The sequence below is a fragment of the Paenibacillus glycinis genome (assembly GCF_009909185.1).
Lineage (GTDB): Bacteria > Bacillota > Bacilli > Paenibacillales > Paenibacillaceae > Paenibacillus_Z > Paenibacillus_Z glycinis.
In genome coordinates, this window is sequence record NZ_JAAAMV010000012.1 from 1 (window position 1) to 115,343 (window position 115,343).

Annotated in this window: 91 protein-coding genes (1 of these 91 running past the window's edge); 15 read left to right on the forward strand and 76 right to left on the reverse strand. The window is 58.3% G+C overall.

What is annotated here, in order from left to right:
- Positions 1 to 305 precede the first annotated feature (305 nt).
- The 3 genes from GT019_RS15710 to GT019_RS15720 form a co-directional block, all read right to left on the reverse strand.
- Positions 306 to 1,445 carry an acyltransferase domain-containing protein gene (locus GT019_RS15710; protein ID WP_161744143.1) on the reverse strand — a complete coding sequence of 380 codons (1,140 nt, stop codon included), beginning with the start codon at positions 1,443 to 1,445 and terminating at the stop codon, positions 306 to 308.
- 476 nt (positions 1,446 to 1,921) lie between these two features.
- On the reverse strand, positions 1,922 to 2,638 hold the full coding sequence (yidC, locus tag GT019_RS15715) for a membrane protein insertase YidC (protein WP_161744144.1): 717 nt from the start codon (positions 2,636 to 2,638) through the stop codon (positions 1,922 to 1,924).
- A gap of 23 nt (positions 2,639 to 2,661) precedes the next feature.
- Entirely contained in the window at positions 2,662 to 2,928 is a 267-nt protein-coding gene (locus GT019_RS15720) for a hypothetical protein (RefSeq protein ID WP_161744145.1), read from the reverse strand.
- Positions 2,929 to 3,147: 219 nt separating this feature from the next.
- Here GT019_RS15720 and GT019_RS15725 point away from each other — a divergent pair, with 219 nt between their 5' ends.
- Positions 3,148 to 4,314 carry a stalk domain-containing protein gene (locus GT019_RS15725; protein ID WP_235948345.1) on the forward strand — a complete coding sequence of 389 codons (1,167 nt, stop codon included), beginning with the start codon at positions 3,148 to 3,150 and terminating at the stop codon, positions 4,312 to 4,314.
- Between the two features lie 203 nt (positions 4,315 to 4,517).
- Here the strand turns inward: GT019_RS15725 and GT019_RS15730 are convergent, their stop codons facing one another.
- The 5 genes from GT019_RS15730 to GT019_RS15750 form a co-directional block, all read right to left on the reverse strand.
- Positions 4,518 to 6,548 carry a beta-galactosidase gene (locus GT019_RS15730; RefSeq protein ID WP_201755410.1) on the reverse strand — a complete coding sequence of 677 codons (2,031 nt, stop codon included), beginning with the start codon at positions 6,546 to 6,548 and terminating at the stop codon, positions 4,518 to 4,520.
- Positions 6,549 to 6,658: 110 nt separating this feature from the next.
- A complete protein-coding gene (locus GT019_RS15735; RefSeq protein ID WP_161744148.1) occupies positions 6,659 to 10,312 on the reverse strand; it encodes a fibronectin type III domain-containing protein in 3,654 nt (1,217 codons plus the stop codon).
- A 122-nt stretch (positions 10,313 to 10,434) separates the two neighbouring features.
- Positions 10,435 to 12,120, reverse strand: coding sequence for a type 2 periplasmic-binding domain-containing protein (locus tag GT019_RS15740; RefSeq protein WP_161744149.1), 1,686 nt, complete (start codon positions 12,118 to 12,120; stop codon positions 10,435 to 10,437).
- Positions 12,121 to 12,205: 85 nt separating this feature from the next.
- On the reverse strand, positions 12,206 to 13,096 hold the full coding sequence (locus tag GT019_RS15745; protein ID WP_161744150.1) for a carbohydrate ABC transporter permease: 891 nt from the start codon (positions 13,094 to 13,096) through the stop codon (positions 12,206 to 12,208).
- Between the two features lie 23 nt (positions 13,097 to 13,119).
- Positions 13,120 to 14,082 carry an ABC transporter permease gene (locus GT019_RS15750; RefSeq protein ID WP_328803975.1) on the reverse strand — a complete coding sequence of 321 codons (963 nt, stop codon included), beginning with the start codon at positions 14,080 to 14,082 and terminating at the stop codon, positions 13,120 to 13,122.
- A gap of 265 nt (positions 14,083 to 14,347) precedes the next feature.
- On the opposite strand from GT019_RS15750, the gene GT019_RS15755 reads away from it, so the two are divergent.
- The gene (locus tag GT019_RS15755; protein ID WP_161744151.1) at positions 14,348 to 16,093 is read left to right on the forward strand and encodes a cache domain-containing sensor histidine kinase; all 1,746 of its coding nucleotides are present in this window, start codon (positions 14,348 to 14,350) and stop codon (positions 16,091 to 16,093) included.
- Positions 16,086 to 17,654 carry a helix-turn-helix domain-containing protein gene (locus tag GT019_RS15760; protein WP_161744152.1) on the forward strand — a complete coding sequence of 523 codons (1,569 nt, stop codon included), beginning with the start codon at positions 16,086 to 16,088 and terminating at the stop codon, positions 17,652 to 17,654. Before GT019_RS15755 ends, GT019_RS15760 begins: the two co-directional genes overlap by 8 nt.
- Before the next feature lie 51 nt (positions 17,655 to 17,705).
- On the opposite strand, the gene GT019_RS15765 is transcribed toward GT019_RS15760, so the two are convergent.
- The 11 genes from GT019_RS15765 to GT019_RS15815 all read right to left on the reverse strand — a co-directional run bounded on the left by GT019_RS15765 (position 17,706) and on the right by GT019_RS15815 (position 31,458).
- Positions 17,706 to 20,033 (reverse strand): FAD-dependent oxidoreductase, encoded by a 2,328-nt coding sequence (locus tag GT019_RS15765; protein WP_328803976.1) that lies wholly within the window; start codon positions 20,031 to 20,033, stop codon positions 17,706 to 17,708.
- Between the two features lie 806 nt (positions 20,034 to 20,839).
- On the reverse strand, positions 20,840 to 21,595 hold the full coding sequence (locus tag GT019_RS15770; protein ID WP_161744154.1) for a class I SAM-dependent methyltransferase: 756 nt from the start codon (positions 21,593 to 21,595) through the stop codon (positions 20,840 to 20,842).
- Positions 21,596 to 21,979: 384 nt separating this feature from the next.
- Positions 21,980 to 22,423 carry a GNAT family N-acetyltransferase gene (locus GT019_RS15775; RefSeq protein ID WP_161744155.1) on the reverse strand — a complete coding sequence of 148 codons (444 nt, stop codon included), beginning with the start codon at positions 22,421 to 22,423 and terminating at the stop codon, positions 21,980 to 21,982.
- Between the two features lie 162 nt (positions 22,424 to 22,585).
- Positions 22,586 to 23,611, reverse strand: coding sequence for an NAD-dependent epimerase/dehydratase family protein (locus tag GT019_RS15780; protein ID WP_161744156.1), 1,026 nt, complete (start codon positions 23,609 to 23,611; stop codon positions 22,586 to 22,588).
- 321 nt (positions 23,612 to 23,932) lie between these two features.
- Positions 23,933 to 24,583, reverse strand: a complete 651-nt coding sequence (locus tag GT019_RS15785) for a type IV pilus inner membrane component PilO (RefSeq protein WP_161744157.1) — start codon at positions 24,581 to 24,583, stop codon at positions 23,933 to 23,935.
- Complete coding sequence (gene pilM / locus GT019_RS15790; protein ID WP_161744158.1) at positions 24,567 to 26,102, reverse strand: type IV pilus biogenesis protein PilM; 1,536 nt, start codon at positions 26,100 to 26,102, stop codon at positions 24,567 to 24,569. Before pilM ends, GT019_RS15785 begins: the two co-directional genes overlap by 17 nt.
- Positions 26,103 to 26,118: 16 nt before the next feature.
- A complete protein-coding gene (locus GT019_RS15795) occupies positions 26,119 to 26,874 on the reverse strand; it encodes a prepilin peptidase (protein ID WP_161744159.1) in 756 nt (251 codons plus the stop codon).
- A gap of 72 nt (positions 26,875 to 26,946) precedes the next feature.
- Positions 26,947 to 27,426, reverse strand: coding sequence for a type II secretion system protein (locus tag GT019_RS15800; protein ID WP_161744160.1), 480 nt, complete (start codon positions 27,424 to 27,426; stop codon positions 26,947 to 26,949).
- Between the two features lie 92 nt (positions 27,427 to 27,518).
- A complete protein-coding gene (locus GT019_RS15805) occupies positions 27,519 to 28,727 on the reverse strand; it encodes a type II secretion system F family protein (protein ID WP_161744161.1) in 1,209 nt (402 codons plus the stop codon).
- Positions 28,727 to 29,776: a type IV pilus twitching motility protein PilT gene (locus GT019_RS15810; protein WP_161744162.1), complete on the reverse strand. Its 1,050-nt coding sequence runs from the start codon at positions 29,774 to 29,776 to the stop codon at positions 28,727 to 28,729. Before GT019_RS15810 ends, GT019_RS15805 begins: the two co-directional genes overlap by 1 nt.
- Before the next feature lie 14 nt (positions 29,777 to 29,790).
- A complete protein-coding gene (locus GT019_RS15815; protein WP_161744163.1) occupies positions 29,791 to 31,458 on the reverse strand; it encodes a GspE/PulE family protein in 1,668 nt (555 codons plus the stop codon).
- 322 nt (positions 31,459 to 31,780) lie between these two features.
- On the opposite strand from GT019_RS15815, the gene GT019_RS15820 reads away from it, so the two are divergent.
- A complete protein-coding gene (locus tag GT019_RS15820; RefSeq protein WP_161744164.1) occupies positions 31,781 to 36,097 on the forward strand; it encodes a DUF5057 domain-containing protein in 4,317 nt (1,438 codons plus the stop codon).
- Between the two features lie 219 nt (positions 36,098 to 36,316).
- On the opposite strand, the gene GT019_RS15825 is transcribed toward GT019_RS15820, so the two are convergent.
- From GT019_RS15825 to GT019_RS15845, 5 genes are all read right to left on the reverse strand, one after another.
- Entirely contained in the window at positions 36,317 to 38,206 is a 1,890-nt protein-coding gene (locus GT019_RS15825; protein WP_161744165.1) for a hypothetical protein, read from the reverse strand.
- A gap of 13 nt (positions 38,207 to 38,219) precedes the next feature.
- Positions 38,220 to 38,873, reverse strand: a complete 654-nt coding sequence (locus GT019_RS15830; protein WP_161744166.1) for a PilW family protein — start codon at positions 38,871 to 38,873, stop codon at positions 38,220 to 38,222.
- Positions 38,857 to 39,474 carry a type IV pilus modification PilV family protein gene (locus GT019_RS15835; RefSeq protein ID WP_161744167.1) on the reverse strand — a complete coding sequence of 206 codons (618 nt, stop codon included), beginning with the start codon at positions 39,472 to 39,474 and terminating at the stop codon, positions 38,857 to 38,859. Before GT019_RS15835 ends, GT019_RS15830 begins: the two co-directional genes overlap by 17 nt.
- A gap of 176 nt (positions 39,475 to 39,650) precedes the next feature.
- The gene (locus GT019_RS15840) at positions 39,651 to 40,604 is read right to left on the reverse strand and encodes an S-layer homology domain-containing protein (protein ID WP_161744168.1); all 954 of its coding nucleotides are present in this window, start codon (positions 40,602 to 40,604) and stop codon (positions 39,651 to 39,653) included.
- A 313-nt stretch (positions 40,605 to 40,917) separates the two neighbouring features.
- Positions 40,918 to 41,934: a Gfo/Idh/MocA family protein gene (locus GT019_RS15845; protein WP_161744169.1), complete on the reverse strand. Its 1,017-nt coding sequence runs from the start codon at positions 41,932 to 41,934 to the stop codon at positions 40,918 to 40,920.
- 212 nt (positions 41,935 to 42,146) lie between these two features.
- On the opposite strand from GT019_RS15845, the gene GT019_RS15850 reads away from it, so the two are divergent.
- Positions 42,147 to 43,046 (forward strand): AraC family transcriptional regulator, encoded by a 900-nt coding sequence (locus GT019_RS15850; RefSeq protein ID WP_161744170.1) that lies wholly within the window; start codon positions 42,147 to 42,149, stop codon positions 43,044 to 43,046.
- A 63-nt stretch (positions 43,047 to 43,109) separates the two neighbouring features.
- Here GT019_RS15850 and GT019_RS15855 read toward each other — a convergent pair whose 3' ends face one another.
- The 4 genes from GT019_RS15855 to GT019_RS15870 form a co-directional block, all read right to left on the reverse strand.
- Positions 43,110 to 43,589 (reverse strand): YfbM family protein, encoded by a 480-nt coding sequence (locus GT019_RS15855; RefSeq protein ID WP_161744171.1) that lies wholly within the window; start codon positions 43,587 to 43,589, stop codon positions 43,110 to 43,112.
- 33 nt (positions 43,590 to 43,622) lie between these two features.
- Positions 43,623 to 44,798 carry a hypothetical protein gene (locus GT019_RS15860; protein ID WP_201755411.1) on the reverse strand — a complete coding sequence of 392 codons (1,176 nt, stop codon included), beginning with the start codon at positions 44,796 to 44,798 and terminating at the stop codon, positions 43,623 to 43,625.
- 12 nt (positions 44,799 to 44,810) lie between these two features.
- A complete protein-coding gene (locus tag GT019_RS15865) occupies positions 44,811 to 45,938 on the reverse strand; it encodes an SPFH domain-containing protein (RefSeq protein ID WP_161744172.1) in 1,128 nt (375 codons plus the stop codon).
- Positions 45,939 to 46,188: 250 nt separating this feature from the next.
- Entirely contained in the window at positions 46,189 to 46,890 is a 702-nt protein-coding gene (locus tag GT019_RS15870) for a GNAT family N-acetyltransferase (protein ID WP_235948304.1), read from the reverse strand.
- A gap of 191 nt (positions 46,891 to 47,081) precedes the next feature.
- Between GT019_RS15870 and GT019_RS15875 the strand changes: the two genes are divergently transcribed.
- Both GT019_RS15875 and GT019_RS15880 read left to right on the forward strand, forming a co-directional pair.
- Positions 47,082 to 48,263, forward strand: coding sequence for a CapA family protein (locus tag GT019_RS15875; protein WP_161744173.1), 1,182 nt, complete (start codon positions 47,082 to 47,084; stop codon positions 48,261 to 48,263).
- A 265-nt stretch (positions 48,264 to 48,528) separates the two neighbouring features.
- Complete coding sequence (locus tag GT019_RS15880) at positions 48,529 to 49,611, forward strand: hypothetical protein (RefSeq protein WP_161744174.1); 1,083 nt, start codon at positions 48,529 to 48,531, stop codon at positions 49,609 to 49,611.
- 257 nt (positions 49,612 to 49,868) lie between these two features.
- On the opposite strand, the gene GT019_RS15885 is transcribed toward GT019_RS15880, so the two are convergent.
- Positions 49,869 to 50,726: an AraC family transcriptional regulator gene (locus tag GT019_RS15885; RefSeq protein ID WP_161744175.1), complete on the reverse strand. Its 858-nt coding sequence runs from the start codon at positions 50,724 to 50,726 to the stop codon at positions 49,869 to 49,871.
- A gap of 290 nt (positions 50,727 to 51,016) precedes the next feature.
- Here GT019_RS15885 and GT019_RS15890 point away from each other — a divergent pair, with 290 nt between their 5' ends.
- Positions 51,017 to 52,795, forward strand: coding sequence for a glycoside hydrolase family 36 protein (locus GT019_RS15890; protein ID WP_161744176.1), 1,779 nt, complete (start codon positions 51,017 to 51,019; stop codon positions 52,793 to 52,795).
- 215 nt (positions 52,796 to 53,010) lie between these two features.
- On the opposite strand, the gene GT019_RS15895 is transcribed toward GT019_RS15890, so the two are convergent.
- From GT019_RS15895 to GT019_RS15915, 5 genes are all read right to left on the reverse strand, one after another.
- Positions 53,011 to 54,606 (reverse strand): response regulator, encoded by a 1,596-nt coding sequence (locus GT019_RS15895; protein WP_235948307.1) that lies wholly within the window; start codon positions 54,604 to 54,606, stop codon positions 53,011 to 53,013.
- Positions 54,603 to 56,408 (reverse strand): sensor histidine kinase, encoded by a 1,806-nt coding sequence (locus GT019_RS15900; protein WP_235948310.1) that lies wholly within the window; start codon positions 56,406 to 56,408, stop codon positions 54,603 to 54,605. The genes GT019_RS15895 and GT019_RS15900 overlap by 4 nt, the downstream gene beginning before the upstream one ends.
- A gap of 269 nt (positions 56,409 to 56,677) precedes the next feature.
- Entirely contained in the window at positions 56,678 to 58,396 is a 1,719-nt protein-coding gene (locus tag GT019_RS15905) for a type 2 periplasmic-binding domain-containing protein (protein WP_161744178.1), read from the reverse strand.
- An 85-nt stretch (positions 58,397 to 58,481) separates the two neighbouring features.
- Positions 58,482 to 59,378 carry a carbohydrate ABC transporter permease gene (locus GT019_RS15910; protein WP_161744179.1) on the reverse strand — a complete coding sequence of 299 codons (897 nt, stop codon included), beginning with the start codon at positions 59,376 to 59,378 and terminating at the stop codon, positions 58,482 to 58,484.
- Positions 59,379 to 59,381: 3 nt separating this feature from the next.
- A complete protein-coding gene (locus GT019_RS15915) occupies positions 59,382 to 60,275 on the reverse strand; it encodes an ABC transporter permease (protein ID WP_161744180.1) in 894 nt (297 codons plus the stop codon).
- 1,169 nt (positions 60,276 to 61,444) lie between these two features.
- On the opposite strand from GT019_RS15915, the gene GT019_RS15920 reads away from it, so the two are divergent.
- Positions 61,445 to 61,603, forward strand: coding sequence for a hypothetical protein (locus GT019_RS15920; RefSeq protein WP_161744181.1), 159 nt, complete (start codon positions 61,445 to 61,447; stop codon positions 61,601 to 61,603).
- Positions 61,604 to 61,879: 276 nt separating this feature from the next.
- Here the strand turns inward: GT019_RS15920 and GT019_RS15925 are convergent, their stop codons facing one another.
- The 7 genes from GT019_RS15925 to GT019_RS15955 form a co-directional block, all read right to left on the reverse strand.
- Positions 61,880 to 62,659, reverse strand: coding sequence for a pirin family protein (locus GT019_RS15925; protein WP_161744182.1), 780 nt, complete (start codon positions 62,657 to 62,659; stop codon positions 61,880 to 61,882).
- 6 nt (positions 62,660 to 62,665) lie between these two features.
- Positions 62,666 to 63,124, reverse strand: coding sequence for a MarR family winged helix-turn-helix transcriptional regulator (locus GT019_RS15930; protein WP_161744183.1), 459 nt, complete (start codon positions 63,122 to 63,124; stop codon positions 62,666 to 62,668).
- 289 nt (positions 63,125 to 63,413) lie between these two features.
- The gene (locus GT019_RS15935) at positions 63,414 to 64,475 is read right to left on the reverse strand and encodes a BtaManbiosPhlase (protein WP_161744184.1); all 1,062 of its coding nucleotides are present in this window, start codon (positions 64,473 to 64,475) and stop codon (positions 63,414 to 63,416) included.
- An 89-nt stretch (positions 64,476 to 64,564) separates the two neighbouring features.
- Positions 64,565 to 65,512: an MTP-1 family protein gene (locus GT019_RS15940; RefSeq protein WP_161744185.1), complete on the reverse strand. Its 948-nt coding sequence runs from the start codon at positions 65,510 to 65,512 to the stop codon at positions 64,565 to 64,567.
- A gap of 42 nt (positions 65,513 to 65,554) precedes the next feature.
- Positions 65,555 to 66,394 (reverse strand): carbohydrate ABC transporter permease, encoded by an 840-nt coding sequence (locus tag GT019_RS15945; protein WP_161744186.1) that lies wholly within the window; start codon positions 66,392 to 66,394, stop codon positions 65,555 to 65,557.
- On the reverse strand, positions 66,381 to 67,256 hold the full coding sequence (locus GT019_RS15950; protein ID WP_161744187.1) for a carbohydrate ABC transporter permease: 876 nt from the start codon (positions 67,254 to 67,256) through the stop codon (positions 66,381 to 66,383). The genes GT019_RS15945 and GT019_RS15950 overlap by 14 nt, the downstream gene beginning before the upstream one ends.
- Positions 67,257 to 67,271: 15 nt before the next feature.
- Entirely contained in the window at positions 67,272 to 68,612 is a 1,341-nt protein-coding gene (locus GT019_RS15955) for an ABC transporter substrate-binding protein (RefSeq protein ID WP_161744188.1), read from the reverse strand.
- Positions 68,613 to 68,941: 329 nt separating this feature from the next.
- On the opposite strand from GT019_RS15955, the gene GT019_RS15960 reads away from it, so the two are divergent.
- Positions 68,942 to 69,967, forward strand: coding sequence for a LacI family DNA-binding transcriptional regulator (locus tag GT019_RS15960; protein ID WP_161744189.1), 1,026 nt, complete (start codon positions 68,942 to 68,944; stop codon positions 69,965 to 69,967).
- A gap of 1,609 nt (positions 69,968 to 71,576) precedes the next feature.
- Here the strand turns inward: GT019_RS15960 and GT019_RS15965 are convergent.
- From GT019_RS15965 to GT019_RS15990, 6 genes are all read right to left on the reverse strand, one after another.
- The gene (locus tag GT019_RS15965; RefSeq protein WP_161744190.1) at positions 71,577 to 72,446 is read right to left on the reverse strand and encodes a sugar phosphate isomerase/epimerase family protein; all 870 of its coding nucleotides are present in this window, start codon (positions 72,444 to 72,446) and stop codon (positions 71,577 to 71,579) included.
- A 252-nt stretch (positions 72,447 to 72,698) separates the two neighbouring features.
- Positions 72,699 to 73,304, reverse strand: coding sequence for a DUF6518 family protein (locus GT019_RS15970; RefSeq protein WP_235948318.1), 606 nt, complete (start codon positions 73,302 to 73,304; stop codon positions 72,699 to 72,701).
- A 211-nt stretch (positions 73,305 to 73,515) separates the two neighbouring features.
- On the reverse strand, positions 73,516 to 74,460 hold the full coding sequence (locus GT019_RS15975) for an ROK family protein (RefSeq protein ID WP_161744192.1): 945 nt from the start codon (positions 74,458 to 74,460) through the stop codon (positions 73,516 to 73,518).
- A gap of 171 nt (positions 74,461 to 74,631) precedes the next feature.
- Entirely contained in the window at positions 74,632 to 76,377 is a 1,746-nt protein-coding gene (locus GT019_RS15980; RefSeq protein WP_201755412.1) for a class I mannose-6-phosphate isomerase, read from the reverse strand.
- 130 nt (positions 76,378 to 76,507) lie between these two features.
- Complete coding sequence (locus GT019_RS15985; RefSeq protein WP_161744194.1) at positions 76,508 to 77,290, reverse strand: DeoR/GlpR family DNA-binding transcription regulator; 783 nt, start codon at positions 77,288 to 77,290, stop codon at positions 76,508 to 76,510.
- A gap of 375 nt (positions 77,291 to 77,665) precedes the next feature.
- On the reverse strand, positions 77,666 to 78,223 hold the full coding sequence (locus GT019_RS15990; RefSeq protein ID WP_161744195.1) for a helix-turn-helix domain-containing protein: 558 nt from the start codon (positions 78,221 to 78,223) through the stop codon (positions 77,666 to 77,668).
- A 162-nt stretch (positions 78,224 to 78,385) separates the two neighbouring features.
- On the opposite strand from GT019_RS15990, the gene GT019_RS15995 reads away from it, so the two are divergent.
- Positions 78,386 to 79,159, forward strand: coding sequence for an NADPH-dependent oxidoreductase (locus GT019_RS15995; protein WP_161744196.1), 774 nt, complete (start codon positions 78,386 to 78,388; stop codon positions 79,157 to 79,159).
- A 200-nt stretch (positions 79,160 to 79,359) separates the two neighbouring features.
- On the opposite strand, the gene GT019_RS16000 is transcribed toward GT019_RS15995, so the two are convergent.
- The 8 genes from GT019_RS16000 to GT019_RS16035 all read right to left on the reverse strand — a co-directional run bounded on the left by GT019_RS16000 (position 79,360) and on the right by GT019_RS16035 (position 89,426).
- On the reverse strand, positions 79,360 to 80,349 hold the full coding sequence (locus tag GT019_RS16000) for an ABC transporter permease (protein ID WP_161744197.1): 990 nt from the start codon (positions 80,347 to 80,349) through the stop codon (positions 79,360 to 79,362).
- The gene (locus tag GT019_RS16005) at positions 80,346 to 81,878 is read right to left on the reverse strand and encodes a sugar ABC transporter ATP-binding protein (RefSeq protein ID WP_235948321.1); all 1,533 of its coding nucleotides are present in this window, start codon (positions 81,876 to 81,878) and stop codon (positions 80,346 to 80,348) included. Before GT019_RS16005 ends, GT019_RS16000 begins: the two co-directional genes overlap by 4 nt.
- Before the next feature lie 291 nt (positions 81,879 to 82,169).
- A complete protein-coding gene (locus GT019_RS16010; protein WP_161744198.1) occupies positions 82,170 to 83,300 on the reverse strand; it encodes a sugar ABC transporter substrate-binding protein in 1,131 nt (376 codons plus the stop codon).
- A gap of 155 nt (positions 83,301 to 83,455) precedes the next feature.
- Positions 83,456 to 84,073 (reverse strand): M15 family metallopeptidase, encoded by a 618-nt coding sequence (locus GT019_RS16015; protein ID WP_407945084.1) that lies wholly within the window; start codon positions 84,071 to 84,073, stop codon positions 83,456 to 83,458.
- A gap of 153 nt (positions 84,074 to 84,226) precedes the next feature.
- Positions 84,227 to 85,558: an MFS transporter gene (locus GT019_RS16020; RefSeq protein ID WP_161744199.1), complete on the reverse strand. Its 1,332-nt coding sequence runs from the start codon at positions 85,556 to 85,558 to the stop codon at positions 84,227 to 84,229.
- Positions 85,559 to 85,806: 248 nt separating this feature from the next.
- The gene (locus GT019_RS16025) at positions 85,807 to 87,198 is read right to left on the reverse strand and encodes a glycoside hydrolase family 32 protein (RefSeq protein ID WP_161744200.1); all 1,392 of its coding nucleotides are present in this window, start codon (positions 87,196 to 87,198) and stop codon (positions 85,807 to 85,809) included.
- A 75-nt stretch (positions 87,199 to 87,273) separates the two neighbouring features.
- On the reverse strand, positions 87,274 to 88,431 hold the full coding sequence (locus GT019_RS16030; RefSeq protein ID WP_161744201.1) for a glycoside hydrolase family 172 protein: 1,158 nt from the start codon (positions 88,429 to 88,431) through the stop codon (positions 87,274 to 87,276).
- Positions 88,432 to 88,688: 257 nt separating this feature from the next.
- On the reverse strand, positions 88,689 to 89,426 hold the full coding sequence (locus GT019_RS16035) for a ThuA domain-containing protein (protein ID WP_161744202.1): 738 nt from the start codon (positions 89,424 to 89,426) through the stop codon (positions 88,689 to 88,691).
- Positions 89,427 to 89,610: 184 nt separating this feature from the next.
- On the opposite strand from GT019_RS16035, the gene GT019_RS16040 reads away from it, so the two are divergent.
- Entirely contained in the window at positions 89,611 to 90,540 is a 930-nt protein-coding gene (locus tag GT019_RS16040) for an AraC family transcriptional regulator (RefSeq protein WP_161744203.1), read from the forward strand.
- 189 nt (positions 90,541 to 90,729) lie between these two features.
- Here GT019_RS16040 and GT019_RS16045 read toward each other — a convergent pair whose 3' ends face one another.
- Positions 90,730 to 91,683 (reverse strand): glycoside hydrolase family protein, encoded by a 954-nt coding sequence (locus tag GT019_RS16045; protein ID WP_161744204.1) that lies wholly within the window; start codon positions 91,681 to 91,683, stop codon positions 90,730 to 90,732.
- Positions 91,684 to 91,969: 286 nt separating this feature from the next.
- Between GT019_RS16045 and GT019_RS16050 the strand changes: the two genes are divergently transcribed.
- Positions 91,970 to 92,863 carry a helix-turn-helix transcriptional regulator gene (locus tag GT019_RS16050; protein WP_161744205.1) on the forward strand — a complete coding sequence of 298 codons (894 nt, stop codon included), beginning with the start codon at positions 91,970 to 91,972 and terminating at the stop codon, positions 92,861 to 92,863.
- A 288-nt stretch (positions 92,864 to 93,151) separates the two neighbouring features.
- On the opposite strand, the gene GT019_RS16055 is transcribed toward GT019_RS16050, so the two are convergent.
- The 11 genes from GT019_RS16055 to GT019_RS16105 form a co-directional block, all read right to left on the reverse strand.
- Positions 93,152 to 93,724 carry a DinB family protein gene (locus GT019_RS16055; protein ID WP_161744206.1) on the reverse strand — a complete coding sequence of 191 codons (573 nt, stop codon included), beginning with the start codon at positions 93,722 to 93,724 and terminating at the stop codon, positions 93,152 to 93,154.
- A gap of 29 nt (positions 93,725 to 93,753) precedes the next feature.
- Positions 93,754 to 94,185, reverse strand: a complete 432-nt coding sequence (locus GT019_RS16060) for an NUDIX hydrolase (RefSeq protein WP_161744207.1) — start codon at positions 94,183 to 94,185, stop codon at positions 93,754 to 93,756.
- The gene (locus GT019_RS16065; RefSeq protein WP_161744208.1) at positions 94,182 to 94,577 is read right to left on the reverse strand and encodes a DUF4265 domain-containing protein; all 396 of its coding nucleotides are present in this window, start codon (positions 94,575 to 94,577) and stop codon (positions 94,182 to 94,184) included. Before GT019_RS16065 ends, GT019_RS16060 begins: the two co-directional genes overlap by 4 nt.
- A 62-nt stretch (positions 94,578 to 94,639) precedes the next feature.
- Positions 94,640 to 95,227, reverse strand: coding sequence for a metallophosphoesterase family protein (locus tag GT019_RS16070; RefSeq protein ID WP_161744209.1), 588 nt, complete (start codon positions 95,225 to 95,227; stop codon positions 94,640 to 94,642).
- Between the two features lie 37 nt (positions 95,228 to 95,264).
- Positions 95,265 to 95,732 carry a hypothetical protein gene (locus tag GT019_RS16075; RefSeq protein WP_161744210.1) on the reverse strand — a complete coding sequence of 156 codons (468 nt, stop codon included), beginning with the start codon at positions 95,730 to 95,732 and terminating at the stop codon, positions 95,265 to 95,267.
- Between the two features lie 170 nt (positions 95,733 to 95,902).
- Positions 95,903 to 96,496: a hypothetical protein gene (locus GT019_RS16080; protein ID WP_161744211.1), complete on the reverse strand. Its 594-nt coding sequence runs from the start codon at positions 96,494 to 96,496 to the stop codon at positions 95,903 to 95,905.
- A gap of 28 nt (positions 96,497 to 96,524) precedes the next feature.
- Complete coding sequence (locus GT019_RS16085; RefSeq protein WP_161744212.1) at positions 96,525 to 97,007, reverse strand: hypothetical protein; 483 nt, start codon at positions 97,005 to 97,007, stop codon at positions 96,525 to 96,527.
- Between the two features lie 83 nt (positions 97,008 to 97,090).
- Positions 97,091 to 97,708 (reverse strand): hypothetical protein, encoded by a 618-nt coding sequence (locus GT019_RS31590; protein WP_201755413.1) that lies wholly within the window; start codon positions 97,706 to 97,708, stop codon positions 97,091 to 97,093.
- 261 nt (positions 97,709 to 97,969) lie between these two features.
- Entirely contained in the window at positions 97,970 to 98,347 is a 378-nt protein-coding gene (locus GT019_RS16095) for a DUF4181 domain-containing protein (RefSeq protein WP_161744213.1), read from the reverse strand.
- A gap of 209 nt (positions 98,348 to 98,556) precedes the next feature.
- On the reverse strand, positions 98,557 to 99,096 hold the full coding sequence (locus GT019_RS16100) for a histidine phosphatase family protein (protein ID WP_161744214.1): 540 nt from the start codon (positions 99,094 to 99,096) through the stop codon (positions 98,557 to 98,559).
- A 12-nt stretch (positions 99,097 to 99,108) separates the two neighbouring features.
- The gene (locus tag GT019_RS16105) at positions 99,109 to 99,447 is read right to left on the reverse strand and encodes a hypothetical protein (RefSeq protein WP_161744215.1); all 339 of its coding nucleotides are present in this window, start codon (positions 99,445 to 99,447) and stop codon (positions 99,109 to 99,111) included.
- Between the two features lie 589 nt (positions 99,448 to 100,036).
- On the opposite strand from GT019_RS16105, the gene GT019_RS16110 reads away from it, so the two are divergent.
- Entirely contained in the window at positions 100,037 to 106,774 is a 6,738-nt protein-coding gene (locus tag GT019_RS16110) for a S8 family serine peptidase (RefSeq protein WP_161744216.1), read from the forward strand.
- A 115-nt stretch (positions 106,775 to 106,889) separates the two neighbouring features.
- Here the strand turns inward: GT019_RS16110 and GT019_RS16115 are convergent, their stop codons facing one another.
- From GT019_RS16115 to GT019_RS16135, 5 genes are all read right to left on the reverse strand, one after another.
- Positions 106,890 to 107,135, reverse strand: coding sequence for a hypothetical protein (locus GT019_RS16115; protein WP_161744217.1), 246 nt, complete (start codon positions 107,133 to 107,135; stop codon positions 106,890 to 106,892).
- Between the two features lie 39 nt (positions 107,136 to 107,174).
- Positions 107,175 to 107,633, reverse strand: a complete 459-nt coding sequence (locus tag GT019_RS16120) for a CDI toxin immunity protein (RefSeq protein ID WP_161744218.1) — start codon at positions 107,631 to 107,633, stop codon at positions 107,175 to 107,177.
- 96 nt (positions 107,634 to 107,729) lie between these two features.
- Entirely contained in the window at positions 107,730 to 108,311 is a 582-nt protein-coding gene (locus GT019_RS16125) for a hypothetical protein (protein ID WP_235948324.1), read from the reverse strand.
- A gap of 300 nt (positions 108,312 to 108,611) precedes the next feature.
- Positions 108,612 to 109,487: a hypothetical protein gene (locus GT019_RS16130; RefSeq protein ID WP_161744219.1), complete on the reverse strand. Its 876-nt coding sequence runs from the start codon at positions 109,485 to 109,487 to the stop codon at positions 108,612 to 108,614.
- A gap of 195 nt (positions 109,488 to 109,682) precedes the next feature.
- Positions 109,683 to 110,342 (reverse strand): hypothetical protein, encoded by a 660-nt coding sequence (locus GT019_RS16135; RefSeq protein WP_161744220.1) that lies wholly within the window; start codon positions 110,340 to 110,342, stop codon positions 109,683 to 109,685.
- Between the two features lie 81 nt (positions 110,343 to 110,423).
- On the opposite strand from GT019_RS16135, the gene GT019_RS16140 reads away from it, so the two are divergent.
- Positions 110,424 to 110,777: an IS110 family transposase gene (locus tag GT019_RS16140; protein WP_161744221.1), complete on the forward strand. Its 354-nt coding sequence runs from the start codon at positions 110,424 to 110,426 to the stop codon at positions 110,775 to 110,777.
- Between the two features lie 152 nt (positions 110,778 to 110,929).
- On the opposite strand, the gene GT019_RS16145 is transcribed toward GT019_RS16140, so the two are convergent.
- The 4 genes from GT019_RS16145 to GT019_RS16160 form a co-directional block, all read right to left on the reverse strand.
- Positions 110,930 to 111,526: a hypothetical protein gene (locus tag GT019_RS16145; RefSeq protein WP_161744222.1), complete on the reverse strand. Its 597-nt coding sequence runs from the start codon at positions 111,524 to 111,526 to the stop codon at positions 110,930 to 110,932.
- A gap of 152 nt (positions 111,527 to 111,678) precedes the next feature.
- Entirely contained in the window at positions 111,679 to 112,554 is an 876-nt protein-coding gene (locus GT019_RS16150; RefSeq protein WP_161744223.1) for a hypothetical protein, read from the reverse strand.
- Positions 112,555 to 112,914: 360 nt separating this feature from the next.
- A complete protein-coding gene (locus GT019_RS16155) occupies positions 112,915 to 114,756 on the reverse strand; it encodes a glycoside hydrolase family 127 protein (protein ID WP_161744224.1) in 1,842 nt (613 codons plus the stop codon).
- 27 nt (positions 114,757 to 114,783) lie between these two features.
- A protein-coding gene (locus GT019_RS16160; RefSeq protein WP_161744225.1) for a carbohydrate ABC transporter permease crosses the window boundary here: on the reverse strand, positions 114,784 to 115,343 show its 3' portion. 271 nt of this gene lie beyond the right edge of the window; only the last 560 of its 831 coding nucleotides appear in the window; its start codon lies beyond the right edge, outside the window; its stop codon occupies positions 114,784 to 114,786.

A 115,343-nucleotide genomic window follows, 5' to 3' on the forward strand; every position in this document is an offset into this window, starting at 1 on the left:
AACGCGCACCGATTGAGTATCGATGCGCGTTGGCTGCTTAGCTTTTTTCATTTGTCTACTTGACGGGGGTATGACCAATCGGACGGCGGTTTTTTTGGCACGGGGCCGGCTTGCGGCAGGCAAGATCGCCGTTCAAACCTATGTAAGGCGCAAGAAACGAAATGCCCGCCTGCACTTGACCTGAACCGGAACCGCGCAGCTGCGATTTTTTACGTTCTTCGTCCAGTTTTCCCCGGTCACGGAATATTTACGCGAACATCAACGAAAACACGCTGCGGTCAGGGAAGCATGATAAGCTTCGGCGGCTAAACCAATCTGAACCCGCCGCCGTTATGAATCCGCCCGCCGCCGGCGAGATGATCGCGTACGATGCGCTGCAGCGACGTATGCGCCTGCGCGGCCGGCACAACGGCAAGCCGCGTGCCGTAGCCGAACACGCGCTCCAGCGTCTGGCTCTCGTCCGACGAATTCGGGAGCAGCCGATAATCGCGCTGAAATCGGACGATATTCGAGGATGCCGGCAGCAGCTCCCGGAACTGCGGGGCGAGCAGCCACGATTGGCAGACGAAGGCGCGAAACGGCTTGTCCGGGTAGTGCGCGGCGGTGAAACGCAAAGCGTTGGCGTAGGAATCCCGGCAGGCTTCCGGCGACAACCGGTCGCCCTCGGGGACGTGGACGTTCAACACGGGATCGCCCTTTTCCAGCGCGAGCTCCCATTCGTCCGCATCCAAGCGGATCGGCAATCGGCCCGCGGCACCCGCTTCCGATATCGGATGCCCTTCATGATGCCGCCCGTCGAACGAATAGGCCGACTCCCAAGCGCCCTCGGGATCATGCACCCCGCACGTGCCGTCCAGCTGTCCGTCCGCGCGGTATCGAATGCCCGCTTCCGACAGCACGGCGACTTCCCCGGTCTTCCCGTGGCGAAACGCCTTTGCCTCGAGCGGATTGGCGATGTAATGGAACTGCAGCCGGCCCAGCCGGAACAGTTCCCCGCTCAGGTGTTGGTGCAGCCAATCGAGCTCGCTGAGTCCCCAGCGTCCATGGCGTTTGCGGTGGACTTCCATCCATAACGCGACGTCCTGCACGGTGTCGACCAAGACGCCGGCGGGCAGCCCCAACCGACGATAGCTCGCCCCCAGCAGCGGGATGGCTCCCGCATAGACGACGGCCGCCAGCGCCGCACCGTCCGCGCCGAACGCCAGCAGCTCCCGGTTGGCCGTCTCCGGCGCTTGTCCGCGCTCCAAGAACAGCGCATGCCGGAAACGGCGGGCCGCTCCCGCCGATTCGGCATCCGATCCGATCCGCTCGGCCGCCTCGCTCAGCGCTCCCGTCACCTCGGCCGGGAACCGAACCGCCGCGCATATCCGCGCCATCATGCCCCGCTCCAACCAATCGCCGGCCTCGTTTAACGTCGTTAAATCCGTTATCGCTTGCTCGTCCATCTTCTTCCTCCTCGTCGGCCCCAACCAATCCCCCGGCGCCCATAAAACTCCCTTGCCCCACAATAGCAATTGCGGCGCAAGACGGCAAGCCTACGCTTGTCCCGCCGTTCCGCTGCCGCCTTGCGTACATCGCGACCAGCCCAAGATGGGTTCTTGCAACCTTCCCCCGCCCCCGAACGTCCAAATATTGTATGCATACCCAACGACTGTTTGAATCGGAAGTCTTACGCCCCCCCCGGAGCGGAGAGCAGGACCCCGCTTATTATCAGATGGTCTTTTATGCAAATCGTCCGATTGCCTATGCATTCTCGATTGTCGACGACGGCGCGCAAATGTTCTTTTCGCCTTGGTCTACAACAATCGTGGACGATGAGATCCGCAAATGGATTCATGCGTAAGCAGCCGCGCATTTCCTCGTCCATAACCAGAAAGCCTTCGCCGGAAGCAGGCGAAGGCTGTACATGGAGTCGAATCTTTTATGCGGATCCCGGGACCGCTTGAGCGCCGGGCAACGGCGGGTAGAGCCGCTTGGCGATCAGCGTCTGCAAGATCATGATCAGGCCGCCGACGCACCAATAGAGCGGCAGCGCGGCCGGGGCCGAGAACGAGAAGATGCCCATCATGACCGGGGACAGATAGACGAGCCAGCCCATGGCCTTCTGGCCGTTCTGCGGCGGCTGCGCGGACTGCGCGATGACGGCTTGCGCCAAGTATACGCCCGCCGCCAGGAAGGGCATGAACGGATCCGGGCTTCCCAGTTGGAACCACAGGAACGTGTGATGCGCGAGCTCCGGATTCGACCGGATCGCGTAATACAGGCCGGACAGGATCGGAATTTGCAGCAGCAGCGGCAGGCATCCGAGGCTGAACGGGCTGTAGCCGTGCTTGCCGTAGACGGCCATCGTTTCCTCCGTCTGCTTGCGCTGTTTATCCGGATCTTTGCTTTTTGCGTATTTGTGCTTGATCGCGTCGATTTCCGGCTGCATGGCCGCCATCTTGGCTCGCAAGCTTTGCTGTTTCTTGTACTGATTGATCATGAACGGCATCAGCGCCAGCCGGACGACGAGCGTGATCGCGACGAGCGCCAGCCCGAAGCTGCCTCCGAGCCACCCGGCGAAATGGTCGATCAGCCAGGAGAAAGGCGAGACGACGTATTGATGGAATACTCCGATTTGAGCGTACATGTCAGGCATGCGAATAATCCTCCCTGTTGATGTTATGCGACGGGCATCAACAGGGACGCGCACGGGGATGAATCATCGTCGGGCGCCTCTTTGCGCTTGGTCAACCGGGTAAGCCGCTGCCTGCGGGCGTGAACCGTGCCGGGCGGCTGCTGCGGCTCGGCCGGCGAGAAATCCGCTTCGGCGGCCTTCGTCCAGCCTGCGGCGGCAGCTCCCGGGACTCCGAGCAAATAAAGATACGCCAAGGAAACGAGCGTGCAGATCGATAAGGCGTACAGCAGCGCGTCATGAAGCTCGAACAATGATGGTCACCCCCTCGCGTGCAATATCCGTCTATTCTAGTCCTAATCGCGGGGGAACGAATCGGTCTGAAGACGGATGAGGCGCGGTTCCGTCGGCTGACCGCCAAACAACGAATACGCGGCTTACGCGGCCCCGGCTTAGAATGCGCTTGCAAGTAGTAAGGCACTAACCCGAAAGCACCGTTAACGACCCTAAGAAAGGCGATGATTACATTGAAAATGAAATGGCTGGCAGCCGCGGCGCTTGTACTCTCGCTTGCGGCTCCTTCGCCGGCAAGCGCGGGCGCGCCGGCATATGCCCGACTGACCTGGGCAAACGGCGGAACGCAAGCGGCCGGAGACGCGATCATCAAGAACGGCGCGGTCTACCTGCAGGCGGATGCCTTCGAAATGGCGGGCTTGCGGCTGCAGTGGGACAAGTCGCATCAACGCGCGGATTTTATCGGGTACGGCAAAAGCGCGGCCGTTCGCGTAGGGAGCACCGCCGCCGTACTGGACGGCAATCCGGTCCGAGGTATGCCGGCTCCCTTCTCGTATCAGGGCAAGCTGTACGTCAGCGCTCGCTTCTTCGTCATGACGCTCGAGGGCGGCTCCATGGCTTGGGATGCGAAGAACCGCGTGTTCAGCGCCGGCGGCTTGCACACGTACGCGGGCGTCAGCCAAACCTACGGCGGCCGAACCTACAGCATCGTCAAGGCCACGGGCGAATTGTTCGCGAGCGGCGGCAAGCACGGCGCATCGGTCAAGCTGGCCGATCTCGGCTCCCCCCTTTACGACGGCGTCTCGATGAGCTTCGAACCTACGAAGGGCGGGCTGCTCTACCTGACGATCCTGGACAATTACGGGGAGCCTCATCTGCATAATCATGCGTTCACGCTTATCCTGAAGAACGGCTCCGTCATTCGGAAGGCCGACGTCAACTATTGGCAGCGCTACGAGAACAACGTGACCGCCTACGGCAATCATCTGCTGCTGACGGACGGCAAAACGCTGCGTATCGTCGAGGATGGCACGGGAAACGTCGAACAAACGCTTGACCTGGTCAAGCTCGGCGGCGAGGACGACGATTACTTCGTCGAAGGCATCGCGGACGATTTCCTGCTGATCCGCCCGAACGGATCCGGCCTGCTCACGCTCGTCGATCGCCAATCCGGCGCCAGCGTCAAGCTGTACGGCAAGCTGCTAAGCGCCGAAGGCATGGAATACGCAACGACGAACGATGTGCCCTACCGCGGCGATATGCTGCATTACGTGAAACGAAACGGTTCCGCGCTGTACTTCGAGGACAACGGCCCGTTTGCGAAAAGCAACGCTCCGTTAATCTTTTCGCTGCCTATTCCGGCCGGCGGCGGCGCGGTCGGCGCAGACGCCGCGAAGCAAAAATAAAAGCCTCGGTCCCATGCGATCGGGGACCAAGGCGGCTTAACGGATTACGATTTTATTTTCCTCTGTCTGCGGGCAGTGGCAGTTCGACAACGGTCCGCGTACCACGGACCGCGACCCGGAATCGAACGCCGCGAAACAAGCAAGCCTCGTTTAACCAGTAACCAACAGGCAGAGGGCCTCCGATTTCGTCGGGGGCTTCTTTGTCATTCAGCCCGGCGCGCCCGTTTCAGCACGCGGATGCCGCTGATCTCCAGCTCGATCGGCGACGCTGCCGGAACGCCGGCAAGCAGGTCTGCGTACGACACCCCGTCCAGCTCCACCGTATGCGCCTCGCCGCTGAAGTTCATAAGGAAGACGTAGTCGCTCTCGCCGTCCGTGCGCAGCTGCGCGGTGACGCCCGCCGGGAGCGCCGAGCCGATCGCCCGGAGCGCGCCGGTCTCCTCGAGTATGCGGCCGATGAAGTCCGCGAGGAACGGCTCCTTGTTGCGCGACGCCACGTAGTATGCCTTGCCCCGGCCGAGATTGTTGACCGTCAGCGCCGGACGTCCCGCGTAGAAATCGCTCCCGTACACGGCCAGCGCTTCCGCGCCTTCCAGGTGAATCAGGTCGCATAGTTCATAGGCTTCGTACGAGCCGCTCAGTCCGAGCGCATTGCCGTCCACGAGCTTCGCTTCGTTCGTCTGGCCGTCGTGCAGCGCGTCGAGCTCTTCGGACCGGATGCCGAGCGTCTTGCGCAGCGGTCCCGGAAACCCGCCGAGGAAGCATAAGTCCGTCTCGTCCGCGATGCCGGACCAATAGGTCGCGACGAACGTGCCGCCCGCTTCGACGAACCGCTCGATCCGCTCGCCCACGCCAGATCTGACCATATACAGCATCGGCGCGACGAGCACCTTGTACCCCGAGAAATCGGCGTCCATGCCGACGATGTCCACGGGAACGCCCGCCTCCCAGAACGGCCGGTAGAAGGACTGCATCGTCTCCTTGAGATGCAGCCCCGCGTTGCGCGGTCCTTGCGCATCCTGCACCGCCCAGCGATTCTCCGTATCGTGGATGATCGCCACGTCCGGCTTGACGCTCGTGCCGACGACCTCCGCCAGCTTCTCGAGCGCTTCGCCGACCGACGCGACGTCGCGGAAGACGCGCGCATGCTCGTGGCCGGCGTGATCGACGACCGCGCCGTGGAGCTTCTCGCTCGCGCCCCGGCTTTTGCGCCATTGGAAGTACTGCACCGTGTCCGCGCCATGGGCAACCGCCTGCAACGATGCGAGCAGGTGCATATTCTCGCCCTTCAGCTTGCTGACCGGCTGCCAGTTGGTATTGCTCGGCGTGCTCTCCATGAGCATGAACGGCCGGCCGCCCTTGAGCGCGCGATAAAAGTCGTGATTGAACGCGGTCCAGGCGCCGACGGCCGCATCGCCTTGGCGGTCGTGCCACGTCGGATACGAGTCCCACGACACGACGTCGAGCGCGTCCGCGAACTTCCGGTAATCGAGTCCGTCGAAGTCCTCCATGAAATTCGCCGTCGCCGGCATATCCGGCTCCAATTCGCGGATCGGCGCCAGCTCGTGCTTATAAAAGTCGAGGGTGCGGTCGGTGACGAAGCGCCGCCAATCGAGATTCATCGCGTGCACCTGCGTCTCGCCGCGCGGAGACGGCGGTTCGAGCTGCGACCAGTCGGTGAAAGTATGGCTCCAGAAGGAGGCCCACCACGCGTGATTCAACGCCTCCAGCGTGCCGTACTTCGCGCGAAGCCATTCGCGAAACGCGTCCCGGCACAGCTCGCAGTGGCAGTCTCCGCCGTATTCGTTCGAGATATGCCAGCCGATGACGGCCGGATGCTTCGCGTACCGCTCGGCGAGCTTGCGGTTCATGATCGACACCTTCTCGCGGTAGACCGGCGACGTGTAGCAGTGATTGTGCCGGAAACCGTGCAGGTTGCGCACGCGGTTCGCGCCGACGCGCAGCACCTCGGGATATTTCCGCGACATCCAGGCCGGCCGCGCGCCGCTCGGCGTGGCGAGGAACGCATAGATGCCGTTCGCCGCGAACGAATCGAGCAGGCGGTCGAGCCATTCGAACGTAAACGCGCCTTCTTCCGGTTCGAGCGCGGTCCAGGCGAAGATGCCGACCGACATCACGTTCGCGCGGGCGAGCTTCATCAGGCGAATGTCTTCGGCCAGGATGTCCGGGTAGCGCTGCCACTGCTCCGGGTTGTAGTCGGCCCCGTGTAGCATTCGGGGCACTTTGCTGCTGATGGGGGGATATTTGACGCTCACGCTTTCACCTTTTTCACTCGTTATTCGTTGCGGCCGCAACGCCCGTCTTGCGAGCGTTGTACCGCTGGTTAGAGCTTCTGCACGTTAAAATCGTCGAAATACGCTTTTTGCATATGCGAGTATACGCCCGCTTTGCCGCAGGAAAAGGCGGATGCCGTCCCGCTGGCGAGCAGCTGGCCGTCGATGAAGCCTTTGACCGAATTGCCGTTCGCTTCCATCCGGAAGGCATGGTAGCTTCCGGCCGAAGGATCCGCGATGACGGGCGATGTGCCCAGTATCGTCTCGGCGCCGTTTTGCACTTTGATCAGCGAAACCACGTGATAGTAGCCTGAATAACTCATATAGTAATAATTGCTGGCGTTCTGATATCTCGCGATCAAGCCGACGCGATCATGCCAACTGTCGACTTTGATCTTGGCTTCGACGCTGTAATTCGTCCATGCGCCCGGGGCCGGGCATGGTTCCGGTCCCGTTACCGACCTGGTCCCGCCGGAGGCTGCGTTATCGGACAGGTAAGCCTTCGTGCTGCCGTCCTTGACGACATAGAAGCTGCCCCAACCGCCTACGACCGTCCAGGCGCTCAGATCCGCGTCATCGAAGTTAGCCGCGAACAGCGTGCTCGTGGTCGTCGCCACGGCTTCGCCGCCGGCATCCGACAACCGGTCTTCGAGGTCGTACGCTTTCACTTCGTAATGGTACGTCGTGGAAATCGTCAGCCCCGTATCCTTATAGCTTTGGAAGGCTCCGTTGACGGCGGCGATCTCGCTGCCGTTCCGGTACACCTTATAGCCTCTGACGCCCGTCTCGTCGGCGGGCGCCTGCCAGGACAAGCCGATCTCGGAGGCCGAGAGCGGCACCGCGGTCAAGCCCGCGGGAGCGGCCGGCGCCGAACGGTCGTAATGCCGGACCACCACGTTATCGAAAGCGACCGGCCCGGTTGAACCGGAGACAAGGCCTGCCTTGCCTGCGGCAAGCGACGCGTCGACGGCGGTGACGACCGGATCGCCGTTCAGGTAGCCGACAAGCGTCGTGCCTATCGTCTCGAATCGCAGCTTATACGGCGTTCCGGCTGCAATGGACGGCAGTCCGTCCGCCGTTTGGACGACGGTATCCGCTCCGCCGACGCGTTTCTTGATCGCGGCTTTGCCCGCGTCGGCCTCGTACGCAAACGCATAATAATCGTCGTTGTCCGCATAGCCGGCCAACAGACCGACCTCGCCTTCGCCATTCGCCGCGCTGACGTCGGCTTCGATCGCATAGTCGCCGCCGTGCGTCGCGTCGATCACGGATCGGCCGGCGGCTTCGGCGCGATACGCGTCATTCCCTCCGCTCGATACCACGCTCCATGGTCCCGCCGCCGGCGTCCAACCGTTCGCGTCGCCGTCCTCGAAATCGTCCTCGAACATCGGGTCGTAGACCAGCTCGAACGCGAACCCTTTGTCCGTGTCGAGCTGCACGGCAATGCCGTCGCCCGACGCCGTTACCGGTATCTCCTGCAGCCTGATGCCGTTCAGCGCCAGCTTGTAGGCTTTGTATCCGGCTGCGGGCCGATCCGTCGCGAGCCGGACCTCGGCGGTCTGCTCCTTGGCGAGCGTAGGGAGCGCGCCTTTATAATATCGCACCTTGCCGTTCGGCAGCTGGATCGTCTGCTCGCCCGTCGCCGCGACGTCGGTCGTGTAGATCAGCAGCAGCCTGTCGCTCTCTCCTAACGCGTTGTTGTCTAACGAGGAGGCGAGGAACGTTCCTTTGTTCACGTCGCCCGTCACCGACACGGAGCCGAGATCGAGCGCCTGATTGTCCATCGTTCCCGCTGCCGCAACGACCTTCGGCGTCCGAACCATGTACGTGTTCGTATTCAGATCGAACAGCAGCTCGCCCGTATCGGACAGCAGCTTGTCGTCATCCAATGCGTCCAGCATGGCCGTCTTCGCCGGAGAAGCATCCAGCGAACCGATCATCGCTTCCGCCGCTTGCCGATCCGTCATCGCGCTCGTAATCGCGATCTTGTTCGCCGCGGGGAAATCGCCCGCCGCGATCTGCGCCTTGGTCAGCTCGGGCGTGATCTTATACACCGCGAACGGCTGTCCCGGATTGTCCGCATACACCGTTGCCGTATTGAACAAATGCGGGATATACATCATGTTGGCGATATAAGCCTCGCTCTCGGAAGCGGCCCCCGTGTCGCCTGCCCATGCCTTATCCCATACGAGGGCGAACTTCGGCGCGCTTGCCTGAACGGCGCCCGTGCGGTACAGCAGCGCGGCCTCGGACTCCGAGATGATCGCCAGCGGGTCGTTCGCGATCGAGAACGTCTCCGGCGTTCCAAGCTTGGCATTGGAATAGGCGTCGCCGACATGCATGCCGAACGAATACCGGTTCATCATATCCCAGCTTTGGAACGCCCCGATCGCGCCGTTGAAGATGCCGACTTCCTCGCGGCCCTTGGCCGGGAACGTATCCTGGAATTCCGTCAGGATGAAAGGCGTATCGTATTTCTGCCTTAAAGCCAGCGAAGGATAATAGTTTAAGAACAAACGGTCTGTCCCGTAATCCTTCGGATAGTTCGCTATGGTCGCAGCGTCGAACGACATGCTCAGGCGCGGGTATTTGAGCGGGTTGTACTCGAAGCCGTACTGACTGTTATTCACCGGAGCCGAATCCGTGACGAATTGGTGATACAGATGCGTCTCGAAGACGTCGGACGCTTGGTCGCGCCAAAAGTTCACGTTCGGACTGATGATATAGTTCAATCCTCCGACCGGCGCTTTGACCTCAAGCGCCTGCTTCAAATAATCGCGCATCCCGTTCGCGGCCGCGATGGTTTTCGCCGAGTAATAAGCGCTTAATTGGTCCTTGATCGTGCCGCTCGCATCCCAGTATTGATTGGGCATCGACGAGACCGCGGCCGCGCCGCGATCGCCCAGATAAGCATTGAAATCCAACAGCAGCTCGTCGCGAAACTTCTGCGTCATGGAGCTCAGCTTCATGTTCAGGACGAGCGATTCGTTCCATGGACTGACGCCCACGAGCACCGGATCGTCCTTCAAGGCATGCCCGGTATACGGATTTTCATGCGTAAGCAGCTCGCCGGCGATCGTCTTCCACGCATCCATCGCCGCGGGCACGAACGGCATCAGATAGGCGGAGTTGTAACCCGATCCGTAGGTGCTGAGATTCGGATCGCTCTTGAAATCGTACAATTGGAACAGATCGATCGTGACATAAATGCCATGGGCCTTGAGTCTGGAGATGAAATAGTCGACTTGATCCATGCGATCTTCATTGATTTGCGGCGTCGCCGAATTCAACTTGAACACGCCGGGCGAGTCGTCGCCCATGGCATCAAGCGAATGCAGCCGTACGACGTTGTACCCCAGCCGCGCCAGGCGCTCCGCCGTGCGCTCCGCATCCTCGCGAGATCCGTAGTACATGCTCCAGGATAAATTCGCGCCGTACAGCTTCACCTTGCGCGCCGGTTCGTTCTCGAAGACGTAATCGCCTGCGGCGTCGATCTGGATGAATCCATGCGATCCCGCGGGCGCATCGTTCATACCCGACAGATCGAGCGCGCTCCCTTGCGCGATCCACGGCTCCGCGTCGATCGGCTGCCAGCCTGCGGGGGCATCCGCCCGCGCCTTGCCGGCGCCGGCGCTCAATAAAGGAAGCATAAGAACAAAAGCTAGCAGTACGGACAGACTCTTGCTTCTCAACCGGTTGGACATCGTCATTTTTCCCCTTTGCGATCCGATTCCAGCGGTTTCCCTCGCGCCTATGGATACGCGGGCGCCACTGCAGGCGCCCGCGTATTTTGTCTCTATTGCTTTAAGGCTGCTTTTGCCTTGCCTTACTTCTTCTGATTCGTCGGCCAGGCGAATTCGATGCCCAGCGACTTTTTCGCGTCTTGGAATTGCTTGTTCTCGTAGTCGTAGAACTTCTGATAGCCCAGCTTGGCTTCCATCTCGATCTCGTCGTTGAAATACTTCTCCACGTCGGCTTCCGACTTGGCGAGGATCATTTTGGCGCGCTGCTTCTTGCGGTTCTCTTCGATCTTCGCGTTGATGCCGCCTTCATCGGTGCCCCCGAGCGGCGTGATCGACTCGAACGGCAGCATATCGTAGGTGAACGTCGCGAAATATTCGGCGCTCTCTTGCTTGGCGACGGCATCCGGCGTGACGGACGCCGGCGCGGTGCGCTGGATCGGCATCCAATTGATCAGCCATTGGAGCGTTCCGTTGCCGTACTTCAGCTTGGCCTTGTTCGCGTCCTCGGCGTTCAACGCATTGAACGCGTCGCTCGGCTTCACCTTGCCGTTCTCGTCGAAGTCCCATGCCGCGCCTTTCGGCCCGTAGTTCACGTTCAGGCTCATCTCGTCCGTGGACAAGTAATCGAACAGCTTGATGATCCGATCCGGGTATTTGGTCTTGCTGTTGATCATCGACAGCGTCCAGCCCGATGCGTTGACGGGATCGACGTACGGTTTGTTGCCCGCGTCGCCCGTCACCGGACCCACGTGAACGAACAGGGCTTTCGGATCCTTCTGGTACAGCGCGCTCCAATCGAGATTTTTGTTCGTGATCGCGAAGACGGCGCCGTTCGCCACCTTCTCCTGCAGCTGATTTTGGTCGAGCGTCTGGCTGTCTTCCGGCATCAGGCCCTCCCGGTTCAACTGATTCAGGAATTTGTAAGCCTCCAGCATCTCGGGCGTGCGTTCGCGGTCGACCAGATTGCCCGACGCGTCTTCTCGCGGAGCGCCGAAGAAATTGCCGATCACCCAGCTTTCGAAATACGCCGGGGTTACCGTAAAGCCGTTGTACTTGGTTCCCGATTCCTTGACCTTGCGGAGCGCGGCTACCAAGCCATCCTTCGTATTGAAGTCCTCCGGCTTGATGCCGAGTTGATCCATGATGTCTTTCCTTGCGTACAAGCCTTGATTGCTGCGGATGCTGTCGCCTTCCTTGAACGTTTCCTTGGCCCAGAAGAAGCTCGCATAGCCGTAGAAGTGGCCGTCCGGATTGCGGAACCAGTCCTGCATCGACTGCGGAACCTTGAAGTCCGGGTCGTATTTGGCAATCAACTCGTCAAGCGGCGACATGATGCCGGACTTCTCCAGGACGCCGCGCTGCGGATTGCCCTTGTCGACGGTAACGACGTCCGGAATATCCCCGGAGGCGATGAGGGCGCTGAGCTTTTCGGGCGTGCCCGAGGAGAAATCGATCGAGACTCCGGTATCGTCGGTAATCATTTTGTCCAGCAGGTTGTTGACCGGATCCCAATTTTTCTTGTAATAATCCTGATCGACGAACCAGGTGATCTTGATCGGCGTCTTGTCGTCCGGCTTCTCGCTCGGCGCCGCAGGCGTCGCATTCGTTCCGGCCGCGGCGGTCGCGTCCGCGGGCTTGGCGGCGTTCCCGTTCGCGTTTCCTTTCGCATTCTCGTTCCCGTTGCCGTCGCCTGAAGAACAGCCGGCGAGCACGCCTCCGAGCAGAACGGCGGTCAGCGTGGCACCGATCCATTTTTTGCTGCGTTGCATGTCGTTTTGCCTCCCCTATGTCTTGTTGACGCTATATGTTGCATCCGCCTCTCGCCAGCCCGTACGTGCCGGCTTGACGCGAAAATCAACCTTTGACGGATCCGATCAGCACGCCTTTGACGAAGTACTTCTGAAGAAACGGGTAGATGACCAGGATTGGAGCCGTCGTCGCCATCATCATGGCGAGCTTAAGCGTCTCCGGGCTGATCTGCTTCGCTTCCTCCGGCATGACGCTCGCCGCCTGCTCCCCGAACTTCATCGCTTCCGACGAATCCGTTACGATGCGCATCAGGAACAGTTGGACCGGTTCCAGCGCATCCTTGGTCGTGAACATCAGCGCGTCCGTATACGCATTCCAGTGGTACACCCCGCTGAACAGCGCGATGGCGGCCAAGACGGGCTTGGTAAGCGGCAAAATGAGCTGAAGAAAGATGCGGTATTCGCCCGCTCCGTCGATCTTGGCGGACTCGATGATCTGCTCCGGTATCGACCGGAAGAACGACATCATGATAATCATATCCCATACGCTGAACATGGTAGGAATAATTAAAACCAGGAAATGATTCAGCAGCCCGAGCTCCTTGTACAGCAAGTAATTCGGGATAAGGCCGCCGTAGAAGAACATCGTGAACAGCATGATGACCAGATAAGCGTTGCGGCCGGCCAGCGCTTTGCGCGACATGCCGTAGGCGACGAGCGCGGTAAACGCCACGTGCAGCGCCGTGCCGGCGAGCGTGCGCGATATCGTCACGAAGAAGGCGTGATAGATCGTGTGATCGGCGAAAACCGTCTTATAATTGGATAACGTAAACGTGCGCGGCCAGAAATATATGCCTCCCCGCATATAATCGAGGCCCTGGTTAAACGAGCCGACAAGCGCGAACCAAAACGGGGCGATCGTCAACGCAACGACGACCAACATGATGCAGACGTTCATGGCATCGAACCACTTGTCTCCCCTCGAGCGGATGTTCATCGTGAATCCTCCTTCTTCGCAGCCTAGAACAAACTGTTATCGGATAGCTTGCGGGACACGTAATTCGCCCCGAAGAGCAGAATGAGCGCAACGAGCGATTTGGCCAATCCGACCGCCGTCGAATACGAATAGCGCATCTGTCCGAGCCCGACCTTGTATACGTACGTATCGATCGTCTCGCTGACGTCGAGATTCAGCGGATTCTGCATGACCATGATCTGCTCGAACCCGGTATTGAGTATCGCGCTGACGGCGAAGATGAGCATGATCACGATGGTTCCCATGATGCTGGGCACCGTTACGTACCGCATGCGCTGGAACCTGCCGGCCCCGTCGATCTTGGCCGCCTCGTGAAGCTCCGGATCGACCCCCGCGATCGCCGCGATATAGATGATCGCTCCCCAGCCGATGCCCTTCAGCATCTCCGCTCCCACCATGATGAACCAGAACAGCTCGGGCTTGGCCATGAAATTGATCGGTTCCTCCACGACATGCAGCTTGACGAGCAGCAGGTTAAGGACGCCGTTCGAAGGCGACAGCACGGTCAGGATCAACCCGCCGAATATGACCCAGGACACGAAATGCGGCACGTACGAAACCGTTTGCACGAATCGCTTGAAGCGTCCGGCCGTCAGCTCGTTCAACAGCAACGCGAACAGAATCGGCGCCGGGAAACTCAGCAGGAGCGCGAGCAGGTTCATGGCGAGCGTATTGCGCAGTACGTTCTGAAAGTTGGGGTCGGTGACGAATTCCCGAAAGTAGGTCAAGCCCGCCCACGGCGAATCCATGATGCCCAAGAACAAATCGTACTTCTTGAAGGCGATCAAAATCCCATACATCGGAACGTACGAAAATACGAGGAGAAACAGCAATCCGGGCCATACCATGCTTTGAAGCGCGAATTGGCTCTTCCATCTCGACCGGCGGCCGCTCGCCTTCATTTCCGAGGCGGAAGCCAGACGGCCCGCTTCCAAGGTTCTTTCCACTTTTCGTTCTCTCCCATCCTGTTATCCGCCCGGCTTACGCTGCAGCCCGCGGGTCATTTCTCTTTCTCGGGCTCCATCGTCCGCAAGCCGGAAGCATAATCTAACTATAATTCGTGAAAACGCTTATAAAAATAGCTCTATTTTTGATTTGATACCTTCATTTTGGTTCCGCGCCGCAGCGGGAAGGGTTGGCGGGAAAATTGTCGAATACGTGATTGTCGACTACGCGAAGGACGATGAATTCCCATAGAGAGAAGGTTCGCCATTGATCCGCCGTCTGAACGCCATGAGCATCAAAAGCAAGGTCATGCTGGCTTTCGTGCTGTTGATCCTGCTTCCTTTCAGCGCGCTCGGGTTGTACACGTACGATCAATCCCAGCGCTTCATTCGGGCCCAGTTGATCGCAAGCGCTTCCACGTCGCTCAAGCAGATGACGTTCACGATCGAGAACAAGATCGATTTGATCGAAAGCCTCAGCGATTCCATCACCTATAACTATCGTCTGCAGCAATTTCTGGGGAGCCCCTTCACGGGGGACGACAATTCGCTGGACACGTATTTCAGCTACGCGGCGCCGCTAATCAACTATGCCATGCTGTTCCAGAAGGTCAATACGGAGAAAATATCCGTGTTTATGACGAACGACAGCATACCCGAGGGCTTCGGCGCCTTCTACCGGGCGTCCAAAGCGATGCAGGAGCCTTGGTACGCGCCGTTCGCCCGATCCGGCTCGAAGTCGGCCTGGATCGTCCGCGACACCCCGGAGAGCGGCCGAACGTTCGGCTACGTGCAGAAGATGGTCTCCCTCGAAGGCGACGACATCGGATTCACGCTGGTCGAGGTGCGGCCGGACGTTCTGCTGGCGGCGAGCGTGCAAGAGGAGCCGGGGACCGGGCGAGACGTCGTGATCGCGGACGCGCAAGGCCGCATTTATTCCCCGGCGGGAAGCGCCGACGCGCTCTCTCTCCCGCTTCAACGGAAGCTGGCCGACGGCGGCCATGCCTTCCGCGGCGGTCGTCTCTATGTCGGCGAGCGGCTGAAGCGCGTCGGCTTGTCCGTGCTGATGAACGTCAAGCTCCCGCGCACGGCGAATTCCTGGCAGGTCGCAAGCAACCTCGTCTTCATCGCCGCGACGGTCGTGCTGCTGTTCGCCTTCTACTCCGTGCTGAAGATGGCGCTTCGCACGATGAGAACGAGCATCCGCCAGATGGATCTGGCGATCGAGTCCGGCTTCGAGCCGATTCCGATCAAGCGGCGGGACGAATTCGGCGTGATCAGCGAGCGGTTCAATCTGCTGCTCGGCAAGATCACGACGCTGATGAAGGACATGATCCGCAAGGAAACGATTCAGAAGGACGCCCAATTGGCGGCGCTTCAATCGCAGATCAACCCCCATTTCATCTACAATACGCTCGATACGTTCAGCGCCAGGATGGAGCTCGCCGGGCAATTCGAAGTATCGGACGCGATGGCCGACTTCGGGAAAATGATGCGGTACAATATGGACGGCCGTTCGAAATTCGCGACGCTCGAATCCGAGATCCGTTACCTGGAGCAGTACATGAACCTGCAGAAAATCAAATACGGCAACGACGTCGAACTGGCTATCGAGGTGCCGGAGGAGCTGCTTGCGCTGCGCATGATCCGCTTCATCCTGCAGCCGATCGTGGAGAACAGCATCCGGCACGGCTTTCCGGCGAACGGCTCGCTTCGCATCCTGCTGACGGCTTGCCTTCAACCGAGCGGAACCGTCCTGATCGCGATCAAGGACAACGGTCCGGGCATCGATCAGGCGCGCCTCGCGTCCCTCAATCGACGGTTCAGGGACTCCGATTATGCGCCGCGGGACGACCAGACGAGGGAAAGCATCGGCCTTGGCAACATCAACGAAAGATTGAAGCTGTTCTACGGCGAGGCCTATGCCATCCGGCTTGACAGCCTGGCAGGCGAATATGCGGAGACGACCGTGACGATACCCTGCGGGACAGGAGAGGAAGACAACCATGTATAACGTGCTTATCATCGACGACGAGCGTCTGATCGCCGAAGGGGTCAAAGCCAAGCTCGAACGCGCGGGCCTTCGCGAGATCTCCGAGATCCGCGTCGCTTGCGGCGGAGAAGAGGGACTTCGGACCGCCGCCGCGTACAAGCCCCACATCGTCATTACGGACATGCGCATGCCCGACATCGACGGCGTGCAAGTCATCCGCCGGCTCTCCTCCGAGCTGCCGCGGACCAAGTTCATCCTTCTGAGCGGATACGGCGATTACGCCTACGTTCGCGAAGCCTTCAAATACGGCGTGCTGGACTACGTGCTGAAGCCGGCGGGATCGGCCGAGCTCGCGGATCAGATCAGAAGCGCCGTCGCGGCCATAGAGGAGGATGGCAGGCTGGCCGCGATGGCGGAGCGAAACCGTCAGGCGGAGCATTTGGCGCTCGCCGCGCGGTTGAACGCGCTGCTGAACGACCCCGCAGCAGCTGACGTAAACGAAGGCGATTCGGCGGATTGTGCGATGACGGAAGCATACTTGATCCATGCGCATGCGGTTGTCGCCTTGTTCCATGTAAGCGGTTCATCGTATAGTTCGGCGGATCTGGCGCTTGTCGAGTCCGTGCTGGAAGGCAAGGCGGGGGCGAACGAACCGACCGACCGGATCCGGCCGGTCGTCTTCCACGACGGGGGAGGCCGCGTCTGCGCGGTAATCAACTTCACGGCTGCCGTCACGCCAGACGCCTTGGCTTCGCTGCTCGAAGATGCCGTTGCGCGCATTAAACGGACCGGATCGGATCGGGCGGCCGTCTTCGTCAGCGAATTCGGAACGCCTGCCGGCCTGCGGCAGCTGTACGAGCAGGTCAGGCTCGCCATGGCTTACCGGATATTGCGGGAGCCTAGCGACGTGTTCCTATGGCAGCCGGTCATGCCGGCCGTCGGCCGCGAGGAGCTGTCGCCCGCCCGCAAGGATATCGAGGCGCTCCGCCTCGCCGTGGATACGCTTCAATTGGACCGGATCGACCTCTGGATCGACCGCTGGCTGCCCGACAGCCTGATCGGAGCCGCCTCGCTCGAACAGGTCGAAGCGGTCTATGCGCTTCTGCTGACCGAGATTCGGCGGCGCTTCGACGGACGTCTTCCGTCCGAGCGGAGCGACCCCGTTCGCGCGCTTGCCTCCTTCCATGCGCTGAGCGACCTTCGGCGGTATTTGAAAGCCTATGCCGGCACCGCCAAGCAATTCGCGGACGAGCATGCCGAACCGGAAGAGACCGTCGTCTCTTTCGCGCAAGCCTACGTCAAGGAGCACTTCAACCGCGACATTCAGCTGGCGGAAATGGCGAACCGGGTATCCATGAACTACTCCTACTTCAGCACGCTTTTCAAAGAGCGGACCGGATCGACCTTCACCGCCTATCTGATCCAGGTGCGCATGGAAGAGGCGCGCAAGCTGCTGCAGGATCCCACCCTGCGCATCAACGAAGTGTCCGACCGGGTCGGCTACGGCAATCTGTACCATTTCTCCCGCGCGTTCAAGAACTATTTCGGCATGTCCCCGAAGGAATATCGGCGTTCCAGATAGAAATAGCCCCGAACCGGCGCTGACGTCCGATTCGGGGCTTTTTGGAGCGGTTTATTGGGCTTGCGGCGGATAACAGCGGATTTCGTAAATGGCGGCGGACGGGTCTCCGTTCGTTGCCTCGATCACGACCCGCAGCTTGGCGGCCGTGACGGGCTTCTCCAAGCGGTGGCGGCAGTGCCGCTGGTAATTGCCCCGAACGGCCGCGATCTCCGTCCAGCCCCCGCCTTCCCATGCTTCGATCCGGTAATCCTTCGGGCATTGCGGATCGCGATAGAACGGCGCGTAACCGTGATATTCCCAGAGCAGATGGCCGGGGAACGTCAACTCCACGTGCCCGATCGTCCGCGGCTGCTCCCAGGCCAGCTCAAGCCATTGCGGCAGCGCCTTGGCCGGGTCCGAGCGCCACAAATTCGTGTACCGGTAGGGACGCGCCACGCCGTTTACCGCATGCCCGGGACCGAAGCTGCGCTGCGGCGGATCGATGCGGAAGCTCCGCGTCGGACCGTTCCAGTCCCGGCGCATTTTCCCTTGACCCATCTCGTATGCGCACGTATGCCCCGGTACGGCGGCCGATGCGACATGCCATTGCAGGTTCGGATTCGCCAGCAGATCGAGACGAACGTACTTGCCCGGTTCGAGCCCGCCGGCCTTCGTCAGATTGACGTCCCACTCGACCCACTCGAACGTCGCGCCGGGCTTGATGGCAAGCTTCGCGGCAGCGAGCGGCTCCAGCTCCTCCGTACGGTAATCCCAGATGTGATCGACGGGCAGGATGCGGGCCTCCACGGTTTGGGGGGCGTCCGACAAGTTGGACAGGCACACCGATACGCGAGCCAGCGACTCTTCCGCAATCGCGATCCATTGGCCTTTGCGCTCGCGCAGCACCTCGGTCTCCGGAAACCGCCGTTTATCGTCCATCTGCGGACCCATTCCGGCGCAAGCCGCTTCGCTGCTGGCACTAATCCGGGCCGTGCGCGCCAGATCCAGCTCGTCTTCGTTCGCCGCGTTCGGCAGGAAGCAGCCGTCGCGGAGCAGCGTCTGCTGCACTTCGCGAATCGCGCGGTCCGGCACGTCCTTGATTGCCAAGCCGCGCTTAAGCGCAATGGCGGCCGACGTGCCGACGGCTTGCCCGACGATCGCGGTCGTGCCCATGACCCGCACCGTGCCGAGCGCGGCGTGCGTGACGCTGACGTTGCGCCCGGCCATCATCAGATTGTCAACGTCGCGGGCAATCGACGATCGGAGCGGAATCCCGTAAGGTCCGCAATAGCTCTTGACCATGTACGGGCTCGTCTCGTCATAGCCTTCCGCGCTCGCGTGCTCGCTCGTCGGCGCCAGCAAGCCTCCAGGGGTATGCAGGTCGAGGAACCATCCGCCGTAAGCGATCTCGTCATCGAATACGGTTCTGTTCATCGGATCATGCTCGGTCATCAAGTAGAGGCCTTGAATCCGCCGGCTCTCGCGCTTGCCGGGCACCTGCCCGATCCAGTCGATCGCGTGATTCGCGGCAAGCTCCTTCGTCTTGGGGTCCTTGTTCTTGATCCAATCCCAGACGCCGAGCACGTAGCGCGTCAATTGATGCCGGATGTCCTCGTTCTCGCGAATCGTATGCCAGGGCATCCCGATCTCGATCCACCAGTAGCCGCCGCGAATATCGTTCGGCCTCCGGCCTTCCTTGTAGAAATAGTCCGGGTTGTCCAGCTGCGCGGCCCATTCCGGCGCTTCGAACGGCGCGGGCGCGCCCGTGTTCACCGTTTTGAACAGCAGCGACGATCCCATCACGTCGCCGCTTGCCCGCAGCGGCGCATGCGGTTCGCCGTATTCCTCGCGGGCTTCCGAGCCCATATGCCATTCGCAGCCGGCCAGATCCGCCACGATCCCGTCGCCCGTGCAATCGATGAAGATGTCGCCGGTCAACTCCAGCGAAGTCTCCGCGTTCGCCACGACGCCGATGACGGCTTCGATGCGGCGTTCCGCGCTTTTGCGAACGTCGACGATCGACGTATTCAAGTGAAAGGTCAGGTTCGGCGTGCGCACCGCCAGATCGTACATCGCCATGTCCCAGACGCTGTTCGTCCACCCGTTCTCGAAGATGACCTCGTGGTTGCGGGCGCGCTCTTCGATCAGCAGCTCCGAGATAATGCCCGTCTCTTTCGCGTAGACGTGGAAGGCGGCCGCGCCATGCGGCGTCACCCTCACCTCGGACGAGCTGTTGCCTCCGAAGACGGGGCGATCCTGAACGAGACAGGTCCGCGCTCCATGCCTCGCCGCGGCCACCGCCGCGCAGAATCCGGCCAAGCCGCCGCCGCAGACGACGACATCGTAACTTTCCTTGCGAATATGGCGGGCGGTTTCCCCTTCATGCGCTTTACGTATCACACGCTCCGAATTCCTTGAATTTGCGATGTTCGTGTCCTCTGCCAATTCCTTTGCCTCCATCCGCCGTCGCCCCCTACCCTCGGATTGACAGCGTTTTCTTTCATTGCCACCCCACTATACCATCGCGCATTCGTCGACAAAATAGCGCTATTTTCGATTTGATACCTTCATTTTGGATGGCACGGAGAAAGGAAATTCGTCGGCAACCCTAGTGAAATATTAAAAGGCCGGCAAGCTCAAGGATCTGAACTTACCGGCCTGACAAACGCAAGCTTAAATAAAACACCTGTTCTCCGTAGAGCAATCCCGCTTTGTATGTTCAGTGTTTCTTCAAATGGTATATTTAGAATAAGTACTACACCTAAGAGAGCTGGGATATAAATGAGGATTAGTTATAGAGCCTATGAAGGTGTTCCTTACTGGATAGCGAGCCTTTTTGTACTAGGATTTGGGGCTTGGATATTTCTGCAGTATTATTCTAAAAAACTGCATAAGAAAAAACCGGAAGGACACGTCCTATTTTGGGGAATATTTTTGTGGCTATTTTTAAACGGACTATGGTTAATGATTATACAGTTGAACCTATTTGACGATTATACGCAACTTACTCTACTGATTGTTGTGCAAGTAATTGCGGCTGTTTTGTGCACAATCGGTACTATCATTTTTAAAATTGTCCAAAGAAAACGAAAGAATGCAAGGGAATAGCTGTTCATATTACTATTCATTATTCCTTCGTTCTTCGAGTAGAATGCACAAGATGCTCCGTATTCCTTCGGTGTCGTAATTGGACATGCCTAGGGCAGTCATATCGGTTTGCGCGCGATGATCAGCGACCGTTCGGAGTTCGTGCGAATGCCCCTCTCGGTTCCGTACTCCGCCGCGAAGCGCCGCAGAATCGCAAAGTCCTCCTCCTGCTCGCCAAAATCGGGAATGATCGGCGCATGCTTCAGCAGAAAAATCAAATCCTGCGGAGTCGCGTAATATTCGGTCGCGTCATACAGAGAGGATTGCAGCTCCGAGAAGCCCGCCGCGCGCAGCGCCGCCAGATTGCCGCGCAGCATAGCGCCCGGGCTCGCGCCGTCATGCTGCCCCCTGCCGAACGCCTGCGCGAGGTTCCGTTTATCCCCCTCGCCGACCTGCTGCGTCATGAAGACGCCGCCCGGCATCAGCACTCGCGCGATCTCGCTTGCCCGAAATGGCGCATGGCGGCAGCATACGATATCGAAGCTCCCGTCCGGGAACCGCAGCCGATCCGAATCCATGCGCAGGAAGCGCACGTTGCCCGCCCCGGCCCGCGCCGCGTTGCGCTTCGCCGTCTCCACCATGCTTGCCGCGCGATCGATGCCGACGAGCGCCCGCGCCGCGCCCGACAACCCGAGCAGCAGCTCGCCGCCGCCCGTGCCGATATCGAGCAGCGCATCCGTCGCCCCGCACCGGGATGCCACTTCCCGCGCGTAATTCCAGGCTTCGCCTTCGGATTCCACGCGCACGTTGCCGAAATCCCATCCGTTCCGCGCGCCCGCTTGCTCGTAAAAGGACTTATAGTCCATGATTTCCATCGTTTCATTCCCCTTCGCATGAGGTAGGTTAGCCGATCGTCCTTCCGACTCGTTCCGCATTTCGCAATGGCCAACAGGGCAGACTCTCCCCTTGGCGGCCGGCACGCGTTTTAAACCCGGCCCGATTACGAGCTACTTCGAACGTTTCGGTATAACACCCGCTTCACCTCATCCTAAGGAATGCCTATATTGTAAGCCGATCTCGCCCGTACCCTCAAGCGGAATAGATAAAAGCACCACCTCTGCGCCGCAACCGCTGCCGGAGCATTCCGTTCGTCCTTCGCCCGCCCCGAGCAGAACGAAAAAAAGCACCGCATCCCATGCGGCGCCTTTCAACATGCCTAGATACTTGCCAGGTCCGTGCTGCCTTATCGCTCGAAACGCCTACTCGTCTTCGTCCTCGTCCGCCCCGTCCGCTTCGTACGTGCACAGGAATCGCTCCGTGCCGGGATACTTCTCCCCCAGGCTCTCCACCGTGAAGCGGCTGCTGCGGTAGAAGTCGACGGCGTCCTCGTCCGTCTCGGCGACCAGCAAGGACGGATTTTCCAGCGTCAGCAGCTCCAGGATCAAGCCTCTGCCGTATCCCTTGTACCGCTCCTCGGGCGTCACCGCGATATGGTCGATCTCGATCTTCCCCTCGCCGGCCCAGTGATAACCGATCAAGCCGATGATGTCGCCTTCCGATTCGTAGCCGAGCAGCCGATGCGCCGTCTCGCCCTTGTATAAATCGACCGCCCGCTGCAGTCGTTCCGGATCGGGAAACACCGACCAGCTGAGCAGCTCCTGAATCTCGTCCTCGTCCAACCGGGATGCTATGTTCACTAACATGGGAAATGACCGCCTTTGCTTGGTTTCTCAGCGTCATTATAGCATAATCCGGACCGGTACCGCCCTCTGCCGGAGGCGGCTGCCGCCGGATCGCGCCAAGGCGCGGTTTGCGGCCCGCAATCTCGAGGCGGATTGTGAGCCGTTGCGTAAAGCGGCTTGCCCTCAATCGTCAAGACCCGTCATGCGCTCGGCCATCAGCCGCCCCGCTTCGCTCCAAGCCGCCAGCAGCGCGTCGTACCACGGCTGTTCGTCCGCCGCGTCGATGGCGCCGGTCCGGTCAAGCTCGGCGATCACCTCGCGTATGCCCGCTTCCCATGTGATCGTATAGCGAAAATCCAGGTCGCGCCGGGCCGCGGCATTGTCGAATAGATTGTTGTAGCGGAAGTTTTCCGCGCACCATTCCGCCCGCTTCGGCAGCAGCGCGCGCAGCAGGTCCGTCGGGATATGCACCAGCCGCGGCTCCGGCGCGCCCAAGGCGCGGGCGACCGTCTCCCAGTATTGGTCGTAGCGCATCCACTCATCGCCGGTAACGTTGTACGCCTTGCCGTACGCCGCTTCGTTGCCGACGGCGCGGACGAACGCACGCGCCACGTCGTCCCGGTGGCAGGCGCTCCAGATCGACGTCCCGTCGCCGTGAATGACGACGGGCCGCCCTTCGCGCAGGCGCTTCATCTGGCTGACGCCGTCCCCGATGGAAGCGACCGCGGTGCCGCGTCCGCCGTACGTCTGCGCGGGACGGAAGATCGTAACCGGAAAGCGCTGCGGATCATGCGCCGCGAACAGCAGGTTTTCGCTCGACGCCTTGTTGTACGCGTAGGGAAACGAAGGCAGCGCGCCGCGCTCGCCGTCCTCCGCGACCGGATAGTGCCCGGCCCGCTTCGTGTATACGTCCACCGTGCTGCAGTAGATGTACTGCCCCGTTCTCCCCGCGAACGCGCGCACCGCGCTCTCCGCTTCGTCCGGCCGAAAGCCGATCATGTCGATCACGCAGTCGAAATGCCCCGCGTCGGCCATCTGCGCTTCGAACCGCGCGAACTCCCGCCGGTCGCCGGTCAACGTGCGCACCCCGTCCGGCGCCTGCTGCCTGCCGCGGTTATAGTGCCACACGTCAATATCCCCGCGCGCCAGCAGCTGTTCCGTGATCGCCGTGCTGATCGTGCCGGTTCCCCCCATGATGAGCACTCTCATTCGTTCGTCTCCTTCCGCTCGATCGAGCTTTGCCATGAAACAGCCGGGACGCGCCTCGGCGTCCGGCTGCGTCCGCATACGACGGATGAAAGTCCGTCCGGCGAATAGATCAACGCAAGGCGTTCGCCCCTGGCGGCTACGGCGTAATTTGCCTCTCATCGTTGGCGGCCAGCAGGTCCTGCTCCGGCCATACAATTGCTTCACTCCGCAATATAACATGGCAGAAAAGCGCTGTCCATCACGGATATATATAATGTATACATAATGAATTCGCGATGAAAACAAAAAAACTCCGCCGAAATTAGGCCGGAGCTTTGATAACTACTCTGAATAAGGCTGCAACACTTCGGATACCTGGTCCCGGTACGACGGATCGAAATACGCCGTGAACGCGAGATTGATTTTGATGACGGGCGAAGCGCCCGTTCCGTCGCTTGATTTGGCGATGTCCAAGGAATCGATCGTGATGAGCCGTTTGAGCTTTTGCAGCGCGTCCACGTAATTCAGCACCTGCTCGTAGGTTCCCTTGACGACGGCCGACGTCTTCAACCGCTTGATGCCGGATGGCAGCGCCGCGGCCTGGTTCGTTTCTTCGCCGCCGCCCTCCGCCTGTTCCTCGTCCTCGGCCGACGCATCGTCGCCTCCTGCCGCATTGAACGCGGCCGACAGCGTCTGCGCGCCCGAACGTCCCTCGATGCCCTGCAGGTCCAACAGCAGGTGCTCGGTATTGTCCCATAACGGAAGCGCGCGCTGCACGTCTTCGCCCGAGTAAGCCGCCGCCTGCTCCTGCTTCTCGCCCAGTTTCTTCTGAAGCAGCGTCCGCTGCTTGTCGAGCGTGGAGATTCGCTCCTCCTGATCGTTGACTTCGCTCGCGGCCGGCTTGACCACGTACATGTACGCCGCGAACAGGACCAAGAACAGAACGGCCAATACCAGCAGCATCAGAGAACGGTTCTTATTGAGCTGTTCCATCGGCCTTCTCCTCCTGTTCCCGCTTCGTGGTTATCGAATAGACGGCCGAATACGGCTTGTTGACGGTTAATTTGCCGTTGCCCTGCACCGTGGCCGCCACCTCCAGCTTGGAGATAGTGAGCAGGCTCGCGGTATCCGCGAATGACATCCGGCGAAGATCGAACAAATAGCGGGAGGCATCCTTCAACGCGTCGAAGCCGGCGCTGATCTCGATCCGGCCATTCGCCGCATAGCCGATCGTCATGATCCTCGCGCCCTTCGGCAGCTTGGCGTCCAGCTCCCGCACGATGCCGACGACATCCTGCTGCTGCTCCCGGATCGCCCCGATCTCCGCAAGCGGGTCGGACGAAGCGGAGCCTGCCCCCGCGTCTTTGCCGGCCAAGAGGTCGTTCTGGATACGCAGCATGCTGTCATCGAGCTCCCGGAGCGTCTGCTTGTTGTCCGCGATCGACAGCCGGTCGACGGCGAAGGAGTAGCCGGACAGCGCGATCAGCACGAGGAACAGCGCCGCCGCCCCGATGATGACGACCGGAAAAATCCTCGCCTCCCGGTCGATTCGCGGCAGCAGGTCCACTTGAAACGACGCCCGCTCTTCCGGCAGCGCGAGGCCTGTCGGCACCAGATAGGCGATATTGTCGTCGGTCAGGCCGCTGCCGTTCTGGAACAGGCGCCCCGCCGCCTCGGCGAACGCGATCTCCGGCTGCGCTTCGCTCAGCGCGGCAAGCAGCTTGCGGCGTCCTTCGGGCGATCCGGCGACGACGGCCCGGGTAATACGGGAAGCGCCCTCGTGCAGGCCGAATTGATAGAAGTTCAAGATCCGCGAGATCTCGGCGATGAGTTCGGCGACTTGGCCGTCGTTCAATTTCCCCGGCTCGTGTTCGCCCATCTCCGCCAGGTTGATCGCGCGCATGAAGATCGGACTGCCCTCGTGAAACATGAAGATCTCCAGCGTCTGTTCGCCGATATGGACGATCATCGTCTCGCTGGTCTTCTCGCCCTGCTGCGGGAGCATCGTCTTCGCCAGCGCCGCGGCGGGCAGGCTGATGCTTCTGACCCGCAGCCCCGCTTCCTCGAGAACCTGCACGGAGGTCCGGATCCATTTGAGCGGCGCGGCAAAGATCAGCACGAGCGTGCTCTCCTCGTCCTTGCCGAGCGCCACGTAATCGAAGACGGGGTCCTCGAACGGCAAATGCAGCGTCGTCTCGACCTCCAGCTCGATCAGGGGCTTTAGTTCCTTCGCGTTCGTCGTCGGAATGCGCAGCTTGCGGACGATGATTTGCGAAGTCGGAACGGCCAGCTTCACGGCGGCGCCCGCCAAATTCTCCCTTTTTGCCCATGCTTTCAGGGCCGATCCGACGTCCGCCGCGTTCACGATGCCGTCGTCGACGATCTGCCCTTCCGGCAGCGGCAGGAAGCCGGATTTCTCCAGCGCCCAGCTTCTCCGCTTGCGCAGCGAGGCATAGCGGATGCCGGTCCCGTCGATGGTGAGGCCGACCGTTCGCGTATTCCTTGTTTTCACGGCAGTCACATCCCGACTAAGATAATATGGAAAGATACCCGCGGATCATCGCGTCGCCGAAAAAATACGCGGCAAGCGTGCCGAGGGCCAGGAATGGCCCGAACGGGATCGGTTGTTTGCGCCGTACGATGCGCAGCAGGAGAAGCAGGCCGCCGATGACCGTTCCCGTCAGGCATGCGACAAGCAGCGCCACCGCGAGCTCGGAAGGACCGACGACCAGCCCGCAGACCGCGAATAATTTGATATCGCCGAAGCCCATGCCGCCGCGAGAGGCGACATGGACAAGCAGGAGCGCGCCGCCCCCCAATACCGCGCCAAGGGCATACTGCCACAGCGGTTGTTCATGATAAACCAGTCGGGCAAAGATAAACAGCGGCAAGAACGCGAGCAGCACGCTGTTCGGAATGAGCATGTACGACAAATCGGACACCGTGACAATGACCGCCAGGCTGACAAGCAGCAAGCCCGCGATCAGTTCCAGGCTGATGCCGAACCGGAGGTAAACGGCCGCGAACAACAGTCCCGTCGCCAGCTCGCCGAGCGGGTAGACGAAGGATACCGGCGCGCCGCATTGGCGGCATTTTCGCCCGGCCAGCAGGTAGCTAAACACCGGGACTAAGTCCCGCTTGGCCAGCCGCATCCCGCAGCTCGTGCAGTGGGACGGCGGATGCACGATCGATTTCTTGACCGGCACCCGCAGGCCGACCACGTTGAAGAACGAGCCGCAAACGAGCCCCAGGACGAACAGGTACAGCGAGAAAGCTATCGTCATCGCGCATGTCTACTTTCTGTGGGTGATAGAGAAAGGAACCGGAACGAAGGTCCGGTTCCTTGATTTGATGGTTTATGGAGTTGTAGGTGCTGCTGTTGTAATTACAGTTCCTGAACCCTTCATTACATCAGAGCCCTTATACCAATTATTCTCAGGTGTAGCAGTTGATCCGGAATTAATATACACATAGAGTAGTTGTCCATTAGCCAAGTATTGAACGGTACCGCCAACAATTTCTTTTTTTGTACTTGGCAATGTTAAGCCCTCATCTAAATAACCATTGGCCTGAAGGGTGTTAATCGAGACACTAACAGGCGTAGTTGAGTCTTTAAACTTACCATTTTGCTCATTCGTAATGTATAAACGTGATGCATCGTATATTTGGCGTGCAGTTTGAAAGTCCGACTTCGATTTGGAGTCACTCAAAATATTTCCAATCAAAGGCACCGCAATCGCGGCAATAATCCCCAAAATCACGATAACCGCGAGCAACTCGATCAACGTAAACCCCTTCTCTTCCTTCTTCAAGCGCTTCATGGCCGTTGCCAACATTACACTCATCCCCTTAACGATTATTTTCCTTCTATACCAAATCAGGCCTCTCGCCCGCTAATGGCCATCCTCTTCCGCGACTCTCTCAAGCCCTAGCCGAGCTGGCTGTACAAGCTGAACATCGGCAGCATGATCGCCGCCACGATCGTCCCCACGACGCCCGCCAGGAACACGAGCAGCAGCGGCTCGATGAGCGATTTCAACCGATCGACGGTGTTCTCGACGTCCATCTCGTAGAAATCCGCGATTTTCGCCAGCATGACGTCCAGCGAGCCCGTCTCTTCGCCGATGGCGATCATTTGGGTGACTAGCGGCGGAAACACCCAGGATTTCTTCAAGGGCTCCGACAGCGGATTGCCCTGTCGGAGCGAATCGCCGGAACGCCGGATCACGCCCCCGACGACCCGATTGCCGACCACCTCTTCGACGATCGCGAGAGACTGCAGCATCGGCACGGAGCTTGCGTAGAGCGAGGACAACGTCCGGGACATTTGCGCGATCATGCCCTTCTGCCTCAGCTTGCCGAAGACCGGAAGCCGCAGCGCCGCATAGTCGATCGCGTACGCGCCCTTCTCCGTCTTTCTCGCCACGAAGAAAGCGATTACGACCGCGATCACGGTCAATATCCAGAGGTACCACTCGTTCTCGATGCTCCCGCTGACCGCCATGACCATCCGCGTCACGGCCGGCAGCTTCGCGTCCATGGAATCGAACATGGTGACGAACTGCGGCACCACCGCTTTGAGCAAGTAGATGACGGCCGCGATCGCCAGAAAGCCGACGACGACCGGATACGTCAGCGCGGATTTGATCTTCTCCTTCGTCGTATGCGCCTTCTCGAAGAACACCGCGAGCCGTTCCAGCGTGCCCTCGATATCGCCGGATTCTTCGCCGGCGCGGATCATGCTCGTGAACATCGAGGGAAAGATCCGCTTGTGCTCCTGCACGGCCTGCGAAAATGCGTTCCCCCGCAGCAGGCTGGAATGCACGTCGACCAGCGCCTTCTTGAGCGGCTTGCTCTCGGTCTGCTGGGCGAGGATGCCCGTCGCGTCCAAGATGGTGACGCCCGCGCGGATCAACGTCGCGAACTGCCGGCAGAAGATGATGAAATGCTGCATCTTCACCGGGTTCCCGATGTAGATCTCCATCGACAGCACCGTATTCCGCTGCTCGTCCAGCGAGAGGACGACGAGACCGCGTTTGCGCAGCTCCTCGACCGCCGCGGACTTGTCCATCGCGGACATCTTGCCCCGCAGCTGCTTGCCGCCGATCGTCTTGACGTGATAGGCGAATTGCGCCATCAGCCGCCCCCCTCGCTCAAGTACGGTTTAGCGGCGGCCGCCTCCACCAGTCCCTGCGCCATCAGCTCGCGCAGCGAGGCATCCAAGGTGTGCATGCCCTGCGCGCGCCCCGTCTGCATGACGCTCTTGATCTGATGGACCTTCTCCGTGCGGATCAGGTTCGCCACCGCCGGCGTGTTGATCAGGATTTCCGTCGCGCAGGCCCGGCCTTGCCTGCCCGGTCTCGGGAGCAGGCGCTGCGAGACGACCGCGAGCAGCACGGCCGCCAGCTGCATCCGCACCTGACCCTGCTGGTGAGCGGGAAAGGCATCGATGATCCGGTCGATCGTCTGCGGCGCGTCCGTCGTATGCAAGGTCGCGAGCACCAGATGTCCCGTCTCGGCGGCGGTAACGGCGGCCGAGATCGTCTCGAGATCCCGCATCTCCCCGACCAGTATGACGTCGGGGTCCTGCCGGAGCGCGGCCCGGAGGCCCTTGCTGAAGCTCCGCGTATCGCTCCCCACCTCGCGCTGGTCCACGACCGACGAAGCATGCGCATGCAGGAACTCGATCGGATCCTCCAGCGTCACGATATGGCGCTTCTGCGTCCGGTTGATGTGGTCGATGATCGCCGCGAGCGTGGACGATTTGCCGCTTCCCGTCGGTCCGGTGACGAGCACGAGTCCTTGGTGCTTGCCGGCCAGCTGCCCGATCACGTCCGGAAGCTGCAACTGCTGCAGCGTCGGTATGACCGTCGGAATCGTACGAATCGCGATGCTTGCCTTGCCGCGCTGGCGGAACGCATTGATCCGGTATCTGGCCCAGCCCTCCAGCTCGTACGAGAAATCGACCTCTCCGTTCGTCTCGAAGTTCGCCAGCTGCTCCGGGGTCAGCAGCGCTTCGGCCATGGCCCGCGAAGCTTCTCCCGTGACGGCTTCCTCGCCTAACGACCTCAGGACGCCGTGTATCCGCAGGACCGGCGGCGAACCGACCGAGATATGCAGATCGGAAGCCTGATGTTCATGAGCTTGCTTGAGCAGCCCTACGATCCGTGCCAATGCCTCTGTCATGCTTTCCCCGCCCTTTAATGAAATACCGTTTCGCGAAGCACCTCTTGCAGCGACGTAATGCCCTTGACCGCTTTATCCAGCCCGTCGTCCATCAGCTGGACGAGGCCGGTTTCTGCGGCCGCGCGGCGCAGATCCTGGATCGTGCTCTCCATCCCGATCAATTGGCGGATGCGGTCGTCGACGGCAAGCACCTCGTGAATGGCGACCCGGCCGCGATAGCCCGTCTGGTTGCAGGTGCCGCAGCCCGTTCCTTTGTACAGCTTGTCCGCATGAATCCCGTGGCTCCGCAGATAGATCGCTTCCTGCTCGGTCGGCGCGTAGGACGTCCTGCAGTCGTTGCATACGCGCCGGACGAGCCGCTGCGCGACGACCCCGACGAGCGAGGAGGCGATCAGGTAAGGCGCGACACCCATATCCCGGAACCGGGTGATGGAGCTGACGGAATCGTTCGTATGCAGCGTCGACAAGACCAAGTGTCCCGTGAGCGAAGCCCGGATGGCGATCTCCGCCGTCTCGGAATCCCGGATCTCCCCGACCATGATGATGTTCGGATCCTGACGCAGGATCGAACGAAGGCCGGCGGCGAACGTCAGCCCGATCTGCGGGTTGACGTGAACCTGATTCACGCCTTCCAGCTGGTACTCGACGGGATCCTCGACCGTGACGATGTTCGTGTCTTCCTTGTTCAAATGCTGGAGCGCGGAATACAGCGTCGTCGTCTTGCCGCTTCCCGTCGGACCCGTGATGAGCACGATGCCGTAAGGCACCTCGATCATCGATTTGAAGACGCGGTGGTTGCGCGGGCTGAAGCCGAGCTGGTCGATCGCCTTGACCCCGACGCTGAGATCGAGAATCCGGAGCACGATCTTCTCGCCGTGGATGGTCGGCAGCGAGGATACCCGGATGTCGACGGTCTTGTAATCGACCTGCATCTTGAGCCGGCCGTCCTGCGGCAGCCGCCGCTCGGCGATGTTCAGCTTGGCCATGATCTTGAGACGGGCGGTGATGAAGCCCTGCATCTGCTTGGGGATAACGCGCTCCGTCCGCAGGACGCCGTCCAGCCGGTACCGGATCGCGACGTTCGCTTCGCCGGGGTCGACGTGGATATCCGACACCTGGAGCTGCACGGCTTGCTGGATCATCTGGTTGACCAGCCGCACGACCGGAGAATCCTCGTCCGTGATTTCCGTCTCGCGAATCTCGTCGACGGTCGGCAGATCCCCCATGATTTGCGACATGGAGTCCTGCAGGCCGTAATGCCGGGCGATCGCCCGCTGCAGCTCGTCCTTGCCGGAGATGGCCGGCTCGATGCGGAAGCCGGTCGACATGCGCAGCTCCTCGATGGCGAAATAATCCAGCGGATCCGCCATGGCGACCAGCAGCTTGCCGCCTTCTTTATGTAAGGGAATGGCTTGATAACGGCGTGCCAGGCTTTCCGGAATGATGCCCGTAATGGATGGATCGATCTGATACTTGAACAGGCTGACGTGAGGGATGCCCAGCTGGAATTCCAATACTTCGAACAGCTGCTGCTCGGTGATGTAACCTTGCGAGATCAGCAGGTCGCCCAGCTTCTGCTTCGTTTTCGCCTGCTCGCGCAGTGCCTGCTGCAGCTGTTCGTCGGAAATGACGCTGCTCTCGATGAGCAGGTCGCCCAGCCGTTTCCTCTTCGCGGTGCTCACACCGGCCCACCTCCCTCTCGACCATTACTTAAAGCCTATTATCGCTTCAAACTATTAAAAAAGTATTAGGACCATTAGACTATTAAAGTTTACCACAATTTTCATCCGCCCGACAATGGGGAATCGAAGGGGCCGATTGCCGGATAACCGCGCCAATCCTTTGAAAACGTTGACATCTATCGTGGTTTTTCGAAAAATTAATACTAGGTTTGAACCGGCTTTGGTAGTATAATGGTGGAAAATAATAACTAGTTCTAAAGTACCGTTTAATAGATTCCCAACCGCCGCATGAACATGCGGAATTTATGAAGGAGGACCTATGATGAGCAAAATTTGGCGAAAGCGCATTGCCGGACTGCTGGCGCTCGGCATCCTCGCCGCGCTGGTCGCGTTCCCGGGGATTCATCCGTGGAGCGCGCATGCGGACGGGGCCGTCTATTACGCCGTCAAGACGAGCGGGAACAAGTTCATCTCGGTCGGCGCGAACGGGAAACTGACCGCGACCGCGACCAACGTCGGCTCGTCCGCCGAGCTGTTCGAGCTGGTCGAGAACAACGACGGCACCTATTCGCTCCGGTCCAAATCCACCGGCGATTACGTCACCTCCGCCTCCAAGAGCGCGGCGCTGGCCGCAACGGCCGCTTCGATCGGGGATAAGGAGAAGTTTTTCCGCGAAGGCCACGATCTCTATCTGAAATCGGCCGTCAAGAATGGAAAATACGTATCGGTGCATTCCGACGACGCGCTCTACGCGGACAAGGACGACTCGGGCGATGCCGCCTCCTTCCGCTACGCCCAGAACGTGACCAAGCTCCTCGAAATCACGGACAACGGCACCTCCGACCTGCTCCCCGTCCTCGGCGCGCTGCCCGCGGTATCGATCGAGACGATCAGCATGAAGCGCTTCGTCGCCCTGCGCGGCGAGCTCGACGGCAAGTATGACGCCATCTATATCGGCAAAGGGCAATACAATCCGGCCAAGGTGCCGCATACGAGCTCCGATAACCGCGCGGCCAGCCACAATACGACGAACCTCGAGAACGACATCACGATGTTGAAGGCGAACGAAATCGTCGACCAATTTATCGCCAAAGGCCAACTCGTCTTCCTCTACAGCGACGACGCCCAGAAGTCCGGACTCGTCTACCAGGGCAGCACCGACAAGAACGGCAAGTTGACGCTCGCGCACGGCAACCTCTATAACGCGTTTGCTTCCTATACCGGAGCCGGCCGCGAGAACGTGGTCGTCCTGAACGCCTCCGGCCTGGCCAATCTGGCGTCGCGGTTCGCGAGCTACGATACGCTGCTCAATCAGCGCCCGAAGCTGACGCTGAGCGGCCAACCGCAATCCTACCTGACGAATCCGTCCTTCCTGTACCGCGCGGGGGACAAGCTGACCTTTACGTACACCGTGCCGAACCGCGGCGCCTTCGAGCCGGGCAGACTGAGCGCGAACCTCTATCTGGGCCTGGACCAGGCCGTGAAGTTCGGCGCCGACCAGATCGTCGCTTCCTCGGGCGTAACGGGCGCGAACGGCGAGCTGTCGTACACCCTGCCCCAGGGCTACTCCGGCCTCTATTATTGGAAGCTGGAGATCGTCGACCAAACCTCCAAGCTGCGCAGCTACGAGACCGGCGTCATCCGATACCGCGATCTGGAGACGAACGTCCGCGTGCTGCAGATCATGCCGAACGATTCCGTGACGAGCAGCCTGAAGAACGCGAACAACATGAACCAGAGCTACCTCGCGGGGACGGACGAATACAACATCGCGATCACGACCACGACCTTCAAGGACTTCAACGAGAAGATGGACAAGAGCAAGCTGAACGGCTTGTACGACATGCTGATCTTCGGCTTCGCGGATTCGTACAATTCCAACGCGAGCATCACCCAAAGCACCGCGAACGCCGTCAATTCCTTTATTCAAACCGGACAGAGCGTCATGTTCACGCATGACACGGTGTTCTCCAGCAACGGCGCCCGCAACACGTGGATCGATAATTTCCAGGAGACGACGGGGCAAATCGACCCTTGGACGGATCTCGGGCTGAGCGCGCCCAATACCTCGAAGACCGTGCAGAAGGTCAACGACGGACTGCTCAATCAGTTCCCTTTCAACCTGAACAACGCGACGCCGGCCGTCGCCACCACGCATAACCAGTATTTTACGCTCGACCTCGAGGACGAGGACGTCGTGCCCTGGTACAACATTACGGGCTCGAACCGCGATCCGAACGACAGCTGGAACCATTACTATACCTACTCCAAAGGCAACGTGACCTACTCCGGCACGGGACACACGAACAACAATTTCCCGGACTGGGAGCAGAAGCTGTTCGTCAACACGATGTTCCGGGCGTTCATGGGCTCGAACCATGCGCCGGTCTTGACGGTGTACAATCCGCTGGATTACAGCGCGTCGAAGGACAACTTCGTGCCGAGCTACCAGGACATCAACCTGAGCTTCATGCCGGAGGATTACGATTTCAAGGATCGCAATCTGACCGTCGGCATCGCGTATGCGTACGATAACGGCGCCGGTACGAAAACCGTCACGCTGCCGAATATGACCGCCATATCCGGCAGTACCGTCAACAAGACGATCCCGAACCCGCTTCCCGGCGGAGGCGATCTGAGCATCATCGTGACGGTGACGGACAAAACGGGGGCGAAGGCTGCCAAGACCATTCCGGTCAAAGTGAAGGCGATCTCGTCGAATCTCAGCGTGAAGCGCATGCTCTCCGGGCTTGCGCCGGACGGCGGGCACGAGCTGGTGCTCGACCGGAACGCCACGGCCGTCATGACCTATACCGCGACGCCGAAGCCGATCGCCAAGTCGCTGTCCACGGACGGCGCCAATCTGACGATCAGCGGCATCGCGTTCAACGAGAAGCTGCCGGCCGGACTCGAGATTGCCGGATCGCTGCCGGCGGGCATCGCGAAGAGCGGCGACGCGCAATCGGGCTACGCGCTGAGCGGTTCGTTCGGCAGCATCACGTATGCGTTGGCCGCGGACGGGAAGAGCTATTCCGCCCCGCCGCTGACGTTCAGCATCACGTTGAAGCCCGTCATCGCCGGCACCCTGCCGCTCAACAATGCGTCGCTGACGTTCAAGGATATCGGGCAAACCGCGGCTACCTCGCTTCCGTTCGACGCGTATTCGATCAATTCCATCGTCAGGCTCGAGACACTAAGCCTGAGCATTCAAGATTTGACGCTGGTGAACAAGAGGGACGGCAGCGGCAGCGTCGTGCGCGACACGGCGACGATCATCCCGGCGTTCACGCCGGCCGACGCGACGCCGAGCTTCAGTTGGAGCTCGTCGAATCCAGCCGTCGTGTCGGTGAGCACGACCACTGCAGGCAACGGCTTGGTTACCGGAAACGCCAAAGGCACCGCGGCGGTAACGGTGACGGATGCCATAACCGGCCGTCATGCCACGGCAAACGTGACCGTTATCGAATCCGGCCTGAGCATCGAAGGCCCGGACAGCGTCTCGGCGGGCTCGAAGATCGATCTGTCCGCCGCGTTGACGAAGCCGGACCGGGAAACGGTCAGCAGCATCCGCTGGAGCGTCTTCAACCCCGCGAACGGCGGACAAGCCTCGCTCGGCCGAACCGACGGCGCGAGCACGACGTTGACCGGGGAGCGCGCGGGCACGGTCACCGTGTCCCTTCACGTGGAGACGCATTATGCCTCCTCGGTAGACGGTTCGACCATTACCACGGCCTACGATGCGGCCAAGACGGTCGAGATTTCCAATCCGCAGCTCGGCCTGACGACGGCCGCGGGGATCATCGGCGTCGGCGACGAGGTGAAGCTTACCGCGAATCTGGTCTCGCCGCTCACCCATTTGCCGATTACGGATCTAAGCTTCATCAACGCGGTGTCCTGGAACTTCGTCGAGGCGAACGCCAACCAATTCGCGCTTCTGCCGGGAGGCACGGGAAAAGCGCTCACGAATTCGCTCAAAGCGATCGCGCCCGGCAACGTGACCGCGGCCGTAAGCGTTCAGCTGCTCGGCCTGTCGCTGCCGCTGCCGCTGAAGCAGGAGCTGCCGATCGCCATCAAGGACCGCGCGCCGGTCATTGCCGGCACCGACATGGTTCGGGCAGGCGGCGCGATCAATAATGTGACGCTCGGCTGGGCAGGCGAAGCCGGGACGCCGTCGTTCCCGTTCACGCCGGCATGGACGCTGAGCAATTCGCCGTCCGGGTCGACGACGTTCACGCCGGCCGGCGCCGGCCAAACCGGCGGCCAGCTGACGACCGGCCCGCAGGACGGCGGACGCGTCACGCTGCAGGTGTCCGTACCGACGCCGGCGGGCATCACGCTGAAGGGCACGAAGCAAATCACGATCGTCAATCTGACGGTTCCGGAAACGTTGACGATGTACCAAGGCGCAACCGCGGCGTTGACGGATGCCGACTTCCTCCGCATCGCGCCGGCCGACCTGAGGAGCTCGCTCCTCGGCCAGCTGCGCTGGTCCTCGGACAACGACAACCTCGTCGCGGTATCCGATACGGGCGTGGTGACCGCGAAGCGGAAAGGCACCGCGGCCGTATCGGTGTCCTACCCGGCGCTCGGCATCACCGTCAAGACACTGGTCACGGTTAACAATACGGATAAGTATTAAACGCGCGGAAGCCTCGTCGCTTAGCAATCGGCTAAGGGACGAGGCTTCTTTGTGTCGTCGGCGCCGGATGGTCTGTGAAGCGACCATTGGCATTAAGCGATTCTGAAAATAAACCTGGCCGAGCAGACTGGCTCCTGATGATACGAAAAGCCCCGCCGGCCGGCTCGGTTGCCGGTCAGTCGGGGCTGCTTTGCGAGTTTTCGGGACAGCTTTCCTGCGCTACCCTTCGCCGTCCATGGATTTCAGTTTCTTCGGGCCGACGGTGACTTTGATCCGGTCGACGCGGGGAAGGCCGATCTTTTGATTGATGAAGACGTCATCGTCGTAGTCGATGACGAACCGGGCTTGCTTCTCGGTCAGTCCGGCTTGATGATCGGCTGGATCGTCGAACACCAAATCGTTCTGGCCCTGGGCTTCGCTCGTATTGCCCAGCACGGCGTTGATCGTGATGCTCTTCTTGGCGAAGAAGCCGCCGTGAATCCAGAAGAGGGAGCCCACGCCATACAGCTCCGCCTGTTTGTCGGTATAGAAGAACGCGTTCAGCGTGTTCGCGCTGTCCGGCTTATATCCGCCGCCCAGCGGCTGGAAGGAATCCACCCGGTACACGCTGATCGGTCCGTTCGCGATCAGCACGAGTCCCTTCCCTCCGATGTGCGCATCGACGATTTCGTTCTCCTGTTCGTCCAGGGAGAAGAGCGTCGCGTCCATGCTCAGGCTGCCGCCCAAAGCGACCTTCCCTTTGACCAGCATATTTGCCGTGACGGGAATATCGGTGCCGGCCGCGTCGTTCTGAACGGTCAGATTCCCGTTCACGATCAGCCAGTCATTCGGCCCTTTCTCCGCGTAGAGCAGCTGCTTCAGCTCCTTGCCGACCTTCAAATCGCCATCCACGTAAATCGGCCCCGACATATGGCCCAGCTTCTCGTTTACCTCCGCCATGGCCGCGTCATACTGCGCCTTCCGCTGCTGGTAGACCGTCCGATCCGCATCGGACGCGAGCGGTCCCGGTTCCGGCGGCGCGAACGGAATCGTCACGTAACGGTCGCTTGCGAAGTCCGTATAGAAGACTCCCAGATCCTCCTTGATTTTGGTCATGAGCGCATTCGCGGGATCCGGACTTTCCCGATAGGCCTTCGATAATTCGTCGCGAATCGACGTCGGCAAGTCCGAGTTCGGGTCGGGGTTCAGCGCTTCGACGGCTTTGTCTATGAAGGATTGCGCCACGTCGATGGAAATGAATTTCTTCGTTTCCGTCAACGTCACCTCCTCTTTCCGCAGCCCGTGGAATTGCTCGCAATTGTAGGTCTCGGTGAATACAGGCGTATAATTCGGATCGTTATCCTCTCGGTACAGGACGTCATCGTACTTCTGAACGAATAATTTTTCTCGGTCGCCGTCTTGGCCGATGCCGCTGCCGATCGTGCAGGGAAGCGGATTGTCCGCCAAGTCCGGCGAGAGATACAGAAACTGCGTAGCCGCCAACCCCGAATTGCCATGGTACGTGTAATCGGCCAGATTTCGCAGCTTCAGCTGCCCGCCGGAATAAATTCCCCCGTTCATGATGAGCGGCGCGCCGTTAATCGTCACTTCCCCCTCGGAGCCCATGGCATACTTCAGGAAATCGGGATAGGTATTCAGCGTAATGGTTTGCGTCAGCTCTCGCCGCATGCCGTTGACCTCCGCGATCGCCGTGACCTTCAGCATGTCGCTTGTCGGTGTCTGCGCGCTCCCGGTGCCGCCGCCCGGATCGCCGCAGTTCGGCGTGCCCACGATGCATATCCGTTCGATACGGTACCCCGGCGCCTTCGCCACGTCCAGGTCCGAGTCCCGGTTGCCGGTATCCTTGAAATCGCGGACGAACGCTTCCAGTTGCGTTCGCAGCTGATTCGGCTCGATCGCTTGGTTGTCGAAATCGGCCATGACCTGGGCGACCGCTTCGCTTAGCGCCTTGTCCGCCAAATGCACCGTCTGCACGTTATCCTCCGCCTTCTGCGAGCGCTGCGCGCCGCCGATCGAAGCGCCGAGCACGGCGACGCCGAGCATGGCGAACAACAGGATCATAAAGACGACCAACAGAAACGCCGAGCCTCGTTCTTCGCGCCACTTCATTGCCTTCCGCCCCTTAGAACCCGAATTTGCTTTCCAAATCCATGTCATAGTCTTTGCCGCCGTAAGTCTGCCTGAGCTTCAGCCGGATCTCGATCAGCCCGCTGCCGCAGCCTTGGGCGGTCGGGCTGCCGAAACAGTCGAGCTTGATGGAGGATACGCCGTCTCCGGCAGCCGGATCGGCGGTTTGATCCGCCCGGCACCGCTCGTCGAGCTCCGTTTCCGGCAGCACGATCGACGATTCCGTGGCGATTTCGGCTTGCAGCCGGTCGACGTCCGCCCGGTTTCCGATGAACAAGGCGTTTTTACAATCCGCGTTGGGCCGAAAAGCGATCATTTCCTCTTCGGGCGCCTCGTCGCCGATCTTCGGCATCACAAGCGCGATCGCATGGTCTTTGTCCGCGCTCGACTGCGCGATGCGCTCCGGACCCATGCGGTACAGCTCCGAAATGATGGACGACATGATCAGGTCTCCTTCGTCCCGCAGCTTATTCTCGATGCCGACTTTATGATAGGCGTTCACGCCGAACGTAATCGAAGCATAGATGACGCCAAGCACGACGGACATCAGCGTCAATGACGCGATCAGCTCGATCAGCGTCAACCCGCGCTCCCCGCGGCGGGCATCCGGGTTATCCCGTCCATTGCCGAAGCTAGCGAATCGTTTCATCCGTAATATAACCTTCCACCTCCATCCAATCGCGCTTGCGCGAAGGCTTCGCCGGCTGGCCGCCCTTATCCATCGGCGCCTCGGCGATCTCGACCTTGATCGGAATCAGGTAATCGCTCATCTGCGTCGTTTGCGGCGATTCTTCCCCAGCGGGCGGCGCGTTTTTGATCTTGCTGAGCGTGTCATAGAGCTTGTCCTGGTAACTGATCTTGACCCGGTAAAGGATGCCGTTGATCTCCGGATTGAGGACGGCGTAGAGCGTCTGCGGCTGTTTGACGAGCTTGACGTAGTTCGTGCAGGCGTTAGCCGAGCAGCCTTCCGATTCGATCACCTCGCGCGTCTCGTCCGTCGGAAGCGTTCGTCCGACTTGATACAGGTCGTGCACCTCTTTGAACACCGACTGCTTCTGCATATAAAACAGCGTATTCCGCGCCAGATTCACCATCACCGTCTTGTTTTGGTTGCCCTTCGCGTTCGACATCGCATGCGTGAAGAAGGCTGTCATCGTCAGCCCCGCAATCGCGAGCACGACCAGGGACGCCAGGATCTCAACCAAGGTAAATCCGCGTTCGTCCGCCGCCCGGTTAGCCCGTTCTCTCATGGCCCCCGCCACCGTCCCTTCTGCTTGGAAACCTTTACCTCGACTTTTAATAGTTCATTCGACATAGATGCGACAAATTCCTGCTAGTCTTAAAGCCCTATAAGACCTTCACAAAAAAATAACCAGCCCGACACGATGCGTGTCCGGACTGGCTATTTTCTCTTCGCGGCTTCGGGTTAAATCAGCTCCGATCGCCCGAGCAGCCGCTCGACCATCGAAGCGACTTCGGCGCGCGTCACGAACTCCTTCGGCGCGAGCCTGCCGTCGCTGCGGCCGTGCACGAGCTCGGCGCCTATGCTTGTCAGCACGCCTTCCCGCGCCCAACCCGCGATCCGATCCGCATCGGCGTATGCGGACAACCGCGCGTCTTGCAAAGCATCGCCGTTCTGCGTCTGCAGGCCGGTAATCTCCATCGCACGCGCGAGCATGCTCATCGCTTGCTCTCTCGTGATCCGATCGTTCGGGCGGAACGTTCCGTCCGCGTACCCGCTGATCATCTTATCGCGATACGCCGCGTTAACCGCCTCGTAGTACCAATCGGTTTTCCCCACATCCGCGAATGCCGACGACCCGCTCTCCGGATTAAGGCCGAGGGCCCGCACCAACGTTGCCGCGAACTCCGCGCGCGTAATCGCTTGGTCGGGGTTGAACAACCCGTTCGCGTCGCCCAGGACGATCATCCGCGAGCCCATGTCGTTCACGGCATCCTTCGCCCAGCGGATACATAGACGGTTCCGTCCGCATTCAGAATGGCAAACTGATATATGCTGTTCGAGTTCGAGTCGCAGCTGCCGCCGCTTTTTCCCTTCCCACGTAATCAACGATCGGCCGTTCGCCAATCCATAAGCATGCAGAAGATCGAAGTGCGACTCGCGTCCATTCATAACAGAAGACAGATTCACGTTCTGGAGAAGCGAACCGGTAGCGGAATAAATCCGGTACGAGTATACGCTGCCCTCCTTGTTGATTACGCCCGTCTTGCCCCCGGCGAGACCGGCGATTGCATACGTGCAATAATTGGTCGTGTCCGAGTTGACCGTGAACTTCGTCGCGCTGCCCGTATCGACAGCGGCTCCGAAGGCCGCGTTCGGCAGGGCGAACGCAATGCCGGCCATTACGACCAGCCACAACGTCAGCATCCAACGCTTTCGGAGCATTGTCGAACGTTTTTTAGCCGAGCTCTCATTATGAAGCCACCTTTGTTTGTTTATTTCTTATCTTTTTTGCTAAAATTATACAATTTTTCGATTCTCCTCTTAATTTCGACAGAATAATTTTAACAATTCACCGGATTGACGCGTTAATATATGGTTGTTCAATCACGCGGCACCGCAAAAAGCCCCAAAACGGGACACGCCGCTTCCTCCCGGAAACCGCGCAACCGCTCTGGAGCTCGGAGTTCGGAGCTCGATACGTTCTGCCTGACTTGCCTATGAACAGCCGTCAGTTCATCGCCTTGATCGTCTTCGCCTGCGGCTTGACGAGTTCGCCGCCGCGATCGGCCGAAAGCTGCTCCGCTTCGATGATCGCCATCGTGCCGAGCGTCTCCTCCGGCGGGCACGCCGAGAGGGCTTCGCCTGATGCCACCACGTCCAGAAAATACCGGATCTCGCGGTAATACCCCGTATCGGGCGACAGCTCGGCTATGAAGCCCGGCTCGTTCGCCGGATGAACGGAGACCGCGTTATCCGCGAAGAGGATGCTTGCGCCTTCCAGATTGACCCGGTACGTCATGGCGAATTGGATATCCCCCTGCAGCGTCCAGTCCGCCTGCGCGTTCAGCACCATGCCTTCCGGATAGTGGTAGTTCGTCGAGACCACGTCATAGCCGCCTTGCGGCGCGACGACCCGCGCGGAGGTGGACACGCTCGCCGGCATGCCGAACAGCCAGTGGATGATGTCCGTGTCGTGAACGTGCATGTCCAGCAGGCAGCCTCCGCTATTCGCGCCGTTCAGGTACCAGGGCAGCGGAAAGCCCGAGCCCCGGTAGAAATAGCCTGCCCTTACGCTGCCGTAGCGACCGTCCTCGACGACCGCTTTCAAATATTCATAGGCCGGCCAGAAACGCAGACACTGCCCGATCATCAGTTTCTTGCCCGCGGCGTTTGCCGACTCTACCATTTGCAGCGCCTGCTCGGACGTACGGGCCATCGGCTTCTCGCAGAGGACGTGGTAGCCTTTCTCCAGCAGGGCGGAAGCCAGCTCCGCATGGAAAGGCGTCGGCACCGTAATGTCGACGATATCCAGTTCCTCGCCGTCCAGCATGTCGTCCACCGCATCGTACAGCCGGTAGGCGGAGAGCGTGTCGTCCTTCAGCTCCGCCATCTTGAGATCGCAGACGGCCGCGAGCTCGACGGGGTAGCCCTCCGCCATCAAGCGCTTATAGATGGCCAGATGCGTCCGGCCCATCGCGCCGATGCCGATCAAGCCGACTTTCAACGTCAGGACCTCATCTTTCATCCCGTTAATCCCGTGCCGCCCACTCTCGTTCACTTTCGTCACTGGTATCCTTTTCCCCTCTCGGCTCGATGTCGCATCTTGCATCATTCCGTGTTGTTTATGTTCATTATATTCGCCGAGAGGTATAATGAATTTAGACGATGGAGGGATTAGTTGGACGATTCCGGTCTATTTCTATCGTATCCTTCTCAAGATTGGGAGCGGCGGCAGCGATGAAGCAGGACACGACATATCCGTTACGACGAACGGCTCCTTTTCGCGCGTGGAGCCCAAGCATTCACTACGCCAAATACCAGGTGCTGGCACCGCATGTCCTGCAGTGGCGGCGCTTGTACGATTTCGAGCTGCTGTTCGTCTTCGAGGGCGAGGCGGCGACGACGATGAACGGCCAGCGCCACGCGATTGCCGCCGGTCAGCTGGTTTTCCTGCCCGCGGGCGTCCTGCACCGGAACGAAGTCGTGGCGCCGAACACCCGGTTTCTGGGCATTCATTTCGATTTCTTCAACGAGCTTGCCGTGTACGGCGAGGAGGATCTAGTCGTGAACGAAGACGCCGTGGAGCCGGCAAAATTTTGCGAGGAAGCGCTGGCGGAGCCTTTCTCGCCCTTATCGTCCTTCGCGGTCATGACTCCGCCGCCGTCCTGCGTGGCGCTGATGGAACAGCTCGTGCAGGAGTTCGCGGTCCGTCCGCTCGGGTATGAGCTCGCCTGCAAGGCGCTCATGCTAGGCGTGCTGTCGCAGCTGCTTCGCCTGCAGTTCGCCAAGCCCGGACCCGGAGCTACGGTTCACGGCGCCCGCATTCAGGCGCTCATGGCCGAGATCGAGCGGCGGCCGGCGGAGCGCTGGAGCAACCCGCTGCTCGCCGAGCGGCTCGCGATGAACGAGGACCATATGGCCAAGCTGTTCAAGGCCGTCGCCGGCGTCGCCCCGGGCGAGTTCGTCCGCGCCGTCCGCCACCGCGAGGCGCGCCGGCTGCTGCGCGAAACCGACCTGACGGCCGAGCAGATCGGCGAGCGCGTCGGTTACGCGGACCTGCACTATTTCAGCCGGATCTTCCGCAAGCTCGAGGGCGTGTCGCCGCGAGCCTATCGGAAGCTATCGCGGGTCTTGTAGCTCCGCCATGAACACGGAAAAACCCGGCTTGCGCAAGCCGGGTTCATTCGCGTAACCGCTGGATCAGGTCATATACATCAGCATGCCATTCCCTGCTCCATGGGCATGCGTATAAAAGTCCACGACGTCCCAGAAGTAATCGAACACATACTGCCGCGTATCCGGATTGTCCCAATCCAATGCCGGATAAATCTCTTCTTTGGCCATTTGTTCGGGATCATACCGATCCGTCAGCAGGTTTCCGTTGAAACGAGCAAGTTCTCTCGAGATCGCGCCGACTTGGTCGTCCGTTATATAACGGAGCGGGCCGTTGTAATAGTCTTCGACGAGCGATTCGCCGCCGAGCAGCGCATGCACAAGAGGTTCGTCGCGGCTTCCGCTTCCGTTTAACAGAAAATGAATCGCGTGCCACGACTTGTCGAGATACAAGGACGCATGCGACTCGTTCTCGACGTTGGCATACTCCTCGGCGAGGTGCGGATTGTCCATAAACGCATCCAAGTCTTCCGGATTAACCTGCATCAAATGAAGGACCATGCTCATCTTCGGTCGTCCGCCCTTTCTCCCCTTACGGCGTTATAGCCCGGAGCCGATCGTCGCCCCGTAAGCCTCCGACGCGGGAGTCGTATCCGGCGTATTCTGTACGACCGCGAAGACGATCGCCCCGACAACCAGCACCCAGAACAGGACGAACAGCGTGATCTTCCAGGCGCTCTTCGGCACGCGGCCCGTGACGCTGCCGGTCTCCCCGTTCACCATGTAGCGGTAGGACTTTTCCTTGTACCGGTAATTCGCGTTCCAGATCGGCAGCAGAATATGCTTGTAGGACCGGTCGTAATAGCGCGTATCGATGGATAGGTTGCGAAGCTCGTCGCCGCCGATCTTGCGCCGGATCTCGCCGTTCAACGTATCGTCCACGCGCGAGCGCGCGGCGTCCCAGCCCTGCTTGAGCGGAACCGAATACCGTTCCGCGATAAAGCCGCTCAAATACTCGGGCTTGTACGCGGCCAGCTGCTCCAGTTTGAAATCGTTCATCTTCTGCAGGAGCGCGCTGTCGTACTGCCCGGAAGCCGGAATCAGAACATCGTTGAAAAACCGATCGTGACGGCCGTCGGTCCAGTGCCACACGGTGTAGCGGACCCGCTCCGTGTACGTCTCGGTCTTGCCGTTCACGGTGCGCGTGCGCGTCTCGTTCCGGTAATGGTACACGCCGACCTCCGCCCTGTACGCGGAAGCCGTGTTCGTGTCGAACGTCCAGAACGGCACGTAGACGCCGTTCAGGTTGGAGTTGACCGACTGCGCCTTGAACGCGTTCGGAACGAACCACCGCTTCCGGCGCCAGGCGTTGAACGCCTGATTGGCCTGCTCCTTCGAGATCCGGAACGGAATGACCGACTCCGGCCGGATGCTGCCCGGATTGCCCTGCGGCAGCACCTTCGCCGATCCGCAAAACGCGCAGACGAGCGCGGTTTGGCCGACCGGCAGCAGCATCTCGCCGCCGCAGCTGCCGCATTTGACGACCTGCTGCTCCGTGCCCCAGTCCAGTAACGCGGCGTCCGTCTCGTCCGAGAAATCAAGCACGTATTCATGAACGGCTTCGCCTTGACCTGCCGCGATCTGCTGCTCGTTGCCGCAATAACGGCATTTCAGCGTCTGGCTGACCGTATCGAACTGCATCTCGCCGCCGCAGCCCGCGCACGGGAAGGTCGCCGCCGATTGTTCTTGCCCCGCAAGGGATTCATTGGCCGCCATCTGGATTCCCCTTTACAATTTAGTGCCGCAGCCGGTGCAGAATTTCACGCCCGAAGCCAGCTCCTTGCCGCATTCCGGGCAAAATTTGCGCTCCGGGCGGGCAGTCCCGCACTCGGGGCAAAACTTATCGTCCGCGCTCAGCGCATGCTTGCAGCTCACGCACGCGGCGGGATTGCCGCCGGGCGCCGCAGGCGGGTTCGCCGGCGCTGGTGAAGGCGCGGTTGCCGAGAATCCGCCGCCCATAGCGGACCCGGCCGGGTTCTGCTGGTTACCGTGGCCATCGAACGCGTTCATCGCCTGCTGGAACATTTGCCCCATGGCCATGCTGGCGCCGAATTCCATGCCAAATCCGGACATGCCGCCGTCCGGCTTGTTCGCCATCTCGCGCATCGACTCGGCCGCTTGAAACTTCGTGTACTGGTTAAGGTCGCCGGCAATATTCATCGACGACCTGCGGTCGATCATCGCCTCCACTTCGTCCGGCAGCGAGATATTCTCGATGACCAGACCCGTCAATTGAAGGCCGATCTCCGTGAATTTGGGCTTCAGCTTCTTCACGGCCTGCTCGCCCAGCTCGTCGTAGCTGCGCGCCAGGTCGATGATCGGGACGGCCAATTCGGCCACCAGATCGGTCACGCCCGAGACGATCATCGTTTTGAAATACCCCGTGACCTGATCCGGCGTGAATTGCCCGTGACTGCCCAGGATGCCCATCATGAACGCGGCCGGGTCGACGATCCGGTACGAATAGTTGCCGAACCCGCGCGCCCGCACGACGCCGAACTCTTTGTCCCGCATGATGATCGGGTTCGTCGTGCCCCATTTCTGATCGGCGATCAAGGTCGTATTGACGAAGTAGACGTCCGCCTTGAAGGGGGAATTAAAGGCGTGCTTCCACGCCATGAGCGCGGTCAGCACGGGCATGTTCTGCGTCGACAGCTCGTATCGCCCCGCAAAGAACACGTCGGCGATCTTGCCTTCATTGAGAAATATCGCCGCCTGGCCTTCGCGGACCGTCAATTGCGCGCCCATCTTAATCGCGTTGTCGTAAGCCGGAAAACGGTAAACGAGCGATTCCGTATCCTCGATCCACTCGATGACCTCGATGAATTGACCTTTCAAAAATGAAAACAGCCCCATGTTTCTTCCTCCCGCCGCACTTGTTTCGCGATTCTCCAATATTTCTCATTATACGACAAAGTCAGGGTGCCGGTATATGTCTTCTTCCCGCCGACATCCGGTTCGGACGGGATGCTTCGTCCCGAAGCTGCATCAAAGCCAGACCGCTCGACGCGCAGCCAACACAAAGAAGCCGCCCCCGCTGCGCGCGCGAACGCGGCGGCTGGTGGCGGCTGGGGCGGATCCGTTCGAGGTCTATGCGAATCCGGTTTCACGTGAGCTCATTTGGACTCCTGCGCTCAAGGAATCGCACCATTAGCTCTTCATGGACGTACGTCCCCTCGTCCAGCTTCATCGCGTTCCGCTCCACGCCGTAGGTGACGAAGCCAAGCGACAGATACAACGATTTGGCGGAACGATTCGTATCGACCACGTACAAGCCGATGTGCTCGAGCCCGGGCATTTCCCGCGCGCGCGCCATCAATTCCTCCATCAGCCTCCTGCCGGCTCCTTGCCCTTGCGATGCCGGATCGACGTACATGCCCCAGACCATGCCTTTATGCCGCATCTTGCGATAGGGTTCCCGGCGAAAACCGACCATGCCGACGATAGCCCCGGTATCCGCGAACGCGCCCAATATGAAATTGTCGGTTCCGTCCGCGATGCGCCCGCGGACCTCTTCGATCGGGGTATGCTTCGCGTCTTCGTAGTCCGCGCCGAACGCCTGCGGGTATCGCCGCAGGGCATCCAGCCGCAGCCTCCAGTAAGACTCGGCGTCTTCGACTTGCAGCTTTCGGATCCACATAGCGTCTGCCTCCTTGTCGGCTCCTGGCGATACGGATGCTCCGGCCTCGATGCCGCTCGGATCATCCATGACGAATGACTTCGGCAGCCCGAGGCCGCTTTCCTGTCCGGTCGCCGCAAAATCGCCCCGGCGCCAATAAACGGGACGCCGCCGCGTGTCGGCCGCCATCTCCCGCCTTCCCGAGCATATCGCCTCCGCGACAAGCTCAAGCCGAGCTCCGCCGCTGCTTAACCGTTCATCCAGCTTCGCGCGTCGTTGGTCATTTCATGTCGGGATGAATACTTTATTATGCAGGTGAAATCCAATTATCCGCTCTGGATCAGCGCATCGATCCGGCTCGAAAGGAAACGTTGACCTTGATGAATGAAATCGCTGCGAACGCGACAACCGCGGTCGAGACGAAAGATAGCGCGGAGCCGGTCCCCGGCCACGCCAGGCATGCGCGAAAGGAGATTGTCGTCGCCGCGGTCGGCGATCTCCTGATGAAGCCGCTGCTCATTCGAACCGTACGCACCTCGTCTCCCGCGAAAGGGGACGCCGCTTACGCGTTCGACCAGGTGTTCGAGCCGGTTGCCCGATATCTGCGCGAGGCGGATCTGACGATCGGCAATCTCGAAACGACGTTCTCCGGCGGCACGGACGAGCGCAGTTATACAACAACCATTCGCAATCCAAAGAATCGTAACCCGGTCTTCAATTGTCCCGATGCCTTCGCGCCGGCACTGAAGGCGGCCGGCTTCGGCGTGCTCGCGACCGCGAACAACCATTGCATGGATTATGGCGTGCGCGGGCTCAAACGGACGCTCGAGGTGCTCGACAAGCACGGCATTGCCCATGTCGGCACCTACCGGGGGAACGAAGAATCCCGGTCGCTCTGCATTCGCAACGTCGAAGGGATTCGCGTAGGCATCCTATCGTATACCAGGGGAACCAACGGCGTGCCCGTTCCGAAAGGTCAGCCGGCCGGCGTCAAGAAAATCGTCCCCTCGCTCATCAAAAAGCAGATGAAACGGCTGCGGGCAAAATCGGACTTCATTATCGTTTGCATGCATTTCGGCTCCGAATACCACCGGCGTCCGAACGCCGGCCAAAAGCGAATGGTCCGTTTCTTGTTCCGACAGGGCGCCGACGTGATTCTGGGCGCGCATCCGCATGTGCTGCAGCCCGCGGTCTGCCGCAGCGTAACGGACATCGACGGACGGACGAGGAAACGGTTCGCGATCTACTCGCTGGGCAACTTTATCTCCACGCGGCTGCACGGCAAGGACGCTGCGTTGACCGGCCTCATCCTGCGCCTGACGATTCGCGGAACGGCCGGCGGCTCCGCCGAATTGTCGAAGGTCGACTTTATTCCGACATGGGTCAGTCTCGCGAAGAACGGCAAACGCACGAGATGCCGGGTCGTGCCGCTTCCTCGGGCGCTTCAGGAACCGAACGGCTATGCGTCCGGGCAGGCGAACCGGATGCGCCGCGCCTATCGCGGTACCGTTCTCCTGTACAAGGGCGTCATGTCGCCGCATGGGGAATCGCCCTCAGGCTGAAGGCTCCGCTCCTTGCGGTTCGGAACCGGCTATCCCTTGCGCGAACCGGCTGTCGTCCTTTACGCGAGTGGATGCTCGCCGGCCGATCTTATGGTAAAATGGAATGAGTTTGTTTGGAGGCGGGTTCCGTACGGCAGGAATATTTCCACCACTGTCGAATACTGTCGTGGTGCCCAATCGTTTCATAGGGAACGGAACCGGCGAGTTACCGCATAATGAACAAGAGTGCTAGACTATTTTTTACTTGGAAAAGGGAGCACGTAACATGATCGTACATTACACGAGAGATATCAACAGCGCCGCCGGCATTTTGAGCTCCAGGGAGTTCTCGCTCGCGCGCGTCGGTTTGAACGAGCAAGCCGGCGTATTGCGGTATTTGTCCGATTTCAACCGGCTGCATTACACGCAGGACCTGATCGCGACGTTCAGGCAAGCGCTGAATATCATGCGCCAGACGCCGAACCTCGATCAGAAGCAGTTTTTCACGCATACGTTCCTAGCCGCGGAATTGCGCAAGGTCGCCTACCAGAACGGCGTCTCGCTCGGGGGCTCGCTTGCCCGGCTGCTCGGCCAGCACAGCTTCATGACGAGCTTCAGCGACGAAGCGGCGAGCACGTTCGCCAATCCGGCGAACGGCGAGATCGCCTTCGAATTCGAGGAAAACCCGCTGGTCGCGCCGCGCGGCTTCCACCTGTTGTTCAATAAAGTGCACTATGCCGAATCCGATAAAGTGAAGAAGCTGCAGGCCGACAACGGCGACGATATGACGCAGTTCATGGACAGCGTCGCGCAGGAATCCGATGCCACGTTCACGGATATTCTCGCCGCCTATATCGAGAAGCTGGAGAAGCAGCAGCTTGCGTATACCGGCATCATTCACGACCTGCTGGCCGCGCTGATGGAAGAGAACAAGAAAGGCGCGTTCACGCCGCTCGACCTGTATACGCTGGATGAAACGGTCGCCACGGTCAAGTTCATCCACGATTACACCGTCGAGGAATTCACGACCAAATTCCGCACGGAAACCGGTCAAAAGCCGCCGACCAAGCTCGAGATCAAACAGATCCTGAGGCAAAACCCGGACATGATCCAGGCGACCTGGATCGATATTCGCAGCGCGCTCATCCAGGATGTCGCGTTCAAGCAGGAGAACGAGATCCGCGCGATTCTGCTGCCGCAGAACAAGAAGCAGTTCAATCAGCAGAAGAAGCAAATTCCGCTCGCGTTCGACGCGGACAAGCTGCGCCGCATCGTCATTTCGCCGAACTGCGCCGACAAGGCGGAGTGGAAAGCGAAGCTCGAGGACGCGCTGTTCACGAACCGCTACGCGAATGTCGTCGTGGAATAGCAACGGGAATAGATTTAACGCGGTACCGCCGTCCTTGCAGGGTTTCGCGGGCCGTCAACAAGAAAGCGGCTTTCCCCCATCAGGGAGAAAGCCGCTTTCTTGCATAGCATCGGCTTGCTTCGCTCATGCTACTCGCATCGCGTCAATCCCGGGGATCCTCGGACGTCCGGTCGCTCCATGAGCGGCGCATTGCCGCGGCAGGGGTATTCCCGCGCCGCGAAGCTTGGCCTTGGCGGTCGGATTACAATTCACGCCGCCTACGGGCGATTGCGGTAAGCGGTCGGCGACATGCCCTGCAGCCGGGCGAACGCCTTGCCGAAATAAGCCGCGTCGCCGAAGCCGGCGCTGCTCGCGACGATCTGCACCGGCAGGCTCGTTTGGCTGAGCAGGAGGCGCGCTTTCTCCATCCGGTACCGGAGCAAGAACTCGTACGGGGCAACCCCCGTCTGCGCATGGAACAGCTTGGTGAAGTATGCCCGCTCGAGACCGACGTGCCGGGCGATGAGCGAGATCGTCAGCTTGCTCTGGTAATGCTCCTCCATGAACTTCGCCGCCCGGGCGATATACGCTTCGCTGCCGTCCTTCCGGCGCGTCGGGGTCCGCGTCTCCCCGCTTCCGTTCAGGAAGGTCGCGAACAGCTGGAGCAGCAGCCCGCCGCAATGCAGCTCGCCCGCCAAGTCGTCGATCGCGGAACGGCCGAGCAGCTCGGCCAGCAGCGGCTCCGACTGCCGCGGCGCCGGCTGCACGCCGGTCGGCGAACGCAGCGTCAGCCCCGCCGCCTGAAGCAGATCCGCGGCAAGCTTCCCGCCGATGCCGACCCAATAATACGTCCACGGGTCATCGTCGCTCGCCCGGTAGGCGGAAGGCTGGTTCGGGAACATGCAGAAGCAGTCCCCCGCCTTCAGCTGGTAGTCGCAGCCGCCCGTCGTGAACGTGCCCGAGCCCCCGACGATGAAATGAATCAAGTAATGGTCGCGCATCGTCGGTCCGTACTGATGACCCGGCTGGCAGAACTCCCTGCCGCAGTAATACAGCCGCGGGTCCAGCTCCGTGCGGCCTGTCATGAAATGCTCCGCGAACCGCTTCTCCGGCAGCGGCTCTTCGTCGTGGCCCATTACCCGCGCTCCTTTCGTTTCCCGTCGACCGCGAGGCAGTGCACCGCTCCCCGCGCCGCGATCGCGCGTTTTCTTTCCCCGCCTCTCGCTCAACAGCACCATACCATGCCGCCGACGCCTTCGTCATCCTCAATCACACAAATAAACCGGATATTCGTTCTCGATTCAAGCCTTCATCCCAAATAGAGACACAATTCAACCAGCTTCCAACACATTATCCACCTGTTTCCCCTACCGCTTCCGGCGCTATAGTAGAAGCACATGCAAGCAACGCGAGGAGGAAACACGTCATGCAAACTTTAACGGCCGGTTACTACGACTATCGCCTGGAAAGCGGGGAATCCCCCTTCCGGGCCAGCTTGCGGATCGAACGCGAGTCCGAGGGCGTCGAGATCGTCCATATCCGCATCGAAGCCGATGCCCCCGCGGTTCCGCCCGCCTTCACGCTCGCTTGGAATCCGCCGATCGTCGACGCGTCGGCCATGTGGCACCCCACGGCTAATTTCGCCAAAGGCCTGCGGGCGGACTGGTCGCAAGCTTTCGATTCCAAGTCGACCCATTCGGCGCCGGTCATCAGCCTCTTCGGCGGCTCCGGGAAGAACCGCCTGACGTTCGCGTTCTCCGACGTCTTGAACGTCATCCGGTTCAATGCCGGCGTCCACGAGGAAACCGCCACCTTCAGCTGCCTCGTCTCCATGTTCGACACGCCGACCACGCCGCTCGCCCGCTACGAGGCCGAGCTGCGCATCGACGTCCGCGACATCCCTTATTACGATTGCCTGGCCGACGTCAGCCGCTGGTGGGCCAGCTATCCGTCCAACGCCCCGGCTCCCGTGCCGTCGGCCGCGCTCGAGCCGATGTATTCGACCTGGTACAGCTTCCACCAGCATCTGAACCCGGCGGAAGTGGAGGAGCAGTGCCGGCTTGCCCGCGAGCTCGGCTGCGACTCGGTCATCGTCGACGACGGCTGGCAGACCGCGGACAATGCACGCGGCTACGCGTATTGCGGCGACTGGAACGTATGCGCGGACAAAATTCCCGACATGCGGGCGCATGTCGCGCGCGTCCATGCGCTCGGCATGAACTATCTGCTCTGGTATTCCGTGCCGTTCATCGGCATCCACAGCGAAGCTTGGAGCCGCTTCGAGAACAAGATGCTCGAGCGCGTCGACCGGCTGAATACCGGCGTGGTCGATCCCCGCTATCCCGAGGTCCGCGAATACCTGATCGGCATCTACGAGAAAGCGCTGCTGGAGTGGGACTTGGACGGCTTCAAGCTCGACTTCGTCGACGCGTTCGAGCAGCCGGCCGTCGAACGCGACGATGCCGACCCCGGACGCGACACGCCGTCCGTCGCGCAGGCGGTCGACATGCTGCTGAGCGAAGTCATCGCGCGGCTGCGCGCCGTCAAGCCGGACATCATGATCGAATTCCGCCAATCGTATATCAGCCCGCTCATGCGCAAATACGGCAATCTGTTCCGCGCGGGGGACGTGCCGAACGACGCGCTGCAGAATCGGGTCCACACGATCGACGTCCGGCTGCTGTGCGGCAATACGGCCGCGCATTCGGACATGATCATGTGGCACCCGGGCGAACCGGCGGATGCCGCCGCGCTGCAATTGATCAATATCCTGTTCGCCGTGCCGCAAATTTCGGTCCGTCTGGACACGCTTCCGCAGGATCATAAAGACATGACGGCGTTCTGGCTCAGGTTCTGGCGCGAGCATCGGGATACGCTCATGAACGGCTACCTGGAGCCGCATCATCCCGAGCTGAACTACCCGCTCGTGACGGCCCGCAGCGAGCATGCCTTTATCGCCGCCGCGTATCACGATACCGTCGTCGCGCTGGACGGGGACCTGCCCGTGACGATCATCCTCGTCAACGGCACGCGCGGAAGCCGGTTGATCGCGGAAGCGGCGGAGAACATCGGGCCGCGATCAGTGCGCGTGCTGGATTGCTGCGGCCGCGAAATCGCCGCGTACGAGCTGGACGGCCTGCAAGGCTTGAAGGCGTTCGACGTCCCGGCCTCGGGCCTCGTCATCCTGCAGACTTCGCAGTCGTAATGCCTTGCGCTTAGGGCGGCGATGACAGCTTCCGAACATGAGATGCGTACCGCATTGCACGCAACGAACCCCTCCGCGGATTGCCGGGAGGGGTTCGTTGCGTCACGCGGAGGCGGGGCGCCAAGGTTGACTCCATGACGCGGAGGATGGCCGACTTTCCGAGAGAGGTCTAACATGAAGCGGAGCCATGCCGCTAAACTGTCAGTCCCCTAAAATCAATGGTAGTCCCGATACTCCTGCGGCGTGCAGCCGACCAGCTTCTTGAACAGATAGGTAAAATACGCGGAGGTTTGGATCCCGACCCGGTCCGCCACCTCGTAGACCTTGATGCCCGGATCCTTCAGCAGCTCGCGCGCCCGGTCGATGCGGGTCTCCTGGACGAATTCGGAGATCGTCTTGCCCATCTCCCGCTTGAACAGCACGCTGAGGTAGCTCGCGTTCAGGCTGAATTCCTCCGCCAGCTGCTTGACCGTCCAATTCTCCTGCAGCCGTTCCTCGATGGAGGCCGCGATCCGCTTGATGAGATTGTGCTGCTGGTTCATGCTCTCTTTCTTCTCGATCGTCATGTACCGGTCCACGTAATCGACCAGCAGCACGATGATCTGTCCGGTGCTGCCGCAATCGAGCATCCGTCGCCACATCAGGATGTTCATCTCGCCGTTCGCGTCGTCCTTCCACTTGAGGTTGCGGATCAGCTCGCTCAGGAAGCTCATGCCGAATGCCTGCACGTACGAGAACGACGCCGGCTCCTGGGCCAGCAGCACGTCGAGGATCCGGTTCATGTACGCGCCGACCTTCGCGGAATCGCCCGATTCCATGAGCTTCACGATGGTCGGCATGAACTCCTCGCGCAGCCGGAAGTCTTGGAATTCGGCCCGGTCCATATAATCATGGCGGACGATCTGCCCGTCCGAGATCAGGCGCGCCTTCGCCATCATGAATTTGATCTCTTTATAGTGCAAGGGCACCTCTTCCCACCGGCTGCCCGAGCGGCCGCTGCCGACGGTAACCGTGGCGCCGTACTGCTCGCGCATCATGTTCTGGATGAAGGGCAGCCGCTTCTCGGCCTTGGCCCGCTCCTCCGGCGACTGCCCGAAATGCAGGGCGACGACCTCGTCCGGCGTAATCTGCGCCAGGAACAGCGGCTCCGTGCCGGACAAGCCGACCTCGATCGTCTGCTTGAATCCGCTTCCAAGAAGGATTCTGTCTTTGGCCTCCTGGCGGGGCGACAGGAAATGATCCAGGCCGAAGACCAGAATTCGGAACCCGGCGGCGACGTCCGGCAGCGCCATGAGGCTGTTCCAGGAAGCGAGCATGTCGTCCGTCTGCGGAATTTCCGCGATCAGGTCGTTCACGAACCGTTCCTTCACGAGCTTCAAGCTCTCCGACACCTTCTTCTCCAGCTCGGTCGTCTGCTCGACGATGCTGCGCATCTTCTCCAGCGTCTCCCGAAAGCCCCCGAGCCGGCTTGATACCTCTTCCATCTTGAGCGGCTTGAGCACGTAAGCCTGCGCGCCGACATGGATCGCGTCCTGCACGAACTCGAATTCGTTGTAGCCGCTGATCATCAGCACTTGGATGTGGGGACGCGCCTTCTTCGCTGCCGCCACGAGCTCGATGCCGTTCATGCCCGGCATCGACACGTCGGAGATGAGCACGTCGTAGGTCGACGCGCGCAGCTCCTCCAGCGCTTCCTCGCCGGATTCCATCGTCGCCGGCTTGTCGTACCCGAGTCCCTGCCAATCGATATATCGGACGAGGCCTTGAATATTGGAAGGCTCGTCGTCCACGATGAGTACCTTGAGCATCATGCTTCCCTCCTGATCGTCGGCTCCGCGATGCAAGCCGGGAACGCGATGGACACGCGCGTCCATGCGCCGGGCTCGCTCTCGATCGTCAGCGCCGCTTCGCTGCCGAAATACAGCGCCAGCCGTTCTTTAATGTTGGGCGTTCCGAATCCGCTGCCTTTGCCGACATGCGCGCCGCGTTCGATATCCCGAAGCACCGCGGCCGGAATGCCCTGCCCGTTGTCATGGACGGACATGCGCATGACGCCCCCTTCCCGGCTAACCGCGATGCGGATCACGGCGCCGGGCCTGCGGGTAATCGCCCCGTGCAGGTAGCAGTTCTCCACGATCGGCTGCAGCACGGTCTTGATCGTGTAGAAATCCAGCGCCTCCTCGTCGATCTCCCACTCGACCCGCACGCGTCCCGGATAGCGGAACTGGCAGATGTCGAGGTACGCCCGGACATGCTCGAGCTCGTCGCGGATGCGGATGACGCTGATTTGATTGTTCAAGGTAATCCGATAGAAGGTCGTCAGCGCGTCGATGATCCGGATCTGCTCCTGATCGTCCGCGTCCATCGCCCGCCAGCGCAGCAGCCCGAGGGAATTGTAGATAAAATGCGGATTGATCTGCGCCTGCAGCGCCTTGAACGCCTGCTCCTTCTCCGCCAGTCCGGATTTGGTGATATCCTCGACCAGCTTCCCGAGCCGCTCCGACATGGAATTGAACCGGTTCTCCAGCTCGCCCAGCTCGTCGTTCTCGCTGTAGCGGACGGCCGCCTCGAATTCGCCGCGCGAGAGATCGGCCATGCGCGTGCCCAGCTTGCGGATCCGCCGGACGATATTGCGGACGATCGTCGTCATGAGCGACAACGAGAGCAAGAGGAAGAACGTGATGATGCCGACGATCAGAATGAGCACGGTCCGGTTCTGGTTATCGAGATGCTTCGTGCGCATCAGCGCCACGAGCGTCCAGTGCGAGGACAAGGGCCGGGTCATCAGCATGTCCTTCGTCCCGGTCAGATCCACCACGGAGCCGTCCTCCGGCGACGCGGCCGCAGGCGCGCTTCCGTCCGGCCATGCCTGCAATTGCAAGCGCTTGCCGATATCCGCGCGGTCCGTCGCGGCGAGAATTCGCTTGGCATCGTCCACGATATACAGGCTGCCGTCGTTGAACGGATGATCCAGCACCTCTCCGAAGACGGCGTTGTAATTCAATAAAATATAGACCATGCCGATCAGATTCCCGGTGTTGTCGATGATTTTGCGCGTGATGACGCTTTGGTTCGGATTGCCCGGGACGCTGCTCCAGAAGAGCGGGCTTTGCGATCGCTTCGCCTCGTCGTACCAGGCGCGCTCGGTCATGCCGGAGAGCATGCGGTCCTCGGGACGCCAGAGCAGCTGCCCGTCCTGCACCAGCGTCTCGTTCGTATGGTAGATGCGGAAATCCGCGATGCCCGGCAAATATTTGCTCGTGATCAGGAACGTCCTGTCCACGTAATTGACCGTATCCACGACCTCGGTCATGTCCGCGTATTCGCGCCCGAGCCGGGCGATCAGCTCGCCGTCGGTGGCCGTCCGGACCGCCAGCAGGTCGTAGCTCTTCTTGCTGAAGTCGACGATCTGGGCCGTCTGCTGCACCGCTTCCTCCGCCGTATTCACGTAGCTGCGGTGAAAGCTGCGGATGACCCCGTAGACGGCGCCGCTGCTCAGCACGAGCGTCGGCAGCAGCAGAATCATCACGAACAGCACGACGATTTTGCCGCGCAGGCTCATTCTCCGGGTGAAGCCCAATATCCATTTGTCCAGTCGCAATCCCAGTCGCAAGGCTCCCTCCCCTTTCTCAACGGAGTATATCATACGCCCGGCAGGCGGTTAATAGGAAAGCGGTCCGATCGGCAGGCGCCGTAAGGCGGTTAATAGGAAGGCCGTCCCCGCGGCGGGCGCCGTAATCGTGCCGAAAGGGAAGCCGTCATAGTGACGGCTCCCCTTGTTCAGGCAAGTCATGCGATTTCGATCCTTGATTTTATCCTGCACTTCGATCCCTGCTAGTAATCCTGGCTTTCGATCAAAGCCTTCGTTCCGCGGCACTCGGCTTACGCCTTCGGAGCCGTCTCCTCTTGCAAGCTGGCGTTCCACTCCTGCTTGAGCTCGCTCCAATGGGCGCGTTTCTCGAGCGCCGCTTGGAAATCGCTCCATGCCGCTTCGAACGCTTTGTCGTCCTTCGCCATGAGCAGCTTCGCTTTGAACTCCTTGCGCACGTTCTCGAGCTCCGGCAAATATTTCTCCCATAGGCCGCCCGGCTTCGCTTTCACCATGTCGTAAGGCTGCGCGACGCGGACGCCGCCCATTTTGCCGATCGCTTCGGTGAACTCGATCGTTTTCTGCCGGCCCTTCGGATCGGTCACGGCGTAGTTCCACCACGGGTACCACTCGTTGCTGTAGGACGAGATGCCGTACAGTGCCGGGTTCGTGCTCGCGATTTTGGCCGCGTCTCCGGAATCGTGAAGCTGTTGGTAATTGGCGTCCGTGAATTTCCACAGGCCGAGCGGCTTATCCACCCAATCCCAGAACACGCCTGCCGGGCCTTCGTTCGCGACCTGCTGCTGCTCCGCCTTCGGCGTCAGCATGTAATCCACGAATTTGAGGATGGCATTCAGGTTCTTCGTGTCCTTGCTGATGTACAGGTCGTTGCCCGGGTACGGGTTGACGATCTGGTTCGCGCCGATATGGTCGACGCCCGGTACCTGCGGATACGGAATCGTCTCGTAGAACCAAGCCGGCTCCGTCGGTCCGTCCAGGATTTCCCAGATATGCGCGTCCATGTTGAAGAATCCGCCGACATTCATCGCGATGCGACCGGATTTGGTCTTCTCCTTGTAGCGTTCCGCTTTGTCCGTGATCGCCTCGGCGTCGATAAGGCCTTCGCGGTACATTTGGTTCATCCACTGGTAGGCCGCTTTGTACTGCGGATTATCATAGATGAATTCATAGCTGCCGTCATCCTTCTTCTCCACGGGGATCACGCCGCCGGCCGTCGAGGTCGACACGCCGAACGTGCTCAGGATGATGTTCTCGTCGCTCGCGTCCGACAGGAAGCTGAGCGGAATGTAAGGCTTGCCGGACGGGTCCTTCTGCTGGGCTGCGGCTTTCAGGTAATTTTCCACGCCGGAGATCGTTTTCAGATCGTCCATCTTCATGCCGGTCTTATCGAGGATGTCCTTCCGCACGAACCAGCCACCCGACGCCCAGCCCGGCCACGGATCTTCGGGATGCTGGTCGAACCAGGTCGGGATCGACCAGATATGTCCGTCCTTGTCCTTCATCGCGTCCAGGTACAGCTTCGGAATGGAAGCGAGTCCCGGATATTGATCCGGCATGTCGAAGTACTTCTCGACCGGCAGGATGCTGCTTGAGCGGATCATCGAGGAATTGACGATGTCGCTGCGGTTGAACAGCGCCGCGTCCTCGAAGCCGCCGGTGTTCAGCTTGAGGTTGAGCGCCGTCATGGCGTCGCCCTGCGTCGCTTCCAGCTGCACGTCGATGCCCGGCTCATGCTCTCTCCAATACTTCTGCACCATGCTGTCGTTATTGATCGTCGCCGTCCAGCCGAGCCACAGCTTGAACGTCTTGGATCCGGCGGAATCGCCGGAGCCCCCGGCGTTCGCCGGCGCGTTCGCGGTCTGGTTCGTTCCGTCCGCCGGGGCGTTCGAAGCGGCATTGCCTCCGTCGTTACCGCTGGAGCATGCCGTCAGTCCGAGCATCAATGCCGCCAGACCGAGCGCCATGCTCTTTCTTGCCGTGAGCACTTTCATGCGTTGCGTTCCCCTTTCTGTCTGTCCATTATATATGGTGTTTCCGTACACCCGCTGTAAAATGGTTCTATTTACCAGATGCCGTCTACCCTTTGACGGAACCGATGAGCACGCCTTTGACGAAGTAACGCTGCAAGAACGGATACACGCACAGGATCGGAATCGCGCTCACCATGACGGTCGCCATCTTGATCGACATCAGCGTGACGTTCGCCAGGCTCGAGCCCCGGGCCAGCGCTTCCACGTTGTTGTTGGAGCCGAGCACCGCCGAGATGTCCTGCGCGGACAGCAGCTGCTGCAGGAACGTCTGCACGGGAATCAGCTTCTGGTCCGACACGAAGAATGCGCCCGCGAACCAATCGTTCCAGTGCATGACGCCGGTGAACAATCCGAGCGCGGCCAGCATCGGCTTGGACAGCGGCAGGATGATCGACCAGAGAATCCGGAACGGATGGGCGCCGTCCATCTCGGCCGATTCGATCAGCGCTTCGGGAATGCCCTGGATGAATTTCATCATGACGAACATGTTCCAAGCCGAGAAGGCGCTCGGCAAGATGTACACCCAGAACGAATTCAGCAAATGCAGGTCGTGCAGCTGGATGTAGAACGGGATCAACCCGCCGCTGAACAGCATCGTGAGCAGCACGTAGCCGAGAATCGTTCCCCGCATCGGCAGGGCCCGGTACGACAAGCCGAACGCGGCCAGCAGCGTAATTAGCAAGCCTGCTATCGTCCCGATGATCGTCCGGGCGATCGTGATCCAGTACGAGTGCTGGATGATCTCGTTGCCGAGCACGATCCGGAAATTATAGAGCGTGAAGTGGCGCGGCCACAGGTACACGCCGCCTTTGGCCGCGTCGCGTCCTTCGTTCAGGGAGATGGCCAGCATGTACAAGAACGGATAGATAACCGCGAAGCATAGGAGCAATAGAAGCACGATGATGACGATTTGACTCGCTTTGTCGCCTGCCGAACGTTTCATAGCCTACCAGAGCCCCTCCCCGTTGATTTTGCGCGCCGTCTGGTTCGTGATGAGCACGAGGATCAAGCTGATCACCGAGGACAACAGGCCGACGGCCGTCGCCATGCCGAAGTAGCCTTGCTGCAGCCCGCTTCGCAAAATGTACGTGTCCAGAACGTCCGCGACGGGTTGGTTGGCCGGATTCATGAGCGGGTAGATCTGATCCATCCCGACCGCGATCAGGCTCGGCATGCTCAGGATGAGCACGATGGAAATCGTCGGCATGATGCCGGGCAGCGTGATGTGCCGGATCTGCGCCAGCCTGCCCGCGCCTTCGACCTTCGCCGCTTCGTAGAGCTGCGGGTCGATGGTCGTAATGGCCGCCAGGTAGAGGATCGTATTCCAGCCGACCTCCTTCCACAGGCCGCTCGCCACGATCATCGGGCGGAACCATTCCGTCGAGCCGAGGAAGAAGATCGGATCGTGGCCCGTCTTGGTCACGATTTGATTGACCAGTCCGCCGTCCAGCGTCAGCAACGATTGCAGAATGTACGCCACGACGATCCAGGAGAAGAAATGCGGCAGGTAGCTGACGGATTGCACGAAGCGTTTGAACCCGCTGTGCCGCACTTCGTTGATAAGCAGGGCCAGGATAATCGGAGCCGGGAAGCCGAACACGAATTTGAGAACCGCGATGATGAGCGTATTCTTCACCACGATCCAGAATTGGTCGTCCTTCAGGAAATCGAAATTTTCCACCCCGGTCCACGGGGCGTTCCAGATCGTGTAGCCGATGTGGAAGTTTTTGAACGCGACTTGGATGCCGGCCATCGGAATGTAGCTGAACAGCAGCAACAGGATTACGGCCGGTGCGATCATCATGTACTGGTGGCGGTATTTTGCCAGTCTTTCGAGCATGCGAATCACCTCTGTACGCTAATTATACGGACAGCGGGAAATGGGAACTAGAATACAACGATTGGATTTCTATCGCAATGATTAGAGGATTGGGCGGGCGGACGGGCGGGTTTATGAAAACGCTTTTCATGGGGAGGGAAGCGCGAAAATGAGGAGGTTGCTTAACATGCGCTGTCGCCTTTGGACGGGCCGGCGGAGACTGGCCTCGCGATTGGGAGTGGGCGAGGTCTCGCGACCGGCGGAGACAGGCTTAGCGAATGTGGTGAAGGCTAGGCTTTGCGACCGGCGGAGGCAGGCTTCGCGAGTGGGAGGAGACGAGGGTTCGCGACCGGCGGGGACAGGGCTTCGAGTCGACGTAGGCAGGCTTCGCGAATAGCGGAGGCTAGGCTTTGCGAACGGCGGAGGCCGGCTTCGCGATTGGGAGTAAGCGAGGTCTCGCAACTGGGAGGAGACGAGGTCTCGCAACCAGTGGAGACAGGCTTCGCGATTGGGAGTAGGCGAGGTCTCGCAACTGGGAGGAGACGAGGTCTCGCAACCAGTGGAGACTGGCTTCGCAATTGGGAGTGGGCGAGTTCTCGCGACCGGCGGAGACAGGCTTAGCGATTGGGAGTAGGCAAGGCTTCGAGTCGGCGGAGACAAACTTTAAAATGCTGCGAAAATGCAGGAAATTCTCGTTTCGTCGTCCCTTGGGACAAGCATTCATGCAAATCTGCAGCAATTTCAAAACAATGACTTCTATTGGCGCGTTGAGGAAGGAAATTGCTGCAGACTCGCATCATTTTCGCTGCGGCAGGATCATTGGCGCGAATATTGATGCATAATTGCAGGAATCACCATTGACGCCGACAAAAGAAGCAGCTATCCGCGCCGTCATTCAACACGACGTTCGGGACAGGTGCTTCTCTACAGGCGACCGCCGAATAAATACCGTCTGCGTACGATTTATGAATGGCATTCCCGGTTTGCCGCCGTTCAGCCAGCGCCGCGATTCGCTTGTTCATGCGATTCACCTCACCGGCTTCCTATTGGTTATAGTTCAACCGTAAGACGCGCCGCTTCTCCGGTACGCGGCAACCGTCCCAGGGCTCTCCTGCTCATTCATCCGTGCGTATTATGATCGGCTCATCGATTTTCATAACGGTCGAGATCGAATAAAGAAGCAGCGCCGCATGGAGAACGAACAACAGTTTAAACAGCAGCGGATGCTTTCTCCTGGCCCACCCGAGAAAGAAACAGATGCTTATGGCAACCGCAGCCGCTATCCAAATCAAGGATTTGAAGTAAAGCGCTGCTTTGTCGTCCGGCAAATGATAATGAAAGACGCTTGAGAGGCATTGCGAGACGCCGACGGTCATCCATGTCGAGCATTGCAACCAATACACGATGAAAACAACGGCGTAAAATACGAGATTCATGACGAATGTGATGAATTTCATTAGCGGCACCATCCAGTAAGCGAGTATTCCGAGCCTCGAATCATATTCCTATTATTTAGTTATCGGCTCGCCGAGGGCAAGAAGGAATACCGCCATGCTCATCCCAAAAAGGCGACCGCCCCTGCTGGAGCAGCCGCCTTCCTATAGAAACGCATCAGCGCGATTTAATTATTTGCGGTAAAGCGGATAATCGACTTTGGTCGGCACTTCGATCACGGCCATTCGGAGCGCCCGATCCGCTCCCGCGCGGAGCGTGAAGCGTTTGCCGCCGGCAGGCGTCTCGATCACGCTGAAGTCCTTATGCCGGAAAGCGACCGGTTCGCCGTCGCCGGCAGCCGGCTCCCAAGTGCCGTCGCCTCTGACCGCGAGCGCCGCCCAAGCATAACCCGCAGCCAATTCATACGCGTACGTCGTACCCGGTTCCAACGTAATGTCCCACATCTTCGCATCCGTCACGAGCTTGATCGGGGATTCCCCGCCTAGAATCGTCTTCACGCTTACGCCCGGCGCGGTCGACGCCAACGGGAAATCCTCGTGCCGATAGTCGGCATAGGTCGGCCGGCGCTTCAGCGCTTCGCTCAAATGCGGCTCCAGCCAGATCTGGAACGCCTCCCCGTCCGGACCGAAAAACTTCTCTTGATGGGAGACGCCCGAGCCGGTCTGCATGACCTGCGCGCCGCCTTGGCCCACGGCGCTCTCGGTTCCGAGCGTATCGCCGTGAACGAGCCTACCGTTCAGGACGTACGACATGATCTCGAACCCTTCGTGCGGGTGAAGCCCGATTCCGCCTTCCTTCTCCGTGTGCGCCCAAGACCAATAAAACAGCGGACCGACGCGGCGCACGACGGAATCCTGATGCGGGAACCCGATCGGCTTCTGCACGCGGATGCTGCCCCCCGGGAACACCTCGCTCACCTGTTGGTCTGGCGAATAGATATTAATCGTCATGATGAATCATTCCTTTCCTTCCATGGATTCGGCGCTTAAGCCGATCTTCTTCAACAGCTCCGCCAGCATATGCTTCTCCTCGTCCGTCGCGGCAGACAACAGGCGCGAGATGAGCGCCGCGTGCTGCGGGAAAATATCGTTAAACATCGCTTCGCCCGCCTCCGATAGCAGCACGGTCATGCCTCTGCGATCCGTCTTGCTCGGCTGCCGGCTCACGAGGCCTTTCTCCTCCAGCTTGTCGACGACGTACGTGATGCTGCCGCTCGGAATCGACAGCCGTTCGCTGATGCGCTGGACCGCCTGCGGCCCGGTGTTGTACAGCAGCTCGAGAATCATGAAATGCTCCGTGCGGAGACCGCGGCTTTCGATATCCTTGTTCGCCCTGCCGAACACCGACCGGGACGCCTTCAACCAGATCCGGAACAACCGCAGGTCGATCTCGCCCGGACCCTTATTCTCTGGCATCGTTCGCTCCCTCCTTCATGCTTCGATTTATCGTGTGACGGCCGACAGCCGATCCAGCCTAATACGCTATGTTTATATATCCTACTATTAGGATATATAAATCCTAACACTAGGATACTTATTTGTCAAAGGTTCGACGAAAACCTTTCCTCGCTTCAGCGTCGGGCAGGCACGTCTTCCGGGCAACGAAAAAGAGCAGCCGACCCGGACGTTACGTCCGATCGGCTGCTCCCCTTTTGCTCACTTAAAATACGGTTCACGCTATTCGATTCGAGTAAACGAATCCGCCTTACACGGCCTCGAGGCCGTCCAAAATCTCCTGCAGGCTCAGCTCCGCGCACGCCATCGACGTGTCCGCGGCGCCGTAGTACATCCGCACCCGGTCGCCGTCCACGAGCGCGCCGCACGAGAAGACCACGCCGCCGAAGAACCCGTTCGCCTCGTAATCGGCTTCCGGCTCCATCACCGGCTTCACCGAACGCGCGATCACCTTCGACGGGTCGTTCAGGTCGAGCAGCACCGCGCCCATGCAGTAGCGGTTGTCCTTGGTCGCGCCGTGGTACAATTCCAGCCAGCCGCGCTCCGTCCGGAACGGAACCGCGCCGCCGCCCAGGCGGCCGCTGTCCCACATGCCGTCGCGCAGACCGATCAGATGCTTGTGGTTGCCCCAATAGAGCAGGTTGTCGGACTCGGCGATCCACATCTCCGGACGTCCGACGCTCTTGGTCGTCGGACGGTGCAGCGCGTAATATTTGCCGTTGATCCGTTCGGGGAAGATCAGCACGTCCTTGTTGTCCGGTCCGAATATCATCCCGTGATGCGTCGTCGTCACGAAGTCCTTCGTCGAGACGAGCGATTCGCCGATGCCGACGGGCGATACCGCGGAGAAGTAAATGTAATACGTATCCCCGATCTGGGTGATGCGCGGATCTTCGATGCCGAACGTCTCGAGCGACTGGGACGGATATACGAACGGCTTCTCGTCGATCGTGAAGTTATGGCCGTCCTTGCTGCGCGCGATGCGCAGGTACGACAGCGACGTCAAGTATTGGAATGCCGGCGCATGCTCCTTCAGGATGATGACGCGCGGATCGGACAAATCGTAGCGATCGTCATCCTTGCGAATCGGAACGAGATCGAGACCGCCCGTCTCCACGTTGAATACCGGCGCCAGCACGATCTCGGGATCGGGGCTGATCGGGCGCTCCGCGACGCGAAGCAGCATGATGACTTCGCCGTTATACTCCGCGATGCCGGCGTTGAACGCGCCGATGACTTCGAAATCCTCGCGGTGCGGCTTCACGTCCGCCGGGGTGACCAGCGGGTTTTCTTCGTAGCGGTAAATATTCATGGCGTTAACTCCTCTGTTTTGCTCTATTTATCTATTCAGTATGGTTTCGCGTAAACGGCCGCGTCTCGGGCGATGCAGCCCCGTAAGGACTACAGGCCGCGAAATGGATCCTCGATGACGATCCGCTGCGCGTCCGCGTCGCTGATGCCCGCGTACAGCAGCGCGCTGCCATCCTCATGGCGAACCAAGCCGCCGCTGAAGACGACGTCCTGCAGGTCGGGCCGCTTGGACGGGCCCGGCAGGAAACGGCTGCGCTCGGCGATCAGCTTCATCCCCGTGAACGATTCGCCCGTCGGGTCGAACACGAACGCCATCGGATAATAATGGCGGTCTCCCGCCTCGTCGAAGCTCGCGACATGGCCGAGCACGCCGATGCGGCCGTCGACCAGCCGATGGGCTTCGTTGGCTCCGCCCCATTCGCCTTCGGCGAATTGCCCTTGCAGCAAAGGCGCATCATTGATCACGGTAAGCGTCAAGTCGTCCAGCGATTTCACGCGGGTGTAGCCGATCTTGCCGCGGCCGCCCTTCTCGCCCTGCGGCCGCGTGAATACGCCGATATCGCCGTCCGCGAGCTCGATCAAGCGAAGGTCCTTCATGCCGTCGGGCCCGCGGAAGAACGGCTTCAGGCCGCGGACGTCCTGTCCGCGGTAGAAGACGGTGCGCCACATGAGCGCGTTCTCCTTCTCGGGATGCGGATAGATCTCCACGCCGCCGACGACGAGCTCGCCGCCGATCCGCGTATGGAACGGATCCTGCAGCTCCAGCACCGGCGCGCCCTCGAGCGGCAGCCACGTTCCTTCGCGCTCGGCGAAGAAAACGACCTCGGCATGCTCGCTGTCCCGGGATTCCACGCGTCCCGCGATGACCGGCACGCCGCCGTCCGCGAACGGCGCCGCGATATTATAGACGTCCTTGCCGCCGACGCCGCCGAATACGATCCGTTCCGCCCGTTCGGCGCGCGCGCCGGAAGCGCGGTAAGCCGCCAGCAGTTCCCCGCAAGCCTGCGGCTGCCTGATATTGCCCAATCCTAAAGCCATTCTGCTCTCTCCCCACTCGGTTGCTTGATTTCAACCTGACGATTATTTCAAATTAAACTGCATGCCTTCCCGGAACTGCTTGCTGAAGAACACGAACATGATGATGATCGGCAGCGTCAGGATCGTCGAAGCGGCGTACAGCGGACCCGGATAGGAACCGTACGGCCCGAACATCTGCGACAGCAGCACGTTCAGCGTCAGCATGGAATCGCTCTTGACCGCGATCATGTCCCACAGCAGCTCCGTCCAGCGTTCCATGAGCAGGAACAGGAAGATGACGGTCGTAATCGACTTGGACATCGGCAGCATGATGCGGTACATGATCTTCAGATCGGAAGCGCCGTCCAGCCGGGCCGCCTCGATGAACACCTGCGGCACGGCCTTGAAGAAATTCGTATACATGAAGATCGCCCACAGGCTGACGGCTTTGGGCAGGATCAAGCCCAGATACGTATCGTACAGCCCGACCCGCTGGATGATCAGGAATGTCGGAATCAACAGGATGATCGCCGGAAAAAACATATGGAACAGCACGAAGTTGTTGATCGCGTTGCGGCCGAAGAAGTTCAGCTTCGCCAGCGCGTAGGCGACCATGACGCCGAAGAGCATCATCAGCACCGTCGAGCAGATCGACACGATCACGCTGTTCATGAACGCATGCAGCCAAGGCCGCGTAATGCCGGTCTCTCCGCCATGGAACAGCCAATCGTAGGATCTCGTCGTGAATTTCGTCGGGAACAGCGTTTTGTCGATTTGCGCCCAATCCGCGAACGAACTGAGCACCATGTACAGATACGGATAGACCATGATGAGCAGAAGCACGACGGCGAGCGCGTAACGGACGGTCCGTCTTGCGCCGCTGTGCCGTTTAGACCCAACCATTGCGCTTCCCCCAAACTTCCAGTAATTTGCGGATGATGAAAATCGAGATGAACGTCGCGACCGATGCCAGCAGGGCCACCGCGGACGCGTATCCGCTTTGCAGGTTCGAGAAGGCCTGCTTGAATATCTCCATCTGCCACGTGTTCGTGGCATTGCCCGGTCCGCCGCCGGTCAGCTGGTATACCTCGGTGAAGATCCCGAAGGTCACGCCGAACGCGAGGATCAGCGTCGTATAGAGCGATGGATACAGCAGCGGCAGCGTGATACGCCAAAACCGCTGGTTGTCCTTCACCCCGTCGATGGCGGCCGCTTCGTACACTTCCTTGTCGATGCTCTCCAGGCCGGACGTAATGATGAGCGCATAATAGCCCGTGAACTTCCAGGCGAGGATGAGCCCGACGATGAACAGCGCCGTGAACGGCGTGCCCAGCCAGTCGATGTCGATGCCGATGCTCCGCAGGGCGGTATTCACCGGACTCGTGTAGGACAGCAGGCCTTTGACGATCAGCGCCGAGACGACGCCCGAGCTCAGGTACGGCAGGAAGAAGCCGATCAGGAACAAGCCCTTGAACCTCGTCAAGCCATGCACGAGCACGGCCACGCCGATGGCAAGCACCGTGACGAGCGGAACGAAAATCAACATGAACCGGTACGTATTCCAGAACGCCGCGTGCACGCTCGGCGATTGCAGCGCGTCCGCGAAGTTGCTCATGCCTTTGAAATTGAACGTCGGCTTGATCATGTTCCAATCCGTCACGGACAAGAAGAGCGTCCAGAAGAGCGGAATGAAGAAGAACACGAGCGAGTAGATCAGATAAGGGCTGGTGAAGAGCCAGCCCAATCTATTGTTTCGTTGGTCCATTTTTCGGATCCTCCCTTATTTCAGGGCTTTCTCCAATGCTGCCTGCATCGCTGCCCATCCTTCCGCAGGGGCGATCTCGCCTTTCACGACTTTGTTGAAGGCTTCGGTGCCTATGATCGTCTGCAGGTCGTTATACTTGGCGTTATCCATCGGAGGCACGGCATTCGGCACGTTCTCGGCGTAAGGCTTCAGCTGCGGGCTCGCGTCGAGAATCGGTTTGAACGCTTCGTTGGTCGACAAGTCGTCGCGCGCCGGCGGCAGGTTCGTGTCCTTGAACCATTTCACGTCGTTGGCGGCATCGCTGTACACCCATTTAATGAAGCCGACCGCCGCTTCTTGCTGCGCTTTCGTCGCGGACGCGTAGATGACGAGCCCTTTCGTGTCGGCGAACGTTTTGCTTTGCGCGGGATCGACGCCGTCCGGTACCGGAGGCATGCTCAGCGTGTAGTTCTCGTTGTATTTCAGGTTCGGGTATTTCTGCGCCCACGTGGAGAACGTCCATGGACCCACGTCCGTGAAGATGCCGACGCCGTTCTCGAACGGATCCGTCGATTGGCGGGCCAGGATGCCTTTTTCTTTGCGCAGGCTGTCGACGAACGTCAGCACGCTCTCGCCGGCTTTCTGATCGCCCGTGAAGGAGCTGCCTTCAATGAACTTGTTGCCGCCGGAAGCCGCGTCATACAGCATGTAGAAGTCGAACCAGCGTTTCCACGCCGTCGGATCGGCAAGATCCGCCTTGGCCCACAGGTATTTTTTGTCGCCGTATTTGGCTTTGAGCTTCTTGGTCACTTCCAGTACTTCGCTGTAGGTCTTCGGCGGTTCGTTGTAGCCGAGTTCCTTCAGCGTGTCGAGGCGCCAGCCGAAGAGCATCGCGTTGGAGTAGATCGGCAGGACGTATTGATGACCGTCCGCGAATTTCCAAGGCTCGATCGTCTTTGTCATGTCGCGCGCGGCGATTACGTCGGAGAAGCCGGCGATCGTGTCGAGCGGGACGAGCGCTTGGCTGTCCGACAATTGCGCCGCGAAGCCGCGGTTGATGTTCTCCGAGATCGTCGGCGCGCTCTTCGCGGCGATCGCCGCTTGAATGCTCGCTTCCGAAGTCGGGGATTCTTTAATCGCGCTTACATTAATCTTGACTTTATCGTTCGTGGCCTCGTAGGCCTTGGCCATTTCCGACCAATACGCCTGCTGCGTCGGGTTCGGGGCCGCCCAGAATTCGATCGTCGTCACGCCGCCCGCATTGGAGCCTCCGGTGTTGCCGTTGTCGTTCGTTGCGGTGCCTTGCCCTGTCGAACAGGCGGAAAGCAGTACAGCTGAAAGCGCAACCACAGATAAAGCCGAATTTCTCTTTTTCATTTTACTTAACCCTCCATCGTGAAATTGTAATGAGGAAGCCATAAAAAATCATCTGATTCTGACCTAACATGTAACGTGAGAACGGTTCTAATTATGCTCCTCGTAATTGTTATAGTCAAGTGACAAATTTTAATGTAACCGTTTTATAGTCGCATTAGTAATGTCAATAATATAATGTTGTAACGTTACAAAATGGCTAGGCTCCTTCGATTTCCAATGACCGAACCGAGCCGGCCCCTTGACAACGCCTTATGAAATTGGGAACAATGATAGATGAACGGCGCAGCTCCGACCCTATCGGAAGCGGACCGGCAACGGAGGTTATTCGATTGAAAACGAAAGTGACGATGCAGGATGTGGCCGACAAGCTTAATCTGTCCAAAAACTCCGTTTCCCAAGCATTGACCGGAAAACCCGGCGTCAGCGAGGAAACGCGGCGCCTCGTCATGCAAACGGCGTCCGAAATGGGCTACACCTACGCCAAACGGCAGGGCGACCAAGCCGAGAGCGCGGCATCCAAACGTACGATTGCCCTCATCGCCTCGGATTATGCTTTTTCCATGAAAAGCTTTTTTAGCGATATTTATTTGAGCATCGACAAAGAATTGAACCGCAACGGCTGCGGTCTCGTCATACAATCCATCAGCCCCGACCAAGCGGAGTCGCTGACCCTGCCCGCCTTCCTGCAGGACCGGTCCGTCGACGGGGTGCTGGTGTTGTCCCACATCACGACTCCATACATCCAGGCGGTTCTGGACACCGGCATTCCCGCCGTGCTGATCGACCATCATCATCCGGCGCTCCAGGCCGACACGATTCTGACCAACAACCGGTTCAGCGCCTTCGAAGCCGTCCGGCATCTGGTCGAGCTCGGCCACCGCGACATCGGCTATATGGGCAACATCCGCTTGTCGCCGAGCTATTACGAACGGCTGGAGGGCGTGCGGCTCGCGGCGTTCGAGCTGGATCTGTCCTTGCAGGAGCAGTGGCTGATCACGGATGCCGTCGAAGACAGCGAATGCGTCCGTTCCCGGCTGAAAAAGCTGCCTTCGCTGCCGACGGCCTGGTTCTGCGTGAACGACGGCTTCGGCTTCATGGTGAACTCCGCGCTGCAGCAGATGGGCCTGCGCGTGCCCGAGGACGTCTCCATCGTGAGCTTCGACAACGGCTATCTGTCCCAGCTCGCGACGCCTCCGACGACGACTATGAACGTCAACCGTCCGCTCTACGCGGAATGCGCCGTCGAACGCTTGCTGAATCGCTTGGACAAGCCCGAGCTCCCGCTGACGGAAACGCTGCTCCCGACGACGCTGCTGGTGCGCGCTTCGACGGGGCCGGCACCGGAGCGGGGGTGAACGGCGGGAGGCGTTAGGGCGGGGTTGAACGGCGCAAGGCGTTAGGGCGGGGTTGAACGGCGCAAGGCGTTAGGGCGTTTATAGTGCGGCAATCGCCGCTGGTGCGCTTTGGACGCGAGGGGCGCCGGATAGGCGCTAACGACGCAAGACGTTAGCGCGTCCGTGGTGCGGCGATCGCCGCTGGTGCGAGATGACGCGAGCGGTGCGCCAGATAGGTGCTAACGGCGCAAGGCCTTAGCGCGTCCGTGGTGCGGCGATCGCCGCTGGTGCGATTTACGCTATAGAAGCGCCGGAAAGGGCGATGCGCCGCTGGTACGTTTTGACGCGAGCGACGCCGGATAGGCGTTAACGGCGCAAGGCGTTAGCGTGTCCGTGGTTCGGCGATGCGCCGTTGGTGCGATTTACGCTATAGCAGCGCCGGAAAGGGCGATGCGCCGCTGGTGCGTTTTGACGCGAGGGGCGCGCCAGATAGGCGCTAACGGCGCAAGGCCTTAGCGTATCCGTGGTTCGGCGATGCGCCGTTGGTGCGATTTACACTATAGAAGCGCCGGAAAGCGCGATGCGCCGCTGGTGCGTTTTGACGCGAGGGGCGCGCCAGATAGGCACTAACGGCGCAAGGCCTTAGCGCGTCTGCGAGCGGGCGCCGCTGGTGGCGCTCCGGAAGCGCTAACGGCGGAACGCGTTATGGAGTCAATGGTGCAGCGATGCGCTGATGGTGCGTTTTGATGCGAACGCCTCGGGTAGACGCTAACGGCGCAAGGCGTTAGCGTCTCCGTGGTGCAGTGACGTTGGTGCGATTTACGCAGCAGCGATGGATAGGTTGATGAGCCGCTGGTACGTTTTAACGCGAGCGGCGACTGAAATCAGCTAACGGCGCAAGGCCTTAGTACGTCCGTGGTGCAGCGATGCGTCGCCAACGCCCCATGCATGCGCGAAATTTACGGGCATTGCCGGTGAAACGTTGACGGCGCATGCGATATTACTGTCTCTGTCTCCGCGTCTGCGATTCGATGATACGCCCTTGGTGCAGAACTGCCGCCTGCGCGGCTCGAGCGACCTATTCAGAGGTCCTGCCTCAACAAATGCTGCAAAAGTGCAGGATGGGCTCGCAAAATATGGAGAACTCAGCCGAATTGCTGCTAAAATGCAGGAAATCCGCCGTTTCCCATCGCGTAGTCGCGGTAATGCCCAAGAATCCTGCAGATTTGCAGGAATCCCTTCTATTTAGGGCATCGGATGCAAAAATCATGCAGTTTTGCAGCAATTTGCCTGAAGAAAGGCCTCTCGCCGACCTGCATCCGATTTCCACGCGGATCCGCATTCGAAATTCCACACCGATTCACATTCGAAATTCCACGCGGATCCGCATTCGAAATTCCACAACCGGTTCGCATCCGAAATTCCACGCGGATCCGGCATTCGAAATTCCACACCGGTTCGCATCCGAAATCCACGCCGATTCGCATTCGAAATTCCACGCCGGTTCGCATCCGTATTCCATTTCAATCCGCATACCAACATGCCAAAAAGGAGCTCTCCCACGATCATCCGTAGATGACTGCGAGGCAGCTCCTTTCCGGTCATGCCGAGCTCGAGCAGCCGAGCCCGTTTATTTGAAATACGTCGCCAGATGCGACGCGGCCTTTACGATGCCTTCGCGCTCCGCTTCGAGCGAGCCCCAGAAGCGGTGATCCTCCAGCTCGATGCTGACCGCGCCCGAGTAGCCGAGACGGTCCAGTCGAACGGCCACTTTGCCCCATTCGACGTCGCCGTGGCCGGGAATCGTATAGCGCCACGAGCCCTCGGAGAACCCGTACTTCGCGCCGAAGGTCGCCTCCAGCACGCCGCATTCGTACAGCTCGTCATGCAGGATCTCCGTATCCTTGCCATGGACGTGATTGACGCGCTCGCCGAATTCGGTCAGCGCCCGGATGTAATCGATGCCGAGACGGACCAGGTGAGACGGGTCGTAGTTCAGGCCGAAATGCTTCGACGGAATCGCTTCGAACATCGCCCGCCACATCTCGGGCGTGCAGCCGAGCGTCGGATAATGCGGGGCCGGTCCCGGCCAGCCTTCGATCGCGATGTAGATCCCTTGCTGCTCCGCATGCCGGACGATCTCCGGAAAGGTTTCTTTCCAGATCGCGAAGCCTTCGCTCCGCGGAAGCGTCCGGTCTTCCGGAACCAGGCACATGAACAGCACGCGTCCGCCCTGCGCCGCGATCTCCGACATTTCCCGTTTCGTCGCCTCTACCGCGTCCGCGCGGCGGGCTTCCTCCCGGCTGAGCAGCTGCGCGGTATGTTTCGCGTCGACGGACCCGATGCCGAGACCGGCCGACTCGCAGGCCGTTTTCCATTCCGGCGTCAGCCTCGGAAGATCCAATACTTCCAGTCCGACGCTTGCCGCCCATTGCGCGGTCTTCTCGATGCCTTCCGCGCCGATTTTAGGCGGAATCCGCATCCCCAATTTGACATTCATGCCGCTTGTTCCTCCTCGATTTTGAAGTGTCCGATGCCGCAGGAAAATGAAAGCAGTTCATCTAGGATGACACCTCGATTATAGAATATTTCGGCAGGAAAATTACGCCTTGGCGGAATCTTACAGTACGCGGATAACGCAAGAAAACGCCGCGAAGCGCCGTGCGGCCTGGGTCGAAGAACGCGATCCTGCGGGCGTGAATTTTGAAAGCGTTGTCGTCCATTTGGAAAAAATACAGAGACGGAAACGCATCTACGAAGTTACGGCATTCAATAGTCCGTATCCGATCATCCCCAAAGCAACGACCGGAAGCATGGCGGCCAGGGAGAGGAAGCGCGCCGGCCATGAACGTTCCAGCACAAGGATCCAAACAAAGCCGACCGCGAGCTCTGTCCACCCTACGGCGCGCATATGACCATACCCCGCATGGGTTAAAATATGAAGTCCTTCCGTCACGAACAGGCCGCCGAGCAGCCCGCTTCCGGCCATATGCCATCCGCCGCGTTCCCGTCTCCACAAGTTACCGCCGAGTCCGAAAATCACCCCGCCGACCACCGCGGCCGCCGACCATACCGCGATGTAGTACAGCGAATGCGGCACATGCTGCACGAATTTGGCGTACCCGTAATAACCGGCCACCATGCCGATCAGCGAGATCGCGGCGCCGGCCATCGCTCTCCTCCTCGTCGTGCCGAGGCCCCCGATGAAAAAGGCCGGGATCAGCCACACGGTGCCGGAATTGGCGAGCGAATTCCAATTCCCCGGCAGTACGCCCTGCCCGAGAACGGTAGCGATGCCGACGAGAAGTCCGACGATAATCGCGATGAAGCTGTAACTGCCTACGCGTTGCCTTCCCAATCGTTCGCACCTCCGCATCCAACAAGCTGAAGCTTTTCGTCCATTCTATCCCGTCTCTCCGGACAATTCAACGTCGCGCGCAGTGCCGGCTTGAATCAAGAAATGCCCTCTCGTTCGATAAACGGCTCTCACGATCGGGTACCCAATGCGTGCCGATTCGAAATAAAAAGGCAGCCCGGAACGCAAGCAAGTTCACGTCCCGACTGCCTCGTTAACGGCTTAAATCATAAATCCCCTTAAACGTGCTCGCGAGCGTATCCGGGCTGACGCGCACGTCCGCCGCGAGTCCGGCGCCGGCCAGCTCCGCTTCGAAGACCGGCGCGAACAAGCTGCCGCTCTTGGAAATCTGCCCGCCGAGCACGATGCGCTCAGGCCGGAATCGCAGCAGCGGCCCAGCCAGGATGGCCGCCATGCGTTTGCCGAACGCGGCGAACAGCTGCTTCGCCGCGCCGTCGCCGCCAGCGGCGGCCTCCGCGAAATCCCGCACGTCCAGCCCGTCCGCGTCATGCCCGAGCTCTGCCGCCAGGCGCAGAAAGCCCCGCCTCGAGAGGAAATCGTCGGCGATGCCGTCCCGGTAAGGCGCCGCGTACAGCCAGCCGTTGTCCGGCACGTCCGCCCGCTGCTTGATCAATGCGCCGTCCTCCAGAAAGCAGGAGCCGAGCCCCGTTCCGAGCGTCAAGCAGACGGTGCGCCCCGCGCCTCGCGCTTCGCCGTAGCCGGCCTCGCCGAGACCGAACAGCGCCGCGTCGTTCTCGAAGACGATGCGGCAGTCCGCCGCCAGCCGCGGCGCGAGCCGCGCATCCCCGCGGATCGCCTCCGTCAGCAGCGCGCCGACGTTCAGCCCGTACAGGGACTCGAACTTGCCGAGTCCCCGGATGAGACTGATACCGTTCGGGTAATCGAACGGACCGGGGAAGGCAAGGCCGATGCCGCGAATCGTGCCCGCGTCCGGGCCGGCTTTCGCCGCGAGATCCGCCGCGATATCGCCGAAATGCGCGATGACGGCATCGGCGCTCTCGCCGGACCGGGCGTCGTAATGCCCGATCGTGCCCGCCAGGACGCGGCCGTTCTGCACCGCGGCCGCCTTGATCTGCGTGCCGCCGACGTCGAACGCGAGAATCAGATTCTTAAAGGTCGGTTCCGTGACCGTATTCATATAGGTTATCGCATTCGTAATCGCATTCGCATTCGTAATCGCATTTGCATTCGTAATCGCATTCGCATCCGTATTTGCATCCCTATTTGCATCCGAATTTGCATTCGAATCCATCGCCTTAATTATATCCGCATTCGTCATCGGTTCCAGCTCCATCCTCTCCGCCCCCGGTTACGCTCGGACATACGCCTTGATCGTGGCGATCGTCCGCCCCTCGCTCGGTCCGCTCGGGCGAATCACGTACGCGTCCACGGATGCCGGGACGATGAACGTCTCCGCGTACCGGACGACGAACGGCTCGAACGCGCCGTCAGGGCTCTCCACGGTCGCTTCCTCGCCCTCGATGAGGTTCAGCATATGCACGCTGCCGTTGCCCGCGTGGCGTACCGGAACCGAGAACCAATGGCGGCGCGTCTCGATGAATTCCAGCTCGTGCAGCCCCGTCCGTTCTTCCCGCCAGCCTTCGCCCTCGGCGATCGTCCGCACGGCATTCACGCAGGAATCCGTCGTCCATTGCGTCGTCCGGTCCCATGCGATGACCTTGCTGCCGTGCTCGACATGCACCGGTCGCGGCTTGCCGTCGAGGCCGAGACGATCCCAGTCCCACAGCTTGAAGGTGAAGATATACGGCGTCGCGCTGATCTCCAGCACCATGGAGCCGGAGCCCGAGCAGTGGACCGTGCCTGCCGGGATGAGAAAATGATCGTGCTTGGCCGCCGGGTACACGTTGACGTATTGCTCCGCCGGGAATGCGAAGCCGCCTTCCTGCGCACGGCGCAAGTCGCCCAACATCGCTTCCGGATCTACGTTGTCCCGCAGCCCCAGGTACACCTCGGCGCCGGGAGCCGCTTCGAGAATGTAATAGCTTTCGTCCTGCGTGTACGCCATGCCGAACTGCTCGCGGATGTATTCCGTCGTCGGATGCACCTGGAGGCTCAGGTTCTGCCCGCCGATCGTATCCAGAAAGTCGAACCGGATCGGGAACTCCGCGCCGAAGCGCGAATACACCTTCTCCCCGAGCAGGCGGATCGATTCGAAGAACACGAGATTGATCGCCGGGAGCTCCACCCGCACGCCGCCGTAGCGCAAATACAGGCTGTTCTCCTCCGGCACGCCGTCGAAGCCCCAGGCATACGGATGCTGCTTCGCGGGCAAGCCGATGTTCGCCTCGAGCCACGTGCCGCCCCAGACGCCGGGGTCGAAGTACGGCACGAGCCGGAACGGCTGCGCGGCCGTCCGGGCCAGCCCCGCGAACAGCGCCGCCCGCGTGAGCATGTTCGGCGCCGATTCGGCGTTGGTGTCCAGGTAATAATCGATGCCGCCGAGCAGACGTTTCTTCAGGCGGTCCGCCATGCGCCATTCGAAGAAGAAGCCGCGCTTGTACATTCGGAGGATATCCGTCTCCTGCTTGGCCGTCCGCCAATTGCCGGCTTCCTTCGCGCGGTAGCGCAGCTGGATCTCCCAGCGGGCCATGTCGGCATATACCGCCATGTCGGCCTTGGCGACGAGCGAGGCGCCGAATCCGATGACGAGGACGATGCCGCGCTCCACCGCATCGATCTCCCGCCGCAGCTTCGCGATGCCCTCGGCGTCGTAAAACTCGCCGATATCGAAAGGCGCCATATATCCGAACACGCGATCCTCCGTCAGGAAGCGTTCCGCTTTGCGATCGACTTCGGCCGCCGAGAGCGCCGCTTCCTCCGCCTGGATGACCGCGACGGGCCGCAGCGCCCCGCTCAGTCCTGCGATGATCTCGTCCTGCCGAACGCCGGGGTAGCATTCGACGACGACCACGGTCTTGTCCTGTCCCCGTCCTTCGACCGCGCCGCGAAGGCGCGCGCCGATCGCCTCGTAGCCTGACCACGCCTCGTTCTCCCAGCCGGGTATCGCCGTCTCCGGACTTTTATCGTATGCCATTCGCGTTAGCTCCTTCATTCACGCCTTTTATCGTAATATATCACGAATTAACATAAATGAACACAATAAAAAGGAGCCCTTCGTCCTCCGCGACCTGCAGGTCGCATCGAACTCCAGTACTCCTTTCCTGCTACACGATATGAAGCTCCGTCCCGCTCGCCCGTATGAATGCCGCATCGGCCTCCGCTATGCCCGCGTCCGTGATGAACGCGTGAATGTCGGTCAGCTGCGCGACCGTGGACAAGAACCGTTTTCCGATCTTCGACGAATCCAGCAACATGACGACTTTGCCGGCGGAGCGGATCATCGCCTTCTTCACCTGCGTATCGAGCAGGTTCGGGTCCGAGAAGCCCGCTTCCGGCGAATAGCCGAGCGCCGACAGGAAGAGCGTGTCCGCATGATAGCGGCCGAAAAACTCCTCCGCAACCGGTCCGACGAACGTGCCCGACACTTCCCGCAGCATGCCGCCGCAGCAGATGACCGTCCGCTCCTCCGTGACCGAACGCCGGAACGCCGCGAGCGTATCCATGCCGTTCGTCAGCAGCGTCAGCCGGCTGAACGCGCCGAGCAGCTCCGCCATCCGGGAAACGGTCGTCCCGTTCTCCAGCACGATCACGTCGCCTTCGCGCACGAACCGCTCCGCCGCATAGGCGGCCAGCCGTTCCTTCACGCCGCGGTTGCTGGCATGCTTGGAGGCGAGATCGGGTTCCTCTCCGTTCGCCAGGCCCGCGGAATCCCGATAGACCACGCCGCCGTGGGAACGCTGCACGCGGCCTTCCTTTTCCAGCTCGCTTACATCCCGCCGAACCGTCATCTCCGATACGCCGAACCGGTCGCTCAGCTCCTTCATCGTCGCGGCCCCGCGCTCCTCCAGGAAGCCGAGCACCGCCTGCTTGCGCTGTAATGGCAGCATCGTTGCACCTCGCACCTATTTCAACGAACCGTGCCGCCGGTCATATCGGCAGCCATTCGATCTTGTGACTCATTTTAACATAAACGAACAAATTAACAAGCCGGCGCTGTCTGCGAGCGTTCTGCCCGTTTCGTCCGGAATCGCATGCGTGCCTGCGTTCTTTTGGATGCTTTTCGCTTAGCGACGTTAACGATTGCGCGTCAGCCGCGTTTACGCGCTTCTTCGCCACAGGCTGCGCCTGCCCCGACGCCATCGCTTCGCCTTTGGCAGGCAGCGGAAGCACGCGCATCCGCTGCCTGCTCGGCTCGCTGCGCTGCAACTCATTTCTTTCGCCCCAGCGCACCCCGCACCATCGGCTGCATAGCCTGGCCGCGCTTACGTTCGTTCCCGCCGCGGCGCCTCCGGTTCGGCCTGCGCCGAATCCGATTGACTTTGCTGCAGCTCGATGAACGAGGTTCGAACCAGCTTCTGCATGAATTCCTTCACGAAATGCAGCTGCTCCGGCGAATAATCCGCCATGAACCGGACCGCCCCGGCCTGAATTTGCTCGTCGAGCCGTTCATGAAGCGCGTATACCTTCTCGCCTAGCGGCGTGATCGAGAAATGCAGCTCCTTCTTGTTGCCCGGCAGCGACTCGATCACGATGAGATTCCGCGATGCCAACCGTTTCGTTACCTTGGAGACGGTGCCCTTCGGGAATCCGTAGCGGGTGGACAACGCGATTCCGTTCGCCCGTCCCAGCTTGCCGATCGCGTCCAGGACGTGAAGCATCATCGGCGTCATATCCTGCAGCGCCTCTTCCACGTCCGGATCGAGTCCTTGCGCAAGCAGCCATTCCTTCTCCTCGTCATCCTCCTGCTGGATCTTCAAGGCGAACTGAGAGAAGGCGTCGATGACCTCGCGCAGCAGCTTTTCGTCATGGGTATGCGGCATCGGGCTTGCCTCCTTCCGTCTATGCGTATCGTCGTTCCCATTATAGCAGAGCGAACGCATGGCCGTAAATAATGTTTCCGAGAAACAATATTGACGGCTTCCTGACGTCATGCTATATTGTTTCCAGGAAACATAATAAACGAAAGAGGAGTGGAATCCCCTATGCGCAACGAAGTCGTCGCCACGGCCAACGAGGTCCTTGCCACCATCATGAATCACCGTTCCATCCGCAAATTCACGAACGAGCGCCTGACGCAGGCGCAGATCGCCACGATCGTGCAGGCTGCCCAAATGGCCGCGTCCTCCAGCTTCATGCAATCTTACTCTATCATCGGCTTGACCGATCCCGCCTTGAAACGCGAGCTTCGGGACACGACCCGCACGCCGTATGTCGAGGACAACGGGCATCTGTTCATCTTCTGCGCGGACCTCCACCGGGTCGGCGTGATGGGCAGCGAAGAGGATCAGCAGCAAATGTCGGGCATGCTGGCGAGCGCCGCCTTCTATCAGATCGCCGTCGTCGACGCCGCGCTGGCCGCCCAGAACGCCGTCCTTGCCGCCGAGTCGATGGGCCTCGGCGCCGTCATCATGGGCTCCGTCAACCGGGACATCAAGCGCCTGGACGAGATGCTGCAGCTGCCCGCTCACGTCATGCCGCTCTTCGGCATCGCCGTCGGCGTGCCGGACCAAGAGCCCGAGATCAAGCCCCGCCTCCCGATGGACGCCGTCTATTTCGAGAACCGCTACGCGCCCGACGCCGAGCAGCGCGCGCGCATCGAGGCTTACGACCTCGGCATAGAGCGCTATTATCAAACCCGCAGCGAGAACAACCGCGCCGGCGGCTGGTCGGGCGCGAATATCGCCAAGCTGAAGACGAACATGCCGCTGCAGGGCTTGACCGACTTCATGCGGAGCAAGGGATTGAACGTGACGTAAATCCAATCACGGCAGCCGGGATCGCGTCGAATGCGGGCCGCGCTGCCTTTTCTGCCTAGTATTGACAGACTGGCCCATTCGATTCATCCGTTCGCCGACGTACTTCTTCTTCTTTTCCCCCTCTTATCTTGCGGGCGATGTCTAAACGGATTGAACCCAAAAAAGCCCGGGATGCATGTCCCGGGCTTTCGCGATCCTACTTAACCGTTCTTCCGGCGATTCAAATGAATGAACGTGACCGCGAGCGCGAGCACCAGCACCGCGCCCTTGATGATGTCCGTCGTGTAATACTCCACGTTCAGCATCGTCATGCCGTTGACCAGCACGCCGATCAAGATCGCCCCGAAGAACGTCCCGATGACGTTCGGGCGTCCCGCGCCGAAGACGGAGTAGCCGACGAATACCGCCGCCACCGCTTCCATGAGCATCGGCGAACCGGCGTCGACCTGGCCGTTGCCGACGCGGGCCGCGAACAGGATGCCGCCGATCGCCGCCAGCACGCCGGACGCGACGTACGCGTACGTGCGAACGCGCTTGACGCGAAGACCGGACAGGCGGGCCGCTTCCTCGTTGCCGCCCATCATGATCATCTGGCGGCCGAGCCGCGTATACTTGAAGAACAAATGCGCCGCCACGACCGCGATCACCATCAGGATAACCGGGAACGGCACGCCGAGCAGCTTGCCTTGGCCGATCCATAAAAATTCCTTCGTCATGACGCCGGGCGCTTTGGTACCGTCCTGCATCTGCATGTTGCTGTAGATGGAGTAGCCCTTCGTGTACGTCTTATGCACGCCGCTGACGATGTACATGACGGCCAGCGTCGCGAGCAAGTCCGGAATTCGAACCTTGACGATCAAGAAGGCGTTGATCAGGCCGACGATGGCGCCGAAGACGAGCGGAATGACGATGACCAGCACCAGCGGCATCTGGAACCAGACCATCAGCGTCGCCGAGAGCACGGTGGCCAGCGATACGGTGGAGCCGACGGACAAGTCGAAGCCGTCGACCGTCAGCGAGATCGTCACGCCGATCGCGACGAACGTCACGATGGAGATGGACCGCAATATATCCGCCAGGTTGTTGTACGTGAAGAAATATTGATTGTAGAGCGAAAAGAACAACAGCACGATCCCGATGAAAATGATCGCCCCGTACTTGAACGAGAATTGCAGCAGCCGATTGTTCACGCCAATTCCTCCTTACCCGCACTCGCATAATAAAGCAAATCTTCCTGCGTCGCCTCGCCCCGGTCGAACGAGCGAACGATCTCGCCGTCGCACAGCACGAGGATCCGGTCGGCGAGGCCCAGCGCCTCGGCGAATTCGCAGGTTAAATACAGAATCCCCTTGCCTTGCTGCGCCAGCTCCCCGATGATCCGGAAAATATCGCGCTTCGCGCCGATATCGACGCCCTTGGTCGGCTCGTCGAACATGAAGATCTTGGCGTCCGTGCTCGTCCACTTGCCGATCGCGACCTTCTGCTGATTGCCGCCGCTCAGGAACGCGGTCGCAATTTCGGGATGGGATGCTTTGATGCCAAGCCGTCCGATGACGTTCTCGGCGTAACGCCTCTCTTTGGCGCCCGAGATCAGGCTGAAGCGGCTGAGCGAACGCAGGATCGGCAGGCTGAGGTTATGCAGCACGGACTCCCGGACGAGAATGCCCTCCTTGCGCCGTTCCTCCGGCACGAGCACGATGCCCGCTTCCACGCCTTCGGCCGGCGAGCGGGGCAGGATGTTTTTCCCGCCGAGCTCGATGGTTCCCTTCTCCGCGACATCCGCGCCGAATAGCAGCCTGGACAGCTCCGTCTTGCCCGCGCCGACCAGCCCGACGACCGCGACGATCTCGCCGCTGCGGACGGTCAAGTCGACGCCGCGCACGCGCCTGCCCGCCGCAAGCCCCCGCGTCACCAATAACGGCTCGCCGATGCTCGCCTCCAGCTTCGGGTATTCTTCCTCGAACGATTTGCCCAGCATCGCGCGAATGACGGCGCCCGCATCGGTCTCGGCCGCGGGCTCGTTCATGACGACCCCGCCGTCGCGCATGACCGTGATCCGGTCGCTCACCCGGAATACCTCCGGCAGCCGGTGCGAGATGAAGACGATGCCGATGCCGGCCGCCTTCAACCCTTCCATCAGGCTGAACAGCCGGTCCGCTTCCTCCATGCTGAGCGGCGCGGTCGGCTCGTCGAGGATGACGAACTTCGCTTCCTGCGCGAAGAGGCGGGCGATCAGCACGAGCTGCTTCTCGGCGAGCGTCAGCTCGGACACGCTGCGCAGCACGTCGATCTGCAGGCCAAGCCTCGCCAGCACCTGCGCGGCTTCCTCGTTGAGCTTGCCCCACGAGATCCACTTGCCGCCTTCCGAGGACGCCAGACGGTCCAGCATGATATTTTCCGCGACGCTCAAATGCTGCACGAGCGACGTGTCGACTTCCTGATAGACGCAGTGAATGCCGTTCTTCTTCGCATCCGCCGGCGAGCGGACGAGCAGCGTCTGGCCGTCGATCTCGATCGTGCCTTCGTCGCCCTCGTATGCGCCGGATAATATTTTCATCAGCGTGCTCTTGCCTGCGCCGTTCGCGCCGAGCAGGGCATGAACCTCGCCGCCGCGCAGCTCGAAATCGACGTTCTTCAGCGCGGCCACGCCCGCGAAGGACTTGCCGATCCCGCTCATGCGCAGCAGACGGGCCGTCCGTACTGGCTGTCCAGAAACCATCCTAATTCCCCTTTCGCGCTTCGCTGGAATAATTAAACATGGTGAAAGCCCGCTCCCTGTGGTCAATTGGGTCTGCACTCGCTGTTGTAGCCGGATTTCTTTGATTAGATTAATCATTAATAGGTTGAAATTCGGCTACAAAGGCGAACGCTACGCTGTTCCGACTCCAATCGACCTCCGGTCGCTTCTTCACCAGGCTAAAGATTATAAAATCGCTAACACTTCTAGACTCATAAACAGCAGGAAACGGCGCGGTTATACCCGCGCCGTGCTTTAATGCGATTTTCGTGCTTACTTGCCGACGGCTTGCTCCAGCTCTTTGAGGTAGTCCGTGTTGCCTTGGTCGCTCTTGCCCCAGCCTTCCACGTACTCGCCGAGGTCGGCGGTCGTGACTTTCTTGTCCGTCGGAAGCATGTCGCGGCTTACGAAGACCGGCTCGATTTGAACCGTTGCGTCCGCTTTGTCGCCGTGCAGCTTTTGGTACAGGTAACGCACTTGAACTTGTCCGATCGAGGAAGGATCCGCGCCAGCGGCTGCAACCCATGGGCTAGTCGGATCTTGAATCAGCGCCAAGTCCTCGTCGCTCATGTCGATGCCGTAGACTTTGATTTCCGTACGGCCGGCTTGCTTGATCGCGTTCGTGACGCCTTTCGCGAATTCATCCCATGCTGCCCATACCGCCGTGATGCTGCCCTTCTCCGGATACTGCTTCAGGATCGCTTCCATGCGCGTTTGCGCGTCGAGCTGCGGCGAGTTCGCGTCGCCGAATTGGGAGATTTCCTTAATGTCCGGATACTTCTTCAGGAAGCTTGCGTACGTGATTTGGCGGCTTTCCATCGGCGGGAAGCCGGCGACCCATACTTTAACGATGTTGCCTTTGCCGCCGGCGTCTTTCGCCAGCGCCTCAAGCGATTTATCTGCCAGCATCTGATCGTTCTGCGCCAGGCTCGTTACGCCATCGATCGCGAGGCCCGAGTCGAATGCGACGACCGGAATGCCGGCCGCGACCGCTTTATTGACGCCGTTCGTCAGCGCGTCCGCGTTGCCGTGGTCGATCAGGATGCCGTCGTATTTTTGGTTGATGGCCGTATCGAGGTTGGTGACCATTTTGCTCAGGTCGTTATCCGAAGCGAGGACGGTGACTTTGCCGCCGAATTTCTCGACTTGCTTCGTAACGCCGTCGACGTATTGCGCCGAGAACGTGCCTTGATTGAACTGCATGATAAGTGCGATTTTCTTGCCTTTCAACGAATCGACAGCGGAATCGCCGCCTGCCGCCGCGTTGCCGGAGTTCGCCGGGGCGTTGCCGCCGTTGCCGGCAGCGTTATTCGCGTTGTCCGCTTTGTTGCCGCATGCGGACAAGACGAGTACGACCGCAAGGATAAGTGCGAGCGCGAGGCCCGCGCGTTTCTGGAATTTCATGTAGATACTGCCTCCCTATTCTTCTCTCTTAAGCTCTGAAACTTACTATATACGGTAATATCCCAGTATGTCAATCGGAAATGTGGAATTTTCGACAATACTTGGACGCTTGCGAAAACCGCCCTGCCGCGGACGGCTTTCCGCGTTCTTCCCCGCTATGGCTTTACGTCGTCGGGCGGCCGCTTGCCGCGCTTCAGCTCGTCGATGGAATAACCGAAATCCATCTGCAAATGCGGATAATCCTTGAAGCTCTTCCAATCGCCGCCCCATGCGAAGCCGAGCGATTTGGCGATGGCGACGACCTCCGACCAATCGGCCTTGCCGTTATGGTTGCCGTCGTATGTCAAATCCCAGATCGCGTCCCCCTCCGAAGTGCGCAGCGCGAAATCGATCGCCAGTCCGTAGTTGTGGTACGAGGCGCCGCCTTTGGCGTTGGTGACGACCTGTCCCTTCGCGGTGCGTCCTTGCTCGTACAGCACGTCCTGCTCCAGGCTGCTGCGGAAGCCGTCGGTGATCAGGATCGTGATGCCGGCCTTGGAGGTCAGCTTGATCAGCTCCGTCATCTTGGCGGCCACGACGGGATGAAGCGCCTCGACCGGCGGCACCGGTTCGACCGGCACGTCGCCCGGCTGCGGCCAGAGCCGCTCCTTGAACGGGGAATTGAGAACGATCAAACCCGCCAGCGACAACAGCATGAGCGGGAGCAGCCAGGGCTTCCTTCTCGCCCGCCTCAGGACGGGCCTTGCCGAAACCGGGAGGTTCATGTCCGGCATTCGAATGGTCACTTCCTTCGAAGCTTTGTTACGTGACTGTGCTAAATTGCTATTTTACTAGTTTACCCTATTTTAATAGAGAATAACGTGTCGAAAAAGCAAAAAAAGCGACTTTTTTGTCGCTTTTTTTTGGAAATAAGGATGGTTCCGTTTTCAAGCCGGTTTCTTGACCGCTTCGCGCGCCTGTCCGCGCTGGGCAAACGGCGGAATGAAGGCGATCAGGCTCATGATCAGTCCGAACAAGAAGAGCTTGTGAATCCCGTCGTAGAAGTGAACGGTCTTCGTCACGAAGGCGCCCATGACCGTGACCCCGACGGCCGTGCCGATGTTGCGCGCGAACATTTGGAGCGAGGTCGAGATGCCTTTTTCGTGCGCCTCGACCAACTGCTGCGAACCGATGATGGACACCGTGGAAAGCAGCCCGTACGCCAGGCCGTAAACCGTCATCGCCAGGAATACGAACGCGAGCGGCGTGCTTTCCCGGAATTCCAGCAGGAGCAGGCCCGTCGCGATCAGCATGATATTCCCCGCGATCAGCAGCGGCTTGTAGCCGTAGCGCAGCACCCATTTGCCCGCCGGCACCGACACGGCCATCCAGCCGAACGCCACGAACAGCAGCGCCACCCCGCTGACGAGCAGAGAATGGCCTTGGTTCTGCACGAACAGCGGCACGAAGCTCGAAGCGCCGAAGAGCGCCATGTACGAGAGGAGCGAGCCCGCCAGCATCCAGGAAACCGGCTTGTTGCGCAGCAGCGAGAGCGGCACGATCGGCGACGCGTGCCGCCGCTCGTACAGGAAGAACGCCGCGATCAGCACGATGCCGCCCGCCGCGTACCAGATCACGCCGCGTTCGACGATGGTCGTGGCCAGCAGCAGCGAGACGCCGCCGGAGAACAGCAGCGCGCCGAGCACGTCGATTGACGATTTCTTCGGCACGTACACTTCCTTGTAGGGCAGCAGCGTCAGGAACGAGACGAGGCAGATCGGCAGATTGACGAAGAAAATCCAGTGCCAGCTCAAATACTCGACGAACAGCGAGCCGAGCAGCGGCGCAAGCACGGCGGACAGCCCCCACATCGCGGTGAAGAACGCTTGGATCTTGCCGCGCTGCTCGACCGGGAACAGGTCGCCCGCCAGGATGGCCGGGAACGGCAGCATGAAGCCGGCGCCGATGCCTTGAACGGCGCGGAAGATCACGAGCTGCGCCATCGTCTGCGAGAATCCGCACAGCAGGGAACCGCCCAGGAACAACAGGATGCCCACGGCGAAGATCCGTTTGCGCCCGAACAAGTCGGACAATCTTCCCGCGAGCGGCGAGAGCACGGTGGACGCGATCATATAGGCGGTGAACACCCAGGCGTACAGCTTGGCGCCGCCCAGGTCCTTCACGATGATGGGAATCGTCGTATTGATGATCGTCGAATCCATGGACGCCACGAGCATGGCCAGCACGATGCTGATCATGACGACGACGCGATTATTCATTTGGGCTAACCTCCTTGGTCGCGTGAATCATTCTGGTCGTACCTATGTCTATAATTGTATAGGAGTACGACCGAAATGACTAGGGAAAGTGACGCCGGGCGTGAGGTTCTGCGGAGCGTCGGCTTGGACAGGCTCGAGGACGGCGCCGATCGGGCAGCAGAAAAAAAGCGGCCGACGCTTGTCGACCGCCTCTTTCAAACAGCCTTCGGAACTATGCAAAGTCGCCATGTCCGCGCTGCAGCTCCCGCTTAACGGTACTCGGCCGCTTTCATTTCCCAGAACGCCATATCGGCCACGCGAACCGCTCCGTCCGCTTGCAGCCGCATGCCATGGCTATCGTCCAAGGAAGGATAGACCCGCGCCGAGATGCAGGTCTCGTCGCCGGCGAACAGTTCGATGGACGACTGATCGACGAACAGGCGCAGCTTGAGCGCGCGTTCCCCCTCCTCCAGATTGAACCGGCCGACAAGGGGAGACTTGCGCACCTCCGGGAACAGGCTCGACGCCGAACGGTCGACGGTGATCGTACCCCCCGCGAAATCGACGCGCACGTCCGTATGTTCCCGGCCGCAAGCGGACGCAAGCACGGAGACGGTCAATTCGCCGACGCCGCCGGTAGGCAGCTCGATGTCGAGCGCGCACTCGAAGGAGGACGACGCCACTCCCGGGTCGAACGGGTCCGTGCCGACCCGCACATCCGCCCAACTCCGGCGTTCGCCCCGCAATGCTTCCAGCTCGGGAATCGGCGTGATCGCGAGCGCGCCGTTCGGTTTCAGGTCCACCAAGCGCGGCAGCGCCAAGGCGCCCGTCCACTCGAGCGGCACCGGGAAATTCTCCCCCCTGCTCTCCGGCATCCAGCCGAGCAGGACGCGCCGACCCCGCTCGTCGACGAATCCCGTCGAAGCGTAGAAGCCTTCCCAGCCTCCGTAATCGACGATGCCGCGGCGTGCCACTTCCGAGAATCCGTCGGACGCGAACGTGCCCGAGACGTAGCCGACCGGGCCGCTCGGCGAATAGCACACGACGGCTTTATCGCCGAACCGGAAGATATGCGGGCATTCCCAGATGCCCTCTTCCCCCTGGTGGAATAAACCGCCGAAGCGCCAATCCTTCAGATCCGCCGAACGATAGATCAGCCCGCAGCCCTTGCCCTCCGCGATGCCGCCGAGCAGCATGTTCCATTCGCCGCCTTCTTTCCACACGTACGGGTCCCGCCATTCCGTGACGCGAAGGTCCCCGTGAAGCTCGGCCGTCAGGACGGGATTATAATCCGGCTTCCGCCAGTCTACCGTATCCCCGCTTCGGGCGGTCCACTGCTGCGCGCCTGTCGTCGCGTTCCGTTCGCCCTCGCCGATGCTCGTATAGAACAGCGTCACCTCGTCGCCGTCGACGACCGCGCAGCCGGAATAGCAGTGAAGCTCCCCCAACTCCTTCGAAGGCGCGAGCGCGACGGGCAGCCGTTCCCAATGGACGAGATCCAGGCTCTTGGCGTGCCCCCAGTGGATGTCTCCCCATTCCTTGCCGGACGGATTGTGCTGGTAGAACAGATGGTACTCGCCATGCAAATGAAAAGGGCCGTTCGGGTCGTTCATCCAATTGCGCGGCGGCGTGAAATGATACCTCGGTCTGTAGCGATCCATGTTACGCGCTCCTCTCGTTTCTACAGTGTCTCCGCCATTCGCCCCTTCGCGATCGCGAGCGTGCGGCGGCAATGATCAGAACGTCCGATAGAACCTGCGCGCGCTCTCCTTCTCGGCCAGCGGCAGCCGCAGCGCGACCGGCAGCATCTCGGGAAACGCCTTGTGCGGCTCGCGCTGGTACCAGTACGCGACGGACGCGTAGTCGTTGGACTGGGCGTTCCCGTGGCCGTGCTCGATGCTGAAGCGAATCGAGCTGCGGAAGATAATCGGATCGACGATATGAAAACGGTACTGCGTCATTTTGCCGGAATATTCGTTGAACGGGATCGTGTTGCTCTCCCGCCAGGCGTCGCCGTTCTCCCGGATCGGCGCGTAGAGCGACAACCCGTGGTACGGCGCGTAATACTGGCCGGAGGGATAGCCCCATGCCGCGCAGAAATAATCTTCCGTTCCCGTTCCGTGCAGGCGCGGGGGCCACGGCTCCCCGTCGATGAAGAACATGTCGTCCCCTTCGCCGGGCCAGCTGAACCCCGGCATCGGGTTGATATGGTCGATGCTGAGGTTGCAGCCTACGTAATGGCCTTCGCCTTCGGCGTCCAGCAGGACGTAATTCCCGTCTCCCGTCAGGTTCTTGACCTCGTACACCTTCGCGTCGGCATACGAGGCTTGATCCTGCCTGTCCTGCTCTGCCTTAAGCCGGTCGAGATCCACCGTCCCCTCGGTGGGATTCTCTCTCCGCCAGGACGCGTGGAAATAGAAGCTGTCGTCCGATACCGGCTGCTTCACGTAGTCCACGTAATAGTAGAGCACGATATCGTGCTCGCATTCGTTGACCAGCTCGATCCGCGCGCTTTGCCGGAACGGCATCTCGAAGAAGCAGTTCATGGCGGCTTTGTTCTCCACGATGCCCTGCGTCGTGATCATGTTCAGCGGCATCGACACGTAATGGCTGGCCACGCCGTGGCCGACGCCGAAGAAGTCGCCGACGGGCGAGTCCACGCTCGGCTCGCGCTCATCGTCCCAGTACATGCGAAGCAGCACCTTGCGGAACGCATGCTTGTCCCGGGAAGAGACGGTCATCCAGATATGCTTGACGATGCCCGCGCCTTCGATATCCGCGATCACCGCCGCGGTCCCTGCCTGAATCTCGATAAAATCCCGATTGCCGCCGGTTCGGTCCCAGCTGGACGCCCGGTGCGAAGTGCCTTCCTTGCGCAGATAGAGTGCATGCATGTCGCGCGATCGCTCCGTTTCCGAGTAAAGGCTTAATTGCAAGCGCAATCATTTCCTTAATGCCGTTATTATTTCAAATGCGCGCATAGGGGTCAATCCCTCTTCCAGCTTATTTCCATTCGCCGGGCTCGAGCAGCCTTGCTCCAGCCGCAGCCGCGGTACGCGACTAAGCGCAAACGGGCTTCAAGCACGTTCGCTTGAAGCCCGTTCGTTTCCATCATCGGTTTGTCCGTCTCCGAAGCCTGCACGGCCGACGCTTAATGCGCGCCCTTGATCGGCTCGAGCGGCGTTGCGGCATGGCCGTACTTCGGATACTCGCGGCCGACCGGCGCCGCCCATTTGACCGCGTTGTCGATGACCCTGCGCACCTGCGGGTTATGATAGGTCGGGTACGTCTCGTGGCCCGGGCGGAAGTAGAACACCTTGCCTGCCCCGCGGGTGTAGCAGCAGCCGCTGCGGAACACTTCGCCGCCCTCGAACCAGCTCACCATGACGAGCTCGTCCGGCTGCGGGATGTCGAAGTGCTCGCCGTACATTTCTTCCGCCGGCAGCTCGATGTATTCGCCGATGCCCGCCGCGATCGGATGCGCCGGATTCACGACCCAGATGCGCTCCTTCTCGTCCGCTTCGCGCCATTTCAGGTCGCAGGACGTGCCCATCAGCTTCCGGAAAATTTTCGAGAAATGGCCGGAGTGAAGCACGATCAGCCCCATGCCGCGCAATACGCGGTCGTAGACGCGCTGCACGATCTCGTCCTGCACCTCGCCATGCGCCAGATGTCCCCACCAGATCAGGACGTCGGTGTCGTTCAGCACTTCCTCCGTCAGTCCATGCTCCGGCTCGTCGAGCGTCGCGAACCGGATCTCGCCTTGCACGTTCAGGCCTTCGGCAATCGCGGCATGCATGCCTGCCGGGTAAATCTCGCCCACGACGGGGTTCTTCTTCTCGTGGCGGTACTCGTTCCAGATCGTCACGTTAATCGATTGTTGGGTCATGTTCGTATCGTTCCTCCTGTAAGGGCATTCATTTTGCTTTTATTATAAGGAACGGGGCGGACCGGATCGATTGCAGATCGGACGAATTTTTTACGGTATTCTGTCTTCCCGCGTCCAAGAGGCCCGATTCGTGCTACACTGGCCTTACGACATCTTGCATTCAGACGGCCGAAGGAGCAGCGCGATGACAACCGAAATCCACCATGAGCATGTCGCCTACCAGAATCCGTTTCTCGCCATCAAGATTTGGCGGATCGATTCGAGCCGGGAGCATGACAAAGCGTACGGCACGGGCAAGCAGGCGGGCCGCAAGCCGCCCTTTCCCGCGTGGAATTACCATGACGAAATCGAATTCCTGCTCATTCTCCGCGGCGAGATGACCGCCTATTACGGCGATGAGCAGCTGCCCTTGCGCAAAGGCGACGTCGCGCTGTTCGGTTCGGCCGAGCCCCATACGACGCAGCAGACGAAGGCGACGCCGCTCAGCTATCTCGTCTTCCAGCTCAACCTGCGCAAATACTGGGATCACAGTACGATGAACAACATGATGCATTTCGCGGAGATCTTCCGCCCCCTGAGCGCGCTCAACTATATCTTCCGGGAGAACCGCGAGGCCCGCGCGCGGGTCGCGGCGCTCATCCGCGACATCTACAAGGAGATGAACGAGGACCGGATCGGCTGCGAGCTGGCGGTATCGTCGATGGTCAAGCTGATCCTGCTGACGCTCCTGCGCAGCGACGACCGGAAGCTGCTTCACTACCACGATCATCTGCTCTACGAGCGGCTGCGGCCCGCGATCAATTACGTGGAGGAGCATCTGCACGAGAAGCTGTCCGTGGAGACGGTGAGCGGGCTGCTGAACCTGAGCGGCACCCACTTCATGAAATCGTTCAAGAAGGCGCTCGGCATGACGTTCACCGAATTCGTGGTCTTTAAGCGCATTAAGCGCGCCGAACAGCTGCTGCTCACGAGCGACATCAGCATCGCGGAGGCGGCCGTCGCCGTCGGCATGTCGAACCTCGGGCACTTCTACCAGTTGTTCAACCGCCTGAACGACTGCTCGCCGAAGCAGTTCCGGGACCGGCTGCGGACGGATGCGGGCGGGCGGGCGTAGACGGGCCGCAAGCGGCATGCCGTGCTTCGGAATAAAAAAGCTATTCCCGGGCTACGGCTAGTCGGGGCTGCACCCTGCCAGAAGGGGCCGGCCCGACCCATAGGGCCATGGAATAGCTTTTTATCGTTCTCCCTATAAAAGGCATGCTGCTTATTGAAATAAAGGTACGCTGCTTAATGTAATGAAGCTCTACGCCTTCGGAATCGAGGCCATGCAAATCTGCGAGGAGATGTCCCAGCTGTATTTGCCTCGGCTTCCTTCGTACAGGAGGACGAACTCGCGCTCCGTCTCGATCAACGCCGGGAACCAGATCGCGCCGCCGTCCTCCTGCCCCATTGCGCCGCAACCGAAGATCGGATTGCCGGGATGCGACTCCCAGTTCAGCAGATCCGCCGAGCGGGCGAGGCCGAAGAAATCCGGCTCGTCCGCCAGGTACGAGCTGCCGCCGTACAGCATGTAGAACGCATCGCCGTCCTTCATCAGCCGCGCCGTGACGATGGACAAGGCATCCCAGCTGCCCGGCGTTCCGGCGAAGATCGGCCGGTCCGACACCGGTTCGAAATGAATGCCGTCCGTCGAGCGGGACAGATAGAGCCGGTAGCCGTCGTTTTGCAGGAGCTGGTAGATCATGTAGATCTGCCCGTCCTTCACGATGGCGGCGGGGGCCCGGCCTTCCATGATGCTGCCGACCTTCTCGAAGCTGACGCCGTCGCGGCTGACCGCGAGGCCGACGCAGTCCGGTCCGGCGCCGATCGCGGAATAATAGACGAATACCCGGTCCCGGAACACGACCGCGGACGGGTCGAGCACGTCCTTGCCGTCGAACGCGTCCGGTCCGCCGACGTCCACGATCGGCTCGCCGCCGTTCAGCTCGCGCAGCCTGATCTTGTCCCGGGTCACCTCCAAGATCTCGGCAACGCCCAGCCGGTCATGCCGCTGCCCGTCCGTATTCGGCTGAATGCCGTTGCCCCTGTAGTAAAGCAGCTGCTTGCCGCCGAACGCGATCACGTCGGGGTTCGCGACCCAGACGCTCCGCCAGGAATCGCCGCTTGCCGGGATGACCGGATTATGGGGGGAATGCGCCCAGGACAGGCAGTTTCGCCGGTAATCGCCGTTGAATAAGTTCCACAGTTGCTCGCTCATCGATTCGCGCCTCCTCTTTCCCTCTTCTCCTCTCCACTATAGAAAACGAAGAAACAAGCGGCAAGCGCCGATCGAAACGAATGCTTGGATTTTTGAAACGAATGCTATCGCTCCGCACGGACTCCAGCGGCACGGTTGCGGGGGATTCATCAGCATACGATCAAGCGCCCGTTGACAACGCTTCTGCGTTCGAATTATCCTTTGGTAAACCGTAGCGCGGTTTCATTTCGGCTATTATAACCTGCATTTTCGAAACCCGCTTAGAACCAAGAATAGAGGGATCCCGATGCCGCTGACCGATCTGATCGTCCAAATCCCGCCCCTGCCCCATTTTCTGACCGCCGGACGGGACGTGTTCGCGGCCGGCTCCCGGCATGTCGAGCGGCGGGCGATCGGCGTCTTCGATCTGATCGTCGTTGCGAGCGGCGCTCTCTTCCTGGGAGAAGCCGGCGAGGAAGCCCGAATCGGAGCCGGGGAGGCGCTGGTGCTGCGGCCCGATTTGCATCATTATCCGACGCGGCCCTGCGAGACGGAGACGCATTTTTACTGGCTTCATTTTCAGATCCAATCTCCCTGGACGGAGTACGGCGAGCACGGCGCTCTTGCCGCGTCCTCGCTGCGAAGCGCGGAATCCCTGCACCCGGGCGATCATGGGCGCCAGTACGAGCTGCGCCTGCCCCGCCATCTGGCGCTGACGAATGCGCCGGATACCTACGCCGAGATCGAAGGACTGCTCGCGCTGAACGCCAAATCGGACCTGGCGAGCAGCTGGAAACAGCAGTCGGTCTTCCACGGCCTGCTGTTTCGCCTATGCGGCGACGCCCGGCAGAATCGCGCCGATTCCGCTGCCGTTCAGCTGGCGGAACGCGCGGCTTCGTTCCTCAAGGCGCATTACCGCCAGCCCGTGACGAACGAGCGGCTGCGGGACGCGCTGAACTATCACCCGATCTACATCACGCGCTGCATGCGCGCCGTCTTCGGCCGCACGCCGAACGAGTACGTGAACGAGTACCGCCTGGAGCAGGCGAAGCTGCTGCTGCTGACCACGGACAAGCCCGTCGCCGAGATCGCGGCGGCCGTCGGCTACGAGGATCCGGCGTATTTCGCGCGCCGCTTCAGCCGAGCTATCGGGATCAGTCCGTCGGCGTACCGGAATCGGTTCGAGGCAGGGGAGCAGTGACGGAATGGAGGGACATTCGAAGGCATCGCGACCCCGGCGTGAAGATGAAGGCCGACTGCCCGACCTGCAATTCACGGCCGCCGCGCTAACGAGAACAGCCGCTCGTCACTGGAAGGACGAACGGCCGTCTGTTGCCTTAATCTAGCAAAATTATCGATTCACACACAGGTTACCTCTATGAATGTCCGCTTCTTGAACTTCTTTTCAGTACATTCAATTGCAGATTCTCAATGTTGCAACGCGCCGTTTTCCGGCCATGCTCATTCCGCTCGCGTTTGAATCCCCCGGCTATTCGGCCATTCGGAACGCTTCATATTCCGCATTCACGCCCTGCATCTGCGCGATATGCCGCTTCGCGTGCTGGCACAGGAAATAGAGGTATTGATACACGTCGATTTTCCCCAGTCCATTGACGGTCATGGTCGTTTTATGCAAGGCACCTTCGCCGCCGCCCAGCTCGCCCAGAATCGTTTTGCACTCGCTGATCTGCCGAGCAAGCAGCGCGCGCACCTCGATCGGGCTCATCTTGCCCGTCGGCTCCATATGCTCCGGCCTCATCCAGACAAACGCCTTATGCTTGCCAATCGCCTCAAGCTCATCCAAGTTATAGCGATACCCCGCCAATTCGCCGACCAAATCGCTCTTCGCCGCGAGCTCCAACGCTTTCTTCTTTCCTTTACGAATCAGAATGAGCAGGAAATGATTGGTTAAGGTCACATGCTCCAGAATCTGCGCCTGGCTCCAACCCGTGCTTGGCGCGAATGCGAGCCGCGGCTCTTCCGCATGAAACCAGGGTTCGTACGCCTCAAGGACATCGGACAGCTCACGGTCGATGACATCCAAGGTCCGTTGTACCGTCATTGGCATTCCTCATTTCGACATGATGAGCTTCACCAACCCAAGCTTTCAAACCATAGCAGCCGATGATCTTTCTCCAGCGCCATTCGGATATAGCCGATCATGGGCTCCGGCAGCTCCCTGATGGGGAACCAGGCCAACGCTTCGCATTTGTGCGGCTCGACATTGGTGATTTCCCCGCTCCACGCGCGCACGTTCAGGTAGAAATCGATCCACTCCGAGTTGACGTTCTTCCGATGAACCACCCCGACGATGTCGAGATCCTCCGGTAAAATATCGACGCCGGCTTCTTCCTTCGCCTCCCGGATCGCGGCCGACTTCACTTCTTCCCCGCCGTCGATTCGACCGGCAACGACGCTCCATTTGCCGTCTTCGAATCCGGTATTCCGCCTCTTCAAGAGCAGCACATGCTCGTCCCGATAGAACAAGAGATGGACGGCGCCGTAAAATATAGGTGTCTTCACTTCAATCCTCCGCGGTCTATCTTCTCGATGGTGGCGTTCACTTCACTGACGATTGCGCGCTCGGCATCCTTCGGTACGTTGATGACGAGCACGCCGCCGAATACCTGCTCGTATCGGCCCTCCATTCGGCTGATCGCTTCCTTGATCTGCTCGATCTCGGAGGATTCGCTGACTTCCTTGCTCAGCAGCCACGAATGCCGGACCAGCTCCGACTTCTGCAGGGTCTCGACGTAGTAATAGATGTCTTTCTCTACTTTGACGCGAATCCGATCCCCATACGAGACATGCTCGCTAAAGATCGGGTTCTCCGCCATGATCAGGATGTCGTTGTCGATCACGGTCACATCGAGCACTTCGATCTCGCGGCCGACCTCATCGAAGCATAATGACAATGGACGAATCTCTTGCATCTCGGTTCACCTGCTTTGACTTCATATTCGCCTTCGCGCTCCCGCTAGACCTCGACCAAGCGGTAACCGAAGGCATTGATAATCCGCGTGTCCTGATAGTGATGCACGCGTTGGTTTCTTCCGTAGTTCAGATGCTGATGGCCATGTAAAAGCAATTTTGGCTTATAACGGTCCATGAAGTCAACAAAACATTGAAAGCCGCGGTGGCATAAATCCTCGCCGTCCCCGAGCTTATAGGCCGGGGCATGCGTGACCAAGATGTCCACGCCTTTGCCCAACCACAGCCTCGGCTTCCGTTTGGCGATTCGCCGGCTCATCTGACGTTCGGAATATTGATGCGTGCCGGGACTGTACCGATAACTGCCGCCGAGTCCCATGATCCGCAGTCCCCGGCAGCGAACGATTCGATCCTCGATGCATTCGCAGCCCTCGGGCGGAGCCGCCGCGTACTTCGTGTCATGGTTGCCATGCACGTACAACAGAGGCACGGGAATCATGCTCACCAAATAAGACAAATACTCGGCCTTCAGATCGCCGCAGGAAATGATCAATTCAACGTCCCGGAACCTTTCGCGGTCAAAATAGTCCCAAATGTACGTCGATTCTTCGTCGGACACCACCAGTATTTTCATGACCGTTCGACCTCCGCCTGGCCGTATTTGGACTTCGTTACCGAATCTCGTTCTTTTCGTTGATACCGGGCTTTCCGGGCAAATATTCGAGAATCACGCTGTCCGCTTCATCATAGAATACCGTCACTTCCGGGAGTCCGTCCGTACTCGTCGAGAGCACCGAGGCTTCTTTTTGCTTTCGCTTCCGGTCCCGATAGGTATAGACCAAGAATACCAGATTGCTGTTGTTGAACGTGATAAACGAGTTGCTCCACCCTTTAAAGCTGCCCTTGGTTTGAAGCCCGGTTTGAATCAGCCTGATTTTCTTGTTCGCCCGCACGATGCTGACCGCCATGAGCATTAGCCCAGTCAGCAGGATGGCCACGACTGCGGGCAGCGCAGTGATATCCCGCGCCACGGCATAAGCGAGCGTAATGAACCCGATTAGGGCGACTACGGCGCTGAACCGCGTGAATCGGCTGCCCAGCCGGATGGTCCAGATACGGAATTTCGATATCGTTCTCATGCTAGTTGTCATCGTCCGGACAATCCGCGCCAGGCGGGTTCGTGGCAGTCTTAGCTTTTAACCGCGTTAAACGCACGGAAGTGGTGGCTTTGCTCATTTTTTCGGCTCCTTAGGTTCTTACACCGGTATATCGTACTTTTCATTAAATGCTGCGTGAATGGATCCGTTTCTTATCCTTCAAGACAGGCTGGAACAAATACGTTTACTAATTGGTTCAATCCAGTAAAATGTTCCTTAGCGATTGAAACCACCAATAAACTCTGATCAATCTCTGCATAATAGAGTCTCTTCTTGCTGCCATACGCCATCAGCAATTTGGAGAATATAGCGATTATTTCTTTATCTAACCAATCATCATGTATCGCTAGATCGTACGTATAGGCATTTCCATTTACGGTAAAGAAAATTCTGGCTTCCTCTTCCTCGATATCCACGTAATCCTTTATATGATCAATTTCGATTTCAGCCTTCAGTAACGCTTTCAGCTTGTCGAGTACGCGAGCATAATCTCCATGCCCCTCGATACATTCAGCATCGAAATACCGGACCTCGTCGCTTACAGGCAAAAACTTACCGTCTTCTAATTCTGCATCCGATCCTAACTCCATTAATAATAATAAATACGGCTTGTCCTCGTAAGCTCTTTTCTCGAAGCTCAAGCAGTTCTCTAACTCTATGCCTCTATTGATCTCGATTCCAATTGACTGAAGAAGATTCAATTGGTCGTCTATGCTTACTCTTTTTTTCTTAAACCATGCCCTCAAGCGTAGTCATTCCTCCAATCAAAAGCTCTTATCGATAGATCCCAAGTTTTATTACATATTTAGATCTCGGTAGATAAACCGCCTCTATTTCTTTATCAAAATCCTGTTCAGGAATTTCGTATACGCTTATTAGGGAAATGTTCTTCACTTTTATTCCCTGGAATAAGCTGCGTGAGCTTAAGTGGTCAATATGTTCCGGAAACCCTTTTACGGTGCGATAGTCCTTAGTCATATAATTACCAATGTCCAAATAACCAGGTGCCCAAACGAAACAAAAGAAGACCAACATTCCGATTCCAACTATGGGAAATGCTATTCTTGTAAAGATTCTTCTCACCTTATTTTTAATTTTTTCCAACTTGGAAAAAGTTCCAAAAATTGATAATATCCCAATGGTTAATATATACAATCCAAAAAGAAGCCAACATGGAAAATAGCTAAGACAAAACATACTGATAAAAAAGGGGAAAATAATTAACCCCCAAATGAGATGATTTAAAATTCTCTTCATTTCATGGCTCCATCTTTTTCGTGCAAGGTAATTTAAACTAATAGCACCGTCAAACCATTATCACGCGCATGGCTAAGCGCTGCCTAAAATAATTGAATTTCCGGAAAGTGAATTTGCCAGTACGTTTGGAAGAATTGCAGGGTTTTCGATTTCGCCTCGGCGGATATTCCGCGATCTTCAAAATCCGTCCTACTCCAGTATGGATAATTCATATAGATGCACTTCCAATGCTTCTTCAGTTCCAAATAAAAATCCATATCATGATGATTATATCGTTTATTCCAAATCACGAATTGCTCTATTGGGTTTTCGCCCTCGAACCTTGCCCCATCAGGTGCAGGACCTTTATACTCATCTCCATAAAACGCATCAACGAGTTTTATTTTCCCTACGATGTTCGCATTCATTTCCTCAAGGTCTTCGGCAGGTATCCATAATTCATGGTGCATGCTGGATCCGACCAACTGCTCTTCATAGTTGTCAATAAACGGACTTGAAACCCTAAACTCAGTAACGAACCCCACGTAGCCGGAAAATTTATCTTTCGTATTCCAATCACGAGCAATTTGATCTGCATAGGGTTTATTCAGAACAGGATAAAAAATCGGTTGTTCTGGCAATCTTGGCGGAAATCCTGTTAGATTCGCATCTAATATCAAACCCATTTCGGCAAGTCCAACAGGTCGAAATAACGTTCGCATGTCAATTTGTCCCTTCAACTAGTTTTTCTGCCCGTACGAATGGTTTACTTTCTACCAAAATCCAGTTCATATCTACCTTCCGCCAATTTCTTCAATTCATTATTCCGATGCTCCTATACCGCTTCAATAACAAGCGTTCAACAGCCCAACCTATTGGCCCGAATGGAGCTTAGAAAGTCAATGTATCCCTCATGGTCGTTTTGTGTTCTTGTTCCTTAAACGCATGGATGTGTTTTAAGTTCTTAAAAGCGCCCACGCGCGTCAGAAGATAAAGATTACCATGTATATGAAACCCACCGCGAATTGAACAAGCGAAACCATGTATTCCTTGGAGCCTATTAAATACCTCCATTCCATAAATGCCTGCTGTCCCGCGGCAACTGAAAAAACCAGTAGCCAGAACCACTTCAGCGCGTTGATATTCGAGGTATCCAACACAAAGAAAAAAACGAACAACGTGACGATTACGAGCAGTCCTTTGACCAACCGATTGATATTCTTGCCCGGCGTATCGGAAATCTTATTTGATTCTTCTGGAAGGATAAATTTCTTGACTGCTAGTTGTGTCAAAGCCAACAGCATCAGCAATAACGCAAGGGGCAATGTCAGGGACTGTATGTTCGAAACGGAAAACGTCACGAAATTCCTCCTTTGAGTTGGGCATTAATTGGCTAAAACAACGAGTTCAATTTGTTTGCTGTTACTGCTATTCCTTTGGTTCATAACCGGCAATTGAACATGATCCACGTTTTCAATCAATTTACTCAAGTTTATCCCCTCCCTTGTTCGCATCCCACTGCCTCGCGTTTGATCCGCGTAGCGCCCTATAAAATAATTCTCAGCATGGTTCACTTCCATATCCGCTTTACGCTGTGTTTGTCCGTATCCAGCACCAATTCATATACGTCCGGGTTTTTCATGGCCAACCAATCATCGAATCCAAAATCCTTTTTGAAATTCCGGATCATCAATGCCAGCAGGTTTCCATGCGACACGACGGCAATCGTATGTTCGCCGCCATCCATGAGTTCGTTGATAACCGCCATCCCCCGCCGAGCAGCTTCCGAAGAGGATTCTCCTCCTTGCAATTTTAGGTCCGTGTCATGAAAGGATTCTCTCAATCTATCCATCCAATCTGCCATTGCAACCGAACTTAAGACCCTTTCCGATAATCTCGAATCGATATTCACGGAAAGGTTGGTTAACTCCGAAAACGGCTTTATGGAATGAACGGCTCTTAAAAAGGGGCTCGAAATAATCAATTCAATCTGCTTATCCAAGAGAAATAACGAGAGAGACTTCGCTTGCGCCACCCCCTCAAGCGTAAGCTCCGCATCCGGTTCTTGCCCCTTGGCCTTGCAATGTCGAATGAGATAGATCGTCTTCATGCGCATCCCCCATTATCTGATGATTACGCCGATCAGGAAATATACGGCGGCAAGAACAAGCAGGCCGATCACGAAGGCTTTAAGAAAATCGGCAATCGAACGCCTAAGGTCGAAACGCTCCTGCTTCAGATTTCTGTAGAAGCTAAACACCGCATACGCAATCACGAACGCGATCGAAGTTCTGACCGATGCGCGCAAGATATCGAAAACCAGATCTCGGATAGGCACGGTTTGCGCTGAAATCATGCCAGATCCTTCATGAACGATCTTCGTATCCGGATAATAGAGAATGGCGATGAACAGCCCGAAAATGAATCCGTATAGACCTGCTTTAATGAGTTTCCGCTCCATTGCGATAGATCCGCCCTTCGAATTTCAAGATATTTGCCGCGCTTACGCCACTACGCACGACGTTCCTCCGCCTTGACCGTCCCCTCCCGAATCGCGACCGAGCTCTTCCTTCTAATTTCCACTTTACGGAAATATCGAGCGAAAGTCGACAGCTTTTAGCCACTCATCCGCTTCCCGACAAGCGGCCAACCCACATGCCCGGCGGCACCTGAGTGGGACAGACCTGCCTTTGCGCCGTTCTTGGCAGGATTCCCGGGGTCAGCGACTTATCGGGCAATCGACTTTCCTGCGATCCGCGCGAGGCGAATTCTTGCCGAAAAACGTTATATTCCCCCGCAATATGCCACTTTTTAGACATTTGCCAATCTTTGGAACCATTATGAAAGTCTCTATTCATCCATTCATTTCCACTCTATAATTTAAATCATTAAATTGTCTTAATTTTCGCACTAAAGTAAAAATTTAACGAAAATTAAGGTAACAACGCATTTTATGAAAGGAGGTGGTCGGAAAACCATTCATCTCTCCCATCTACGAGCTGCGGAAGGAGTATTAGAAACCTACTTTATCGAGGAGTTGAAGAAGCACTGTGAAATGGAAAACATTGCAACAGGTTTTTCCGATCGGGATGGCTGCCATCCTTGCGTGGACGATCTCCGTTCCGGCCGCTGCCGCGGCGGATCCGATCGTTCGAAAAAACACAGTTTCAGCCGTCTCCCCCGCAACCGTAAAAGCCAAAATCGATCCTCAGGTGACGAAACGATTCGACGACGACGAGTACGTAACGTACTTGATCAAAATGAAGGAGCAAGCGGATCCTACGCAAGCTTCTTTGCTCGCGCAAGAAAAAGCGCGAAAGGACAAGGTCACCCCTGCTGCCGCCAAGCTTTCCATGCGCAATGCGGTTATCGGCACGCTGCGTGAAACAGCCTTACGCACGCAAGACTCCCTCGAATCCTACTTAGACCGCGCGAAATCCTCCAACGCCGGCGTGAAAGACTACAAAAGCTTCTTTATCGTTAACGCTTTGGCGGTCACGTCCACGAAAGCAGAAATGGAAAAGATCGCGCAACGCCCCGAAGTCGAGAAAATCCTCCCGAATACGGAGCGGTTCCTGGATACGGTTCAGAAAACGAAGGATACGGCGAAACCTAACGCCGCTGCTTCCGTGACTGCTCCGGCCCCAGCTCCGGAAGCCGCGCCCGTGACTGCTCCGGAAACGACTCCGGAGACTGCTCCCGTAACTGCACCGGAAGCTGCTCCTGCGACTCCGTCAGCGCCCGCGCAAAAAGAAGCCGTGCCGCTCACCGAGAACGTGGAATGGAACATCGATTACGTCAATGCCCCTCAGGTTTGGGAGAACGGCATCGACGGAACCGGGATCGTAGTCGCCAACATCGATACGGGCGTCGACTACACGCATCCGGCCTTGCAGCGCAAATGGCGCGCTTACGACGAGAACGGCCAGATCGTCCATCCCGAGCTGAGCTGGTACGACGCCCACAGCGCTGTCCCGCTCCCGGAAGACAACGTGGGCCACGGCACGCATACGATGGGCACCATGGTCGGCTCGGAGGAGAACGGGACCAACAAGGTCGGCGTCGCTCCGGGAGCGAAATGGATCGCCGTCCGCATATTCGACCCGTCCACGACGGATGCGATCATTCTCGATGCGGGTCAATGGCTTCTTGCCCCGGTAGACAGCGAGGGCAATCTGCACCCCGAGATGGCGCCGGATGTCGTTAACAATTCCTGGGGCGGCGGAGCCGGCATCGACGAGTTCTTCCGTCCCATCGTGCAAGCCTGGCGCGCGGCGGGGATATTCCCCGAATTCTCGGCCGGCAACGTGCGGGACGATAACCCCGGCGGCCCCGGATCGGTCGCCAATCCCGCCAACTATCCCGAATCGTTCGCGACCGGCGCAACGGACAGCGACGGCATGATCGCTTCCTTCTCCTTGCGCGGTCCGTCTCCGTACGGCGAACTCAAACCGGAAGTCTCGGCGCCCGGCGTGAACATTCGCTCCACCGTTCCGGGCGGCGGTTATGAAGGCGGCTGGAACGGCACCTCCATGGCCGGACCGATTACGACCGGGATCGCCGCTTTGCTGCTGCAAGCCAATCATTCCCTGACGATCGATCAGATCGAAGAAATATTGGAAAGCACGGCTACGCCTCGCACGGACGCGGAATATCCCGAGACGCCCAACCAAGGCTACGGCTACGGCATCGTCAATGCCCTGAACGCCGTTGGCGCCGTAACGAGCGGCATCGGGACCGTATCGGGCAAAGTAACAACAGCCGGCGAAGATACGCTGGCACCGGTAATCGAGCACACGCCTATCCCCGTCATTTATAGCGGCAGGGACGCTCAGCTGACCGCGCAGGTCTCCGACAACGTCAGCGTTCTTCAGGTCGAAGCGTTCGCGAGAATCAAAGGAACGGACGAATACGTCTATCTTCCGATGAAGAGAGCGTCCGGCAATTATAAATCCGGTCAATATACAACCGACATCCCTGCTTTCCTCATCGATACGGCAGGCTTGGAGTATTACATTCGAGCCAACGATTACGGCAATAACCAGATCTCCACGTCCGTGTACACGGCAGCCGTCTCGAACGGCATCAAGCCCGGCTATGTACAGGATTTCGAAGGAGATACCAGCGGATATGAAAGCGGCGGCTACAACAATTCGTGGGGAGTGGGCGAGCCCTTCTACGGAACGCCCGCTTCGGGAAGCAAGGTTGCGGCTGCCAGTCTGGGCGAGCACTACCTGCCCGGGGCGAATGCTTACTTCCTGGCCCCGCCGATCGACTTGACGGACAGTCCGGAAGGCGCGGTGCTGACCTTCAAGAACAGCTTCGATCTGGGCTCCGACCACGGCGTCGTCTATCTGGCGACCGAAGCCAGCAATCATGAATTCAGGGAGGTCCTGCATTTTACCGGCGCGAGCGGCGATTGGAAAACCCAATACATCGATCTGCGTCCGTATGCCGGCCAGCAGGTTCAACTCTTGTTCAACTTGTATGCCAGCGATTTAGGCGGCGGCAGGAACTGGTACATCGACGATCTCTCCGTTCAGCCTCCGGACGCGGTAGCGCCAAGCGCGCCGACGGACCTTACGGGAACGGCGGACACGATTAACAATGTCACCCTGACTTGGAATGCCTCGACCGACGAAGATGCAGCCAAGTACGTGGTCTATCGCTCCATCGGAGACGGCGCATCCGAACCGATCGGCACGACCACGCTGAACACGTTTACGGATAGCACCGCGGCCGGCGGCAGCAGCAATCACTATACGGTGGCAGCCATCGATTACAGCGGCAATGCAAGCGAGCTTTCGAACGCATTCACCCTCGAGCTTCCCGAGATCGTGTCGATCTACCAGGATACGTTCGACGGGGACACGGACAACGGCTGGACGCACTCCGGCGTCAACGACGAATGGGAACGCGGCACGCCGACCAATATCGGACCCGAGAGCGCGGTTTCGGCTCCGAATGTATGGGGAACGGACTTGGACGACACCTATAGCGACGGCAGCGACTACGCCTTGGTGTCCCCTGTCATTGATTTGAGCCAAACGGACAAAGCTTCGGTCTTCTTCAGCAACTGGTACGACCTGGAGAGCAGCTATGATTTCGGCCATCTGGATATCACCACGAACGGAGGCTCGAGCTGGACCGAGCTCGCATCCTTCAACGGCAACACGGTTGACGGACAGTGGGAGACGTTCGGCTACGATCTCGCGCCTTATTTGAATCAGCAGCTTCAATTCCGTTTCCGCGTGACTTCCGATGCATCCGTCAGCAAGGCGGGTTGGTATATCGATAGCTTCAAAGTGCTGGAAGTGAATGCGCCGACGGAAGTTACGGCGCGCAATCACGTATTCGACGGCGTTATCGGACCGAAATCGCCGGTCACCAAGCCGGCATATATCAGCCATGCAACCACCAAAGAAGCATTCGAAGCAAACAAGCCGACCGGGGATGTCAATCCGCAAAGCCTGCCGGCCAACGCGACCGTCACGGTTCTGGAAACCAATCGCTCCGTAAAGACGGATCCCGCGACGGGCGAGTATGCCTTCAAGCATATTGCCGGCGATTACAACTTGAAGGTAGAGGCCTACGGCTATTATCCGCAGGTCAAACCGGTCACCGTGACGGACAATGTGTATTCGACGGTGAATTTCGACCTGGAAGCCATTCCTCACGGTCAAATCACGGGCGTCATCGCGGATGAGCGCACCCAGGCGCCTATCGCCAACGCGAACGTGATGATTATGGAAGACGCGAACATTTCGCCAGTTCGTACCGATGAGCATGGCGCCTTCTCGCTGGACGTTCTGGAAGGCACGTACACGCTGTCCGTCTCCGCAGGCGGTTTCTACGGAAAAAGCGTCGCCGTGACGGTGCCGGCGAACGGCTCGGCGGAAACGAACGTCTCGCTCAAGCCTTTCGTTGGCGCTCCGGACGGCATCGGCTACGATGACGGAACGGCCGAGGACGCCCATGCTTTCTATGATGCAGGCAACGGTTGGGCGGTTCGCATGACGCCGGCCGCGAGTAGCGCTCAAGTGACGGGCGCGTTGTTCCGCATCTGGGATACGTCTTGGCCGGATCCGGGCGCCACGCCGTTCAAGTATGCGCTGTATGACGCAAGCGGCACGGATGGCGCACCGGGCAAACTGATTGCCGGGCCTTTCGACGGCGACGGACTGCGGAACGGCGAGTGGACGTCCGTGACGCTCCCGACACCGGTTGTCGTAACCGGCGATTTCTACATGGCTTACATCCAAGTCGGACCCTATCCGAACACGCCGGGACTCAGCACGGACGTAGACGGGCCGAACGCCCTGCGCAGCTGGCAGCTGGTGAGCGGAGCGTGGTCCCCTTCGCCTGAAGACGACGGCAACTACATGATCAGGGCGCTCGTTAGCAATGAAGTTACCGCCCCTGTCATTACTTCGCCGGCAGCGAAGTCGTACACCAATCAGGCGAAGCTGGACGTCACGGGAACCGTGCCCGTTGACGGAACGACCGTCACGTTGTTCAACGGCCGCGACGAAGTGGGAAGCGACGTGGTCGAGAACGGTACGTTCGCCATTCCTGTCGAGCTCAAGGCCGGTGTAAACAGCCTGACGGCGGTGGCGGCCCTGGACGGCAAATCGACCGATCCTTCCGCGCCTACCGAAGTCACGCTGGATGTTACCGCGCCGAGCCTGAACGTAGAGGCGCCGATCGACGGCTTCAAGACCAATCAAGAAGCCTTGACGCTGCACGGAACGACCGGCGATGAATACTTTGGCGAATTGACCGTAAATGGCGAGCAAGCCGATGTAGCCGCCGACGGCACATTCAAGCATCGCGTGCTGCTGGATCCGGGCGCGAATGTCGTCACGGTCACGGCGAAAGACCTTGCCGGCAACGTTACCACGGTGACGCGCACCGTTCATCTGGATTTGGATAGTCCTGCGATTACGGATATCGCGCCGGCAAGCGACGTGAAGCTGGCACAGGGCGACACCCTGCAGGTATCCTTCAAGAGCGATCCGGGCTTGAACGCTTCGTTCCGCATCGAGCTTCCGATCGCGCCTGCTGCGGCCAAAGCCGGCGAGATCGCGATGAAGGAAAGCGCTACGACGCCAGGCCTGTACGAAGGAAGCTACAAAACGCCGGATAAGCTGATCGTGGACGACGGTCTCATCGTCGTTCGGGTAGCGGATGCTGCCGGCAATGAAACCGAAGCCGTCGCGCCGGGCAAATTGTTCGTCAACGTCGATCCGGCTTGGGCGCTCGTGAACGAGGCGAAGGATGCTTTCAAAGCCAACGTCGCCAATACGACGGAAGTCGATAAAGCCGTGCTTACCCTTCCCGAGGCGGACGACATCACTTACGCGGTTACGGGCAGCAGCAACGACGAGCTGATCAGCGATGCCGGCCTCTTGCTCAAACGGCCTAGCACCAGCACGGACGTCGAATTGACCGTCACCATCGCCGCGAAGGCGAAACCGGCCATTAAGACCGAGGTCAAAGTAAAAGTCACGCTTCCGGCCATCTATACGGGCGGCGGCGGTGGCGGCGGTCCAGTCGTTGTGATCCCGCCTACGCCGAGCACCAGCACGAATTACGCCTTGACGGCAGTCGTGAACAAAAGCCAGACCCAAGCGTCCGTTAAACCTGAATTGAAAACGGACGGAAACACCGTATCGGCGTCGGTAGCGGATGCCGATCTGCAGCAAGCGCTGACTTCGTCGCCTGTTGCTGTCGTCGTACCGGTCACCGTGACGGCTTCGCAGCATGCGCAGTTCAACTTAACGGCCAGCCAAGTGGCCTTGCTCGCCGCGTCCAATCCGGCGAATGCCATCGTGATTACGAACGGAACCAGCGCCATTGCGCTTCCGGTCGGCATCCTGGCCAAGGCTCCCAAGAACGCCGGCCTTCAATTGACGCTGGCCGGCAGCGATCAAAGCACGGCCTTTACGAACGCGGTACCGGGTATCACCGTACTTGGAACGCCGGTTGCGTTTGAAGTGAGCACGGTTCAAGGTACGACCGTCAAGCCGCTTCAGCTCTCGGGCAAAGAGCTGATCAAGCAAGCCTTTATCCTTGCGAAAGGCGTAGACGCCAAAGCAGCCGGCGTGCTCTATCTCGGCGGTTCGACCGCAAGCCCTGCTCCTGCAGCGTTTGCAAGCAACGAGGACGGCACCACCACGGTGACCGTTACCCGTCCCGGCTTCTCGACCTACGCCGCCGTGACGAGAACGATCGGCTTCACGGATCTCGGCAGTACGTCGGCGAAGGATAAGATCGAGGCGCTTGCCAGCAAGTTCCTGATCGACGGCACGTCGAACGCCACGTTCTCGCCGAACGCCTCCGTGACGCGCGCCGAATTCGCGGCGATGCTGACCCGCGCGCTCGGATTGCAAGGCAGCGGCGGGGCTCCGTTCACCGACGTGACGGCCGACAAATGGTATGCGGACGAAGTCGCCGCCGCGTACCAAGCCGGTCTGATCACCGGCCTGGGAGACGGAAGCTTCAAGCCGAACGGCACGATCACGCATCAGGATCTGGCGGTCATGCTGGAGCGAGCTGCAAGTCTGGTTCGTCTGCAGACGAATGGCGTCGCCAGCCCGACCTATGCGGATGCCGCGGCCATCTCCGGCTACGCCAAGGACAGCGTACAAACCGTATCCGCCGGCGGACTGATGAGCGGCACGGAAGCAAACGGCAGCCTCTTCTTCACGCCGAAGTCTCCGTCCACCCGCGCAGAAGCCGCAACGGCGATTTACAACCTGCTGAAGCAATCCGGCTTGATTAACTAAAACGTTCCGAATGCGAAAACAGACTGCAGCTCCGGCTGCAGTCTGTTTTATTTCGTTACATGAATGGAAACATGGATCATCGATCATGCTCATTTAACATCAAGATAATTCACCATCAAGCGCTCTTCGTCATTCTAGATGTCACGTACACGACCAGGCTGATAATCATGCCAACAAGCCCAAGCCCGCTCAAGAGCATGCTGATCAGGATCGGCATCATATTGCTCGGCTCGGGGATAAATGCTTTGATTTCAGCGTTCATATGCTGCACTTGAATGGCAAAGCCCGCAATCCCGCTGACGATCCAGAGAAGTCCGCCGATGATGGCGCAGACGAGCGCTTTTTTTTGCAATTTGTTCATGGGGGATTCTCCTTTCGATCTTTATATTTATTAGCTCCTTTACTTTAGTTTCCCTACATTTATTTCGCCTTCATGGTGTACTTCTATGATCGTTTTTATTTCAAAGTTAATGAACCAAACATTAAACCCTACCGCTGTAACATCATCTTGTCGTTCGATTAGGCGCGCAAGTTTTGTTTCGATTACAGGTAAATTCAGTTCATCCCACACCACGTAATATCCCTTGTTCAAATCAAGTTGCATAACATCGGATAATTCATCCAGTTTCTTAATCAAGGTCTTGCTCTTCACTAGTTTCCAGTCAACTCTACCCCACTCTGTAAACGGGAAGGCAATGACCATATGAGCCACAATTCTCACAGATTCATCCAAACTATAAATTCTAACCTCATCGCCTAAGACATCAATGCACTCTTCGAATAATGCTGTGAATTGATTTTCTTTCTTACTCTTGTTTTTAAGCTGTTCCATTCTAAATTGACGTGCTTTCTTATCCATTCCATGATCAACGCCTTTTACTAAACTCAAGGCCACACGGCCAGACACAAATTGCGCTTAATTGAATCTAAAGTCGTCTGGTAAATACTCCTCTAATCACGCCCTATAAACCTTTTCTTTCTTATTCTTATACAGTACTCTTCCGAATTCTTCTCCCGGGGGAATGACGCGTATGATTCTATTCGCAGCGATCGATTGGGATAATACGATCTGGTTATCTTCAAGTATGTATTCCATCAGTGCAGCGTCGGTTAATGTTTCCTTATAGAGGCCTGGCCGTTTTTGAAGCTCTTCTCTTCCGATGGCCAAGCAATCAAGATCATGCCTCCATTCGCCCGTATTCCATATGGAACGTTCGCCAATTCGCCAAATGATCGTATCCTGCAGCTCCTTGCCAAGATCCGCAAGCGAATTAATCGGCTTTTCGAATGTATCTCTTGTCGTAGCACCCATGAAGTGGCCAAAATAGGCGGGTAAATCTTGTTCCTCGATTCGGAAAACAAAGCCATTGTATCGCTTCCCGTCTCGTCTAAATCGCTTTAACGCCTTCATCCACCATCGATCCAAAGCAACATGGCCGGTTAACGGAAAACAGTACACGCCATTTTGGCTTTTGCGAATGCCGTTTTTTATAATTTGCTTCGAATGATTGACCGGCGACCAGTGAACTGCGAGCATAGAGTCAACTCCTGAAATCATGTGATGTTGCACGTACTACACGTACCTGCAAAGTCATTTGACGATCCATTCCATCATTTTATTCCTCAACGTTTTTGCAATTTCGATATCCCTCTTATTCATCCATTCAAATAGGTGTTTATACAATGAAACCGCTGATCTAGTTTCGGTTGAAGAGATGTACAGGTACTAAGCTCCCCTTCTTCTCAACTTCTCCGACTAAGGAATCTCTTTAGGCTAACCGCAGTAGCCCTCAGGTTACAACACGTGAATAACGTTTAATGCCTGCTTTCTCTAGACTCAAAAAAAATCATCAATATGACTTAGCTTAAAATATGTTTCTCTAAGTTTTTTTCTTATTTCATAATCACTGAGTTCCGAAATAATAATTTCTCTCTCGAAATCTTCAAGCCAAGCTATCTTAAGACGTTTCGTAAATATGACAATAATGAATTGAAACAATAATATGATGAGAACAAATATTAGTCCAAAAAGAGCTATTCTTAAGTCTGTATTATTAAAATGGTAGACTGTTATTATCATTACAAGAGGATACAAACTAATATATATTTGATGAGATTTAATAAATCGGATAAACAAACTAAAATCATTACCATTAAAAACATTTTCAATTCTTTGAAAATTTCTATTTGGAATCTTAACAAAAACACTCATTAAACCAAAGGTCAACATAGAAAAAACAGTAATCCCTAGGATAATAAGAATATCTAATCTAATGTCAGAATTTAGAATGATTGAAAAACTTGTTAATGCTATTGCTATTAATCCTACTGTCAATTCATAGAACTTCATTATTTTTCTACATTGTATTTCAAGAATCGGAGCCTCTGTTTTTCTATAATTAATAATCTTATGAACTCTAAATTCCTGATGAAACGGTTGAAATAAACTATTACTAAAGTTCAAAAAAATTGCTGTATATAAAATAAGTCTGTCTACATTAATAAGCATCAACGGAATTTCTGGAAAAACGAAATATCCCATTGCTCCAATTGCAACAAAAAGCACCCAGTTATTAATCCCTCCAGATGTTGTCTTTTGCCTTTCTCTTTCTTGTAGACGATTAATAAAGTCTAACCAATCTTTTTGTGTTAATTTTTCCAAAGAGATACCCCCGAAAAGAGCATTAGTTTCACCTAACGTTATTGTATTCACGTCGCTCCACCACTTTAAGATACCAACGGTGCCGACCGCGATGCGGTTAAGAGGTGCCGGTGTGTCGATATGATTGCGCCTCCCTGTTGCTGGAATTCCATCTCCGAATCGCTTCTAACTCCGGCCGGATCGAGGGACAAATGACCCTATGCGTGAGTATGGTGTTTGGTGAAGTTGACTTCCTCTTCGAATTCGCTACAGCACTTTATAGATGTTACTATCTATCAGTTCTATGGGATCATTATTACGAATTAATAAAAGCACTTCATTACAATTGAATGGGAGCTGCCGAATCCTATCTATAGCCTTCCTGATAAATAACTCAGTATTCAAGTTCCAAATATCCAAATGAATATGTGTATTCATAACAATTATTATAGATACCCTTTCATAATTCTTAATTGCTTTTTTATTTGCATTGCGTATTACTTCTTCTAAGTATTCCATTGCCTTTGTTTCAAGATCTCTTGTATCTCCAATTCTCATCTTGCTATATCCACGTTCATTTATTAATACTGCATCCTCATATTCACTCTTACCATATATAAACTCAGTAATTTCATATCTTTTTATTTCCCCTGTTGAATATTGAACAATGGCATCATAGCTTTGATTACCTATTACTACTCTTACTTTCGCATCTATTGGAACGAGTTTAGATCGACTAAAAAGATAAAGTAAATAAAATTCCTCTAAGAAGATCTTATATCTTCCGGTCTTCAGACGAGCTAAATCATTTAGTTCTTTGTTACTTATGATTTCTTCTCGTTTAGATTCAAAATAACTCTGCATTTCACTTGGAGTTCGAAAAAGATCGAGATCATGAAAGTAATCACTTGAATTGATATTTTCCATGCTAACCTCCCAAAATACTAGTCAATTTCACCTAACGAAGAAGAAGCCACTCGCAAGGTTAAAACAGATCCCATTGACGCGATGCGCATTGCGCAAGCCTTTTACTTGGAGGAAACGAATCCTGCCTTTGAATCTCCTCCCGCGGTTGCTGATCTTCAGATTCTATGCAGACAGCACTACCAGTGGACGGTTTTGTATACCGATGTCCAGCTTCATTTCCGCTCCATCTTGGATCTCGTTTTCCCATACGAACAAAAAGAGGCCCGTCTTACCTTCGTACCGCCTTATATCAAGCTACCGTTGCTGGAATTACTAAGCAAGTACATGGGCCACGAAATGAGATTCTATCGCGACATTACCAACAAAAGCCGTCAGAGGGCAAGCTCCCAAAAGTTGCAATTGTTGCTGTATTATCTTTGGCGTCTGGAGCAATAATGAGCCATTTCGACTGCGTTAATTCAGTTACTTAAAGAACATTTTACCGTATTCCTTTTATGTTCGAGTTGGCTTGTTTCAGTGCGCCAATTTTAGATGTGACGCGGTCAGATCGATGTTGTTTAATTTCTTCTTGACCTTGATTAGCTGGTTTATCGGGTGCTTCTGCCCCACTTTTCAACCGACAATTTCTCTACTTCTTGCTTCTTCTTTATAAACTTCATTCTAATTCCTTCAATAAATTCAGGCCTTAAAAATGAAATATCTCCAACATGTTTATGAATTATAAATGGGACCTTACCTCTTTCTTCTGTTTGAAGTCTTATAAAATTCTCATAAAAATAATTCATAACCAAATCAATATCTTCTCCATCAAGGTAAGAAAAACTCTTATCGAGAAGTTCTTTAATCTTTAAATTGTTCTCGCTAACCTGAATTATATATTCGTTTCTAATTTTAATAGTTTTCTTGACATCTTCCTCAAGACGTTCTTGAGTTAGTTTCTCTTCACTGTAAGTCTTATCAATATATTCGTCCTTATATGCTCTTTGAAATTTACTTTCAATCTCAAACAACTTGGAACTTTGTGAAATGATAAAATTCAAAGGTCCATATAGATTAATTAACTGATCTTCTAAGTATTTAATTCTTCTCAATCTCTTATCAGCCAAATCTGCTCGAATCCAATTGAGAATAGCGCCAACAGCTCCACCACCGATAAAACTAACAAGTACATTAATCCAAGTCATGGGATCCTCCGATTAAATATAATAGTTAGAAATTGTTAGCCTTACAGAAGTTTCCGAAAACTTTCTTGTATTCATGAACCGGAGAGCCTCTAGTGAGCGATAGCGACGCAGCGTAAATACTTTGTTATCGGAGAATTTTCACATTTCCTCTATTAACTCTCTTTGTTATCCTCAATATTTAAAATATCCTTTAAACCAATCTCATCAAAACTATAAAATTCAAATTGCAAATCAACTCCATGAATCATATAGTCATTTCCAGGCTCTAATCCTAATATCCTCTCTTTAAACTTTTCATTAATATTACCAACGAATATAAAACGCAATTCCACATTCTTAGTGAAACGATTATCAAATTCCTTAATATACTTTGTGTTTTTCTCTATCGATTGAATTATATAATCCTTAGGGTAATATCCATGTCTACTTATCTTAATTTCTAAAACAACAGATTTTTTATCTAATAACATAATTCCATCAAATTCTACCCTTTTCTTCGTTCCACTTATCTTCACATATCTATTAATAAATTGTCCGTACTTATTCTCAAGGAATTTAAAAGTATATTCTTCAGCTATCAAAGCAAATTGCATAGGATTTAAATTGGATTTATTGAGAGTTAAATTTATTTGATTATCAGTTTGTGATTTACTTTCTTGACTTATATCTGATTCTATTGCCTTTTCAACTGCCTCAATTTCATCAGTAATAGAAGCTTCAATTTCCTTTTGAGATCTTGTCCCAACTAAATGATTAAAGTACGCATCACTATTTCTAATTATTGCCGCGATATTCTGTAAAAACTCTAAATTTGTAACTAGAGTAGCCAAGACTAAAATAGCTAAAAAATAACTTGTTGCTTCGTTAGCAAATAAACTTACACCTAAAACTATAAGTATTCCAACTACCTTTAAAGCTTCCTTCTTCAATACTTTAGTCCAAATAAAAATACAGATAAAAATCAAGGCTAATGAAATTGATAATACTGCAATAGATTCCCTAAAGTTTTCTAGTAGTTTTTCAATCATCTTAATATGCCCCCAAATTTATTCATTCTTTTGTGTCATTTCCGATAACGTCTTTTTCACGAACTTCTCTAAAGGCACTTCACCACATATAAATCGAACTTATCTTTCAATGTTTTTAACTTCCATTTTACGGAAATTTAATATGATTGTCGACAGCATTTACATAAAAGCAAAATCGCCATCACCCTCTTGATACGCATAATCAAAAAGGCCAACCAGCGCTGCTGGTTGACCTTCCAAAATACATGAACCGCCTGCCCCGTTACAATTGCAAAGACGGTTAATCAAATACCCCAATCTTCGCTATTGAGGAAACACCCACTGTCGCTTCAACGCGAACCCCAGCCTCAAACCACCAAACTACCGATACAACCGCCCATCCTCCGCCTCGCGAACCCACACCTGCATGAACCCCGCTTCGCGATTATCCCACGCATAGTAAGGGATCAGCTCGCAAGCCGCGCCCTCAACCGTCCGGCCGCGCAGCACGGTCACGCCGCCAAGCAGCTCGACCCGGTGCTCGACCGCGAACGCCTCGTGCGCCGCAAGCGCGAATGCGTCATACCGCAGCCCGTCATTCCCGGTCTGCTCGACGCAATATACGACCGGCCCGCGCTGGAACGCGATGCGTCCGCGGTTCGCTTCCACTTCCGGCCGGGAACGGATCGCCTCGACGGGCATATCCAGCTCCAGCTCGATCGTATCGCCCGGCGTCCAATACCGCCGCAGCACGAGATAGCCCTTCTCCGCCAACGCCTCCGCGCCTTCGACTCGCTCGCCCTGCGCGGATATCCGATAGCTCCGGCACCAGCCCGGCAGACGCAGCCGCACCGCGAACTCGCCCGCCTGCTCCGGCGTGACCTCAAGCGCCACGCGTCCGTCCCACGGATAGGCCGTGGTCTGCGCGATCCGCACCGTGCCAACGCCACCGCCGAGATCGACGGTCGTCTCGCTGCTCATGTACTGATTAACCGCAATACCGTCCTCCGTCGCGGCATACGCGTACTGGCCGATGGCCGGCAGGAAGCGCGCCAGATTCGTCGGGCAGCACGACGTATGGAACCACTCGACCCGGTGATGCTCGCCCTTGGACGCCAGCGGATTCACGTAGAAGAATTTGTCGCCGGAGAGCGAGATGCCGGACAGCGCGCCGTTGTACATCTCCCGCTCCACGAGGTCGGCGTATTTGCCGTCGCCGTGCAGCAGGTTCATCCGATGGTTCCAGAACGCCATCGCGATGGCCGCGCAGGTCTCGCAGTACGCCGATTCGTTCGGCAGGTCGTAATCGTGGGTGAACCCTTCGTTGTGCACGGACGGCCCGATGCCGCCGGTCACGTACAGGTTGCGCTCCACCGTATGCGCCCAAACGCGGTCGAGCGCGTCCAGGTACGCGGTATCGTTCGAAGCGAGCACGACGTCGGCCATCGCCGTGTAGAGGTACATCGCGCGGACCGCGTGCCCTTTCACCTCGCGGATATCCCGGACCGGCACGTCGTCCTGGCAGTACGCCGGACCCCAATCCGGCTTATCCCAGATCGCGCCGACGCCGTGGCCGTGGCCGCGTTCCTCGAGCAGCCAGAGCGCGAGCCTCCAATACCGCTCCTCGCCCGTCGCGCGGAACAGCTTTACGAGCGCCAGCTCGATCTCCTCGTGCCCCTCGGCCCAGTGGCGCTTGCCCGGTCCGAACGTCGCGTCGTAATGATCGGCCAGCCGGCACGCGACGTCCAGGAGCCTGCGTTTGCCCGTCGCCTGATAGTACGCGACCGCCGCCTCGATCAGATGGCCGCCGTTGTACATCTCGTGCTTCTCCATGTCGGTCCATTTCAGCTCCGGCGCTTCCACCGTGTAATAGGTTGACAGGTAGCCGTCGGACTCCTGCGCGGCTTCGATCAGCCCGGCGATGCGGTCGATCTCCGCTTCCAGCGCGGGATCGCGGTCCGTCATGAGCGCGTACGCGGCACCCTCCAGCACCTTGTACACGTCGGAGTCGTTGTAATACTTGCCTTCGTATTGGCCTTCCGCCAAGCCGCCGGCCAGCGCGAAATTCGCGATCCGGTTCGTCCGCTCGCATTGGTCGAGACAAACGCCGATCGTCACGTTCTTCAGCACTTCCAGCCGCGGACGCCAGAACTCGTCCTTGATCTTCACCGCGGAGAAGGGGACGCCCTGCCAGCCCTTGACCGGATTTTCCACCATCGACATCTTGCATGCCTCCTTGTCAGTCGTTCCTTACCCTTTCAACCCCGTGAGCGTGATTCCTTCCAGAAAGTAGCGCTGCCCGATCAGAAACACGACGACGCACGGCAGGACGACAGCCGCCGAAGCCGCCATCAGGAGATCCCACTGCGCGGTGTAGCTGCCCTGGAACATTTGCAGGCCGAGCGCGAGCGTGAAGCGGCTGTCGCTTTTCAGGTAAATAAGCGGGCCCATGAAATCGTTCCACGAGCCGAGAAACGTGAACAGCGCGACCACGATGACCGCGGAGCGGCTGAGCGGCAGCAGGATCCGCCAATAGATCTGGAAATAGTTCGCCCCGTCCACGAACGCCGCTTCGTCGAAATCCTGCGGAATCGTCAGGTAGAACTGGCGCAGCAGGAAGATGTTGAAGATGCCCCCGCCGAAGTACGCCGGGACGATCAGGGGATAGAACGTATCGTAGAAGCCGATCTCCTTCCAGCCGATGAAGCTCGGGATGAGCGTGACGGCCCCGGGCAGCATCATCGCGGACATAAGCACCGCGAAGATCGCGTCGCGTCCCTTCCAGCGGATGCGGGAGAAGCCGAACGCGG

What these genes read in the sequence shown, in the direction of transcription:
- GT019_RS15710 (WP_161744143.1), bottom strand. Translation starts at nt 1,445, where the DNA reads ATGGACGAGCAAGCGATAACGGATTTAACGACGTTAAACGAGGCCGGC.
- yidC (WP_161744144.1), bottom strand. Translation starts at nt 2,638, where the DNA reads ATGCCTGACATGTACGCTCAAATCGGAGTATTCCATCAATACGTCGTC.
- GT019_RS15725 (WP_235948345.1), top strand. Translation starts at nt 3,148, where the DNA reads ATGAAATGGCTGGCAGCCGCGGCGCTTGTACTCTCGCTTGCGGCTCCT.
- GT019_RS15730 (WP_201755410.1), bottom strand. Translation starts at nt 6,548, where the DNA reads ATGCTACACGGGGCCGACTACAACCCGGAGCAGTGGCAGCGCTACCCG.
- GT019_RS15735 (WP_161744148.1), bottom strand. Translation starts at nt 10,312, where the DNA reads ATGTCCAACCGGTTGAGAAGCAAGAGTCTGTCCGTACTGCTAGCTTTT.
- GT019_RS15740 (WP_161744149.1), bottom strand. Translation starts at nt 12,120, where the DNA reads ATGCAACGCAGCAAAAAATGGATCGGTGCCACGCTGACCGCCGTTCTG.
- GT019_RS15745 (WP_161744150.1), bottom strand. Translation starts at nt 13,096, where the DNA reads ATGAACATCCGCTCGAGGGGAGACAAGTGGTTCGATGCCATGAACGTC.
- GT019_RS15760 (WP_161744152.1), top strand. Translation starts at nt 16,086, where the DNA reads ATGTATAACGTGCTTATCATCGACGACGAGCGTCTGATCGCCGAAGGG.
- GT019_RS15770 (WP_161744154.1), bottom strand. Translation starts at nt 21,595, where the DNA reads ATGGAAATCATGGACTATAAGTCCTTTTACGAGCAAGCGGGCGCGCGG.
- GT019_RS15775 (WP_161744155.1), bottom strand. Translation starts at nt 22,423, where the DNA reads ATGTTAGTGAACATAGCATCCCGGTTGGACGAGGACGAGATTCAGGAG.
- GT019_RS15780 (WP_161744156.1), bottom strand. Translation starts at nt 23,611, where the DNA reads ATGAGAGTGCTCATCATGGGGGGAACCGGCACGATCAGCACGGCGATC.
- GT019_RS15785 (WP_161744157.1), bottom strand. Translation starts at nt 24,583, where the DNA reads ATGGAACAGCTCAATAAGAACCGTTCTCTGATGCTGCTGGTATTGGCC.
- GT019_RS15795 (WP_161744159.1), bottom strand. Translation starts at nt 26,874, where the DNA reads ATGACGATAGCTTTCTCGCTGTACCTGTTCGTCCTGGGGCTCGTTTGC.
- GT019_RS15800 (WP_161744160.1), bottom strand. Translation starts at nt 27,426, where the DNA reads ATGTTGGCAACGGCCATGAAGCGCTTGAAGAAGGAAGAGAAGGGGTTT.
- GT019_RS15805 (WP_161744161.1), bottom strand. Translation starts at nt 28,727, where the DNA reads ATGGCGCAATTCGCCTATCACGTCAAGACGATCGGCGGCAAGCAGCTG.
- GT019_RS15810 (WP_161744162.1), bottom strand. Translation starts at nt 29,776, where the DNA reads ATGACAGAGGCATTGGCACGGATCGTAGGGCTGCTCAAGCAAGCTCAT.
- GT019_RS15820 (WP_161744164.1), top strand. Translation starts at nt 31,781, where the DNA reads ATGAGCAAAATTTGGCGAAAGCGCATTGCCGGACTGCTGGCGCTCGGC.
- GT019_RS15825 (WP_161744165.1), bottom strand. Translation starts at nt 38,206, where the DNA reads ATGAAGTGGCGCGAAGAACGAGGCTCGGCGTTTCTGTTGGTCGTCTTT.
- GT019_RS15830 (WP_161744166.1), bottom strand. Translation starts at nt 38,873, where the DNA reads ATGAAACGATTCGCTAGCTTCGGCAATGGACGGGATAACCCGGATGCC.
- GT019_RS15835 (WP_161744167.1), bottom strand. Translation starts at nt 39,474, where the DNA reads ATGAGAGAACGGGCTAACCGGGCGGCGGACGAACGCGGATTTACCTTG.
- GT019_RS15845 (WP_161744169.1), bottom strand. Translation starts at nt 41,934, where the DNA reads ATGAAAGATGAGGTCCTGACGTTGAAAGTCGGCTTGATCGGCATCGGC.
- GT019_RS15850 (WP_161744170.1), top strand. Translation starts at nt 42,147, where the DNA reads ATGAAGCAGGACACGACATATCCGTTACGACGAACGGCTCCTTTTCGC.
- GT019_RS15855 (WP_161744171.1), bottom strand. Translation starts at nt 43,589, where the DNA reads ATGAGCATGGTCCTTCATTTGATGCAGGTTAATCCGGAAGACTTGGAT.
- GT019_RS15860 (WP_201755411.1), bottom strand. Translation starts at nt 44,798, where the DNA reads ATGGCGGCCAATGAATCCCTTGCGGGGCAAGAACAATCGGCGGCGACC.
- GT019_RS15865 (WP_161744172.1), bottom strand. Translation starts at nt 45,938, where the DNA reads ATGGGGCTGTTTTCATTTTTGAAAGGTCAATTCATCGAGGTCATCGAG.
- GT019_RS15870 (WP_235948304.1), bottom strand. Translation starts at nt 46,890, where the DNA reads ATGGCGGCCGACACGCGGCGGCGTCCCGTTTATTGGCGCCGGGGCGAT.
- GT019_RS15875 (WP_161744173.1), top strand. Translation starts at nt 47,082, where the DNA reads ATGAATGAAATCGCTGCGAACGCGACAACCGCGGTCGAGACGAAAGAT.
- GT019_RS15880 (WP_161744174.1), top strand. Translation starts at nt 48,529, where the DNA reads ATGATCGTACATTACACGAGAGATATCAACAGCGCCGCCGGCATTTTG.
- GT019_RS15885 (WP_161744175.1), bottom strand. Translation starts at nt 50,726, where the DNA reads ATGGGCCACGACGAAGAGCCGCTGCCGGAGAAGCGGTTCGCGGAGCAT.
- GT019_RS15890 (WP_161744176.1), top strand. Translation starts at nt 51,017, where the DNA reads ATGCAAACTTTAACGGCCGGTTACTACGACTATCGCCTGGAAAGCGGG.
- GT019_RS15895 (WP_235948307.1), bottom strand. Translation starts at nt 54,606, where the DNA reads ATGATGCTCAAGGTACTCATCGTGGACGACGAGCCTTCCAATATTCAA.
- GT019_RS15905 (WP_161744178.1), bottom strand. Translation starts at nt 58,396, where the DNA reads ATGAAAGTGCTCACGGCAAGAAAGAGCATGGCGCTCGGTCTGGCGGCA.
- GT019_RS15910 (WP_161744179.1), bottom strand. Translation starts at nt 59,378, where the DNA reads ATGAAACGTTCGGCAGGCGACAAAGCGAGTCAAATCGTCATCATCGTG.
- GT019_RS15915 (WP_161744180.1), bottom strand. Translation starts at nt 60,275, where the DNA reads ATGCTCGAAAGACTGGCAAAATACCGCCACCAGTACATGATGATCGCA.
- GT019_RS15920 (WP_161744181.1), top strand. Translation starts at nt 61,445, where the DNA reads ATGGAGAACGAACAACAGTTTAAACAGCAGCGGATGCTTTCTCCTGGC.
- GT019_RS15925 (WP_161744182.1), bottom strand. Translation starts at nt 62,659, where the DNA reads ATGACGATTAATATCTATTCGCCAGACCAACAGGTGAGCGAGGTGTTC.
- GT019_RS15930 (WP_161744183.1), bottom strand. Translation starts at nt 63,124, where the DNA reads ATGCCAGAGAATAAGGGTCCGGGCGAGATCGACCTGCGGTTGTTCCGG.
- GT019_RS15935 (WP_161744184.1), bottom strand. Translation starts at nt 64,475, where the DNA reads ATGAATATTTACCGCTACGAAGAAAACCCGCTGGTCACCCCGGCGGAC.
- GT019_RS15940 (WP_161744185.1), bottom strand. Translation starts at nt 65,512, where the DNA reads ATGGCTTTAGGATTGGGCAATATCAGGCAGCCGCAGGCTTGCGGGGAA.
- GT019_RS15945 (WP_161744186.1), bottom strand. Translation starts at nt 66,394, where the DNA reads ATGGTTGGGTCTAAACGGCACAGCGGCGCAAGACGGACCGTCCGTTAC.
- GT019_RS15950 (WP_161744187.1), bottom strand. Translation starts at nt 67,256, where the DNA reads ATGGACCAACGAAACAATAGATTGGGCTGGCTCTTCACCAGCCCTTAT.
- GT019_RS15955 (WP_161744188.1), bottom strand. Translation starts at nt 68,612, where the DNA reads ATGAAAAAGAGAAATTCGGCTTTATCTGTGGTTGCGCTTTCAGCTGTA.
- GT019_RS15965 (WP_161744190.1), bottom strand. Translation starts at nt 72,446, where the DNA reads ATGAATGTCAAATTGGGGATGCGGATTCCGCCTAAAATCGGCGCGGAA.
- GT019_RS15975 (WP_161744192.1), bottom strand. Translation starts at nt 74,460, where the DNA reads ATGAATACGGTCACGGAACCGACCTTTAAGAATCTGATTCTCGCGTTC.
- GT019_RS15980 (WP_201755412.1), bottom strand. Translation starts at nt 76,377, where the DNA reads ATGGCATACGATAAAAGTCCGGAGACGGCGATACCCGGCTGGGAGAAC.
- GT019_RS15985 (WP_161744194.1), bottom strand. Translation starts at nt 77,290, where the DNA reads ATGCTGCCATTACAGCGCAAGCAGGCGGTGCTCGGCTTCCTGGAGGAG.
- GT019_RS15990 (WP_161744195.1), bottom strand. Translation starts at nt 78,223, where the DNA reads ATGCCGCATACCCATGACGAAAAGCTGCTGCGCGAGGTCATCGACGCC.
- GT019_RS15995 (WP_161744196.1), top strand. Translation starts at nt 78,386, where the DNA reads ATGCGCAACGAAGTCGTCGCCACGGCCAACGAGGTCCTTGCCACCATC.
- GT019_RS16005 (WP_235948321.1), bottom strand. Translation starts at nt 81,878, where the DNA reads ATGGTTTCTGGACAGCCAGTACGGACGGCCCGTCTGCTGCGCATGAGC.
- GT019_RS16010 (WP_161744198.1), bottom strand. Translation starts at nt 83,300, where the DNA reads ATGAAATTCCAGAAACGCGCGGGCCTCGCGCTCGCACTTATCCTTGCG.
- GT019_RS16015 (WP_407945084.1), bottom strand. Translation starts at nt 84,073, where the DNA reads ATGCCGGACATGAACCTCCCGGTTTCGGCAAGGCCCGTCCTGAGGCGG.
- GT019_RS16020 (WP_161744199.1), bottom strand. Translation starts at nt 85,558, where the DNA reads ATGAATAATCGCGTCGTCGTCATGATCAGCATCGTGCTGGCCATGCTC.
- GT019_RS16025 (WP_161744200.1), bottom strand. Translation starts at nt 87,198, where the DNA reads ATGGATCGCTACAGACCGAGGTATCATTTCACGCCGCCGCGCAATTGG.
- GT019_RS16030 (WP_161744201.1), bottom strand. Translation starts at nt 88,431, where the DNA reads ATGCATGCACTCTATCTGCGCAAGGAAGGCACTTCGCACCGGGCGTCC.
- GT019_RS16035 (WP_161744202.1), bottom strand. Translation starts at nt 89,426, where the DNA reads ATGACCCAACAATCGATTAACGTGACGATCTGGAACGAGTACCGCCAC.
- GT019_RS16040 (WP_161744203.1), top strand. Translation starts at nt 89,611, where the DNA reads ATGACAACCGAAATCCACCATGAGCATGTCGCCTACCAGAATCCGTTT.
- GT019_RS16045 (WP_161744204.1), bottom strand. Translation starts at nt 91,683, where the DNA reads ATGAGCGAGCAACTGTGGAACTTATTCAACGGCGATTACCGGCGAAAC.
- GT019_RS16050 (WP_161744205.1), top strand. Translation starts at nt 91,970, where the DNA reads ATGCCGCTGACCGATCTGATCGTCCAAATCCCGCCCCTGCCCCATTTT.
- GT019_RS16055 (WP_161744206.1), bottom strand. Translation starts at nt 93,724, where the DNA reads ATGACGGTACAACGGACCTTGGATGTCATCGACCGTGAGCTGTCCGAT.
- GT019_RS16070 (WP_161744209.1), bottom strand. Translation starts at nt 95,227, where the DNA reads ATGAAAATACTGGTGGTGTCCGACGAAGAATCGACGTACATTTGGGAC.
- GT019_RS16075 (WP_161744210.1), bottom strand. Translation starts at nt 95,732, where the DNA reads ATGAGAACGATATCGAAATTCCGTATCTGGACCATCCGGCTGGGCAGC.
- GT019_RS16085 (WP_161744212.1), bottom strand. Translation starts at nt 97,007, where the DNA reads ATGAAGAGAATTTTAAATCATCTCATTTGGGGGTTAATTATTTTCCCC.
- GT019_RS31590 (WP_201755413.1), bottom strand. Translation starts at nt 97,708, where the DNA reads ATGCGAACGTTATTTCGACCTGTTGGACTTGCCGAAATGGGTTTGATA.
- GT019_RS16100 (WP_161744214.1), bottom strand. Translation starts at nt 99,096, where the DNA reads ATGAAGACGATCTATCTCATTCGACATTGCAAGGCCAAGGGGCAAGAA.
- GT019_RS16105 (WP_161744215.1), bottom strand. Translation starts at nt 99,447, where the DNA reads ATGGAGCGGAAACTCATTAAAGCAGGTCTATACGGATTCATTTTCGGG.
- GT019_RS16115 (WP_161744217.1), bottom strand. Translation starts at nt 107,135, where the DNA reads ATGAACAAATTGCAAAAAAAAGCGCTCGTCTGCGCCATCATCGGCGGA.
- GT019_RS16120 (WP_161744218.1), bottom strand. Translation starts at nt 107,633, where the DNA reads ATGGATAAGAAAGCACGTCAATTTAGAATGGAACAGCTTAAAAACAAG.
- GT019_RS16125 (WP_235948324.1), bottom strand. Translation starts at nt 108,311, where the DNA reads ATGCTCGCAGTTCACTGGTCGCCGGTCAATCATTCGAAGCAAATTATA.
- GT019_RS16135 (WP_161744220.1), bottom strand. Translation starts at nt 110,342, where the DNA reads ATGGAAAATATCAATTCAAGTGATTACTTTCATGATCTCGATCTTTTT.
- GT019_RS16140 (WP_161744221.1), top strand. Translation starts at nt 110,424, where the DNA reads ATGCGCATTGCGCAAGCCTTTTACTTGGAGGAAACGAATCCTGCCTTT.
- GT019_RS16145 (WP_161744222.1), bottom strand. Translation starts at nt 111,526, where the DNA reads ATGACTTGGATTAATGTACTTGTTAGTTTTATCGGTGGTGGAGCTGTT.
- GT019_RS16150 (WP_161744223.1), bottom strand. Translation starts at nt 112,554, where the DNA reads ATGATTGAAAAACTACTAGAAAACTTTAGGGAATCTATTGCAGTATTA.
- GT019_RS16155 (WP_161744224.1), bottom strand. Translation starts at nt 114,756, where the DNA reads ATGTCGATGGTGGAAAATCCGGTCAAGGGCTGGCAGGGCGTCCCCTTC.